At 58.4% G+C, this 109571-nt stretch carries 121 protein-coding genes, 4 tRNA genes, 1 pseudogene and 1 riboswitch (2 of these 127 running past the window's edge); of the genes and pseudogenes, 66 read left to right on the forward strand and 60 right to left on the reverse strand.

Going from position 1 to position 109571, the window contains the following annotated elements; all coding sequences use genetic code 11:
- Positions 1-157: the final stretch of a UDP-2,3-diacylglucosamine diphosphatase gene (locus B9Z39_RS10995; protein ID WP_108301762.1), read on the forward strand. Its footprint begins 674 nt before the window's first position; only the last 157 of its 831 coding nucleotides appear in the window; its start codon lies beyond the left edge, outside the window; the stop codon is at positions 155-157.
- Here B9Z39_RS10995 and B9Z39_RS17175 read toward each other — a convergent pair.
- Positions 147-2951, reverse strand: a complete 2805-nt coding sequence (locus tag B9Z39_RS17175) for a DUF349 domain-containing protein (RefSeq protein WP_108301763.1) — start codon at positions 2949-2951, stop codon at positions 147-149. The genes B9Z39_RS10995 and B9Z39_RS17175 overlap by 11 nt on opposite strands.
- Before the next feature lie 81 nt (positions 2952-3032).
- Here B9Z39_RS17175 and B9Z39_RS11005 point away from each other — a divergent pair, with 81 nt between their 5' ends.
- The 22 genes from B9Z39_RS11005 (at position 3033) to B9Z39_RS11110 (ending at position 22771) form a co-directional block, all read left to right on the forward strand.
- Positions 3033-3881, forward strand: coding sequence for a lytic transglycosylase domain-containing protein (locus tag B9Z39_RS11005; protein WP_108301764.1), 849 nt, complete (start codon positions 3033-3035; stop codon positions 3879-3881).
- A gap of 4 nt (positions 3882-3885) precedes the next feature.
- Positions 3886-4013, forward strand: a riboswitch (ZMP/ZTP riboswitch).
- 47 nt (positions 4014-4060) lie between these two features.
- Positions 4061-5305: a serine hydroxymethyltransferase gene (gene glyA / locus B9Z39_RS11010; protein ID WP_100143977.1), complete on the forward strand. Its 1245-nt coding sequence runs from the start codon at positions 4061-4063 to the stop codon at positions 5303-5305.
- 465 nt (positions 5306-5770) lie between these two features.
- Positions 5771-6220, forward strand: a complete 450-nt coding sequence (gene nrdR, locus B9Z39_RS11015) for a transcriptional regulator NrdR (protein ID WP_100143973.1) — start codon at positions 5771-5773, stop codon at positions 6218-6220.
- A gap of 35 nt (positions 6221-6255) precedes the next feature.
- Complete coding sequence (locus B9Z39_RS11020; RefSeq protein ID WP_108301765.1) at positions 6256-6795, forward strand: Tfp pilus assembly protein FimT/FimU; 540 nt, start codon at positions 6256-6258, stop codon at positions 6793-6795.
- Positions 6786-7289 (forward strand): type IV pilus modification protein PilV, encoded by a 504-nt coding sequence (pilV, locus tag B9Z39_RS11025; RefSeq protein ID WP_146183325.1) that lies wholly within the window; start codon positions 6786-6788, stop codon positions 7287-7289. The genes B9Z39_RS11020 and pilV overlap by 10 nt, the downstream gene beginning before the upstream one ends.
- The gene (locus B9Z39_RS11030; protein WP_158269496.1) at positions 7223-8017 is read left to right on the forward strand and encodes a PilW family protein; all 795 of its coding nucleotides are present in this window, start codon (positions 7223-7225) and stop codon (positions 8015-8017) included. The genes pilV and B9Z39_RS11030 overlap by 67 nt, the downstream gene beginning before the upstream one ends.
- An 8-nt stretch (positions 8018-8025) precedes the next feature.
- Positions 8026-8679, forward strand: coding sequence for a pilus assembly protein (locus tag B9Z39_RS11035; RefSeq protein WP_146183326.1), 654 nt, complete (start codon positions 8026-8028; stop codon positions 8677-8679).
- Positions 8680-8720: 41 nt separating this feature from the next.
- Positions 8721-9146: a type IV pilin protein gene (locus B9Z39_RS11040; protein WP_158269497.1), complete on the forward strand. Its 426-nt coding sequence runs from the start codon at positions 8721-8723 to the stop codon at positions 9144-9146.
- A 143-nt stretch (positions 9147-9289) separates the two neighbouring features.
- Positions 9290-9637, forward strand: coding sequence for a helix-turn-helix domain-containing protein (locus tag B9Z39_RS11045; protein ID WP_100143961.1), 348 nt, complete (start codon positions 9290-9292; stop codon positions 9635-9637).
- Positions 9634-10890, forward strand: a complete 1257-nt coding sequence (locus B9Z39_RS11050; RefSeq protein ID WP_100143959.1) for a HipA domain-containing protein — start codon at positions 9634-9636, stop codon at positions 10888-10890. Before B9Z39_RS11045 ends, B9Z39_RS11050 begins: the two co-directional genes overlap by 4 nt.
- Positions 10891-10920: 30 nt before the next feature.
- Entirely contained in the window at positions 10921-12021 is a 1101-nt protein-coding gene (gene ribD / locus B9Z39_RS11055) for a bifunctional diaminohydroxyphosphoribosylaminopyrimidine deaminase/5-amino-6-(5-phosphoribosylamino)uracil reductase RibD (protein ID WP_108301769.1), read from the forward strand.
- Positions 12022-12049: 28 nt separating this feature from the next.
- Positions 12050-12709: a riboflavin synthase gene (locus tag B9Z39_RS11060; protein ID WP_108301770.1), complete on the forward strand. Its 660-nt coding sequence runs from the start codon at positions 12050-12052 to the stop codon at positions 12707-12709.
- A 15-nt stretch (positions 12710-12724) separates the two neighbouring features.
- Entirely contained in the window at positions 12725-15808 is a 3084-nt protein-coding gene (locus B9Z39_RS11065; RefSeq protein ID WP_108301771.1) for a tetratricopeptide repeat protein, read from the forward strand.
- Positions 15809-15841: 33 nt separating this feature from the next.
- Positions 15842-16951: a bifunctional 3,4-dihydroxy-2-butanone-4-phosphate synthase/GTP cyclohydrolase II gene (gene ribBA, locus B9Z39_RS11070; protein ID WP_108301772.1), complete on the forward strand. Its 1110-nt coding sequence runs from the start codon at positions 15842-15844 to the stop codon at positions 16949-16951.
- A gap of 19 nt (positions 16952-16970) precedes the next feature.
- Positions 16971-17444: a 6,7-dimethyl-8-ribityllumazine synthase gene (gene ribH, locus B9Z39_RS11075; RefSeq protein ID WP_100143951.1), complete on the forward strand. Its 474-nt coding sequence runs from the start codon at positions 16971-16973 to the stop codon at positions 17442-17444.
- Positions 17444-17971 carry a transcription antitermination factor NusB gene (gene nusB / locus B9Z39_RS11080; RefSeq protein ID WP_369823275.1) on the forward strand — a complete coding sequence of 176 codons (528 nt, stop codon included), beginning with the start codon at positions 17444-17446 and terminating at the stop codon, positions 17969-17971. The genes ribH and nusB overlap by 1 nt, the downstream gene beginning before the upstream one ends.
- On the forward strand, positions 17968-19152 hold the full coding sequence (locus B9Z39_RS11085) for a pyridoxal phosphate-dependent aminotransferase (protein WP_100143946.1): 1185 nt from the start codon (positions 17968-17970) through the stop codon (positions 19150-19152). Before nusB ends, B9Z39_RS11085 begins: the two co-directional genes overlap by 4 nt.
- Before the next feature lie 6 nt (positions 19153-19158).
- Complete coding sequence (ybgC, locus tag B9Z39_RS11090) at positions 19159-19569, forward strand: tol-pal system-associated acyl-CoA thioesterase (protein WP_108301773.1); 411 nt, start codon at positions 19159-19161, stop codon at positions 19567-19569.
- Positions 19566-20255: a protein TolQ gene (gene tolQ, locus B9Z39_RS11095; RefSeq protein WP_100143942.1), complete on the forward strand. Its 690-nt coding sequence runs from the start codon at positions 19566-19568 to the stop codon at positions 20253-20255. Before ybgC ends, tolQ begins: the two co-directional genes overlap by 4 nt.
- Before the next feature lie 16 nt (positions 20256-20271).
- A complete protein-coding gene (locus B9Z39_RS11100) occupies positions 20272-20703 on the forward strand; it encodes an ExbD/TolR family protein (protein ID WP_108301774.1) in 432 nt (143 codons plus the stop codon).
- 18 nt (positions 20704-20721) lie between these two features.
- Positions 20722-21642, forward strand: a complete 921-nt coding sequence (gene tolA, locus B9Z39_RS11105; RefSeq protein ID WP_108301775.1) for a cell envelope integrity protein TolA — start codon at positions 20722-20724, stop codon at positions 21640-21642.
- Between the two features lie 4 nt (positions 21643-21646).
- Positions 21647-22771: an acyltransferase gene (locus tag B9Z39_RS11110; protein WP_108301776.1), complete on the forward strand. Its 1125-nt coding sequence runs from the start codon at positions 21647-21649 to the stop codon at positions 22769-22771.
- On the opposite strand, the gene B9Z39_RS11115 is transcribed toward B9Z39_RS11110, so the two are convergent.
- The 8 genes from B9Z39_RS11115 to B9Z39_RS11150 all read right to left on the reverse strand — a co-directional run bounded on the left by B9Z39_RS11115 (position 22761) and on the right by B9Z39_RS11150 (position 29951).
- Positions 22761-23570, reverse strand: coding sequence for a hypothetical protein (locus B9Z39_RS11115; protein ID WP_108301777.1), 810 nt, complete (start codon positions 23568-23570; stop codon positions 22761-22763). The genes B9Z39_RS11110 and B9Z39_RS11115 overlap by 11 nt on opposite strands.
- Complete coding sequence (locus B9Z39_RS11120) at positions 23567-24475, reverse strand: sugar phosphate isomerase/epimerase (protein WP_108301778.1); 909 nt, start codon at positions 24473-24475, stop codon at positions 23567-23569. Before B9Z39_RS11120 ends, B9Z39_RS11115 begins: the two co-directional genes overlap by 4 nt.
- 1 nt (position 24476) lies before the next feature.
- Positions 24477-25364 carry a VOC family protein gene (locus B9Z39_RS11125; protein WP_108301779.1) on the reverse strand — a complete coding sequence of 296 codons (888 nt, stop codon included), beginning with the start codon at positions 25362-25364 and terminating at the stop codon, positions 24477-24479.
- Between the two features lie 15 nt (positions 25365-25379).
- On the reverse strand, positions 25380-26126 hold the full coding sequence (locus B9Z39_RS11130; RefSeq protein WP_108301780.1) for an ABC transporter ATP-binding protein: 747 nt from the start codon (positions 26124-26126) through the stop codon (positions 25380-25382).
- 3 nt (positions 26127-26129) lie between these two features.
- Positions 26130-26876 carry an ABC transporter ATP-binding protein gene (locus B9Z39_RS11135; protein WP_199221203.1) on the reverse strand — a complete coding sequence of 249 codons (747 nt, stop codon included), beginning with the start codon at positions 26874-26876 and terminating at the stop codon, positions 26130-26132.
- Entirely contained in the window at positions 26873-27847 is a 975-nt protein-coding gene (locus B9Z39_RS11140) for a branched-chain amino acid ABC transporter permease (RefSeq protein ID WP_100143925.1), read from the reverse strand. Before B9Z39_RS11140 ends, B9Z39_RS11135 begins: the two co-directional genes overlap by 4 nt.
- A complete protein-coding gene (locus tag B9Z39_RS11145; RefSeq protein ID WP_100143923.1) occupies positions 27844-28719 on the reverse strand; it encodes a branched-chain amino acid ABC transporter permease in 876 nt (291 codons plus the stop codon). The genes B9Z39_RS11140 and B9Z39_RS11145 overlap by 4 nt, the downstream gene beginning before the upstream one ends.
- Positions 28720-28808: 89 nt before the next feature.
- Complete coding sequence (locus B9Z39_RS11150) at positions 28809-29951, reverse strand: ABC transporter substrate-binding protein (RefSeq protein ID WP_108301782.1); 1143 nt, start codon at positions 29949-29951, stop codon at positions 28809-28811.
- A gap of 217 nt (positions 29952-30168) precedes the next feature.
- Here B9Z39_RS11150 and B9Z39_RS11155 point away from each other — a divergent pair, with 217 nt between their 5' ends.
- Positions 30169-30960 (forward strand): IclR family transcriptional regulator C-terminal domain-containing protein, encoded by a 792-nt coding sequence (locus B9Z39_RS11155; protein ID WP_108301783.1) that lies wholly within the window; start codon positions 30169-30171, stop codon positions 30958-30960.
- On the opposite strand, the gene B9Z39_RS11160 is transcribed toward B9Z39_RS11155, so the two are convergent.
- From B9Z39_RS11160 to B9Z39_RS11170, 3 genes are read right to left on the reverse strand one after another with little or no spacing between them, the layout of a single operon-like run.
- Positions 30952-32145: an MFS transporter gene (locus B9Z39_RS11160; RefSeq protein WP_233248984.1), complete on the reverse strand. Its 1194-nt coding sequence runs from the start codon at positions 32143-32145 to the stop codon at positions 30952-30954. The genes B9Z39_RS11155 and B9Z39_RS11160 overlap by 9 nt on opposite strands.
- Before the next feature lie 2 nt (positions 32146-32147).
- A complete protein-coding gene (gene aroC / locus B9Z39_RS11165; RefSeq protein WP_108301785.1) occupies positions 32148-33245 on the reverse strand; it encodes a chorismate synthase in 1098 nt (365 codons plus the stop codon).
- Positions 33246-33281: 36 nt separating this feature from the next.
- Positions 33282-33752 (reverse strand): CBS domain-containing protein, encoded by a 471-nt coding sequence (locus B9Z39_RS11170; RefSeq protein WP_100143913.1) that lies wholly within the window; start codon positions 33750-33752, stop codon positions 33282-33284.
- Positions 33753-33842: 90 nt separating this feature from the next.
- Here B9Z39_RS11170 and B9Z39_RS11175 point away from each other — a divergent pair, with 90 nt between their 5' ends.
- Both B9Z39_RS11175 and B9Z39_RS11180 read left to right on the forward strand, forming a co-directional pair.
- A complete protein-coding gene (locus B9Z39_RS11175; protein ID WP_108301786.1) occupies positions 33843-35156 on the forward strand; it encodes an O-acetylhomoserine aminocarboxypropyltransferase in 1314 nt (437 codons plus the stop codon).
- On the forward strand, positions 35153-35992 hold the full coding sequence (locus B9Z39_RS11180) for an alpha/beta fold hydrolase (protein WP_108301787.1): 840 nt from the start codon (positions 35153-35155) through the stop codon (positions 35990-35992). Before B9Z39_RS11175 ends, B9Z39_RS11180 begins: the two co-directional genes overlap by 4 nt.
- Here B9Z39_RS11180 and B9Z39_RS11185 read toward each other — a convergent pair.
- Positions 35976-37268 carry a YihY family inner membrane protein gene (locus tag B9Z39_RS11185; RefSeq protein WP_233202443.1) on the reverse strand — a complete coding sequence of 431 codons (1293 nt, stop codon included), beginning with the start codon at positions 37266-37268 and terminating at the stop codon, positions 35976-35978. The genes B9Z39_RS11180 and B9Z39_RS11185 overlap by 17 nt on opposite strands.
- Here B9Z39_RS11185 and B9Z39_RS11190 point away from each other — a divergent pair.
- Together B9Z39_RS11190 and B9Z39_RS11195 are read left to right on the forward strand one after the other, a co-directional pair.
- A complete protein-coding gene (locus B9Z39_RS11190; RefSeq protein ID WP_233248985.1) occupies positions 37267-37668 on the forward strand; it encodes a DUF2069 domain-containing protein in 402 nt (133 codons plus the stop codon). The genes B9Z39_RS11185 and B9Z39_RS11190 overlap by 2 nt on opposite strands.
- Positions 37669-37683: 15 nt before the next feature.
- Positions 37684-39114 carry an FAD-binding oxidoreductase gene (locus tag B9Z39_RS11195; RefSeq protein WP_108301789.1) on the forward strand — a complete coding sequence of 477 codons (1431 nt, stop codon included), beginning with the start codon at positions 37684-37686 and terminating at the stop codon, positions 39112-39114.
- 19 nt (positions 39115-39133) lie between these two features.
- Here the strand turns inward: B9Z39_RS11195 and B9Z39_RS11200 are convergent, their stop codons facing one another.
- On the reverse strand, positions 39134-40072 hold the full coding sequence (locus B9Z39_RS11200) for a helix-turn-helix domain-containing protein (protein ID WP_108301790.1): 939 nt from the start codon (positions 40070-40072) through the stop codon (positions 39134-39136).
- Between the two features lie 186 nt (positions 40073-40258).
- Here B9Z39_RS11200 and B9Z39_RS11205 point away from each other — a divergent pair, with 186 nt between their 5' ends.
- Genes B9Z39_RS11205 through xth form a run of 4 tightly spaced genes read left to right on the forward strand, consistent with a single transcriptional unit; the run spans position 40259 to position 42956 of the window.
- Positions 40259-41086, forward strand: a complete 828-nt coding sequence (locus tag B9Z39_RS11205) for a thymidylate synthase (RefSeq protein ID WP_233248986.1) — start codon at positions 40259-40261, stop codon at positions 41084-41086.
- A 17-nt stretch (positions 41087-41103) separates the two neighbouring features.
- Positions 41104-41592 (forward strand): dihydrofolate reductase, encoded by a 489-nt coding sequence (locus B9Z39_RS11210; protein ID WP_108301792.1) that lies wholly within the window; start codon positions 41104-41106, stop codon positions 41590-41592.
- Positions 41593-41601: 9 nt separating this feature from the next.
- The gene (locus B9Z39_RS11215) at positions 41602-42177 is read left to right on the forward strand and encodes a DUF4337 domain-containing protein (RefSeq protein WP_108301793.1); all 576 of its coding nucleotides are present in this window, start codon (positions 41602-41604) and stop codon (positions 42175-42177) included.
- A 14-nt stretch (positions 42178-42191) separates the two neighbouring features.
- The gene (gene xth, locus B9Z39_RS11220; protein WP_108301856.1) at positions 42192-42956 is read left to right on the forward strand and encodes an exodeoxyribonuclease III; all 765 of its coding nucleotides are present in this window, start codon (positions 42192-42194) and stop codon (positions 42954-42956) included.
- 35 nt (positions 42957-42991) lie between these two features.
- Here xth and ntrC read toward each other — a convergent pair whose 3' ends face one another.
- The 9 genes from ntrC to B9Z39_RS11265 all read right to left on the reverse strand — a co-directional run bounded on the left by ntrC (position 42992) and on the right by B9Z39_RS11265 (position 52354).
- A complete protein-coding gene (gene ntrC / locus B9Z39_RS11225; RefSeq protein ID WP_108301794.1) occupies positions 42992-44530 on the reverse strand; it encodes a nitrogen regulation protein NR(I) in 1539 nt (512 codons plus the stop codon).
- A 55-nt stretch (positions 44531-44585) separates the two neighbouring features.
- Complete coding sequence (glnL, locus tag B9Z39_RS11230) at positions 44586-45659, reverse strand: nitrogen regulation protein NR(II) (RefSeq protein ID WP_108301857.1); 1074 nt, start codon at positions 45657-45659, stop codon at positions 44586-44588.
- 14 nt (positions 45660-45673) lie between these two features.
- Complete coding sequence (locus tag B9Z39_RS11235) at positions 45674-46186, reverse strand: hypothetical protein (protein WP_108301795.1); 513 nt, start codon at positions 46184-46186, stop codon at positions 45674-45676.
- A gap of 82 nt (positions 46187-46268) precedes the next feature.
- Positions 46269-47684 (reverse strand): type I glutamate--ammonia ligase, encoded by a 1416-nt coding sequence (gene glnA, locus B9Z39_RS11240; protein ID WP_100143891.1) that lies wholly within the window; start codon positions 47682-47684, stop codon positions 46269-46271.
- Positions 47685-47919: 235 nt separating this feature from the next.
- Positions 47920-48759, reverse strand: coding sequence for a molybdopterin-binding protein (locus B9Z39_RS11245; RefSeq protein ID WP_108301796.1), 840 nt, complete (start codon positions 48757-48759; stop codon positions 47920-47922).
- Complete coding sequence (locus B9Z39_RS11250; RefSeq protein ID WP_108301797.1) at positions 48728-49606, reverse strand: EI24 domain-containing protein; 879 nt, start codon at positions 49604-49606, stop codon at positions 48728-48730. Before B9Z39_RS11250 ends, B9Z39_RS11245 begins: the two co-directional genes overlap by 32 nt.
- A gap of 20 nt (positions 49607-49626) precedes the next feature.
- Positions 49627-50631: a sterol desaturase family protein gene (locus B9Z39_RS11255; protein WP_108301798.1), complete on the reverse strand. Its 1005-nt coding sequence runs from the start codon at positions 50629-50631 to the stop codon at positions 49627-49629.
- On the reverse strand, positions 50619-51356 hold the full coding sequence (locus tag B9Z39_RS11260) for a polysaccharide deacetylase family protein (RefSeq protein WP_233248988.1): 738 nt from the start codon (positions 51354-51356) through the stop codon (positions 50619-50621). The genes B9Z39_RS11255 and B9Z39_RS11260 overlap by 13 nt, the downstream gene beginning before the upstream one ends.
- 35 nt (positions 51357-51391) lie before the next feature.
- Positions 51392-52354, reverse strand: coding sequence for a YncE family protein (locus B9Z39_RS11265; RefSeq protein WP_108301858.1), 963 nt, complete (start codon positions 52352-52354; stop codon positions 51392-51394).
- A 101-nt stretch (positions 52355-52455) separates the two neighbouring features.
- On the opposite strand from B9Z39_RS11265, the gene B9Z39_RS11270 reads away from it, so the two are divergent.
- On the forward strand, positions 52456-53250 hold the full coding sequence (locus tag B9Z39_RS11270) for an alpha/beta fold hydrolase (RefSeq protein WP_108301800.1): 795 nt from the start codon (positions 52456-52458) through the stop codon (positions 53248-53250).
- Positions 53251-53283: 33 nt separating this feature from the next.
- Here B9Z39_RS11270 and B9Z39_RS11275 read toward each other — a convergent pair whose 3' ends face one another.
- A complete protein-coding gene (locus B9Z39_RS11275) occupies positions 53284-54024 on the reverse strand; it encodes a pseudouridine synthase (RefSeq protein ID WP_108301801.1) in 741 nt (246 codons plus the stop codon).
- 82 nt (positions 54025-54106) lie between these two features.
- Here B9Z39_RS11275 and B9Z39_RS11280 point away from each other — a divergent pair, with 82 nt between their 5' ends.
- Positions 54107-54973 (forward strand): alpha/beta fold hydrolase, encoded by an 867-nt coding sequence (locus tag B9Z39_RS11280; RefSeq protein WP_108301802.1) that lies wholly within the window; start codon positions 54107-54109, stop codon positions 54971-54973.
- Here B9Z39_RS11280 and B9Z39_RS11285 read toward each other — a convergent pair.
- Positions 54962-55441 (reverse strand): MarR family winged helix-turn-helix transcriptional regulator, encoded by a 480-nt coding sequence (locus B9Z39_RS11285; RefSeq protein ID WP_108301803.1) that lies wholly within the window; start codon positions 55439-55441, stop codon positions 54962-54964. The two genes, B9Z39_RS11280 and B9Z39_RS11285, sit on opposite strands and share 12 nt — an antisense overlap.
- 99 nt (positions 55442-55540) lie before the next feature.
- Here B9Z39_RS11285 and B9Z39_RS11290 point away from each other — a divergent pair, with 99 nt between their 5' ends.
- Genes B9Z39_RS11290 through B9Z39_RS11305 form a run of 4 tightly spaced genes read left to right on the forward strand, consistent with a single transcriptional unit; the run spans position 55541 to position 59619 of the window.
- Positions 55541-56758, forward strand: coding sequence for a flavin-dependent oxidoreductase (locus B9Z39_RS11290; RefSeq protein ID WP_108301804.1), 1218 nt, complete (start codon positions 55541-55543; stop codon positions 56756-56758).
- A gap of 26 nt (positions 56759-56784) precedes the next feature.
- On the forward strand, positions 56785-57570 hold the full coding sequence (locus B9Z39_RS11295; protein WP_108301805.1) for a fumarylacetoacetate hydrolase family protein: 786 nt from the start codon (positions 56785-56787) through the stop codon (positions 57568-57570).
- 3 nt (positions 57571-57573) lie between these two features.
- Positions 57574-58650, forward strand: coding sequence for an amidohydrolase family protein (locus tag B9Z39_RS11300; protein ID WP_108301806.1), 1077 nt, complete (start codon positions 57574-57576; stop codon positions 58648-58650).
- 15 nt (positions 58651-58665) lie between these two features.
- Positions 58666-59619, forward strand: coding sequence for a tripartite tricarboxylate transporter substrate binding protein (locus B9Z39_RS11305; protein WP_108301807.1), 954 nt, complete (start codon positions 58666-58668; stop codon positions 59617-59619).
- Positions 59620-59647: 28 nt separating this feature from the next.
- On the opposite strand, the gene B9Z39_RS11310 is transcribed toward B9Z39_RS11305, so the two are convergent.
- The 6 genes from B9Z39_RS11310 to rph all read right to left on the reverse strand — a co-directional run bounded on the left by B9Z39_RS11310 (position 59648) and on the right by rph (position 64018).
- Positions 59648-60301, reverse strand: coding sequence for a trimeric intracellular cation channel family protein (locus B9Z39_RS11310; protein ID WP_108301808.1), 654 nt, complete (start codon positions 60299-60301; stop codon positions 59648-59650).
- A 27-nt stretch (positions 60302-60328) separates the two neighbouring features.
- Complete coding sequence (locus tag B9Z39_RS11315; RefSeq protein ID WP_108301809.1) at positions 60329-61225, reverse strand: recombination-associated protein RdgC; 897 nt, start codon at positions 61223-61225, stop codon at positions 60329-60331.
- Between the two features lie 63 nt (positions 61226-61288).
- Positions 61289-61378: transfer RNA gene (locus B9Z39_RS11320), tRNA-Ser, on the reverse strand.
- Between the two features lie 57 nt (positions 61379-61435).
- Positions 61436-62659 (reverse strand): radical SAM family heme chaperone HemW, encoded by a 1224-nt coding sequence (gene hemW, locus B9Z39_RS11325; protein ID WP_108301810.1) that lies wholly within the window; start codon positions 62657-62659, stop codon positions 61436-61438.
- A complete protein-coding gene (rdgB, locus tag B9Z39_RS11330; protein WP_108301859.1) occupies positions 62656-63267 on the reverse strand; it encodes an RdgB/HAM1 family non-canonical purine NTP pyrophosphatase in 612 nt (203 codons plus the stop codon). The genes hemW and rdgB overlap by 4 nt, the downstream gene beginning before the upstream one ends.
- 16 nt (positions 63268-63283) lie before the next feature.
- A complete protein-coding gene (rph, locus tag B9Z39_RS11335; protein WP_108301860.1) occupies positions 63284-64018 on the reverse strand; it encodes a ribonuclease PH in 735 nt (244 codons plus the stop codon).
- Between the two features lie 107 nt (positions 64019-64125).
- On the opposite strand from rph, the gene B9Z39_RS11340 reads away from it, so the two are divergent.
- The 4 genes from B9Z39_RS11340 (at position 64126) to B9Z39_RS11355 (ending at position 68231) form a co-directional block, all read left to right on the forward strand.
- Positions 64126-65046, forward strand: coding sequence for a YicC/YloC family endoribonuclease (locus B9Z39_RS11340; RefSeq protein ID WP_108301811.1), 921 nt, complete (start codon positions 64126-64128; stop codon positions 65044-65046).
- On the forward strand, positions 65046-65669 hold the full coding sequence (gene gmk, locus B9Z39_RS11345; protein ID WP_100143861.1) for a guanylate kinase: 624 nt from the start codon (positions 65046-65048) through the stop codon (positions 65667-65669). Before B9Z39_RS11340 ends, gmk begins: the two co-directional genes overlap by 1 nt.
- A gap of 20 nt (positions 65670-65689) precedes the next feature.
- Positions 65690-65893, forward strand: a complete 204-nt coding sequence (rpoZ, locus tag B9Z39_RS11350) for a DNA-directed RNA polymerase subunit omega (RefSeq protein ID WP_100145025.1) — start codon at positions 65690-65692, stop codon at positions 65891-65893.
- Positions 65894-65963: 70 nt separating this feature from the next.
- A complete protein-coding gene (locus B9Z39_RS11355; RefSeq protein WP_100143859.1) occupies positions 65964-68231 on the forward strand; it encodes a bifunctional (p)ppGpp synthetase/guanosine-3',5'-bis(diphosphate) 3'-pyrophosphohydrolase in 2268 nt (755 codons plus the stop codon).
- A gap of 5 nt (positions 68232-68236) precedes the next feature.
- On the opposite strand, the gene greB is transcribed toward B9Z39_RS11355, so the two are convergent.
- The 8 genes from greB to B9Z39_RS11395 all read right to left on the reverse strand — a co-directional run bounded on the left by greB (position 68237) and on the right by B9Z39_RS11395 (position 73984).
- On the reverse strand, positions 68237-68800 hold the full coding sequence (gene greB / locus B9Z39_RS11360) for a transcription elongation factor GreB (RefSeq protein ID WP_100143857.1): 564 nt from the start codon (positions 68798-68800) through the stop codon (positions 68237-68239).
- A 12-nt stretch (positions 68801-68812) separates the two neighbouring features.
- Positions 68813-69091, reverse strand: coding sequence for a hypothetical protein (locus B9Z39_RS11365; protein ID WP_146183327.1), 279 nt, complete (start codon positions 69089-69091; stop codon positions 68813-68815).
- Between the two features lie 166 nt (positions 69092-69257).
- Entirely contained in the window at positions 69258-69956 is a 699-nt protein-coding gene (locus B9Z39_RS11370) for a substrate-binding domain-containing protein (RefSeq protein ID WP_233202438.1), read from the reverse strand.
- A 25-nt stretch (positions 69957-69981) separates the two neighbouring features.
- Positions 69982-72183, reverse strand: a complete 2202-nt coding sequence (locus tag B9Z39_RS11375) for a xanthine dehydrogenase family protein molybdopterin-binding subunit (protein ID WP_108301813.1) — start codon at positions 72181-72183, stop codon at positions 69982-69984.
- On the reverse strand, positions 72180-72650 hold the full coding sequence (locus B9Z39_RS11380) for a (2Fe-2S)-binding protein (RefSeq protein WP_108301814.1): 471 nt from the start codon (positions 72648-72650) through the stop codon (positions 72180-72182). Before B9Z39_RS11380 ends, B9Z39_RS11375 begins: the two co-directional genes overlap by 4 nt.
- Before the next feature lie 11 nt (positions 72651-72661).
- Positions 72662-73639: a tripartite tricarboxylate transporter substrate binding protein gene (locus tag B9Z39_RS11385; protein WP_108301815.1), complete on the reverse strand. Its 978-nt coding sequence runs from the start codon at positions 73637-73639 to the stop codon at positions 72662-72664.
- A gap of 160 nt (positions 73640-73799) precedes the next feature.
- Positions 73800-73876: transfer RNA gene (locus B9Z39_RS11390), tRNA-Arg, on the reverse strand.
- A gap of 31 nt (positions 73877-73907) precedes the next feature.
- Positions 73908-73984, reverse strand: a tRNA-Ile gene (locus B9Z39_RS11395).
- Between the two features lie 46 nt (positions 73985-74030).
- On the opposite strand from B9Z39_RS11395, the gene B9Z39_RS11400 reads away from it, so the two are divergent.
- The gene (locus B9Z39_RS11400; protein ID WP_108301816.1) at positions 74031-74966 is read left to right on the forward strand and encodes a DMT family transporter; all 936 of its coding nucleotides are present in this window, start codon (positions 74031-74033) and stop codon (positions 74964-74966) included.
- On the opposite strand, the gene B9Z39_RS11405 is transcribed toward B9Z39_RS11400, so the two are convergent.
- Both B9Z39_RS11405 and hrcA read right to left on the reverse strand, forming a co-directional pair.
- Positions 74963-75745 carry a metal-dependent hydrolase gene (locus B9Z39_RS11405; protein WP_369908129.1) on the reverse strand — a complete coding sequence of 261 codons (783 nt, stop codon included), beginning with the start codon at positions 75743-75745 and terminating at the stop codon, positions 74963-74965. The two genes, B9Z39_RS11400 and B9Z39_RS11405, sit on opposite strands and share 4 nt — an antisense overlap.
- 180 nt (positions 75746-75925) lie before the next feature.
- Positions 75926-76927: a heat-inducible transcriptional repressor HrcA gene (gene hrcA, locus B9Z39_RS11410; RefSeq protein ID WP_100145023.1), complete on the reverse strand. Its 1002-nt coding sequence runs from the start codon at positions 76925-76927 to the stop codon at positions 75926-75928.
- A gap of 39 nt (positions 76928-76966) precedes the next feature.
- On the opposite strand from hrcA, the gene B9Z39_RS11415 reads away from it, so the two are divergent.
- Genes B9Z39_RS11415 through rapZ form a run of 3 tightly spaced genes read left to right on the forward strand, consistent with a single transcriptional unit; the run spans position 76967 to position 80420 of the window.
- Positions 76967-77863: an NAD kinase gene (locus tag B9Z39_RS11415; protein WP_108301818.1), complete on the forward strand. Its 897-nt coding sequence runs from the start codon at positions 76967-76969 to the stop codon at positions 77861-77863.
- The gene (gene recN, locus B9Z39_RS11420; RefSeq protein WP_108301819.1) at positions 77860-79542 is read left to right on the forward strand and encodes a DNA repair protein RecN; all 1683 of its coding nucleotides are present in this window, start codon (positions 77860-77862) and stop codon (positions 79540-79542) included. The genes B9Z39_RS11415 and recN overlap by 4 nt, the downstream gene beginning before the upstream one ends.
- On the forward strand, positions 79539-80420 hold the full coding sequence (gene rapZ / locus B9Z39_RS11425) for an RNase adapter RapZ (protein ID WP_100143835.1): 882 nt from the start codon (positions 79539-79541) through the stop codon (positions 80418-80420). The genes recN and rapZ overlap by 4 nt, the downstream gene beginning before the upstream one ends.
- On the opposite strand, the gene mutY is transcribed toward rapZ, so the two are convergent.
- Positions 80407-81447, reverse strand: a complete 1041-nt coding sequence (mutY, locus tag B9Z39_RS11430; protein WP_108301820.1) for an A/G-specific adenine glycosylase — start codon at positions 81445-81447, stop codon at positions 80407-80409. The two genes, rapZ and mutY, sit on opposite strands and share 14 nt — an antisense overlap.
- A gap of 4 nt (positions 81448-81451) precedes the next feature.
- Positions 81452-82267: a bifunctional DNA-formamidopyrimidine glycosylase/DNA-(apurinic or apyrimidinic site) lyase gene (mutM, locus tag B9Z39_RS11435; RefSeq protein ID WP_108301821.1), complete on the reverse strand. Its 816-nt coding sequence runs from the start codon at positions 82265-82267 to the stop codon at positions 81452-81454.
- Positions 82268-82308: 41 nt separating this feature from the next.
- Here mutM and B9Z39_RS11440 point away from each other — a divergent pair, with 41 nt between their 5' ends.
- The 8 genes from B9Z39_RS11440 (at position 82309) to B9Z39_RS11475 (ending at position 88407) form a co-directional block, all read left to right on the forward strand.
- On the forward strand, positions 82309-83952 hold the full coding sequence (locus B9Z39_RS11440; protein ID WP_108301822.1) for a tetratricopeptide repeat protein: 1644 nt from the start codon (positions 82309-82311) through the stop codon (positions 83950-83952).
- A gap of 88 nt (positions 83953-84040) precedes the next feature.
- Positions 84041-84469 carry a lipoprotein insertase outer membrane protein LolB gene (locus tag B9Z39_RS11445; protein ID WP_108301823.1) on the forward strand — a complete coding sequence of 143 codons (429 nt, stop codon included), beginning with the start codon at positions 84041-84043 and terminating at the stop codon, positions 84467-84469.
- Between the two features lie 13 nt (positions 84470-84482).
- Complete coding sequence (ispE, locus tag B9Z39_RS11450) at positions 84483-85328, forward strand: 4-(cytidine 5'-diphospho)-2-C-methyl-D-erythritol kinase (RefSeq protein WP_108301824.1); 846 nt, start codon at positions 84483-84485, stop codon at positions 85326-85328.
- 32 nt (positions 85329-85360) lie between these two features.
- Positions 85361-85437 (forward strand) — tRNA-Gln (locus B9Z39_RS11455).
- Between the two features lie 59 nt (positions 85438-85496).
- Entirely contained in the window at positions 85497-86471 is a 975-nt protein-coding gene (locus B9Z39_RS11460; protein ID WP_100145021.1) for a ribose-phosphate pyrophosphokinase, read from the forward strand.
- A gap of 103 nt (positions 86472-86574) precedes the next feature.
- Positions 86575-87186: a 50S ribosomal protein L25/general stress protein Ctc gene (locus B9Z39_RS11465; RefSeq protein WP_108301825.1), complete on the forward strand. Its 612-nt coding sequence runs from the start codon at positions 86575-86577 to the stop codon at positions 87184-87186.
- Between the two features lie 77 nt (positions 87187-87263).
- Entirely contained in the window at positions 87264-87935 is a 672-nt protein-coding gene (gene pth / locus B9Z39_RS11470) for an aminoacyl-tRNA hydrolase (protein ID WP_100143821.1), read from the forward strand.
- Entirely contained in the window at positions 87892-88407 is a 516-nt protein-coding gene (locus B9Z39_RS11475; RefSeq protein ID WP_143474120.1) for a hypothetical protein, read from the forward strand. The genes pth and B9Z39_RS11475 overlap by 44 nt, the downstream gene beginning before the upstream one ends.
- 6 nt (positions 88408-88413) lie before the next feature.
- On the opposite strand, the gene B9Z39_RS11480 is transcribed toward B9Z39_RS11475, so the two are convergent.
- The 4 genes from B9Z39_RS11480 to rsmD all read right to left on the reverse strand — a co-directional run bounded on the left by B9Z39_RS11480 (position 88414) and on the right by rsmD (position 90631).
- Positions 88414-88716 carry a YfhL family 4Fe-4S dicluster ferredoxin gene (locus B9Z39_RS11480; protein WP_100143817.1) on the reverse strand — a complete coding sequence of 101 codons (303 nt, stop codon included), beginning with the start codon at positions 88714-88716 and terminating at the stop codon, positions 88414-88416.
- A 98-nt stretch (positions 88717-88814) separates the two neighbouring features.
- A complete protein-coding gene (locus tag B9Z39_RS11485) occupies positions 88815-89489 on the reverse strand; it encodes a histidine phosphatase family protein (RefSeq protein WP_100145019.1) in 675 nt (224 codons plus the stop codon).
- 16 nt (positions 89490-89505) lie between these two features.
- A complete protein-coding gene (gene coaD, locus B9Z39_RS11490) occupies positions 89506-90009 on the reverse strand; it encodes a pantetheine-phosphate adenylyltransferase (RefSeq protein ID WP_100143815.1) in 504 nt (167 codons plus the stop codon).
- 31 nt (positions 90010-90040) lie between these two features.
- A complete protein-coding gene (gene rsmD, locus B9Z39_RS11495) occupies positions 90041-90631 on the reverse strand; it encodes a 16S rRNA (guanine(966)-N(2))-methyltransferase RsmD (protein WP_100143812.1) in 591 nt (196 codons plus the stop codon).
- Between the two features lie 30 nt (positions 90632-90661).
- Here rsmD and ftsY point away from each other — a divergent pair, with 30 nt between their 5' ends.
- Both ftsY and B9Z39_RS11505 read left to right on the forward strand, forming a co-directional pair.
- Positions 90662-91696 carry a signal recognition particle-docking protein FtsY gene (gene ftsY / locus B9Z39_RS11500; protein ID WP_108301826.1) on the forward strand — a complete coding sequence of 345 codons (1035 nt, stop codon included), beginning with the start codon at positions 90662-90664 and terminating at the stop codon, positions 91694-91696.
- 23 nt (positions 91697-91719) lie between these two features.
- The gene (locus B9Z39_RS11505; RefSeq protein ID WP_108301827.1) at positions 91720-92382 is read left to right on the forward strand and encodes a DUF1345 domain-containing protein; all 663 of its coding nucleotides are present in this window, start codon (positions 91720-91722) and stop codon (positions 92380-92382) included.
- A 23-nt stretch (positions 92383-92405) separates the two neighbouring features.
- Here the strand turns inward: B9Z39_RS11505 and B9Z39_RS11510 are convergent, their stop codons facing one another.
- Positions 92406-93164 carry a DUF4118 domain-containing protein gene (locus B9Z39_RS11510; protein WP_158236098.1) on the reverse strand — a complete coding sequence of 253 codons (759 nt, stop codon included), beginning with the start codon at positions 93162-93164 and terminating at the stop codon, positions 92406-92408.
- A 25-nt stretch (positions 93165-93189) separates the two neighbouring features.
- Here B9Z39_RS11510 and B9Z39_RS11515 point away from each other — a divergent pair, with 25 nt between their 5' ends.
- A complete protein-coding gene (locus B9Z39_RS11515; RefSeq protein ID WP_108301828.1) occupies positions 93190-94068 on the forward strand; it encodes a carboxylesterase in 879 nt (292 codons plus the stop codon).
- A 30-nt stretch (positions 94069-94098) separates the two neighbouring features.
- Here B9Z39_RS11515 and B9Z39_RS11520 read toward each other — a convergent pair whose 3' ends face one another.
- Together B9Z39_RS11520 and B9Z39_RS11525 are read right to left on the reverse strand one after the other, a co-directional pair.
- Positions 94099-94839 (reverse strand): MipA/OmpV family protein, encoded by a 741-nt coding sequence (locus tag B9Z39_RS11520; RefSeq protein WP_233248989.1) that lies wholly within the window; start codon positions 94837-94839, stop codon positions 94099-94101.
- A gap of 17 nt (positions 94840-94856) precedes the next feature.
- Complete coding sequence (locus B9Z39_RS11525) at positions 94857-95672, reverse strand: ABC transporter substrate-binding protein (protein WP_108301830.1); 816 nt, start codon at positions 95670-95672, stop codon at positions 94857-94859.
- 35 nt (positions 95673-95707) lie between these two features.
- On the opposite strand from B9Z39_RS11525, the gene queE reads away from it, so the two are divergent.
- Positions 95708-96340: a 7-carboxy-7-deazaguanine synthase gene (gene queE / locus B9Z39_RS11530; RefSeq protein WP_108301831.1), complete on the forward strand. Its 633-nt coding sequence runs from the start codon at positions 95708-95710 to the stop codon at positions 96338-96340.
- Entirely contained in the window at positions 96337-96708 is a 372-nt protein-coding gene (locus tag B9Z39_RS11535; RefSeq protein ID WP_100143795.1) for a 6-carboxytetrahydropterin synthase, read from the forward strand. Before queE ends, B9Z39_RS11535 begins: the two co-directional genes overlap by 4 nt.
- On the opposite strand, the gene B9Z39_RS11540 is transcribed toward B9Z39_RS11535, so the two are convergent.
- Both B9Z39_RS11540 and B9Z39_RS11545 read right to left on the reverse strand, forming a co-directional pair.
- Positions 96689-97669 (reverse strand): tripartite tricarboxylate transporter substrate binding protein, encoded by a 981-nt coding sequence (locus B9Z39_RS11540; RefSeq protein WP_108301832.1) that lies wholly within the window; start codon positions 97667-97669, stop codon positions 96689-96691. The two genes, B9Z39_RS11535 and B9Z39_RS11540, sit on opposite strands and share 20 nt — an antisense overlap.
- A 23-nt stretch (positions 97670-97692) precedes the next feature.
- Entirely contained in the window at positions 97693-98907 is a 1215-nt protein-coding gene (locus B9Z39_RS11545) for an MFS transporter (RefSeq protein ID WP_100143791.1), read from the reverse strand.
- A 228-nt stretch (positions 98908-99135) separates the two neighbouring features.
- Between B9Z39_RS11545 and B9Z39_RS11550 the strand changes: the two genes are divergently transcribed.
- Together B9Z39_RS11550 and B9Z39_RS11555 are read left to right on the forward strand one after the other, a co-directional pair.
- A complete protein-coding gene (locus tag B9Z39_RS11550) occupies positions 99136-99480 on the forward strand; it encodes a hypothetical protein (protein ID WP_108301833.1) in 345 nt (114 codons plus the stop codon).
- Positions 99481-99523: 43 nt separating this feature from the next.
- Positions 99524-100273, forward strand: a complete 750-nt coding sequence (locus B9Z39_RS11555; protein ID WP_108301834.1) for a HEPN domain-containing protein — start codon at positions 99524-99526, stop codon at positions 100271-100273.
- 331 nt (positions 100274-100604) lie between these two features.
- Here the strand turns inward: B9Z39_RS11555 and B9Z39_RS11560 are convergent.
- A pseudogene (locus B9Z39_RS11560) lies at positions 100605-100895 on the reverse strand (IS110 family transposase); the annotation flags it as partial.
- Between the two features lie 220 nt (positions 100896-101115).
- Between B9Z39_RS11560 and B9Z39_RS11565 the strand changes: the two are divergent.
- Together B9Z39_RS11565 and B9Z39_RS11570 are read left to right on the forward strand one after the other, a co-directional pair.
- Entirely contained in the window at positions 101116-101340 is a 225-nt protein-coding gene (locus tag B9Z39_RS11565; protein ID WP_146183328.1) for a hypothetical protein, read from the forward strand.
- A 64-nt stretch (positions 101341-101404) separates the two neighbouring features.
- Positions 101405-101926, forward strand: coding sequence for a hypothetical protein (locus B9Z39_RS11570; protein ID WP_108301836.1), 522 nt, complete (start codon positions 101405-101407; stop codon positions 101924-101926).
- A gap of 642 nt (positions 101927-102568) precedes the next feature.
- Here B9Z39_RS11570 and B9Z39_RS11580 read toward each other — a convergent pair.
- From B9Z39_RS11580 to B9Z39_RS11590, 3 genes are read right to left on the reverse strand one after another with little or no spacing between them, the layout of a single operon-like run.
- On the reverse strand, positions 102569-102910 hold the full coding sequence (locus tag B9Z39_RS11580) for an AzlD domain-containing protein (RefSeq protein ID WP_108301838.1): 342 nt from the start codon (positions 102908-102910) through the stop codon (positions 102569-102571).
- A complete protein-coding gene (locus B9Z39_RS11585) occupies positions 102907-103641 on the reverse strand; it encodes an AzlC family ABC transporter permease (RefSeq protein ID WP_233248990.1) in 735 nt (244 codons plus the stop codon). The genes B9Z39_RS11580 and B9Z39_RS11585 overlap by 4 nt, the downstream gene beginning before the upstream one ends.
- 14 nt (positions 103642-103655) lie before the next feature.
- Positions 103656-104639 (reverse strand): tripartite tricarboxylate transporter substrate-binding protein, encoded by a 984-nt coding sequence (locus B9Z39_RS11590; RefSeq protein WP_108301840.1) that lies wholly within the window; start codon positions 104637-104639, stop codon positions 103656-103658.
- Positions 104640-104768: 129 nt separating this feature from the next.
- Here B9Z39_RS11590 and B9Z39_RS11595 point away from each other — a divergent pair, with 129 nt between their 5' ends.
- Entirely contained in the window at positions 104769-105005 is a 237-nt protein-coding gene (locus B9Z39_RS11595; RefSeq protein ID WP_108301841.1) for a hypothetical protein, read from the forward strand.
- Between the two features lie 6 nt (positions 105006-105011).
- Here the strand turns inward: B9Z39_RS11595 and B9Z39_RS11600 are convergent, their stop codons facing one another.
- The 4 genes from B9Z39_RS11600 to B9Z39_RS11615 are packed head-to-tail and all read right to left on the reverse strand — an operon-like array spanning position 105012 to position 108460.
- On the reverse strand, positions 105012-105338 hold the full coding sequence (locus tag B9Z39_RS11600) for a thiosulfate oxidation carrier complex protein SoxZ (protein WP_158269498.1): 327 nt from the start codon (positions 105336-105338) through the stop codon (positions 105012-105014).
- 25 nt (positions 105339-105363) lie between these two features.
- On the reverse strand, positions 105364-105843 hold the full coding sequence (locus B9Z39_RS11605; protein ID WP_108301842.1) for a thiosulfate oxidation carrier protein SoxY: 480 nt from the start codon (positions 105841-105843) through the stop codon (positions 105364-105366).
- A complete protein-coding gene (locus tag B9Z39_RS11610) occupies positions 105840-108002 on the reverse strand; it encodes a molybdopterin cofactor-binding domain-containing protein (RefSeq protein ID WP_108301843.1) in 2163 nt (720 codons plus the stop codon). The genes B9Z39_RS11605 and B9Z39_RS11610 overlap by 4 nt, the downstream gene beginning before the upstream one ends.
- Positions 107999-108460, reverse strand: coding sequence for a (2Fe-2S)-binding protein (locus tag B9Z39_RS11615; protein ID WP_100143775.1), 462 nt, complete (start codon positions 108458-108460; stop codon positions 107999-108001). The genes B9Z39_RS11610 and B9Z39_RS11615 overlap by 4 nt, the downstream gene beginning before the upstream one ends.
- 233 nt (positions 108461-108693) lie before the next feature.
- On the opposite strand from B9Z39_RS11615, the gene B9Z39_RS11620 reads away from it, so the two are divergent.
- Both B9Z39_RS11620 and B9Z39_RS11625 read left to right on the forward strand, forming a co-directional pair.
- A complete protein-coding gene (locus B9Z39_RS11620; protein WP_108301844.1) occupies positions 108694-109527 on the forward strand; it encodes a VOC family protein in 834 nt (277 codons plus the stop codon).
- A 9-nt stretch (positions 109528-109536) separates the two neighbouring features.
- A protein-coding gene (locus tag B9Z39_RS11625; protein ID WP_108301845.1) for an IclR family transcriptional regulator crosses the window boundary here: on the forward strand, positions 109537-109571 show its beginning. It continues 748 nt past the right edge of the window; 35 of the gene's 783 nt are visible here — the first part of the coding sequence; the start codon lies at positions 109537-109539; the stop codon falls past the right edge of the window.

Below are 109571 nucleotides of genomic sequence, written 5' to 3' on the forward strand. Positions count from 1 at the left end.
TATGGGTGACGGTTTACAGCGCTGGGTCTTGAGTGACTGGCATGCCAGCGGCACAGCCCCGCGCTTGGAAGTGGTGTCTTGGCTGCGCGAACAGGCTGGCAACCCCGGCCAAGGCTTGGTGCGGCAAGCCCTGCCCCCGCCTACGCTCAACGCTTGAGCAACACCTTCAAAGCAGCTTGCAAGCGGCGCGCCGCAGCTTCGTCGTAAGCGCCAGCCAACACCTGAGACGCATCAGCGGCCCAAGTCATTTGGGGCGATGGGTCGTTGCGGCGGGTCAGCAGTTGCAATTGCAAAGCGCGGCGAGCATCCATCTGGGCAGCAGGCGTAGGCAACTCGGCAGCAACTTCCAGGCGCAGCAAAGGCGTCACGGCCTCGCCTTGCGGTGCCGAGGACAAAGCCTGGGCCCACTGCGTGCGTTGAGCCGGTGTGAGCTTGTTGCCAATGGCTTGCGCTGCGGGCAACTGGCTGGCATCGCGCTTTTCCCAAGCGTGCATCAGTTGCGTGAGCACTTCGCCGTGGGCTTGTGCGGCCAGCTTACGCAGTGCGTCTTGGGCCATGTCCAAGGCATTGCGCTGGGCACGGAAAGCCGCGTCACCCAAACGCGGGCCACGCGGTGCAAAACCATCACGGCCACCGTCGCGTGCATCACGTCCAGCACGTGCGCCACCGTCACGGCCAAAGCCAGGCTTGTCGCCAAACTTGCCAGCCGGTTTGCCATCACGGCCACGGAAACCCGCTGGGGCCACCTCGGTACGTTTTTGACCTGGGCGATCGTCACCACGCACCGCCACCACCGGCTTGTGGGGTTTGGGCGCGGGGGCGGGGGCGACATCGGGCTCAGCAGGCGCTGCCTCTGAGTCGGTGGTTGTTTGCGAGGCATCTGATGGGGGGGCATCCGCCGCAGGCGCTTCGGCGCTGGCCGCGGGTGCGGCTTCTGTGCTGGCATCGGCAGCGACCGGCATCTCTGGTGCGGGCGCTGCTTGCGCAGGCGCGGCAACCGGGGCTGCTGGCTTGGCTGCTTCGGGCGGCAACTCACCACGAGAGACTTGCTCTAACACCTGCATGGCGGCGCGAATCTGTGCGCCATCGCCCTTGGCAATGGCCGCTTCCAACGCCTTCGAGGCGTCCAACACCGCACGGTCATGTGGGGTCAGGGCGGCTTGCGATTGCTCACGCACCGACGACTTGCGCGCAAACGCTTCGTCAATCGGCTGACGGAATGCATCCCACAACTTTTGCTCTTGCTTGCGGTCCAGCACCACGGTGTGAGCTTCTTCTTGCCAACGCTGTTGCAAGGCTTTGACAGCGTCAATGCGCAAGGTGGGCGCAGCACCCAACTCTTGGGCCTCGGCAATCAAGGCCTGGCGGCGTGCCAAGCTGGCTTTTTGCAAGGCTTCGAGTGGCTCGTGGGCGGCGTGAATGGCCGCCTTCCACACAGGCTGCAACTCGGCAAACATCTTCTCGCTCAAATGACCGCTGTCGCGCCAGCGTTGGGCGAATTGGTGCAGTTGACGCGCCACGCCCTTCCAGTCGGGGCCTTGGGCGTGCTCTGCCGCCCAAGCCTTGACCTCTTCGATCAAAGCCAAACGCTGTGCTTTGTGGGCTGCGGTTTGGGCACGGGCTTCTTTGAGCCAAGCGTCCACCACGTGGTGGGCACGGTTGCATGCAGTGTCAAAGCGCTTCCACAACGCAGGGTTGGGCGCTGCCTCTTTGTCAATTTTTTTCCACTGATCGCGCAAGTTGCGCAAGGCTTCTTGCATCTTGCGTCCGCCCATGGCGGGCACCCATTCGGGTTCAGCAGCGACAGGTGCCACCGCTTCAGCACTGACTTGGGGAGTGGCAGGCACATCGCTGGCAACAGCATCGATAGGCGTAGCGACCACCTCCTCAGCAGGCAATGCCTGCACTTCGGGCGTCGCTTGTGCCGACACGGGTGCGGCATCTGGTGCGGCCTCTGGTGCGCCTGCTTCGGTAGGCACAACAGCAACCACAGGCTGCTCGGCTTTGGCCAACGCGGGCTTGGCCGCTTTGGGCGTCGGTGCAGGTTTGAACAAGGCTTCGGCTTGTTGTGCCAGCTCCAAACGTTTTTGATCCACCACTGCCTTATCGGCCGTGGGTTTGACGTTGCGCGTGGGGTCCACACGCACGGTCTCGGGTTTGGCGGGCGCAGCAGCCGCTTGGGGCAACACTTCGCCACGGGCCACACGCAACTGATCAGCCCAGGCGGGCACCGCTGGCAGAGGGGCACTGGCATCGGCAGCAGCGGCTTCGGTCAAAGCCAGGGCCTCGCAAAACGCCACCCACACGGCTTGCACTTGTTGGGTGCTGGTTTGCAAGGCGGGGGCAAATTTCGCATCCACGCTGGGCCACTGCGCATCGGCCGCCAAAGCTTGGGCTTGCGCCACCCAGCGATCCAGGTCAGCCTGTAGGCCTGCGCGTTGGGCTTGCGCGTCTTGCCAAGGCTTGGTCGATAACACCTCAATGCGCTGTGCCAGCAACACCGCGGCTTCGCGCTGCACCTGGGTTTGATGCTGCAAGTCTTCAATGGCTTTGACGCGTTCGACCAAAGCGGTTTTCAAACCCGCCAATGGCTCGCGCGACAAGGGGGCACCGGCCTTGGCAGCGTCACGTTGCCAAGCCATGGCATCGGCCAAGTTGATGTGTGCCGCGTCGCGCAGCACCTCGCCTTTGGCCAACCACTCTTGGGCCAACGCGTCTTGACCTTTGGCACGACGCAACTCATCGAGCTTTTCACGCAAGACTTTGGATGCGCCTTTGTCACGGTGGCTCATTTCAGTGAAGACCGCTTGCAATTGCTCGGCATTGGGCTCTTTGGCCAGCCAGTCACGCAAGCGCGACGCGCGTTCGCCCGAGGTGGGTGCCGTGAAGGCTCCGCCGGTCAAAGCATCTAAAGAAGTCAGGTCATGGGGTTTGTTAGCAGAATCGTTCACAGGTCAGGCTCGTATCAAATATCTATAGATTGTCGCCTAGGCTTTAAAATTTTCCGCTACCTCACTTTTATAAATATCTTCATGCCCTTACTCACCCACATCAAATTAGGACTGCGAACTTTCGCAGCCGATGTGGCGCAGGGCTTTTTTGCCATCACCCACAACGGCATGGCAGTGGTGGGGTTGTCGATCTTCTTCGTCGTCGTCACATTGACGGTGCGCCCTGACCTTCGCGCGGTCACCGAAGCCAAGCTGATCAGTTGGCTGCAAGAACGTCAATACGACGCCACCGGTTTGAGCTCCGACGCCGACGCCGTAGACCGCGCCACCGCCACCGACCCACGCGACCTACCCAAACAGCAGGCCTACCTGGCCTACTGGCTGAGCCGCAAATACCGGGTCGCCCCCGAACCCTTGAGCGCCTTGGTGGCCGAAGCCTACGACTTGGGGCCCCGTAACCAAATTGAACCGACGCTGATTCTGGCCGTCATGGCGGTCGAGTCGGCCTTCAACCCCTTCGCGCAAAGCGCCGTGGGTGCGCAGGGTCTGATGCAGGTCATGACCAAAGTTCACGAAGACAAATACGTGAGTTTTGGCGGCTCGCTGGCCGCCTTTGACCCGGTGGCCAATGTGCGCGTGGGCGTGAACGTGCTCAAAGACTGCATCACCCGCGCGGGCAGCGTGGAAGGTGGTCTGCGTCTATACGTGGGCGCCGCCAACATCAAAGAAGACACCGGCTACGCCACCAAAGTGGTGGCCGAATATGGCCGCCTGCAACAAGTGGCCAAGGGTGTGAAAGTGCCACTCACCCCGCCGCCGTCGTCTGCGGCTGAAGCTGCCACCGCTCGTCTGGAGAGCCTGTGGGAAAAAGCTCAGCGCCTCACCCCCTTTGGCCGTGATGCCGCCAAAGACGACGAGGAATCACGCTAAACTCTGACCCGCGCGCAACTGGCGATAGGCGTGCTGGGCCCCTGCCCCGCACCGCTGACGTGGAGTTTTGACCACTGGGAAGCGCGCAGCCTCAACCCTTGAGGTGTTTTGCCGTTCGCCTGGGCAGCCCTGTGCCGATGTATCGGCACGCCGGGACCACCTCTACTAGGACTGCCAGCATGTACCACCGCAACATCTTGATCGAACAGACCGACCCCGAACTGTGGGCCGCCATCCAGGCTGAAAACGCGCGCCAAGAACACCACATCGAGCTGATCGCCAGCGAGAACTACGCCTCGCCCGCCGTCATGCAAGCCCAAGGCTCGCAGCTCACCAACAAATACGCCGAAGGCTACCCCGGCAAGCGCTACTACGGCGGTTGCGAACACGTGGACGTGGCCGAGCAACTGGCGATCGACCGCATCAAACAAATCTTTGGCGCCGACGCGGCCAACGTGCAGCCGCATTGCGGCGCATCGGCCAACGAAGCCGTGTTCCTGGCTTTCTTGAAGCCCGGCGACACCATCATGGGCATGAGCCTGGCCGAAGGCGGTCACCTGACCCACGGCATGGCGCTCAACATGAGTGGCAAGTGGTTCAACGTGGTGTCCTACGGTCTGAACGAGAAAGAAGAAATCGACTACGACGCGATGGAGAAAAAGGCCCACGAGAGCAAGCCCAAACTCATCATCGCCGGTGCCTCGGCCTACAGCCTGCACATTGACTTTGCACGGTTTGCCAAAGTGGCCAAAGACGTGGGAGCCATCTTCTTGGTCGACATGGCCCACTACGCCGGCTTGATCGCCGCAGGCGTCTACCCCAACCCCGTGCCTCACGCCGATGTGGTGACCTCCACCACCCACAAGAGCCTGCGCGGCCCCCGTGGCGGCATCATCTTGATGAAGGCTGAGCACGAAAAAGCCATCAACAGCGCCATCTTCCCTGGCCTGCAAGGCGGCCCGCTGATGCACGTCATCGCGGCCAAAGCCGTGGCGTTCAAAGAAGCCCTGGCGCCCGAGTTCAAGGCCTACCAACAACAAGTCATCACCAACGCCCGCATCGTGGCCGAAACGCTGACCCAACGCGGCCTGCGCATCGTCAGCGGCGGCACACAAAGCCACGTGATGTTGGTGGACCTGCGCTCCAAGAAGATCACCGGCAAAGAAGCCGAAGCCGCCTTGGGCGCTGCCCACATGACGATCAACAAGAACGCCATCCCCAACGATCCCGAAAAACCTTTTGTCACCAGCGGCGTGCGCATTGGCACCCCAGCGATGACGACGCGTGGTTTCAAGGACGAAGAAGCGCGCATGACCGCCAATTTGATTGCCGACGTGTTGGACAACCCGCACGACGAAGCCAACATCGCAGCCGTGCGCGCCAAGGTGCATGCTTTGACCAGCCGCTTTCCGGTCTACCGCTGAGTTGGGGTGTTTCTGGCGTGAAGATTTCGCGCCGGAAACGGCAGAGGCGATGGGTACGGCGGGCTCTTCATACTGTGTACAGAAAATCATCGCCCGCCGCACTCATCACCCCTGCGGTTGGGTTGAGAGCAAGTTCTTTCGGGAACCCATGCTGAATCACAAGCATGACGCCAGAATCCAGAAGCCACGAAAGTTACAAGTGATTTGCGTGCCAACAAAAAAGCCAGCTCAGATCGTGCATTGCAGCGCATGAACACGGCGAGCGCCAGCCAAGCCAGCCGCAGACTGGGGGTATGGGTGGGGGCCGCTGATGATTTTCTGTACACAGTATGAAGAAGCGGCCCCCACCCATACCCCCAGCGAGCACAGCAAAGGCAAAGGCAAAGGCAAAGGCAAAGGCAAAAGCAAGGGCAAAGACAAAACCACAAGCACAATCGCCAACAAACCAAAGCGAGACAACACCCCATGAAATGCCCCTTCTGCGGTCACCTTGAAACCCAAGTGGTGGAGACCCGCATGTCTGAAGACGGCGACTCCATCCGCCGTCGCCGCCAATGCGGTGCCTGCGACAAGCGCTACACCACCTACGAACGCATCGATGTGAGCTTTCCCAACATCGTCAAAAAAGACGGGCGACGCATCGACTACCAACGCCACAAACTGCTCGACTCCATGAGTCTGGCCCTGCGCAAACGCCCGGTCAGCACGGAACAAGTCGACAACGCGATTGAACGCATCGAAGAAAAACTGCTCAGCCTCGGCGCGCGCGAAGTGCCCTCCACCCGCATTGGTGAACTGGTCATGCGCGAGCTGAAAAAACTCGACAAAGTGGCTTACATCCGCTTTGCCAGCGTCTACCGCAGCTTTGAAGACATCGACGATTTCAAGAGCTTGGTCGACGAAGTTCGCAAATAATTTTCGAGTGGCGGCAACGCGCCGCACTCCCCCAGATGCCTAGCATTTGCCGCATGCAAACGCTGGGCATTTTTCATTCTCACAGGCACGCGCACCAGGGCTTCACCTTGGTGGAGTTGCTGCTGGTGTTGGCCGTGCTCGGCTGGGTCGGCCTGCTGGCGGTGCCCAGCATGCAACGCGTGCTGGAGCGAACGCGGGCCGAACTGGCCCGTGACCAACTGCACAACGACTTGCAAAGCGCACGTGTGCGGGCACTGCAACTGGGCCAAGCACTGCGCTTGGCACGATTGAGCGATTGCACTTGGGCCACCGCAGTGGGCTCCGACTGGAGTTGCGGCTGGCAGTTGCAACTCGCCGACGGCAGCCAAACCTTGCAAGTCACCCCGCTGCACACCCCCTTGTTGGTGAGCTACACCAAGACCAGTGCGCTGACCATCAGCCGCCAAGGCGAGTTGGGTGGCGTGGGCGACCGCTGGACGGTGGGCTCGCGCAACCCCAGCCTCAGCGTGGCCTATTCGCTGTGCCTCAACAACACCGGGCGCATTCGCACGGTCTTGGGGACCTCGTGCAGTTGAAGCACATGCACCACGGTGTGGCGCTGCTGGAAGCGCTCATGGCCTTGCTGCTGTTGGCCTCTGGCGTGCTGGCCGCGCTGTGGTTGCAACAAATCGGCTTGCAAACCCAACGCCAGCAGGTCAACCGCAGCATCGCCATGGGGCTGGCAGACGACCTGGCCGAGCGCATGCGCCTCAACGCCAGCCAAGCCGCGCTGTACACACGCACGTGGAGCACTGCCGCCCGTAGCGCCACGACCAACTGCACCACTCTGGCCTGCGCCCGCAGCGACTTGGCCCAATGGGACATGGCACAACTGCAACAGGCCCTGAACACACAGCTGCCGCAAGGCGATGCCGCCGTGTTTGCCCTCAGCGGCCAAAGCGGCTGGTGGGGCGTGGTGGTGGCCTGGCACGACAGCGGCGAGAGCTACCGCACCGACACCGCGTGGGGCAGCCCCGCTTGCCCGAGCGCCATGAGCTGTTGGCGTTTGTTCTTTCGGCCAGCATGGTGAGCACCATGCTGACTCGCGGCCACACCCTGCCCGAGCTGCTGGTGGGCTTGGCCGTGGGCTTGGCTGTGATGCTGGGTGCCGTGGCCAGCTACAACGTTAGCCGCCAATCGTGGGCCGCCTTTGAAGCGGTCGATGCGCTGCACCACAACGCCCGTGTCGCACTGCGCAACCTGCGCATCCAAGCTCAGATGGCGGGTGCCGCGCAAGTCAGCACCACAGCCGATGGTCAACAGGTGCAACGCACAGCGCCGCACGACAACAGCCAACCCGATCTGCAAGGCACTGAGGGCACCCGCACCGACAGCGTGAGCCTGGGTCACTGGCACAGCCTGAACCCTTACGACTGCCAAGGCAACCATGCAGGCAGCGACGCACTGGTGCTCAACAACTACCAGCTCAACACCAAAAAAGAACTCACCTGCAAAGACCTGCGCCTGAGCGGCAGCACCTACCAAGCCTTGGCCGAAGGCGTGGAAGACCTGCAAGTGCGCTACGCCCAAGCCGGTGCCAACCAAACCATTCAATGGAAAACGGCGGCCCAAGTCAGCGACATGCGCCAAGTGCTGGCCATCGAAGTGTGCATGCGCTGGGTCAGCAGCCAGCCCAACGCCACACGCAACACCGCCAGCCTGGGCTGCCAGGGCGAAACCGTGGCTGCAGACGGTTTGAGCCGACGCGTGCTGCGCCGCACCTTCACCCTGCGCAACCATGTGGGCGTGCTGCCGTGAGCTACCGCATGCGCTCCTACCCGAAACGCAGCTTGGGGCTGGCCTTGCCCACCGTGATGGCCGTGTTGGCCTTGGTGGGCCTGGCCGCATTGACAGGCTGGCGCAACCTGCGCGGCACCGAGTGGCTGCTCAACGCCGAGGCCGACCTGCTGCGCACCCAACACAGCGCCGAAGCCGCCCTGCCCTTGGCGCTGCAAGACATCTTGGGCGCAGCCACCGACGCGCAGGGCAATATCAACCCGCGCCATACACCGGGCAACGACGCGCAAACGCATGCGTTCTTCCCCACCAGCCTGAGCGAGCGCGACACCTTGCGCCAACGCCTGGGCGCACAAGCCTGTGTGAGCGGCATCTGCGCGCCCAACGGTGCGCCCACCCGTAGCGCCAGCGAATGGCAAGCCATGACCAACGCCGCCTGGCCTCTGAGCGGCGCCGACACCCCTTACGGTGCCAACACCACGTGGTACTGGGTGGAGGTGCTGGTCGATGCCACGCCCCTCAACCCCAGCGCGCCGTTTGTCTACCGCATCACCGTGCTGGCACGCGGGGTTCTGCCTGGCACAGCGGTGGTGCTGCAAGCCCTGTGGTCGGCCCCCGCCAACCCGGTGCCGGGCAGCACGAGCGGCGGCACTTGGCACAGCTGGCAGGTGCTGGCCGAATGAGCCTCCAACGACAAAACAAACCCCTGCACATGAAAGCGCCCATGCCTCACCCCCGCCCTCACACCGACGTGGCACAACACGGCTTTAGCTTGGTCGAGCTGTTGATCGCCTTGGCCTGCATCGCTGTCTTGGTGGGCTGGGCCTGGCCCAACTACCAACAGTTGCTGCAACGCAGCCAACGCGCCCAAGCCCGCACCGCCTTGCTGCAAGCCGCCCATTGGCTAGAGCGCGCCGCCAGCGCCAACGGCAGCTACCCCGCAGCAGCAGACGTGCCCACCAGCGTGCTGCAAGCCGAAGGCCTGCGCTACCAACTCAGCCTTGCCAGCAGCGCGCAAGGCTTCACCCTCACCGCCACACCCACCGGAGCGCAAGTGGGCGACGCCTGTGGCAGCTTCACGCTCACACACACGGGCGTGCGCGGGGTGGTCAACGCGTCGCTCAGCGTGGCGCAGTGTTGGGGGCGTTGAAGGCACGGCCAGACGCCAACCATTGCCCCTGAAAGAACAATTTTGCCGATGCCATCAATCAACATCATTAAATTGACCTTTTGAGGTCAAAAAATCATAATACTGCTTAAGAAAACAAATAATTTGTCCTATCAGGAGCAAATATGAAAATTGAAAACAGCACACTGCCCTCCTTGGCCGCTGCCTTGGCCGCTGAGCGCAAACGTCAACAGTTGTCGCGTGAGGCTGCCGCCGCCGCTTGCGGTGTGAGCGTGTCTTTCATCCGTGATGCAGAGTCCAGCCCTCAGAATTGCAGCTTGGGTAAGCTGGTCCAGCTCATCAATGGCCTCGGCCTGAGTCTGCAAGCCCAGGGTTTTCAGGTCACCGCACAAGCAAACACCCGGCGTTCCAAACAAGCCCCCCTCAGAGCGGACTACGGCGTGTCGGAGGCACAAATCGTCCTGAGCACTGAATCTGCCGCAGACTCACCCACCGAGGCGCATCAGCCATGATTCGGCTGCGCGTTTGGGCCAATGCGCAAGCCATGGGGTGGTTTGGGCATGAGGCCGGGCAATACATTTTTCAATACGACCCCCAGTGGCTGGCTTCCTCGTGCGCCTATGTGCTGGCCCCGCAATTTGCGTTGAGCGCAACGCCCTATCGAGGCGAAGCCGTCAAAACCTTTTTTGCCAACCTGTTGCCCGAGGGTGCGCCCTTGGAGGAAATTCTCAACGCCATCCAACTGCGCAACGCCAGTGCCTTTGAAGTCGTCGGCCAGCTCGGTGCCGAGTTGCCGGGTGTGTTGTCGGTGTTGCCCGAGGGCCAAGCACCTCAGACTTTGCAGCAATACAGCGTGTTGAGCCCAGACACCTTGCGCCAACGCCTTCAACAACGTCACCACAGCAAACCGCTGCTTTTGGCCAACCCGCAAAGCAGCATGTCGCTGCCTGGCGCGCAAGACAAAATGGGCTTGCGCTACGACGCACAACGGGCCCAGCTCTACGACAGCGTGGGCAGCTCGCCCACCACGCACATTGCCAAACCAGACTCCCGTCTGCCCCATTTCACACCCAGCGCCGTCAACGAATACCTGTGCATGAAGTTGGCCCGGGCAATCCAGTTGCCAGTGCCAGAGGTCCATCTGCTGCACTTGCCCGAGACGCTTTACATCGTGCAACGCTACGACCGCCAAGTGGTCGACGGTCACATCGTCTGCATGCATCAGATCGACGCTTGCCAGCTCTTGGGCGTGGGCTCTGACTGGAAGTACGAACGGCAAGGGGGCTTGGTCAGTCTGAAAAAAATAGCACACGCCTTGCGCGCGTTGCAGCTGCCAGCCAAAGACCTGTTGAGTTTTCAGCGCTGGGTCATGCTGAATTATTTGATTGGCAACAGCGACGCCCACGCCAAGAACATCTCGGTGTTGATCGACGAGACGGGTTACGCCCTGGCCCCTTTTTATGACCTGTTGTGCGTGCAGGCCTATGGCGACGACCGCTTGGCGCTCTACATCGGTGACGATGACACCTACCCCCGCATTGGCGCTCACTCATGGGAAGCGTTGTGTGACGACTGCGGGTTTGGCGTCAAGCCCAGCTTGCGCCTGTTCAAAAAAATGGCCACCGATGTACCCACCGCATGGGCAAAGGTCACACAACAAGCCATGGCCATCCACCCCTTCACAGCCACCGAGCATGAGCTGGTGCAGACCATCACCGGCGTGATCGAGCGCAACTGTGGGTTGGCACTCTCCATGATCGGCTGAGCCAGACACCCCTGCACAGATAATTGCCACATGATCTCCCCCACCGACACCGCCCACATGGCCCAGGCCTTGGCCTTGGCTGAGCAGGCGCTGTACCTCACCTCACCCAACCCACGGGTTGGTTGCGTCATCACCAGCGCCGAAGGCGTGGTGCTGGGCAGCGGCCACACCCAAGCAGCGGGCCAGGCCCACGCCGAGGTCATGGCTTTGCGCGATGCCCAGGCCAAGGGCCACAGCGTGCAAGGCGCCACGGCTTACGTGACGCTAGAACCCTGTAGCCACCAAGGCCGCACCGGCCCGTGTTGCGATGCGCTCATTCAAGCCGGCATCCAGCGCGTGGTGGCCAGCCTGCAAGACCCCAACCCCCAGGTGGCGGGCCAAGGCGTGGCGCGTTTGCGCGCCGCAGGCGTGCAGGTGGACGTGGGGTTGATGGCCGATGCGGCACGCGAACTCAACATCGGTTTTTTCAAACGCATGCAGCACGGCATGCCCTGGGTGCGCATGAAGATGGCCGCCTCACTGGACGGGCAAACCGCACTGACCAATGGCGTCAGCCAGTGGATCACCCACGAGGCCGCCCGCCAAGACGGCCACGCCTGGCGCGCGCGCGCCTGTGCCGTGTTGACTGGCATTGGCACCGTGCTGGAGGACGACCCGCAGTTGGACGTGCGCGCCGTCGCCACACCACGCCAACCCAGCTTGGTGGTGGTCGACAGCCGACTGGAAACGCCCTTGAATGCCAAGCTGTTTGGCCCGCAACGCCCGCTGTGGTTCTATGCCGCGCAAGACAACGCCGAGAAACGCCGCGCCTTGGAGGCCCAAGCCGCCAGCGTGACCTGCCTGAGCGACGCCACCGGCAAAGTCGACTTGGCCCAGATGCTGCACGACTTGGCGCAACGCGGCATCAACGAGCTGCATGTGGAGGCCGGCCACAAACTCAACGGCTCGCTGCTGCACGCCGGGCTGGTGGACGAGTTGCTGGTGTACCTGGCGCCCCTGTTGATCGGTCAAGGCCGAGGCATGAGCAACCTGGGACCCTTGTCAAACTTGCAAGAAGCCCTGGCTCTGGACTTCCATGAGGTCACACAAATTGGCCCCGATCTAAGGATATTGGCCAGAGTCCGGCGGTGAGGCCCGATAAACCTGCGAAAATAGCAGGATGTTCACCGGAATCATCACCGGCGTGGGGCGCATCACCGCAGTTCACGACCTGGGAAGCTCTTTAAACCACGGCAAGCGCCTCACCATCGAGGCACCTGCCGGGTACCTTGACGACGTGGGCTTGGGTGACAGCATCGCTTTGAACGGCGCGTGCATGACCGTCACCACGTTTGACCCCCTCCACCACCAGTTCACGATTGACATCTCTGCCGAATCGCTGGCCCGCACCAGCGGCTTGGCGCAGCTCGGGCGCGTCAACCTCGAAAAAGCCTTGCGGGCCCACGACCGCTTGGGCGGGCACATCGTGTCCGGCCATGTGGACGGCATCGGCCAAGTCAGCCACTTTGAGCGCGTGGGCGAAAGCTGGGAGCTGCGCATCATGGCGCCGCCCGAGCTGGCCAAGTACCTGGCCTACAAAGGCTCCATCACCGTCAACGGCGTGAGCCTGACGGTCAACCAGGTGCAAGACTTCTTCGATGCTGCTGGACCCCTGGGTTTGCGCGGTTCAGAGATCAGCATCAACCTCATTCCTCACACGGTGGAAAACACCGCTTTGGGCACCCTGCAAGCGGGCAGCACCGTGAACCTTGAAATTGACACCGTGGCGCGTTACGTTGAACGCATGCTGCGCGTGGACGCGACGCTGAAAACGGTTTAACGCCTGCTCCATCCCATGAAGCCCTTGCACTCTTTATTGGTACGCATCTGCACAGCCACAATTTTGGGCCTGTGCGTTTTGCTGTCAGCCCACAGCGCGCCCGAGCGCATGGCCGCGCAAGCGGATGTAGACAAGCTGCAAGACCAGGTACATGCGCTCGACAAAGACGTGGGCGTGTTCAGCGCCAAGTTGGATGCACAGGACAAGCGCATCCAAGACATTCAAAGCATCACGGCTTCGCAGGCCAACCACATAGGGATGGTGGCGAACCACACGACGACTTTAGGTAACTGGATTGCATGGGTAGGTGCCTTAATCACACTGACGGTTTTTATAGGTGGGCTCATCAGTTTTCGCTTCAAAGACAAAGCCATCGAAGAAGCAAAGAAAGCCGCTAAATTTGAAGCTGAGGAATGGTTTGAAAACCATTCCAAGGAATTACAAAATGAAATTGCTGAGTTGAGAAAAGAAACCTCTCAAGCAATTGCAAAGATCCATGAACACGAGGCTGGTGTTGGAAACAAGGCTCGTGATGCAGAAAAGCGTATTGAAGACATGACACCGAAAGTCTTCAACAAAAGCAAAGCGTCTGAACTACCCCAAGAAGACCGGGCAGTGCTGAACACGACAAACGAAGCGTTAAAACAAAAACCTGAAGCAGAGTTCACCGCAGAAGATTACTTTGCGCGCGGCTTAGCTGAATACGCCAACGAACGCTTTGAAAGCGCCCTCACCGCGTTTGAGCAGTCGCTTGAACACCTGTCACAAGCAGAACCAGCCATAAAACAAGTGATGTTTTTATTTGCCAAAGGCGTCACGCTCGGAGCGCTCAACCGTCCTGACGACGAAATTGCCGTCTACAACCTCATTGACCAGCGATACAGCGCTGACACCGCCACGACCATTCGCGAAAAAGTCGCAACAGCTTTGTTCAACAAAGGCGTCACGCTCGGTACGCTCAACCGCCCTGACGACGAAATTGCCGTCTACAACCTCATTGACCAGCGATACAGCGCTGACACCGCCACGACCGTTCGCGAACAAGTCGCCAAAGCTTTGGTCGGCAAAGGCGTCAGACTCGGTACGCTCAACCGCCCTGACGACGAAATTGCCGTCTACGACCTCATCGACCAGCGCTACAGCGCTGACACCGCCACGACCATTCGCGAACAAGTCGCAACAGCTTTGTTCAACAAAGGCGTCACGCTCGGTACGCTTAACCGCCCTCACGACGAAATTGCCGTTTACGACCTCATCGACCAGCGCTACAGCGCTGACACCGCCACGACCATTCGCGAACAAGTCGCCAAAGCTTTGTTCAACAAAGGCATCACGCTCGGTACGCTCAACCGCCCTGACGACGCAATTGCCTTCTTCGACCTCATCGACCAGCGCTACAGCGCTGACACCGCCACGACCATTCGCGAAAAAGTCGCAACAGCTTTGGTCAGCAAAGGCTTCAGACTCAGTACTCTAAACCGCCCTGACGACGAAATTGCCGTCTACGACCTCATTGATCAGCGATACAGCGCTGACACCGCCACGACCGTTCGCGAACAAGTCGCCAAAGCTTTGTTCAACAAAGGCGTCACCCTCGGTACGCTCAACCGTCCTGATGACGAAATTGCCGTCTACGATCTCATTGACCAGCGCTACAGCGCTGACACCGCCACGACCGTTCGCGAACAAGTCGCCAACGCTTTGTTCAACAAAGGCATCACGCTCGGTACGCTCAACCGCCCTAACGACGAAATTGCCGTCTACGACCTCATCGACCAGCGCTACAGCGCTCACACATCCACGACCATCCGCGAAAAAGTCGCAGCAGCTTTGTTCAACAAAGGCGTCACGCTCGGTACGCTCAACCGCCCTGACGACGAAATTGCCGTCTACAACCTCATTGACCAGCGATACAGCGCTGACACCGCCACGACCATTCGCGAAAAAGTCGCCAAAGCTTTGGTCGGCAAAGGCGTCAGGCTCGGTACGCTCAACCGCCCTGACGACGCAATTGCCGTCTACGACCTCATCGACCAGCGATACAGCGCTGACACCGCCACGACCATTCGCGAAAAAGTCGCCAAAACTTTGGTCAACAAGGGTGTCGCCCTACGAAAGCTAAACCGCAGTGACGACGCAATTGCCGTCTTCGACCTCATCGACCAGCGCTACAGCGCTGACACCGCCACGACCATTCGCAAACAAGTCGCCAACGCTTTATTCAACAAAGGCATCACGCTCGGTACGCTCAACCGTCCTGACGACGAAATTGCCGTCTACGACCTCATCGACCAGCGCTACAGCGCTCACACATCCACGACCATCCGCGAAAAAGTCGCAACAGCTTTGTTCAACAAAGGCGTCACGCTCGGTACGCTCAACCGCCCTGACGACGAAATTGCCGTCTACAACCTCATTGACCAACGATACAGCGCTGACACAGCCACGACCATTCGCGAAAAAGTCGCCAAAGCTTTGGGCGGCAAAGGCGTCAGGCTCGGTACGCTCAACCGCCCTGACGACGCAATTGCAGTCTTCGACCTCATCGACCAGCGATACGGGGCTGACACCACCCCACTCATCCGTGAACAAGTCGCTAAAGCTTTGCTCAACAAGGGTGTCACCCTACGAAAGCTAACCTGCAGTGACGACGCAATTGCCGTCTTCGACCTCATCGACCAGCGCTACAGTGCTGACACAGTCACGACCGTTCGGGAACAAGTCGCCAACGCTTTGAACGGAAAAGGTTTTTGCTTGTTGATGAAGGCCAAGCAACACTGGACGTCTGTTGAGTCACGCACACACCAGCTTGGTCAAGCATTGGTTTGTTTAGAACGTGCATTGACGCAGTGCAACGCCGAAGACAAAGCAATGATCTACGGAAACATTGGCTATGCGCAGTTTTTGCAAGGCAATACCCATGAGGCTGAGACACGCACCCGTGAATGCCTGCGCCTTGGTCGAGAGCGCATGCTCCAAGCGCAACGTGCTGATGCACAGCAACATCGTGTTGAGCCTGAAGACACCCAGTACGAAGCCCTACTTGAACGTCTATGGCATGAGCTTGATAACGCAACCCCCAGCGAAGCAGCAACTTGACGCCTACACATTTTTGAACGAATTGAATATTTCATGACCCCTACTCCCATCTCCCCTGTCGAAGACATCGTGGCCGAGCTGAAAGCTGGCCGCATGGTCATCTTGGTCGACGAAGAAGACCGCGAAAACGAAGGCGACTTGGTGCTTGCCGCCGACCATGTCACGCCAGAAGCCATCAACTTCATGGCCCGTTTTGGCCGTGGCTTGATTTGCCTCACGCTCACCCGTGAACGTTGCGAATTTTTAAAGCTGCCGCCCATGGCCGCACGCAACGGCACGGTCTACAGCACCGCGTTCACCGTGTCGATCGAAGCCGCCGAGGGCGTGACCACCGGCATTTCCGCTGCTGACCGCGCCCGCACCATCGAAGTAGCCGTGGCCAAAGGCACACAGCCCAGTGATCTGGTGCAACCCGGCCACGTGTTCCCGCTGCAAGCGGTGGACGGCGGCGTGTTGATGCGCGCAGGCCACACTGAAGCGGGTTGCGACTTGGCTGCCATGGCCGGTTGCTCGCCCACCTCGGTGATTTGCGAAATCATGAAAGACGACGGCACCATGGCCCGTCTGCCCGACTTGCAGTTGTTTGCCGCTGAGCATGGCCTGAAGATCGGCACCATTGCCGACCTGATTGCCCACCGCAGCCGCACCGAGTCGCTGGTGCAAAAAGTGGGCAGCCGCCCACTGAACACAGCGCACGGCGAGTTCACCGCCAATGCCTACAAAGACATGACCAACGGTGCCGTGCACATGGCCTTGGTCAAAGGCAGCTGGAAGGCTGAACAAGACGTGTTGGCCCGGGTGCACGAACCCCTCTCGGTACTCGATGCGCTGGAGCCCAACCGTGTCATGCACTCCTGGGGCTTGGATTCGAGCCTGCAACGCATTGCCCAAGAAGGCGCCGGCGTGGTGGTGTTGCTCAACTGTGGCGAAAGCGGCGAGCAGTTGCTGGCCCAGTTTGACGGCACCGCCCGCTCGGCCCATGGGCCATCGCGTGGCCGCATGGACTTGCGCAGCTATGGTGTGGGCGCGCAAATTTTGCGTGACTGCGGCGTGCACAAGATGCGCCTGTTGGGCAACCCGCGTCGCATGCCCAGCATGACCGGCTACGGCCTCGAAATCGTCGGCTATCTGGCCAAAGAATAAGTCTCAAGGAACCTCTGACATGTTTGTCTCCAACCTCGCCAGCACCACCACCTTGGACGGCAGCAGCCTGAAAATCGGCATTGTCCAAGCCCGCTTCAACGAAGACATCACCAACACCTTGCGTGAAGCCTGCGTGGCCGAACTCAAGGCCATGGGCGTGGCCGACGAGCGCATCACCGTGGTGCAAGTCCCCGGCGCACTGGAAGTGCCCCTCACGCTGGCAGCGCTGGCCCAAATTGAAGACCCCGAGCCCTTCAGCGCGCTGATCGCCTTGGGTTGCATCATCCGTGGCGAGACCTACCACTTCGAGCTGGTGGCCAACGAGTCGGGCGCCGGCGTGACCCGCGTGGGCATGGACTACCACGTGCCGATTGCGAATGCGATTTTGACCACCGAAAACTTAGAGCAAGCCGTGGCTCGCCAAACCGACAAAGGCCGCGACGCCGCCCGCGTGGCCGTGGAAATGGCCTTGCTGCTGGAGCAACTCGCATGATGACTGACACCGTCACACCCGAATCTGCCCCGACGCCAGAGCCCGCCACGCCTGAAGCCAAAGCACCGCGCAAGAGCTCAGCCAAATCGGGCCGCAGCCGCTCGCGTGAATTTGCGTTGCAAGGCCTGTACCAATTTTTGGTGGGCCGCAACGAGGCGGCAGACATCGATGTGTTCACCCGTGACCTGAGCGGTTTTCACAAATCCGACTCAGCCCACTACGACGCGCTGCTGTACGGCTGCGTCGAACAGCGCGAAGTGCTAGATGCCTTGATCGTGCCGCTGCTCGACCGCAAGCTGGAAGAAATCTCCCCCATTGAACATGCGGTGATGTGGATGGGTGTGTATGAGTTTCAGCACTGCATCGACGTGCCTTGGCGCGTGGTGTTGAACGAATACATCGAACTGGCTAAATCGTTTGGCGGCACCGATGGCCACAAGTACGTCAACGCCGTGCTCAATGGCTTGGCACCTCAACTGCGCCCCCTGGAAGTGCAGGCCGATCGGAACAACGGCAAGGCCAGATGAAGATCGCCCAGCGCGCACAGCGCATTGAGCCTTTTTATGTGATGGAAGTCGCCAAGGCGGCGGCTGCACGCGCCGCCACTCTGGGGCCCACCGACCCGGCCATGGTCTACCTGAGCATTGGCGAGCCCGACTTCACCGCACCGCCCTTGGTGCAAGAAGCTGCCGTGCGTGCCCTGCGCGACGGACAGACGCAGTACACCGCAGCCTTGGGGCTAGGCGCTTTGCGCGAACGCATCAGCGGCTGGTACAGCCAGCGGTTTGGTGTGCAGGTGCCGGCCAGCCGCATCGTCATCACCGCGGGTGCCTCGGCGGCTTTGCAGCTGGCATGTCTGGCCCTCATTGAGGCCGGGGACGAAGTGCTGATGCCCGACCCCAGCTACCCCTGCAACCGCCAGTTTGTGAGCGCAGCCGAAGGTCGGGCCGTGTTGGTGCCCACCACCGCCGCAGACCGCTTTCAGCTCAATGCGGCGCAGGTGCGCGAGCACTGGAACGCGCACACCCGTGGTGTGCTCTTGGCCTCACCGTCCAACCCTACGGGCACCTCGATCCACCCCCACGCTTTGCGTGACATCCATGCCGAGGTGTCGCAGCGCGGGGGCGTGACGCTGATTGACGAAATTTATTTGGGCCTGAGCTACGACGACGAGTTTGGCCACACCGCCTTGGCGCTGGACGATCAGATCATCAGCATCAACAGCTTCTCCAAGTACTTCAGCATGACCGGCTGGCGCTTGGGCTGGATGGTGGTGCCAGAGACCTTGGTGCCGGTGGTCGAGCGCTTGGCGCAAAACCTGTTCATCTGCCCCAGCACGGTGGCGCAACATGCCGCACTGGCCTGCTTTGAAGCCGACAGCCTGGCCGAGTACGAGCGACGTCGCGCCGAGTTCAAGGCACGGCGCGACTTCTTTGTGCCGGCCCTGAACCAACTGGGCCTGACGGTGCCCGTGATGCCCGACGGCGCGTTTTACGCTTGGGCCGATTGCAGCGCCGCTTGCGAAAAACTGGGCGTTCAAGGCAGTTGGGATTTTGCGTTTGAGGTGCTGCAACGCGCCAACATCGCCTGTGCGCCGGGGCGCGACTTTGGCCAAGCCGACACCGCGCGCTTTGTGCGCTTTTCAACCGCCCGCTCGCTGCCCGAGTTGCGCGAAGCCGTGGCCCGTTTGCACACCTTGCTGGGCTGAACACCGATGACGCACACCACACCCACAGCCTTTGAACACCCTGTGCGGGTGTACTGGGAAGACACCGATGCCGGTGGCATTGTGTTTTACGCCAACTACCTCAAGTTTTTTGAGCGCGCGCGCACCGAGTGGTTGCGTGCCTTGGGCGTGGAACAACACGCCTTGCGCCAAGCCACCGGTGGCATGTTTGTGGTGAGTGAAACCAGCATCAAATACCACCGCCCGGCGCAGCTTGATGACTTGCTGCGCGTGACCGCGCGCTTGGCCGAAGGTGGCCGCGCCAGCCTGGTGATTGCCCAACAAGCCTGGTGTGGTGACACGCTGCTGTGCGAGGGCACGATCCGCATTGGCTGGGTCGATGCCGCCACCCTCAAGCCTGCGAGAATTCCCTCTTCTGTATTGGAACGCCTGACATGACACAAGACTTTTCCATCGTCCATTTGTTGCTCAACGCCAGTTGGGTGGTGCAGGTGGTGGTGCTGATGCTGATGGGCGTGTCCATCACCAGCTGGACCGCGATCTTTCGCAAAATCATTTCACTCAAACGCGTCAAGACCCTGAACGAAGAGTTCGAACGTGAGTTCTGGTCGGGCACCAGCTTGAACGAACTGTTTGCCTCTGCCGCCAAAAACGCCAAGCAGTCAGGTCCGATGGAACGCATTTTTGCCAGCGGCATGCGTGAGTACCAAAAACTGCGTGAACGCCGCATCAACGACAGCAGCGCCTTGATGGACGGTGCACGCCGCGCCATGCGCGCGAGCTACCAACGTGAGATGGACGCCATCGAGTCCAACCTGTCTTTGCTGGCTTCGGTCGGTTCGGTGTCGCCCTATGTGGGTTTGTTTGGCACGGTGTGGGGCATCATGCACGCCTTCACCGGCTTGGCAGGCATGCAACAAGTGACGCTGGCCAAAGTGGCCCCCGGCATTGCCGAAGCCTTGGTGGCCACCGCCATTGGTTTGTTTGCGGCCATTCCCGCCGTGCTGGCCTACAACCGTTTTGCGCGCGACATCGACCGGGTGTCGATCAAGCTGGAGACTTTCATCGAAGAGTTCTCCAACATCTTGCAGCGCAACGTCAGCGCCACCACGCTGGCTCACTGAGTTCAAAGGCTCCCCCATGGCGTCTATCGCTCCCCGCTCCGGCCGTGGTCGTCGCACCATGAACGAGATCAACATGGTGCCCTTCATCGACGTGATGTTGGTGCTGCTGATCATCTTCATGGTCACTGCCCCGCTGATCTCGCCCAGCGTGATCGACCTACCCACCGTGGGCAAAGCAGCCACGGTGCCCGACCAGGTGATCCACGTCGAAATCAGCAAAGACGAGAAGATCACCCTCAAGAGCACTGGCACCACAGTTGCCACGCAAAGCAGCTCGCTGGACATGCTGGCGCGCGATGTGCGCCAGCTGCAGGGTGAGGTGGCACAAGGCCCGGTGGTCATCACGGCTGACCGCACCATCAAATACGAAACCGTGGTCAAAGCCATGGATGTGCTGCAACGCGCTGGCGTGCAGCGTGTGGGACTGGCTGTGCAGCTGGTGGACTGATTGACACCTCGCGTCCCCATGAGCGCCCACGCCCAGCACCTCGAATTCGCGCCCCCACCCCCACCGGGCACGGGGCGTTCGTTGACGCTCGCTTTGTTTGTGCACGCCTTGTTGCTGGTGGCACTGACCGCAGGCATTCAGTGGAACCAAGACAACCCCTTGTCAGCGGAAGCCGAATTGTGGTCTGCCGTACCTCAGGCCGCTGCACCCAAGCTGGTCGAGGTGGAGCCCCCTCCACCACCGCCTCCTGCGCCCAAAGAAGTGGTCAAGCCGCCACCGCCTGCGCCAGACCGTGAGGCCGACATTGCCTTGGCCAAGAAACGCAAACAACTCGACGACGAGAAAAAGCTGCAACAGGCCAAAGAGGCTGAGCGTCGCCAAGCCGAACTGAAAAAGGCCGAGCAAAAGAAAGCTGACGAGAAGAAAGCCAAGCTCAAGGCCGAAGAAGACAAGCGCCAGCTCGACGCCAAGCGTGAAGAAGAACGCAAGGACAAGGAGCGCAAAGACAAAGAAGCCAAAAAACTCCAGGCTCAAAAAGAAGCCAAGCAAGCGGCAGAGGATGCCAAGAAATTGGAAGCGATACGTAACGAAAACATGAAGCGCATCGCAGGCCTGGCCGGGGCCACAGGCGGCGATAATGCCACCGGATCGGCGCTGCGCTCAGCAGGGCCCTCTGACAGTTACGGCGGTCGCATCCGTGCCCGCATCAAACCCAACATCGTGTTCACCGAAGAGGTTGTGGGCAACACCCCGGCCGAGGTCGAGGTGCGCTGCGCACCCGACGGCACCATCGTAGGCAAGAAGCTCGTCAAGTCCAGTGGCAACCTTGCCTGGGACAACGCTGTGCTCAAAGCCATCGACAAGACCGAGGTGCTGCCGCGCGATGTAGACGGTCGGGTGCACTCTCCGCTGTTGATTAGTTTCCGTCCCAAAGACTGACCGAATGAACCGTTCTTTTGCCATTGATGTTCTCAAGCTGCTGGCTGCCCAGCTGATCGTGCTGCACCATTTGTCGGGCTATGGCCCGATGGCCGAAGCCATTCGCAGCGCGTGGCCATCGTTGATCGAACACCTCTACATGGATGCACGCCTGGCGGTGCAAGTGTTCTTGGTGATCGGTGGGTATTTGGCCGCCCAGTCGATCATGGGCCGTCGCGGTCAGCACCACCCCGTCACGCTCATTCAACGCCGTTACCTGCGCTTGATGCCTAGCTTCGTGCTGGCCCTGTGCTGGGTCACCAGTTTGGTGTGGTTGCTGCGTCCTTTCATTTCTGGCGACTGGCTGGTGGACGCGCCCAGCTTGCACAGCGTGCTGGCGCATCTGACCTTGCTGCAATCGGTGCTAGACGTTCCAGCCCTGTCGGTAGGCGTGTGGTACGTGGCGGCAGACTTTCAGCTCTATGCCCTGCTGGTGCTGTTGGCTTATTGGCTCAAGTCAGACCGGGCCTTGTCACTCGGTGTGGCGGCATTGTGCGTGGCCTCGATGTGGGGCTTCAACCGCTTTGAAAGCCTGGACAACTGGGCCATTTACTTCTTCGCTGCCTATGGGCTGGGTGTGCTGGCCGCTTGGGCACGCCGCTCAAGCTTTGACCAACTGGTGTTGGGTGCCGTGCTGCTGTTGGGTGAAGAGTCGCTGTGGTTTGAGCCACGCATTCGCTTGGCTTTGGCGCTGTTGACCTGCTTGGTATTGGCGTATGTGAGCGTGAACAACCTCAAGTTCAACCGGATCCAGCTGGGTCGTATCAGCACCTTGTTGGTGGACAGCGCCTACGCCATGTTCTTGACGCACTTTGGCATGATCGTGGTCTTCAGTGCCTCCTGGGAGCACTGGCAGCTGTCATCGCCCAGCGCGGCTTTGTGGATGAGTGGCTTGGCCTGGATGGCCAGCATCGCAGTCGGTGTGGCATTTCATGTGTGGGGCGAAAAACCCCTCACCGCCTGGGTCACCCAACCACGTGCTGCGCTGGATGTGCAGCAAATACGAAGCACCTTCAGCGCGACGTTGCGCCACGTGTTGAGCCGCATGGCCGCGTTGTGGCCAAGCCGTTCATCGGTCGCTAAGTTTTAAACCCTGTCGCCAGCTCACGCAGGCTGCGTGCTGCGGTCAAGGCCAAGGTGGACCACAAAGGCCACTGGGCGCGCCAAAAATCACGCGCATCCAGCGGGCGAATGGTGTGTGTCGACAACTCGGTCAACCACTGCGCCACCCACAACGGCGCACGCAGCACCTGTGCCTGAGCAGACATGCGCTGCACGCATAGGGTGAATACGCCCAATTCGCAGCCCAACGACATCCAGTCCTCCGAACCTTCGCTGAATGCGGGGGCCAAACCGAGCGCGCGTGCCGCGTGCTGCTGCACGTCTGCCATGGGCCAGGCCGCATGGTCTGGGGTGGATTTGAATTGCAAACGCAAAGCACGCTCAGCCACGTAGTGCACCCGCTCCCAAGCCAGACACACATCGGCCGCAGCGGGCAGCTCACGCAAGGCTTGAATGTCTGACGCCATCTGCGTCAATACATCGTGCGTCACCAACGCCAAGGCATTGCTGAGCAAGTCAGCACTTTGACCCACGCGGTAGACGGCCTTGGCCGCCACTGGGTTGAACAGGCGCACGCTTTCACGCAAGCTCTTGATCACAGGAGGCTCAGAAGCAGCGCTGGCGGCCAGCAAGCTCTCACGCAGGATATGCGGCACATCGAACAAGTCGACCTTGCAGGTGTTGATGATGGATTGCGCATCGCTGAGCGCCATCAGCTGTAGCTCGGCTTGTGCCTGGGCCAGCGCGGCCTCTTGGCGCAACATGGCGGCCACCAAGGCCCGCTCGTCCATCAAAGACGGCAAGTCCTGGCGCAAACCGTCGCTCATGTGTCCCAACGTGCGCGCCTCAAGCGAATTTGGTTGGGCATGGGCACCGAGCGGCGCAACACGTCTTCACCCAACCACTGGGCCGACTTCCAGGCACGCTGCGCCACCGTGGGCAGCGGCAGTTGCTGGTAGTCGTCGTTGAACACCTCAAAGCTGTAGTCACCCCGGTAGCCGAGCTTGTACAGACGGGTCACCAAGTCGGCGGTGGCTTCGCTGTGCACGCCCTCGCCAGGGAAGACGCGGAAGTGGCGCGCCGTGGTCATGCGCTCTTCGAAGGAATGGATTTCTTGCCACATGAAGTCGGCCAGCTGGACCAGAAAAATTTTCTCAGGGTCCAAGATCTCCAACTCATCGAGCGGTGTTTTGGCGGCCAGCATGTGGAACGAGTCCAAACCAATGCCCAGGTTGGGCACATCGGCGCGGAACACCACGTCCCAGGCCGTGGTGAATTCGTTGATGGTGCGGCCCCAAGACAAACCTTCAAACGCCACCTTGATGCCTAAGGGCACGGCCAGCATGGCGAGTTTGCGCAAGTCAGCGGCGATGTGGTCGAGGTCTTGCGTGGCATGGGTCGAGGTGGACGAGCACACCAGCAACACCTTGGAGCCCAAGGCCGCGCACATCTCCAACATGCTCTTGGCAATGTCGATTTTGTAGTCGTGCAAATGGCCGCTCAGGCCTTCGAAGTCGCGCAACACCTGAAAGCCAGTGACACGCAGGCCGCTTTGTTTGACAGCCCGCACAGCGGCATCCAAGCCATCGGGATGCCCCACCACATCGCGTGCCGACAGCATGACTTGACCAAAGCCCGCCTCGCGAATGGCCTTGAGTTTGGCTTCGAGTGGCCCCGCCAGCGAGATGGTGTCCATCCCGAAGTCGTCCATGGTTCCTTGGAATTGGCTCATGTCAGGCCTTCGCGGTGTGAACCAGCTCAAAGCTCAGCGAGCCCAACCAGGTGCGCGTGAGGGCGCCCTTGTCTTCCACATGCACGCCTTTGGATTCGACAAATTCCACGCCACGCGCGCGCAAAGCGCTGGCTGCTGCCAACACGTCGTCGGTGCCCAAGCCCACGCGGTGGAAATGCTCTTCTTCGTCCACGGCCAGCACACTGGGCTCGGGCTCGATCAGTTGCAAATAAAAGCTGTGGCAGGGGCTGCGCAAGATACGGCCTTTGGGCAAGATGCCAAAGTGCTCGCCCGTGGGCAAAGCCTCAAAGCCAAACAGCTCGTGGTAGAACTCGGTCCAGTCTTCAGCGCGGTCGGTGCCGATGTACTGCACCAAACCAAACACATGCAAACCAGCTGTGGCCGGTGGGTGTGGGTCCACACCGGGAATAGGCGTGAAGTCGACGTCGTAAATCGAGAACTCTTTGTAGCGATCCACAAAGTAAATGCGACTCGACCCCACCCCATGCACGGCAGGAATGTTGAGCTCCATCACTTCCACCTTGGTGGGCACAGCCCAGGCACCACGGTCAATGGCACGCTTGTAAGCCGCTGCGGCGTCACGCACGCGCAAAGCGATGGCGGCAATCACCGGTTTCTCACTCGGTGCCACACTGTGGGCCATGCCTGCCTCATGGGCGTTGACGATCACATTGACACCCCCTTGGCGATACAGCATGACCTCACGCGAGCGATGCCGTGCCACCGGGCGAAAGCCCATCATCTCCAGCACCTGTCCCAGCGCTTGCGGTTTGGAGGTGGCGTATTCGATGAACTCAATGCCTTCCATCCCCAGAGGGTTGGGGGCATCGGCAATGGATTCACGGTCTTTGGCAGCAGTCAGTGTCATGGGGTTCTCTCAAAATCAAACAGGAGTCGCAACCGCTGTGGTGGTGTGCGCACCACCCAAGAATAAACGCTCCATCTGCGGGTCGGCCAAAATTTCCGCCGCCGATTTGTACAACACCAAACGGCCCGATTCGAGCGCAATGGCGTTGTCCGAATACTTCAACGCGCTCTTGACGTTTTGCTCCACCATCAACACGGTGGTGCCTTGGTCGGCCAGTTTGCGCAACAGCTTGAACACGTCTTGCACCACCATGGGCGACAAGCCAATGGAGGGCTCATCAATCAACAGCACCTTGGGGCGCAGCAACAACGCGCGGCCAATTTCCAACTGCTTTTGTTCGCCGCCCGACAGCGACGAGGCCAAGGAGTTGATGCGCTCTTTGACGCGCGGAAAAAACTCCAGCACCTCAGGAATGCGTTCGTGGGTGGTTTTCATGCCCAAGGTGATGCCGCCCAACTCCAAGTTCTCGTACACCGAGAGTTGGCCAAACAGGTTGCGACCTTGCGGCACAAAGGCGATGCCGCGTGCCAACAGGTCTTTTTGCGTGGCACCGGTGATGTCGTCACCGTTCAAACGGATCTTGCCTTGGCGCGGTGTGAGCAAACCAAACAAGGTTTTCAGCACCGTGGATTTGCCCGCGCCGTTGGGGCCAATCAGCAAGGTGATGGACCCCTTGGGCACGGTGAACGACAGGTTGTTGAGGATCATGAAGTCCTTATAGCCCGCCACCACGTCGTCAAATTCAATGCATGCGTGTGTCATGGTTCAGCTCCCCAGATAGGCGTCGAGCACCTGTTTGTTGGCACGGATCTCGGCCGGTGTGCCAATCGCCATCACCTGGCCTTCGACCATCACCATGATGCGGTGGCATAGGTCCATCACAAAGTCCATGTTGTGTTCAATCACCACAAAGCTTCCTTTGCGGGTGTGGTTGAGTTCTTTCAGCAAGCTGCTGATGCCACCCACCAGCGACGGGTTGACGCCCGCACACGGCTCGTCGAGCAACACCAAGTCGGGTTCGCTCATGAAGGCCATGGCGATGTCCACCAACTTTTGCTGGCCATAGCTGAGTTCACCGGCTTTTTTGTCGGCCACGTGGCGAATGTGGAACTGGTCAATCAAGGCGTCGGCTTTGTCGCCCAGGTTGGAGTCACCCGGCGCGAACATGCGGCTGAACATCGTGCCTTGGTGCTCCTGGGCGGCAACGATCAGGTTGTCGCGCACGGTCATCTTGCCAAACACTTGCAGCGTCTGAAAGGTGCGTCCCACGCCCATGCGGTTGAGCTCCAAGGGCCCTAGGCGGGTCACGTCTTGGCCTTTGAGTTCGATCTTGCCTTGGTCGGGCGTGATCTGGCCCAGCATGCTGTTGAACAAGGTAGTTTTGCCCGAGCCGTTGGGGCCAATCACGCCAAAGATTTCTCCGGGCATGACCTCGAAGGACACGCCACCGACCGCCTGGATGGCACCGTAGGCTTTTTTCAGGTCAGTGACTTTGAGTACCGGCTCCATCATGCTTTTGCTCCTTGTGCAGCGCGGGCCGCCGAGGCCTCACGCGATTGGCGTTTGGCACGCAGCCGGTCTGGAATGCTGAGCAAGCCATCAGGCAGCCAAATCATCAGCATCACCACCGCTGCGCCAAAGACAAACAAATACCAGGCCTGGGCAAAGCGCAACCATTCGGGCAGGATCACACCCACCGCAGCACCCAACAAAGGGCCCAAGAAATAGCCAGGGCCACCCACCACCACCATGAGGTACATCATGATGGAGGCTTCCACGGTGAACGGTGCCGGGTCGATGAACTGCACCATCGAACCAAACAAACCACCGGCGATGCCCGCGTACGCGGCACCAATGGCAAAGCTCAGCAAGGTGTAACCGCGAATGTCCACCCCCAAGCTCTCGGCACGGATCGGGTTGTCGCGCAAGGCTGTGAAGGCCTTGCCCCAGGGCGAGCGCAACAAGCCCCACAGCAGCAGGCCCAGCACCACGGTGAACGCCAACACCAGGTAGTAGTAGGCCAGGTTGCCGTCAAAGCTCACGCCAAAGGCCTCGGGACGCGGGATGTTGTTGATGCCAAACGTGCCCCCGGTGAGCCACTCTTCGTTGCGCATCACCAGCCACACGGCGGTGTTGAAGCCCAGCGTGGCAAACGCCAGGTAAATGGTTTGCACACGCAGCGCTGGAAAGCCCAGTGCCAAGCCCACCACAAAGCAGCCCAAGGCTGCCAGTGGCATGCCCAACCAAAAGCTGTAGCCTGCCTGCATCAGGATGGCCACGGTGTAAGCCCCGATGCCAAAGAACGCCGCGTGGCCGAGCGACTTTTGCCCGGCGTAGCCGATGGTGAGGTTCAGGCCCATGGTGGCGATCACATAGATCAACCAATAGGTGAACAGATAAATGCCGTGGCTCTTGAGCAGCGTGGGCACAAAGATGCATGCCGCCAGGCCCAACAGCCCAGCCAGGAGTCCGAGCTTTTTCATACTTTGCGCTCCACTTTTTGACCGAGCAAGCCCTGTGGCTTGAACAAAATCACGACCATGAAAATGATCAAAGCCACCGCATCTTTGTAAGCGGGTGAGATGTAGGCCGCAGCCAAGTTTTCACACACGCCCACAATCACGCCGCCTAGCAAGGCACCCCGTGAGTTGTTGAAGCCGCCAATGATGGCGGCAAAGAAGGCCTTGTTACCCAGCGATGCGCCCATGTCGAACTTGGCCAGGTAGGTGGGGGTCACAAGAATAGCCGCAGCAGCTGCCAGCAAGGCGTTGATGGCGAAGGTGTAAAAAATCATGCGTGGCACATTGATGCCCAACACCGAGGCACTTTCGGTGTTTTGTGCCACCGCTTGCATGGCGCGACCGGTGACGGTTTTGGCCAAGAAGGCTTGTGTCACCAACACCAAGGCGATGGCAAACACAAAGGTGCCAATGTCGGTGGCGGAGATGGTCACGCCCGCGATGTTGTACACCTCATCGGGAAACAAATTAGGGAAAGGTTGTGGCTCAGCGCTGTAGCCCGCACGCACCGCATTGCGCATGGCGATGGACAGGCCAATGGTGGCGACCACGATGGGCATCATGCCGTATTTGAAGAGCGGATCCACCACGCCACGCTTGAACAACCAGCCCAGCACGATGACCGACAACACACAACTGCCCACAAAGCTCAGCACCAGCGGAAAGCCTGCGGCCAAAAAGCCCAACATCATGAAGGCGGGCAGCATGACAAATTCGCCCTGGGCAAAGTTGATGGTGCCCGAGGCCTGCCACAGCAAGGTGAAGCCCAACGCCGCCAGCGCATAAATGCTGCCGGTGGCCAAGCCACTGAAGAAGAGTTGGAAAAAGTCGGTCATGGTGAGATCGCTTCAAAATGAAAGAACGGCCTGCACCAGCAGGCCTGTTCTTGGAATGCGCGCGCACCCATGTGCGCGGCGTGAAAGGCTTACTTCTTGCCCAAAGCGGGCAAGGTGGCCACCACCACTTGACGGCCGTTTTTCACTTCGACCAAGAAGCTTTCGCGGTCCAGGTCACCGTTGGCGTCAAAGCTCACGTCCATGATCACACCGGGGTTCTTCTTGGCGCTGATGCTCAAGCCATGCAGGGCTTGGGCGACGGCCTTGGGGTCGAGCTTGCCAGCCTTCTCGATCGCGGCCTTGAGCACGTACACGCTGGTGTAGCCCTTGATGCCGTTATGGTCAGAAATGCTGCCATAGGCTTGGTAGTACTTGGCCTTGAACTTGAGCATTTCAGGGATGGGGGCGTCCACGGTCAAGCCCACGTGAGCCACCGCACCGTTGGCAGCATCACCTGCGAGTTCAATCACCTTTTGACCGGTCAGGGTGGTTTCACCAATGACGGGTTTGGTCCAGCCTTGTTTTTTGAGCTCGCGCAACAAACGGGCCGACTCTTCTTCGTTGGTGTAGGCAAAGATCGCGTCGGCGTTGCTTTGCTTGGCTTTGAGCACCGCAGCTGAGAAGTCCACCTGACCGGCGTCGGTCGAGATGTCGGCCACGATTTTGGTGGGGCCGTTGTCCAGCAACTTGGCCAGCGTGTCACGACCGCCTTTGCCAAAGTCGTTGTTCACATAAATCACGGCCAGGGTTTTGGCTTTGCTGTTGATGTACTTGGCGAGCTTGGGGAACGAGGAGCTCTGACCGAAAGCGGTGCGGAACACATAAGGGTTGCCCTGCTGGGTGATCGCTGCGGCTTCACCGCCAGTGAAGTTAGGAATGCCACCACGTTTGCTCTCGGCCATCGACACCATGATGGAGCCAGAGTAAACGGGGCCAAAGATGGCCAACACGCCATCGTCCACCGCTTTTTGCGTCAAGCCCTTGGCCACACCCGGGTTGGTTTGGGTATCGACCGTGGAGCTCTCGATCTTCTTGCCCATGATGCCGCCCGCATCGTTGATTTCTTTGACAGCCAACTCAACACCGTTTTTGAACAAGGTGCCTGCGGTCGTACCCGGACCCGACAACTCCACGATGTTGGCAATCTTGATGGTCTGCTGGGCTTGGGCCAAGCCAGCCAAAGCGGCGAACGCACAGGCCGCAGCCAGCTTGAGGGTGAAACGTTTTTGCATCTCGATGTCTCCTAGAGTTTGGACGGATCAGAACGGGTAATTTGTTCGCTAATCGCTCAATCAGCGAATTCCGATGCGAACTTTAAGGACTTTTCTAGCGTCTCAAAAGCAATTATTCTAATTTCGGGCGATAAACGCTCACTTATGATCGATGATCGAACGAATCAAGGGTAACTCCTAGACTGAAGCACACGCTGGCTCAGCCACCATTCACACCATGAGTTTTGAGCTACCAAGTTCGCCACCGCTGGGCCCCCTGGACAAAAAAGACTGGATTGCAGGCTTGGAGAAAGGCCTGTCCATCATTGAAACCTTCGATGATGCCAACCCACGCCTGAGTGCCAGCCAAGCCGGCCAACGATGCGGCTTGACGCGCACCGCGGCACGGCGCTATCTGCTCACCCTCACCCACTTGGGCTATGTGGCCACCGATGGCAAGCTGTTTTGGCTCACGCCTCGGGTGATGCGCTTGGGTCAGTCCTATCTAGAGTCGGCCCGCCTGCCACGCATCGTGCAACCGTTTTTGCAGCGCCTGACCGCAGGCACACAAGAGATCTCGTACGTGAGCGTGCTCGATGGCACCGACATCGTGTACGTGGCCCGCAACGGCACCAACCGCGCCATGAACACCGGCTTTGTGTTGGGCGCGCGGGTGCCCGGCCAGGTCACCGCAGCCGGGATGCTGCTGCTGGCCATGCAAGGCGAAGCCGCCGTGGACCAATGGCTGAGCAGCCAAGAACTGAAAACCTTCACCTCGTACACCATCACCAACAAAGACCGCATGCGCCTGGAGATGGCGCGCATTCGGGCGCAAGGATGGTCCATCTCTGAGCAACAACTCGACCTGAGTTACCGCGGCGTGGCTGTGCCCTTGCGCGACCACAAAGGGGCCTTGATTGCCGCGTTGAGTGTGAGCATGCCCATGACCCAGGAAAGCGCCGAAGAAGCCGCCAACCGCGTGCTGCCCTTGCTGCGCGAAACCGCCGCCGCGATGATGAATTTAATTTGAGCGCTTGAACTGCCAAGCGCACAGGCAGGCCACACAGGCGGTACCCACCGACAACACGTAGACAGACGACAAGCCCCAAGCATCGCTGAGCGCGCCACCACCCAAGGCACCCAAAACACCTGGCACGCCATAGCCAATCGAGGCATACAAAGCTTGCCCACGCCCACGCAAGCGCCCCGGGAAGTGGTGCGACAACACAGCCGTGGACACCGTGTGTTGGGTGGCAAAGGTGAGCGCGTGCATGACTTGCGCCAGCAACAAAGCCAACAAGGAGTCGGCCAACCAACTGGTCAAGGCCATGCGCAACACCATGGCCGCAGCGCAAATGAACAACCAATTGGCCAGACTGAACTTAGGCAACCAGCGCCCCTGGGTGAAGAACCACACAATTTCGGCCAGCACCGACACCGCCCACAGCACACCAATCATGGTTTTGCTGTAGCCCAGGGTGTCAAGGTAGAGCGAGAAAAACACATAGATGCCGATGTGCGACAACACATGAAAAAACACCGTGGCAAAAAACCACTGCACGCTGCGCTGGCGCAGCACCGACCACACGGGCGCGTGGGGGCTGTCGTGATGTACGGCTTCGCGCTGGTCAGGCAACCACCACACGCTCACATTCAAGGCGAGCAAAGAGCACACCGCCCAAACAGGGAAGCTCTGCATGCCTTGGTGCTCAAACCAGGCCCCTGCCACAAACACCGTGACCAAAAAGCCCAGCGAGCCCCACAAACGCACGCGGCCATAGCGCTTGGCGTCGAACGCACCCGTGTTGCTGACCACATGCGCCAGGGCCGCTTCGCTCATGGGCATCATGGCGCTGGTGTGGACGAACATTAGCAACAGCACCAAGGCCAACCACCCCACCCCGCCTGGGTAGAGCAGCCCCAAGGAGAAAAACAAGGAGGCACCGGCACAAAAGCGCAGCAACTTGACGCGCTCACCGGTGTGGTCGCTCAACCAACCCCAACCATAAGGTGCCAACACGCGGGTGGCCGCTTGCACAGCCGTCAACAAACCGATGAGCGTGATGGACAGTCCCAGATCTTTGAGCCAAAGCGGCAAGTAAGGGTTGAAAAAACCAATATGGGCAAAGTAGCTGGCCGACAAGGCCGCGAACGGAAACAGCTTGCGCCGAGCCAAAGCCTGTTGGCGCTGTGCCCTGATGCCCGGGCCCGACACGCTCAAGCCACGTGGCCGGGGATGGCGGGCATGGCGACCTGCACATCGCCGCATTGGGCGCGGTGGCGCAAGGCGTGGTCCATCACCACCAAGGCCAACAAAGCCTCGGCAATTGGAGTCGCACGGATGCCCACACACGGGTCGTGACGGCCTTTGGTCACCACTTCGGTGGGTTGGCTGTTTTGATCGATGGAGGCACGCGGGCTCAAGATCGAACTGGTGGGCTTGATGGCAATGCTCACCTCTAAGTCTTGTCCGGTGCTGATGCCGCCCAGCACGCCGCCCGCGTTGTTGCTCAAGAAACCTTCGGGGCTGAGCGAGTCCCCATGGGTGGTGCCGCGCTGCGCCACGCTGGCAAAGCCCGCACCAATCTCGACGCCTTTGACGGCGTTCAAGCCCATCATGGCGTAGGCAATGTCAGCATCGAGCTTGTCGTACAGGGGTTGCCCCAAGCCCACCGGCATACCCGTGGCCACCACGCGGATGCGTGCGCCGCAGGAGTCACCGGCTTTGCGCAGGCTGTCCATGTAGTCTTCAAAGGCTTGCACATCGGCACACGGTGCATAAAACGGGTTGTGGCCGACGTGGCTCCAGCTCTCGAACGGAATGGGCAGTTCGCCAATTTGCGTCATGCAGCCAAAGAAGCTTGTGCCAAATTTTTCTTTCAGCCATTTTTTGGCGACCGCACCAGCGGCCACGGTGGGCGCGGTCAAACGGGCTGACGAGCGGCCACCACCGCGTGGGTCACGGATACCAAATTTTTGAAAGTAGGTGTAGTCCGCGTGACCGGGGCGGAAGGTTTGCAAGATGTTGCTGTAGTCCTTGCTGCGCTGGTCGGTGTTTTGAATCAACAACGCAATCGGGGTACCGGTGGTTTTGCCCTCGTACACGCCCGACAAGATTTGCACTTGGTCGGGTTCGTTGCGCTGCGTCACATGGCGACTGGTGCCGGGACGGCGACGGTCTAAGTCGTGCTGAATGTCGGCCTCGCTGAGGGCCATGCCGGGTGGGCAGCCATCAATCACGCAGCCAATGGCTGGGCCGTGGGATTCACCAAAGTTGGTGACGGTGAAAAGTGTTCCGAAGGTGTTGCCGCTCATGGGCGAGGATTATCCCATCCCGCCTAAGACACGTGCTCAGAGTTTGACGGTATCCGACTCCGGCTCCGTACCATCGGGCCAGTCGCGAATGTAGGCTTTGAGCATCTTGTTCTCAAAGTTCTGGCTGTCCACCACGGCTTTGGCCACGTCGTAGAAACTGATCACGCCCTGGAGCTGACGGTTGCCAATGACGGGCATGTAGCGGGCGTGGCTCTCAAGCATCATGCGGCGCACTTCGTCGAGTTCGGTATCGGGCGAACAGGTGAGCGGGTGGTCGTCCATGGCGCTGCGCACGGTGAAGTCGCCAATGGCACCACCATTTCTGGAGATGGCTTGAATGACTTCACGGAAAGTCAACATACCCGCCAAGTCACCATGCTCCATCACCACCAAAGAGCCAATGTCGTGCTCAGACATGGTTTGCACCGCCTCGGCCAGAGGATCAAACGGATTGATGGTGTACAAGGTGCCGCCGCCTTTGACGCGCAAGATGTCGCTGACTTTCATGGTGATCTCCTCTGCCGATAGGGCTTGAAATATAGCCCACAATGGCATTCAAAATTCTGACAAACACCCCACAACAGCCCCGAGGAAACCATGCCTGGCTACAACGACCCGAGTTTTGACACCCTGGCTTTGCATGCCGGGGCGGCCCCCGACCCCAGCACCGGCGCACGTGCCGTGCCCATTCACCTGACCACCTCGTTCGTGTTCGAGTCGAGCGACCATGCCGCGTCGCTGTTCAACCTGGAACGTGCAGGCCATGTGTACAGCCGCATCAGCAACCCCACCAATGCGGTGCTCGAACAACGCGTGGCCGCACTTGAAGGCGGCATTGGCGCCATTGCCACCGCCAGCGGACAAGCAGCGCTGCACTTGTCGATTGCCACACTCATGGGCGCGGGCTCGCACATCGTGGCCAGCACCGCGCTGTATGGCGGCTCGCACAACCTGCTGCACTACACATTGAGTCGCTTTGGCATTGAGACCACCTTTGTCAAACCCGACGACATCGACGGCTGGCGCGCTGCCGTGCGGCCCAACACCAAATTGTTTTTTGGCGAAACGGTCGGCAACCCCGGACTGGATGTGCTCGACATTCCGACCATTGCGCAGATCGCCCACGAGGCGGGTGTGCCGCTGCTGGTGGACTCCACCCTGACCTCGCCCTACCTGGTCAAACCGTTTGAGCACGGCGCCGATTTGGTCTACCACTCGGCCACCAAGTTCCTGAGCGGCCATGGCACGGTGATTGGCGGCATCGTGGTGGACGGCGGCAGCTTTGACTGGGAGCGCAGCGGCAAGTTCCCAGAACTCACCGAGCCGTATGAAGGCTTTCACAACATGGTGTTCAGCGAAGAGAGCACCGTGGGCGCCTTCTTGCTGCGGGCACGACGCGAAGGTTTGCGCGACTTTGGCGCTTGCCTGAGCCCACACAGCGCATGGCTGATTTTGCAAGGCATCGAAACCCTGCCCTTGCGCATGGAGCGCCACATGAGCAACACCGAAAAAGTGGTGGCCTACCTGGCCAGCCATCCGCTGGTCAGCCGAGTCGGCCACCCGTTGATGGAAGACCACCCCAGCCACGCGCTGGCGCACAAGCTGTTGCGCTTTGGACCACGCGGTGCAGGCTCGGTGTTCAGCTTTGACCTCAAAGGCAGCCGCGCTCAGGGACGGGTGTTCATCGAAGCCTTGAAGTTGTTCAGCCACCTGGCCAATGTGGGCGATTGCCGCAGCTTGGTGATTCACCCGGCCAGCACCACCCACTTTCGCATGAGCGACGAGGCGCTGCGCGATGCGGGCATTGGCCCCGGGACGATTCGCTTGTCGATCGGACTGGAAGACCCCAGCGATTTGATCGAGGACTTGAAGCGCGCCTTGAAGGCCGCCGAGAAAGCAGGTGCAGCATGAAATTCACACTCCAAGGCCCCACCGGTCAGCCCTACGAGGCCTACGCCTACACCGGCGGCAAAGCCTTTGACGCCAGCCAACCCACGGTGGTGTTCATCCACGGGGTGCTGGGTGACCACAGCGTGTGGATTTTGCAAACCCGCTATCTGGCACACCACGGCTTCAATGTGTTGGCGGTGGATTTGCCTGGCCATGGACGCAGCGGCGGCGAAGCCCCCAGCAGCGTGGAAGAGGCCTCGCAGTTTGTGGAGGCCTTGCTCGATGCCGCAGGCGTGCAGCGCGCCGCGCTGGTGGGCCATAGCTGGGGCTCTTTGATTGCGCTGGAGACCGCAGGACGTTTGACAGACCGCATCAGCCACATCGCCCTGGTGGGCACGGCGTTTCCCATGAAGGTGTCGCCGGCTTTGCTGGAAAGCTCACTTCACGAGCCCATGAAAGCGATTGAGATGATCAACGTGTTCTCGCGTGCCACGCTGGCCGCCCCGCCTTCGGCACTGGGGCCGGGCACTTGGGTGTTGGGTGCCAACACAGCGCTGAATCGGCGCGTGCTGGCGAGCAACACCAAGGTCAATGTGTTCCACCGCGGATTTGTGGCGTGCGACAGCTATGCCAACGGCTTGCAGGCCATGGCCGACCTTACCTGCCCCGTGCTGTTTGTGTTGGGCAGCCAAGACCAAATGACCACACCCAAAGGCGCTCAAAGCTTGGTGAACCAAGCACGCGAAGCTGGAAAGACGCATGAGGTGGTGATGGTGCCCATGGGGCACCACCAAATGACCGAGTCACCCGAAGAAACGCTGCATGCCTTGCAGCGCTTTCTCACAGCACGTCTCTGAGGCGCAGGTCTTGCCAGCGCATCCACAAGCCCTCACCGGCTTCACTGCGCACCAGCAGCAAACGCTCCATCAGCGGAGTCAGCGGCGTTTGATGTGGATCGGCCAGCAGCACATAGCGTGACTCGCTGACGGCGTGGTGGGCCGAGTCGGCCGACTCGCTGAGCCGGCCAATCCAATCAAGATCCACCAGGGTGGTCAACACCTCTTCCAGTTGCAGGGGGTCCAGGTGCAGGTCTTCGCATAAGCGGGTCAGGCTCACACCATGGCTGGGATCGAGACGCGCCACATTCAAGCGCTGCAACACCTCCAGCGCGAGCTGAAAACGCCAACCCACGCTGCGACCATCGCGTGAAATGCCGCCCAGCAAACTGGGCAAATTGGCCACCAACACCGCGCCTACCAGCACGATGACCCAAGCCAAGTAAATCCAGATCAACAAGATGGGCAAGGTGGCCAGAGCGCCATAGACCACGGAGTAACTGGGCATCTTGCCAAAGTAATAGGCCAAGACATTGCGCGCCACCTCGGTGGCCGCAGCCACCCAAACACCGCCCACCAAGGCATGGCTCCAACGCACCTGGGTGTAGGGCACATAGCGGTACAGCGCGCCCACGCCCCAGGCCAGCAACATGAACTCCAGGCCGCTGAAGAACCAGCGCATGCTGCTGGTCACATCAGGGGCTAGGCCACGCGAGACGGCAATCAGTTGGGTCAGCATCACCAAGCTCGCGCCCATGAGCAAAGGCCCCAGGGTCAAAGCCGTCCAGTACAACAAGATGCGCTGGGCCAGTGGGCGGCGCTTGCGCACGCGCCAAATGGCGTTGAGCGTGCGGTCGATGGTGAACACCAAGGCAATGGCCGACAAGACCAAAGCGGTCACACCCACCACGCCCAAGCGGCTGGCTTTGCTGGCGAACTGGGTCAGGTAACCCAACACCTGACGTGAAATGTTGTCGGGCACCAAACTCTCCACCAGACGACGCTGCAGCACGACCTGAAAGTCGCTGAAGATCGGAAAAGCGGTGAACACCGCCAAGGCCACTGTCACCAAAGGCACCAAGGCGATGGTGGTGGTGAAGGTCAAGCTGCCCGCGGTCTGACCCAAGCGGTCTTCGCGAAAGCGCTGGCGCAGTGTGCGGGCAGTGTTGCGCCAGGGGAATCGGCGAAGTCGGTCAAAAAGGTGATGCAGTTGCGGGACAATCATGGCCCGAATCATGCCACTGCCCATGCACACCTCTTCTACACCTTCCCAAGCGCCCTCCTCTGAGGCCCTCATGCGCACCCCACGCCATGTGCAACTCACCCGTCTGATCGCGGTGGGCAGTTTGTTGGGCTTGATCGTGCTGGGCCTGGCCTGGGAGCTCTGGCTGGCGCCGGTGCGCCCAGGTGGCACCTTGCTGGCGCTGAAGGTGCTGCCCTTGTGCGTCCCACTCACGGGTCTGTTGAAAAACCGCATGTACACCTACCGCTGGCTCAGCCTGATGGTGTGGCTGTACTTCACCGAAGGCGTGGTGCGCGCCAGTGGCGACCGCGCCCCCAGCAACTACCTGGCCATGCTGGAAGTGCTGCTGTGTGTGGTGTTGTTTGTGGCCTGCGCCTTGCATGTGCGCCTGCGCTTGCAACACGCCAAAGCAACTGCCTTAACCGACCCAGCCGCTGCGCCTGTCAACCCATAAGTCTGTGACCTGACCATGACCGCTTTGTCTTTGCCCGAATTGCTGACCACCCTGCGCCACACCGTGGGCGACACCCATGTGCTGACCGAAGGCGACTTGTCTGCCTTTGAACAAGACTGGCGCAAACGCACACGCGGCAAAGCCTTGGCCGTGGTGCGCCCGGGCAACACGGCAGAAGTGGCCGCTGTGGTGAAGGCTTGTGCCCAAGCAGGCGTGAGCATCGTGCCGCAAGGCGGTAACACCGGCTTGGTGGTGGGATCGATCCCAGACGACTCCGGTACTCAGGTGCTGTTGAGCTTGCAGCGCATGAACGCGGTGCGCCACCTCGATGCTGCCAATTTAGCCATCACGGTAGAGGCGGGATGTGTGCTGCAAAACCTGCAACAAGCGGCGGAGCAAGCCGGCTTTTTGTTCCCCTTGAGCCTGGGATCTGAAGGCAGCTGCACCATTGGTGGCAACTTGGGCACCAACGCGGGCGGGACCCAGGTGGTGCGCTACGGCAACACGCGCGAGTTGTGCTTGGGGCTTGAAGTGGTCAGCGCGCAAGGCGAGATTTGGCACGGCTTAAGCGGGCTGCGCAAAGACAACACCGGCTACGACTTGCGCAACCTGATGATTGGCAGCGAGGGCACGCTGGGCATCATCACCGCCGCCACCATGAAGCTCTACCCCTTACCTGCGGCCAAACTCACCGCTTGGGCGGCCGTGCCTTCGGTGGCGCATGCGGTGGAACTGCTGGGCTTGGCTCACCTTCACTTGGGTGCAGGTTTGACCGGGTTCGAGATGATGGGCCAATTTGCCCTGAGCCTGGTAGACAAGCATTACCCCCAACTGCGGGTGCCGCTGTGGCAAGACACGCCCTATTGCGTGTTGCTGGAAAACTCGGACACCGAGTCTGAAGCCCACGCACGCGAACGCTTTGAGCATGTGCTGGAACTGGCCTTTGAACGCGGCTGCGTGAGCGATGCGGTGGTGGCCGAGAGCCTGTCACAAGCCCGCAATCTGTGGCACATCCGCGAGAGCATCACGCTAGCGCAGGCCGAAGAGGGCCTGAACATCAAACACGACATTTCGCTGCCCGTGTCCGCCATTCCTGAGTTTGTGGCCCAGACCGATGCCTTGCTAGAGAAAGAAATTGCAGGCGTGCGTTTGGTGAACTTTGGCCACCTGGGCGACGGCAACTTGCACTACAACGTGCAAGCGCCCGAAGGCAGTGACAACGCCGAGTTTTTGAGAACCCAGGAAGACCGTGTGAACACGCTGGTGTACGACACGGTCAAACGTTTTGGTGGCTCCATCTCGGCCGAACACGGTGTGGGTGGTTTGAAAGTGGACACCCTGCCCGACTACAAAGACGCCACCGCATTGGGGCTGATGCGCCAGATCAAACAAGCCCTCGACCCACAAGGCATCTTGAACCCTGGGCGTGTGGTGCGACTGGACTGAAACGGGCCTGGATGACGGGTCAACGTGTGAGGGGTTTTTCAACCAGGCTCAGCCGTTGTGGATTGCCTTCGGGCAAGTTCAAACGACGACCTTGAAAATAAATCTGAGCTTGATAGAGCTGCGCGCCGGTGACCTGCCACGGTGACTTGCCATAGACGCTGCGGCCTTCGCCAGGCTTGAGTTCCAGCCAAGTGGCCTGCTGGGCACCATCGACCACACACACCGTCATGGGCTTGTCGCTGACCAGGTACACATAGTTGCCCACTTTGTGGGCTTCTGTGGGAACAAGCTCTGGCAGAGACTCTGCCGTGTGCACACAGTTTGCGACACTGTCAGGCAACGCAGTGAGCGCACGGGGGGCGCCTGTCGACATCGGCGCGGATGTGCTGACCATCGGCACTGGCTCTGAAGCAGGCGCAGTGGGCAACGCTGCAAGCTCATCCACGGAAGGAGAAGCCGCTGGTTGCGGCGGGTTGGCCACCAGGTGCATGCGCTCGAACCATGCGTGCAGTGGCGCTGGGGCGACAGACACCACACCCCACCCTCCCAGTGCCAACAAAGCCGCCCACATAGCGAAACGCATGCCGCTTTGAGAGAGTGCCAAGCTGCTGGCGCTGCTGGAGATAGGCTGATGAACAGGTGGGCGCTGCTCCCCTACAGCCATCCGATGTTCTAGGCCATGCGTGGCGGCTTGCAAAGCCTCTTGCGGGTTCGCGGTAGGTGGGGCTGCCCCCAAAATCATCAACAAACGTTTATAGGATTGGCGCTTGATGCTGGGTGAATAAAAAAAACCTTCCCCCTCGCCTTCCAAATGTCGCACCTGGGCCACGGACAAACAGGCCGTGCGCGCCAAGGTGGTGACCTCTACGCCTGCAGCTTGGCGAAGCTGTCGCAAATACACAGGGTCGCAGTCCTGAAAGACACGCTGCATGTCTTCGGGCTCTTGGGGATGGGTCATGTTGGCATCTGTTCTCGGTATTGTTCGGCAGCAAAGCCTGTCCATGGTGTCAGGGCGCACGCATGGCGTCAATCCGTGGACTTGCTGAAACACTTAGGTATTCAATCCTGCGCGTGCCTCAACCTTCAGGCGTGGGCCTCAGCCTTTAAACTTGGGTGTCTGCCCTCAACCGGAATGTTTCCTGTCATGCGCCCTATCCGCCGTCAATACGAAGATTTCATGCAGCACGTCTACACCCATGGCGTGCCTAAAACCGACCGCACGGGTACTGGCACCAAAAGCGTCTTCGGGTACCAAATGCGCTTTGATTTGAATGAAGGTTTTCCACTCGTCACCACAAAAAAAGTGCATTTGCGCTCCATCATCCAAGAGCTGTTGTGGTTTTTAACCGGTTCAAGCAACAACAACTGGCTCAAGGAACGCGGTGTCTCGATTTGGGATGAGTGGGCGCGCGAGGATGGCGACCTCGGCCCGGTGTACGGCGTGCAATGGCGCAGCTGGCCCACACCAGACGGCGGTCACATCGACCAGATCTCCGAGGTGATCCAGACCCTCAAAAGCAACCCCGACTCACGCCGCATCATCGTGAGTGCCTGGAATGTGGCCGAGCTCAGCAACATGGCGTTGATGCCCTGCCATGCATTTTTTCAGTTCTACGTGGCACCACCCCAAGCGCCCGGGGAGCGAGGCCGTTTGAGCTGCCAGTTGTACCAACGCAGTGCGGACATTTTTTTGGGCGTGCCTTTCAATATCGCCAGCTACGCGCTGCTCACCCACATGGTGGCGCAGCAATGTGATTTGGAGGTCGGTGACTTCATCTGGACCGGCGGCGATTGCCACATTTACAGCAACCACCACGAGCAGGTGGAACTGCAACTCAGCCGAACGCCTTTTGCCTACCCCACGCTCAAGATATTGCGTCGCCCCCCAACGATCTTTGATTACCAGTTTGAAGACTTTGAGGTGCAGGACTACCAATGCCACGGTGCCATCAAAGCGCCGGTGGCGGTTTAAAGTTTGGGTATGCGCACATGGGATTGAACCTGATTTTTGCGCGCGCCAGAAACGGCGTGATTGGCCATAACAACACCTTGCCTTGGCACTTGCCCGAAGACTTGGCCCATTTCAAACAGACCACGCTAGGACAACCCGTCATCATGGGGCGTAAAACTTGGGAGTCTTTGCCGCAGAAGTTTCGTCCGCTGCCGGGGCGCACCAACATCGTGGTGACACGCCAGCAAGATTGGCACGCCGATGGCGCGCTGGTGGCCCACAGCATGCTGCAAGCACTTGAACTTTGCCCACCTGACACGCAAGCCTGGGTGATAGGTGGTGCCGAGGTGTATGCGCAAGCCATGCCTTTGGCCAACACCGCGGTGGTCACCGAGATTGATGCCGACTTTGAAGGCGATGCCTTCACCCCCACGTTTGACAGCAATTGGCACGAGACGGCCCGTGTGTCGGGCGTGGCCGCCAACGGCCTGTCTTATCACTTTGTGACCCTTGAACGTTTACCCTGAGAGCAACCCATGTCTGACCACGGATTTCATGTGCACGGCCCGCACGACCACGAACTCGAACACGCCGCCCAAGGCCATGGTGATGGTTTCACCAACAAGATCGCGATGTTCACCGCCATCATTGCCACCGTCGGTGCCATCTTTGGCTACATGGGCGGTGCGACACAGGCCAATGCGGGCTTGAACAAAAACAACGCGGCGATCAAAAAAACCGAAGCCTCGAACCAGTGGAATTACTACCAGGCCAAAAGCAGCAAACAAAACTTGAGCGAGCTGGCGCTGGAGCTGGCCCCGGCGGCCAAGCGTGACTACTACAACGAGCAAATCGAACGCTACAAAGCCGAAAAGGCTGATATCAAAAAGGCGGCCGAAAAGCTTGAAGCTGAGTCGCTGCAGTGGGATGAACAATCGGACACCCAGATGCACCAACACCACCGCTGGGCCCAAGCCACGACCTTGCTCCAAGTGGCGATTGCTTTGGCTGCTATTGCTCTGCTCACACGCAAACGATGGTTGCAATTTGCCATGTATGGCGCGGGTGCCCTGGGCTTAGGCGTGGGCGTGTTGGCGGCCCTTCACGTTTGACACGGACCATGACCATGCAACTCGCCACCTGGAACGTCAATTCGCTGACCGTTCGTCTTCCCCAAGTGCTCGACTGGCTACAAGCCAACCCCGTCGATGTGCTGGTCTTGCAAGAGACCAAAACCATTGATGAAAAGTTTCCCCGCGAAGCGATCGAAGCTGCGGGCTACCACGTGAGTTTTTTTGGCCAAAAAACTTACAACGGCGTGGCTTTGTTGTCGCGTTCACCCGCAGCAGGTGTGGTCAAAAACATTCCTGGTTTTGAAGACCCCATGGCGCGCGTGATCACGGGCACCGTCAACGACGTACGCGTGATTGGGGCCTACTTTCCCAACGGGGAAGCCCCTGGTTCCGAAAAGTTCGCCTACAAGATGCGATGGCTAGACGCGTTGCGAGATTGGTTGCGCAGCGAACTGGCACAACACCCTAAGCTGGTGCTGATGGGCGACTTCAACATCACTGTCGATGACCGCGATGTGTGGGACGCGGTGGCGCTGAAGGACACCATCCACTGCACGGTGGAAGAACGCACGCACTTTCAAGCGCTGATTGATTTAGGCACACACGATGCATTTCGCTTGTTGGAACAGGCTGGAAAGCTGTACAGCTGGTGGGACTATCGGGAGATGGCTTTCCGCCGCAATCGGGGTTTGCGCATTGACCATATTTTGGTCAGCGATGCGCTCAAAGCATCCGTGCAAGCCTGCGTGATTGACAAGGCTCCACGAAAAAATGAACGCCCCAGCGACCACGCCCCCGTGGTGGTGACGCTGAGCTAAACACCGCGCGCAACATGCGCGCGCGGTTTGTCGCGTCAGTCGTCCAACCCCAGCTCTTGGATTTTTCGGGTGATGGTGTTGCGTCCAATACCCAGTTTTTGAGCTGCCTCGATGCGGCGACCCCGTGTATTGACCAAGGCGGTTTGAATCAAGCGCGACTCAAAGCGTCGTGTCAGCACATCCCACACATCGGTGCGCCCCGCAACCAAGAGGCTCATGGCTTCGGCTTCTAAGCCTTGCTCCCAATCAGCACCTGGCAAGTTCAAAACCACAGGAGGGTTTGCAGCGGACTCGTGGGGCGTAGTGGGTGCCGAGATGGGGGCTGATCCGGCCTCATGCGCACGCTCACTCAACACATCCGATGACTCGGGGCTGCGAGCCGGTTCAGACCCGGGGGCATCGAGTTGGACCTCAGGGGGCAAATCCTTGGGCTCAATCACCTGCGCGGGGGCCATCACCGTCAACCAATGACAAATGTTCTCTAACTGACGCACGTTGCCAGGAAACGCAAACTGATTCAACACCGCTTGCGCCGATTCGGCGATGCGTTTGGGCTCGACGCCCAACTGTTGTGCGCTCTGCTGCAAAAAGTGGCGCGTGAGCACCGGAATGTCTTCACGCCGTTCACGCAAAGCGGGCAAGCGCAAACGGATCACGTTAAGACGGTGAAACAAGTCTTCGCGAAACACACCGTCTTTGACACGTTTTTCCAGGTCTTGGTGGGTGGCCGCAATGACACGCACATTGGCTTTGATGGCGCTGTGGCCCCCGACGCGGTAGTAGTTGCCATCGCTCAGGACCCGCAACAAACGGGTTTGCAAATCAAAGGGCATGTCACCAATTTCGTCCAAGAACAAGGTGCCACCTTCGGCCTGTTCGAAGCGTCCACGGCGGGTGGTTTGAGCCCCCGTGAATGCACCACGCTCGTGCCCAAACAACTCACTCTCTAACAAATCTTTCGGAATGGCGGCGGTGTTGATGGCGACAAACGGGCCTTTGCTGCCCGCATCACCACGCGGTGAATGTTTGTGCAGCGCACGCGCCACCAGCTCTTTGCCGCTGCCGCTCTCGCCAGTGATCATCACCGTCACATTGCTTTGGCTCAACCGGCCAATGGCACGAAACACATCTTGCATGGCAGGTGCTTGGCCCAACATTTCGGGCGTGGCATCTTGCAACTCGCTTTGGGCTTGCTCACGCTGGCTCTCGTCCACAGCGCGACGAATCAACTCGACGGCTTTGGGCAAATCAAACGGCTTGGGCAGGTACTCAAATGCACCGCCTTGAAAGGCTGACACCGCGCTGTCCAAATCGGAAAACGCCGTCATGATGATCACGGGCAGTGCGGGCAAACGTTCTTTGACTTTGCCCAGCAAATCCAAGCCCGAACCTCCTGGCATGCGGATGTCGCTGACCAGAATTTGGGGGCCGTCATCTTCACCTGCGGCATCGAGTGCTTGCAACACCTCGCGTGGGTTGGTGAAACTGCGGGTGGGCAGGTTTTCGCGTTGTAGCGCTTTTTCAAGCACGAAGCGAATTGACTGGTCGTCGTCAACAATCCAAATCGGTTTCATCTCGATACTTTCATGGCAGCACTTTCATTTCATCAATACGAGTAAGCAGAAAGTTTCAGGGCAAGGGGATCAGAATTTTGAAATCTGTGCGTCCCGGCACACTGTCACATTCAATCAAGCCATGGTGTTGTTGGACAAATGTTTGCGCCAAATTCAACCCCAGGCCCGAACCGCCATCCCGTCCCGACACCAAGGGGAAAAACAACCTGTCCTTGATCTCTTCTGGAATACCGGGTCCGTTGTCAATGACATGCAATTCCAGTGCCAACCGATAACGCTGTTTGCCAAAGGTGATTTGTCGGTTGATGCGTGTTCGCAAAACAATTTCTGCCTCACCTGCTTGTGTGCGTTCGACCAAGGCTTGCGCGGCGTTGTGAACGATGTTGAGCACGGCTTGAATCAGTTGCTCACGGTCGCCGCGAAATTCCGGGATGGAGGTGTCATAGTCACGCACCACGCGCAAGCCCCTGGGGAATTCGGCCAACACCAAACTGCGCACGCGCTCGCAGACTTCGTGAATGTTCACATCACCCACCATGTGTGGACGTCGATGTGGCGCCAGCAAGCGGTCCACCAACACTTGCAGACGATCAGCCTCATGGATGATGACTTGGGTGTACTCCACCAAGTCACGACTTTCGACCTCCATTTGTAGCAACTGCGCCGCACCACGAATACCACCCAGAGGGTTTTTGATTTCATGGGCCAGGTTACGGATCAGCTCCTTGTTGGCTTGGGCTTGGTCAATCAAACGCTCTTCACGGTCTTGGCGGGCTTGCTGCTCCAGCGGTAACAACTCCACCAACACTTCATCCGCGCGATCGGTGGGTGCCACGATCACGTGCACTGGCAACGAATCTTGCTGTGGTCGGTGCAAGTGCGCGTCATAGCGCAAGGCGGCAAAGGCATTGCTTTGCGCTCCTTGCAGGGCGTTGTCCAAGGCCTGCCCTTCGGTGAAGTACTGTGACAACGTGGTGCCTTGGATGTTGCGACGTGACACGCCCATCACATCTTCCAGGGAGGCATTGGCAAACACCACCGAGCCATCGATGCGGACCACGGCGACCAAGGTGGCCAGCAAATCGAAGGCATGGAATCGATCTTGTGGGGTTGGGAGATGAGAAGTCATCACATCACTTTCATTCATGGGGTAGCCCCGGTCGCAGGGGCAGACAAACGCGACAGCTCGCGTTGCAAGCCCGCCAGATCAGCCTCACTGCGCTGCAAGGCAGCGCGCAATTGCGCCACCCGTTCTTGGTATTTGGCGGGTTGACGCTGCTCATCGGCGCGTCGTTCAGGCTCGCCTTGGTTCCACTCTTGTAGCAAGGCCTGGTGACGTGTTTGGGCACGCTGCCATTCGGTTTGCAAGACCGCACGCGCTTGCGCGTCGCGTTGGCGCTGTTCGCCGATGTCCACCTTGGACTCGCTGGCCACAACACCGGGTAAGGTAGCTACCGTTGGTGACGGTTGAACTTTGGTGCCTTCAATCACAGTGATGGCGGCACTGCGCAAGGGCACGCAGTTGCCCTTGGGGTCGGGTTGGTTGGTGTACGCGTTGCCACAGCGATACACCTGCAAAGGATCTGCGGCCCACACGTTGACGCCTGTTCCTGCGCCTACAGCACACAACACATACAGCATGAAAAAACGGTTCATCGCGACACTCTAAAAAAGAGGGAACTGCACCAACAAAAAAGGACGGCTCTCGCCGTCCTCTTTCTTGAAACACCGCAAAGAATTACAGCGAGTAGTACATGTCGTACTCAACAGGGTGCACAGCCTGACGGAAGCGTGTGACTTCAGTCATTTTGAGCTCAATGTATGCGTCGATCATGCTGTCGGTGAACACGCCACCTTTGGTCAAGAAGGCACGGTCTTTGTCCAAGTATTCCAAGGCTTGGTCCAAGCTGTGGCACACGGTGGGCACCAATGCGTCCTCTTCGGGAGGCAAGTGGTACAGGTCTTTGGTGGCAGCTTCGCCTGGGTGGATCTTGTTTTCGATACCGTCCAAACCAGCCATCAACAAGGCCGAGAAGCACAGGTAAGGGTTGGCCATTGGATCTGGGAAACGTGCCTCAATGCGACGGCCTTTGTCAGACGCCACGTGTGGGATACGAATCGACGCAGAACGGTTGCGGCTGGAGTAAGCCAACTTCACAGGAGCTTCAAAACCAGGCACCAAGCGCTTGTAGCTGTTGGTCGAAGGGTTGGTGATAGCGTTCAACGCACGGGCGTGCTTGATGATGCCACCGATGTAGAACAAGGCGGTATCGCTCAAACCTGCGTAGCCATTACCTGCGAACAGGTTTTTGCCATCTTTCCAGATCGACTGGTGCACGTGCATGCCAGAACCGTTGTCGCCAACGATGGGCTTGGGCATGAAAGTGGCGGTCTTGCCATAGGCATTGGCCACGTTCCACACCACATACTTCAGCTTCTGAGTCCAGTCAGCGCGCTCGACCAAGGTGGAGAACTTGGTGCCGAGTTCGTTTTGACCAGCGCCAGCCACTTCGTGGTGGAACACTTCAACGGGGATGCCCATTTCTTCCAAGATCATGGACATTTCGGCGCGCATGTCTTGGGTGCTGTCAACGGGAGGCACAGGGAAGTAGCCGCCTTTGACGGTGGGACGGTGGCCTTTGTTGCCGCCTTCGATGACTTTGCCGGTGTTCCAAGGAGCTTCGTAGTCGTCGACCTTGAAGAAAGAACCCGACATTTCATTGCCCCAACGCACGTCGTCGAACAAGAAGAATTCGGGTTCTGGTCCGAAGTAGGCGGTGTCACCCAAGCCAGAAGCCTTCAAATAGGCTTCTGCGCGCTTGGCGATCGAACGTGGGTCACGGTCGTAAGACTTGCCGTCACCTGGCTCCAACACGTCACAAGACAACACCAGGGTGGATTCTTGGAAGAAAGGATCGATGAAAGCAGACATGGCATCGGGCATGAGCAACATGTCTGAGGCTTCAATGCCTTTCCAACCGGCGATCGAAGAGCCGTCAAATGCGTGGCCTTCGGTGAATTTGTCTTCATCGAAGTGAGAAATTGGCACGCTCACGTGCTGTTCTTTGCCACGGGTATCGGTGAAACGGAAGTCAACGAACTTGACTTCGTTGTCTTTCACCATCTTCATCACGTCTGCGACGGTCTTGGCCATCAGGTTCTCCTGCAAGGGTAGGTTGGTTTAGAAAAGTTTCGAGGTTTTAGGATGCAGGTTCTGTGCCAAGCCATTGGCACCAAAACCCGTCACCGGTTCGACCGTCTAGGGTGCGTATTTTGCCTTGACTTCATGCCTCATCCGCCTCAAAGCAGCATTTATGCATGAAAAAGCCCAAACAAACAAAAGAACCAATTTGGTGCAAATACACGAATTGCACCAAATTAGAGCAAGGTTAAGATCGCACCAATTCAGGGCCAAGTTTGGCGCCAAAGGGCTTCAAACCTTCCAGCAGTTGTGGGTAGGCTTGATCCACTTTCGTCGGATCGCCTTTGACACCCAGCTCAATATGGCGGCCGTATTGGGGATGGTCCACGCTGGGCAAGCTAAACACTTTGACGCCGGGGTGGTCTTGCTCGATGGTTTCCATCAAAGGTGTGAGCGACGCCTCCATCGCGCCAAAAACGATCACCGACTTCTCAACCCAGGCATTGGTCTGGAAGAAGTGGGGATAGTAGGTGTCAAGAACCCAAGCGATCATGGGCCAAGCCATGACGGGAAAGCCTGGCACAAAGTGCACAGCGCCGCCCTCAGACCCGAAACAGCTGAATCCCGGGATTTTGTTGTAGGGGTTCGGAATGATCTTTGCGCCTTGTGGAAACACGCCCATGTTCAAGCGGTGCTTGTTGTCATCACGGTCAGGCTCATACGGCACGCCTTGTTCTTTGGCGACATCTTGCATGCGTGCGCGAATCAACACCTCAGCCTCGGGGTGCAAAGCCAAATCAACGCCCAAAGCGCGCGCAGCGCATTGGCGGGTGTGGTCATCAGGGGTGGCGCCAATGCCCCCGCATGAAAACACAATGCTGTGGCTGTCAAAGGCCCGCTTGAGCTTTTGGGTGATACGTTCAGGCGAGTCGCCCACGTAGTCAGCCCAATCAAGGGGCAGGCCACGTTCGGCCAGCAGTTCTATGGTTTTGGGCATGTGCTTGTCAGCACGTTTGCCAGACAAGATCTCGTCACCGACGATGATCAGCCCAAACTCAGGGCGCGGGGGGTGGGATGTGTTGCTCATCCTCAGATGCTAGCGCGGGCATGGGAACCGAGACGCCGACCACCACAGAGTCCGACTCCGCACGCAGACTTTCCAAAGCAGCCAAGCTGTAGTGGGTGAACCACAACGCGGTGAACGCAAACACCACGGCGTAGATCCAAATAGCCACCGGGACCAGCACCACAAAGGCGGCAGCAAACAAAGCGCCTGACGCCCAGACCACGCTAGGCAAAGCCCCCAGATACCCTGTCAGCACACCAATCAACAGCAACCAACCGCGATGGCGGCGACCAATCTCTAATCGTTCTTCACGGCTTGCATGCACCGCCAAGGCATCAAACACCATGACGCGGTAACTCAGCCAACCCCAAATCAGAGGGGGAATAACAAACATCAGAGGCGGCAACAACCACAGGGGCAAGGTGATGACCATGGTCAACATGGCCGCCAGGGTGGAGCCCACCGTCCAGACCAAGCTGGTCATGGCAGAACCACCGTGTTTGAGCGCCAAGTGTTGAAAGCGGCGTTGCACCACCAGGTCCAGCAAGGCCGGTCCCATCATCAAGGACACCGCCAACAAGGTCATGACCACCAACAAAGGGGTGACCGAAAAAATCACGACCAAAGGCACCATCACGCCCTGCAAGTTGGCGGCGCCGTGCGCTTGCATCCAGTCCAGCATGCTTTGCAACAGCTGCCAACTGTCCAGCATGTCGCGCACCCAATCTTGGGTCGGTACCCAAAAAAAGTAGCCCCAACTCAAGGCCACCAACAGCAACATGACCAATGGCAGCAAAGATAACAACATGACGCGCGGCATCAGGCAATAAGCCCACGCACGCCAAAAAGAATCGAACAACAAACGCATCACAAAAGCATAACCCAGCCTCAACGAGCCGAGTTCGCCTTAGCGACCGGACGTAAAGCCGCCATGAAACGTTTCAAACCCAATTTTTGCTGGGCCCAAAAACCTTCACCGTAATCGCGCCCCTGCTCCACTTGGTCACGGATACCGGTCGCTTCAAAACGCCGGGAAAAATCTGCGGTACCAAAGCAGATGTCCCACCAAGGCAGGAGCACGCCAAAGTTGTGTCCCCCCAGCACCTCACGCGATGCGTCGGTGCGCTGCGCAGGGCTTTCATGGCCAATGCCTACCCCGTGATGCAAACGATGAAAACGCGGACTGACCCACAGCCGCTCCCCCCAACGACCAAAGCTGATCGCCAAATTGGCGTGCTGAAAGTTTTCGCTCAGTTGGGTGATGGCTACCACCGCCACAAACTGGCTGGGTGCAATCCCAATCAACTGCGCCACCACCACCCAAATCACGGCGCCCATCACATCGTCTAGCAGGTGGTTGCGGTTGTCCGTCCATTGCGTCATATGGCGCTGAGAGTGGTGTACCGCATGCAGCGCCCACCACCAATGCCATTGGTGTTGCGCACGATGCAGCCAGTAGCCCACAAAATCAAAAACCACCAAATAGATCAAGAAGCTGGCCCACGCCCCATCGGTCACACCCGGCCAAAGATCTTCAAGATGAAAAGTCCCCATGCCTGCGGTGCGCAGATGCCCCATCAAGTCGTCCATGAAGGGGTCAATGGTGAAAAACAGCGCAATGCGAAACAAGCCCAAACGGTGAATCAGGGTGTAAATCACATCGGTACGCACCGCATGCGGGTTGGCAAAAGGCTCCACCGGGCGCCAGCGCTGCAAGGGCTCAATCAGCAGCAACATGACCGCCAGCTGTATCAGCCCCACCAACAACCAGCCGGTGCCATTGAAAACATCTTCCAGTCGGCTGCCCAACCCCAAAGCAAAGGCCAAAGGCTGCAACCAGTTTTCATACAACGCGGCTTGCACGTTGGCAAACCCATCAATCAGTGTGTCCATGCGTTGTATTGTGGGTGGTCTCGCAGTGTGGCAAAACAAAACCCTTTGGCCTTGAGGCCTTCAACCAAAGGTTCCAGCACGGTGGGGGCCCAGGGATCTTGACGCGACCAGATGCCCAAATGCGCCATCAAGATATCACCCGAGCGGATGCTCTTCAAGGCCCGCTTGAGCAACAAAGCGTTGGGGTATTTGTCACTGGGCAACTCGTCCCCCAAGAAGCCCGCATCGGCCCACCCCACATGGGCAAACCCACATTGTTTGGCTGCTGCCAGCAACGAGGGCGAGGTCTTGCCACCGGGCGCACGAAACAAGGGCAAAGGCTTTTGCCCCGTGAGTTGCTGCAAGCGGGTGTTGGCGCGTTGCAGTTCTTGGCAGTACTGGGCAGCGTCCCAAGACTCAACCAAGCCTTTTTTCGGTCCCGCGCTGGCACGCATCAACCAGCGACCTTGCGGCTGGTCGGCACGCCAGTACACATGGTCATAGGTGTGCGAAGCAAAGGCATGGCCTTCGGCGCCACGGGCACGCCACCAAGCAGCCCAGTGCTCACCCAAGGTGCCATCGCCTTCTTGTGTGGGTTCATGAGCCGCAAAAAATGTGACCTTGACCTGCTGGCGGTTGAGCACCTCGGCCACCAAGGGCGCCACGCCCATGTGGCCGGTGTCAAAGGTCAGATACAACGGCTTGTTGCAGGGAACCGCCGCTTGCGCCATGAGGCTCCAAGCCATGCCATATAACGCCCACAGCGCTGACCTACGCATGCTCAAAACCGCTTCGCGTGGTCCAGCGTCCAAATGCCATGGGGAGACTTGCCCACCTTGACCTGGCGCACCAACTGGCCTGTGCTCAAGTCAATGACACTGACTTTTTTGATCCAGCGCGAGGACACTAGCAGCAACTTGCCGTCGGCCGACACCTCCATGCAATCAGGGCCCCCGGGTGCTTTGAACTGCGCCACCGACTCGAGGGTGGTGTAGTCGATCTTGTTGATGGTGTTGGCCACACGGTTGCCGACAAACACATGGCGACCATCGCCCAAAGCTCGGAAAGCGTGAGCGCCCGCGCCCGTAGGAATGGTTTTGAACAACTTGGCTTGCGGGCCTGTGACGTCGTAAACCTCGACCCGGTCTCCGCCTGTCAAACCAACCAACAAATATTTGTCATCGGGTGTGCCAAACACATCGGCTGGCAGCGAGCCGGTTTTGACGCGCCATTTCAAAGTTTGCGTGGCCAGGTCGACCGCCACCAATTCGTCACTGTCTTGCATCGAGGCATAGGCCGTGGTGCTTTTGGTATCGATCCAGATGTGGCTGGGTGTTTTGCCCGACGGAATGCGCTTGGCCAGGGTGAGGTCTTTGCCGTCCCAACGGTAAATGTCAATGTGGTTGAGGCGGTTAGCCACCGTCACAAACCATTTCATATCGGGGGAGAAGCGCAACTGGTAGGGGTCGAGCGTGCCACGGACCACACGTTGCACCTCCGCCGTGCGGGGGTCAAAAAATGTCAGGGAATCGCCGCCCGCATTGGCCACGATGACCGACTTTTCGTCAGGGGTGAGGTACAGGTGGTGCGGCTCTTTCCCCGTCGGGATGCGTCGGGTTTCTTTCCACGTCACCGGATCAATCACGCTGACATTGGCGTCTTGCGAATTGAGCACAAAGATGGGGTTGGCAGCCTGCACGGTATGGGCAGAAAAAAGCAGCAAGCCAGCCAGCGCCAGCGTCAATCGTTGAAACAAAAACACGGTGAATGCACCTTCAAAAAATCAGCCCCCAGTGTAACGAGCGGCTCTACGCCCAGCGTGTCGTCGGGCTTTAATATGCGGCCATGATCATGATCCAGCTCAAACAAACGCGCCTTGAAGTGGAACTGATCGGCCATGCCTCAACGGCCAATGCGCCAGCCAAAGCTCCCATCGTTTTTTTGCACGAAGGCCTGGGCTCGGTCGCCCTGTGGCGCAGCCGCGAAGGCTTTTGGCCCGAACAGGTGTGCCAAGCCACCGGACGCGCTGGCGTGGTGTATTCACGCCAAGGCTACGGGCAATCGCAGGGCGTGGCCGATGTGCGTGGCCTCAACCGTTTGCCCCCTGACTACATGCACCGCGAAGCCTGGGAGGTGTTGCCTGAGCTGTTGGCTGCGCTGCGTATCGAACAGCCTGTGCTGGTAGGGCATTCGGACGGCGGCACGATTGCCTTGTTGCATGCCGCACGCCAGCCCCTGAGTGCGTGCGTGGTGATGGCGCCGCATGTGATCGTGGAAGAGGTGTCCTTGCGTGCCATCGAAGCCGCACGCGATGCCTACTTGCAAGGCGATTTGCGGCAACGCTTGTCGAAGTTTCACAGCGATGTCGACACGGCGTTTTGGCAATGGAACGACGTTTGGCTGTCAGACGGCTTTCGCAGTTTTGACATCCGAGCCCTATGCCGCGAGATTGCCTGTCCTGTGCTGGCCATGCAAGGCGTAGACGATGTCTACGGCACGCTGCGCCAAATTAAAGACATTGCCCCCGAGCACGGACAGATCACACGCCACGCCTTGGCCGATTGCGGGCATTCGCCACACAAAGACCAGCCACAAGCCACCCTGGCCTTGGTGGCAGATTTCTTGGCCGACAAGCCCTGAACCAGCCGCCCGTGCTGGCGCACACTCAGAGCATCACTTGCCTGTTAAGAGCTTCATCTCGTCGTCTGTGATCCAGCGCCACTGCCCTGGCTTCAAATCCTCGGGCAAGGGCATGGCACCGATTTGCGAGCGGTGCAAGCCCACCACCTTGTTGCCCACCGCAGCCAGCATGCGTTTGACTTGGTGGTATTTGCCCTCGGTCAATGTCAAGCGCAGGTGGTGCTCAGCCACAGCTTCGCAGGCGGCGGCACGCACGGGCTTGGGTGAGTCATCCAGCACCACGCCATCGAGCAGTCGCTGAACTTGCTTGGCGTCCAGCGGGTCGTCGGTGCTCACCTCGTACACCTTGGGCACGTGGTGGCGCGGTGAACTCATGCGGTGAATCAAGGGGCCATCGTCGGTCAACACCAACATGCCGGTGGTGTCTTGGTCAAGACGCCCCACTGCTTGCACGCCTTGCACCGCGCTTTTTTGCGGCCTTTGCCGCAGCGCCGGTGGCAACAGGGTGTACAGGCTAGGCCATGCCGAGGGCTTGTGTGAGCACTCATAGCCCGCTGGCTTGTGCAGCAGCACATAGGCTTTGGCGTGGTAGGGCCACAGCACGCCTTGCACCGAATACATCAGACCTTCCTGCACATCCACCTCTTGCAGTGGGTCATCACAGTCCACCAGGCCATTGCCCAGATCGACTTGCACATAGCCTTGCTGAATCAAACCCGCACAAATACGGCGGGTGCCAAAGCCTTGGGAATACAAAATATCTTGCAGTTGCATGGGCGCGATCGTAAACGCTGGACCGATGGGCAAAATAGACAACTTGCACAGGCCCTCGTACCCACGACCTTGAAAGTCCCCCATGTCTCCCAGCTCTCATTACCTGTCATGCGGCCCGTTCAACCTGCACTACACCGCCTGGGGCCCAGATGACGCGCCCGTGGTGATCGCCTGGCATGGCTTGGCGCGCACCGGGCGCGACTTTGACAGTCTGGCCCAAGAGCTGGCACCGAACTACCGCATCATTTGCCCGGACACCATTGGCCGTGGTTTGAGCCAGTGGAGCCATGACCCCGACAACGACTACTGCCTGGCCCGCTACGCGCGTTTGGCCTTGAGTTTGATGGATGGCTTGCAGATTGAGCGTGCCCACTGGATTGGCACCTCCATGGGCGGTGCCATCGGTATGGTGTGCGCCGCAGGCTTGGACCTGCCTGAGTTCAAAGGGCGCATCCAAAGCCTGTTGCTCAACGACATGGCCCCTGAGTTGGCGCAGGCGGCCATCGAACGCATCAAAGCCTATGCGGGCACCCCACTGGCGTTTGACACCGTGCCAGAGCTGGAAGCCTTTTTCCGCCAAGCCTATGCACCGTTTGGTTTTCACACCGATGCCCAATGGCGGCATTTGACAGAAACATCCACCCGCCGTTTGCCCGATGGCCGCGTGACGCCCCATTACGACCCCGCCATCGTGCAACAGTTTTTCCGCCCCGTCCCTGAGTACGACATGTGGGCCCAGTACGACGCACTGAGCATGCCCGTCATGGTGCTGCGCGGGGCCAATTCCGACTTGGTTCTGCCCCCTACGCTAGAGGCTATGCGCAGTCGCGGACCGGGTGCCTTAGGACGCTTGCAAGTGCATGAGATTGCAGGCTGCGGTCACGCCCCGGCGCTGAATGTGCCTGCGCAGTGGGCTTTAGTGAGCGACTTTTTGCAGTCAGCGGCTTGACGCTGGACGTGCCAAGGGCACAAACGCGGCACGCGCCTCCTCACCCAAACCATCGGTGAGCTGCTGCAACAAGGCAATGAATTGTTCGCGCTGCTTGGCATTCAATGGGGCCATGAGCTTGTTGTAGGCCTCATGCACCGGCAGCTCTGCTTTTTTCAAAAGGCGAGCCCCTGCTGGGGTTAAACGCACGGCCATTTGGCGACGGCTGCTTTCAGACACCTCCCGCGCAATCAAGCCGCGTTCTTGCAAGCCGCGCAACACCCGCAGCACCGTGACTTTGTCAAACGCCAGCGCACGCGCCAGACTGGTTTGGTCGATGCCCGGCTCTAGGCTCAGCACAGTCAAAGCCCCGTACTGCGCTTGCGTCAGACCCAACTCGGCACAACTGCCTTCAAAAATAGCAGCCGAAATTTGGTGCGCGCGACGCAGCAAAAAACCAGGGCGTTCGTACATCTCGATCAAAGGCATGTATTGGGGTTTCTATCTAGAAGCGGTCAATTGAGAAGAAGACACAATAATCGTTTGCATGCTAACGAAAACTCATTCTCATAGGTATCGGGGTAAACGATGAAAGTAGCGATCTTAGGTGGAGGCATTGTCGGCTTGGGCTTTGCACTGGGCTTGCACGCACGCGGCATTGACTGCGAAGTGTTTGAAGCTGTGGCGGACATCAAAGAGATCGGCGTGGGCATCACCCTGCTGCCCCACACCAACAAAGAGCTCGCCGCCCTGGGCTTGTTGCCGCAGCTGGAAGCCGTCGGCATTGAAAACCTCGAGAGCGTGTTCTACAACCGCTTTGGCCAATACATTTACAAAGAGTTGCGTGGTCGCCACGCGGGTTATGCCACCCCCGAGCTGGGCATCCATCGGGGCAAGCTGCACCGCATCATGTTTGATGCGGCCATGGCGCGCCTGGGCGCAGACCGCATCCACACCGGCTACCGCTGCATCCGTGTGGACCAGACCGAACAACATGCCATTGCCACGTTCCAATTGACCAACGGCGACACACGCCAGGTGCAAGCCGACATTGCCGTGGCGTGCGACGGCGTCAACTCGGCCGTGCGCAAACAACTCTTCCCCGACGACAAGGTGTGTTTCGCAGGCATCAACACCTGGCGTGGCGTGACCGTGCACAAACCCATCTTGACGGGAAAAAGTTACATCCGCATCGGATCGATCGACACCGGCAAGATGGTGATCTACCCCATCGTTGACAACGTGGACGGCAAGGGCAACCAGCTCATCAACTGGACTTCTGAGATTCGCCTCGAAGGCGCACGCATGAACGACTGGAACAAGCCAGGCAACCCAGCCGATACGCTGGAATATTTCAAAGACTGGAAGTTCCCATGGTTGGATGTGCCCAACCTGATCATGTCGTCCGAACGCGTGTTCGAGTACCCCATGGTCGACAAAGACGCGCTGCCGCAATGGAGCTTTGGCCGTGTCACCCTGATGGGCGATGCCGCACACCCTATGTACCCACGCGGCTCCAACGGTTCAGCACAAGGGCTGATCGACGCCCGCACCTTGGCCGACCTGCTGGCACAAAGCACCGACCCCGTCGCCACCTTGAAGGCTTACCAAGACCTGCGCCTGCCAGCCACGGCCAAAGTGGTGGAAACCAACCGCACACAACCGCCGGACTTCATCATCATGAAAGCCGATGAACTCAGTGGGGACAAACCCTTCAACCACATTGATGACTTGATCAGCCAAGACGAGCTGCGCAAAATCTCGGACCACTACAAAGAGATTGCAGGCTTTGCCCTGAAGTCTTGAAGCTTTTCACCCACAAGGAGACACGCATGGACCGCCGTCATTTTTTCCAGAACTCTGCTTTGGTCACCACCGGTGCGCTGGTGGGGTGTGCCACACCGGGCATGGCGCAGCAGCAACCCAAAACACCGTTTGCCGTGCCTGCGGTGTACATCCCCATCGTCGGCTCCGACGAAATGTTTCCAGTGCGTCGCATCTATTGCATTGGTCGCAACTACGCCGCGCATGCCCGTGAAATGGGCTCAGACCCGACGCGTGAACCACCATTCTTCTTTCAAAAACCCACCGACGCTATTCAGTACGTGGCCGCTGGCACCGTGGGCCAACACCCCTACCCACCCCTGACCAAAAACTACCACTACGAAGCAGAGCTCGTGGCGGTGCTGGGCAAAGGCGGGCGCAACATTCCCGTCAACAAGGCCCTGGACTTGGTGTACGGCTACACCCTGGGACTGGACATGACGCGACGCGACTTGCAGCGCTTCATGGGTGACCAGAAAAAGCCCTGGGAAATTGGCAAAAGTTTTGACAAATCGGCCCCCATCGGCGCGGTGCACAAAGTGGCACAGACTGGCCACTTCACCCAAGGCGAGATTTGGCTCAAGGTCAACGGTCAAAGCAAACAAAAAGCCAATCTGAACCAAATGATCTGGTCAGTGGCAGAGCAAATCGCACAGTTGTCGGAAGCGTTTGAGCTTTTCCCGGGCGACATCATTTACTCAGGCACCCCCGAAAACGTCGGACCGGTGGTGCGTGGCGATGTGATTGAGATGCACATCGACGGCTTACCCAACCTCAGCGTCAACATTGTTTAAACCATGACACAAAAAAATCTGCAAAAACCTGGCAAAGCCCCTTACCTGCGCATCGCGACTGAAGAAGCGTTTTGCCCTTCTGAGATGCTCGACATCTACCGCAACATCCTGAAGCAACCGCATGTCGACCCCGGCTTTCAAAGCCTGATGGGCTTTTACATGAGCAGCCCCAGCGAACGGGCCCAACACATCATGCGTTGCTTGGTGGACTTGGACCAAGTGCGTATCGGCCACATGGACGATGCCGGCATTGACATGCAAGTGATTGCGCTCACCTCCCCCGGCGTACAAGCCATGGACCGTGACTTGGCCGTGTCGTTTGCCAAAGTCGCCAACGACGAATTGGCCGAGGGCGTGCGTCGCCACCCAGACCGCTTTGTCGGCATGATTGCTGTGGCGCCCCAAGACCCGGCCGAAGCCGCCAAGGAAATTCAACGTGGCGTGAACCAACTGGGCATGAATTCGGTGGTGATCAACTCACACACCCACGGTGAATATCTGTCAGACCAAAAGTTCTGGGAAATTTTTGAAGCGGCGCAAGCACACGACACGCCGATTTACCTGCACCCCAACACGCCCCCAGCCAACATGATTGGCCCCTTTCTAGAAGCGGGTCTCGACGGCGCGGTGTATGGCTTTGGGGTAGAGACCGGCCTGCATGCTTTGCGTTTGATCACCTCGGGGGTGTTCGACCGCTTCCCCAAACTGCAAATCATCTTGGGCCACATGGGTGAAGCCCTGCCGTTCTGGGCTTACCGACTCGACTACATGCACGCTGCCACGGTGCGCTCAAACCGTTACCCCATGGTTCAGCCACTCAAACGTAAACCCAGCGACTACCTGCGTGAGAACTTCCACATCACCAACAGCGGCATGGCTTGGCCTAAGGCGATTGAGTTCACACAGAGCGTGCTGAGTGAAGACCGTGTGCTGTACGCCATGGACTACCCTTACCAATACGCCATTGACGAGGTGAACGCGCTGGATGGCATGGACATGAACCCCACCACCAAGAAGAAGTTCTTCCAAACCAACGCGCAAGCCTTGTTCAAAATTCCAACGCCAAAAACTGGCGCTTGACACTGAGGAAACTGCATGAAACGTTTTCTGCTTGCGTGTTTGACGTGCCTGTTGGTGGCCCCCGTCTGGGCCCAGGGCAGCAACACCACGGTCAAAATCATCGTGCCCTTCACCCCGGGCACCGGCATGGACACCATTGCACGCACAGTGCAACCGCGTCTTGCTGAAAAGTTGGGAATGCCGGTGGTGGTGCAAAACATGCCAGGCGCCAGTGGCAACATTGGCGCTGAGTTTGTGGCCAAGTCAGCGGCAGATGGCAACACCATTCTCATGGGCGCCAACACCATGCTGATGGCGTCACAACTCTACAAGACAACCAGCTACAACCCGGTGAAAGACTTTGCGCCTGTGTCCATGGGGGCCTACGGTACTTTGATGCTGGTGGCACACCCAAGCACAGGCATCAAAACAGTCAAAGACCTGGTGGCCATCTCACGTGCCAAGCCGGGGTTCATCACCTTTGGTTCACCCGGCGTCGGCACACCCCACCACATGGCCATGGAGCTGTTCAAGCTGGAGACCAAGGCGTTCATGCTGCACGTACCTTACCGTGGCACAGCGGGCTATACCCAAGACTTGCTGGCAGGCGAGTTGATGGTGGGCTTCTTGCCCATCCACGTGGCCCAAGGTTTTGTGAAGTCCGGCAAGCTCAATGCGCTGGCGGTGGGTAGCCCCAAACGTCACCCGGTGGCGGCAGACGTGCCCACCTTCTTAGAGCTGGGCTACAAAGAAATTGACGTGGACCTGTGGTACGCCTTCTTTGTGCCGGTCAAAACCCCTGCGGCAACCGTCAACAAACTCAGCAGTGACTTTGCCAGCATCTTGCAACAGCAAGCGGTGAAAGACATCTTCAGCCGCGCTGGCTTGGATGCCAGCCACTCCACGCCTGAAGAGCTCGGCGCCATCGTGGCCAAAGACTACCCACGTTGGGGCCGCGTGATTCAACTCAAAGGCATCGTGGCCGAATAAGCTGCGCTCGTGACACGGGGCCTGGTGCTCAGGCCTCGTCGTCCACTTTCCACTCGGGCAACTGCCAGCCCCAATGCAAAGCGGCCAAACGCGTGAGGGTGGCCAAGCCCGCCCCGCAGGCCAAGCTCAAAGTAGAGTCCGCCGCGAGCGCCTGCAATCCCACGACCAACCAACAGCCAGCAAAAGCACACACCGCATACGGATGGTGATCGCTGAAGGCGGTAGGAACTTCATTGCACACGATGTCGCGCAGCACGCCACCAAAGGTGGCTGTGATCACGCCCATTAAGACCGCAATCAATGCAGGCATGTTCAGGCCCAAAGCAATCTGGGTGCCACTGGCAGCAAACAGGCCCAAGCCCAGCGCGTCGGGCCACTGGATCGATTGCAAGGTCGGGCGAAAGTGCTTGGCCCGCATCAACCACATGGCGGCAATGCACAAACCCAGCACCAACCAGACGTACCACGAGTGCTCAATCCAAAACAGGGGTCGACGGTCCAACAACACATCGCGCAAAGTGCCACCACCAAACGCGGCCACGCTGGCCACCACGGTCACCCCGACGGCATCGAGCTTTTTGCGTGCGGCCTCCATCACACCCGACAGCGCAAAGGCCAAGGTGGCGGCCACCTCGATGCCGGTTTGCACATTGGAAAAAGTTTGTGTGATCAATCGGTCCATCACCCCATCTCCTTCTCGCGGGTGGCGTTAAGCCACCACCATCTCGCCGCCCAGGGCTTCAAACAAATCTGGCAAGAGCTTACACAGCTCACCGGTGGCGATCGCTACATCGGCGTCAAAGCCTTCGTCTTTTTCAGCGGAGGTGGCTTCAAACACCACATCCAAAAAAGCCACTTTCTTCAACTGCAAGGCCTCGGTCAACACAAAAGACACGCGGCTGTCCCATGTCAAGGCCAAGCGTGTGGGCAACTTGCCGCCTTCCACGTATTGCTTGACCTCTTGCGTATCAAGCGGATGGCGCACATAACGCACCACCGACTTGGACTCGTCAGCAGCCTTGAGTTCGCATTCACGGTCCACACTAAACCCGGGCGGTGGCTCTTGCGAGATCAACCAGGCCGTCATGGCCGCTTGCGGGGACATCTGGGTGTTGAGCAAGGTCACACTCAATCCCGCCAAGGACGTGACCAACAACGTGACCACCTCGTCGGCTTTGGCCTGACTGCCGGCATCGATGACCAGCAAGCGGGCAGCAAGGTCGATCCACACCACCACGGACGACTCTTTGGTGAATGCCAGAGGCATGAGCGACATGCGCACGTCGTCCTTGATCTCGCGCAGTTCTTTCTTGCCCGGTTTACGCCCCGTGGTGGCTTCAATGTGCACACTGCGCTCTTTGGCTTTGCGCGTGACCACCGAACCCGGCACGGATTTGGTTTCAATTTTGAGTTTCAAAATCAGCTGGCCCGCCACCGACTCCACCAAAGGGCCATGCGCTTCGCCACGTGGCTCCACCCAACCCACTGATTTCTCTTGGCTGGCACCGCAGGGCACAAAACGCTCAGCGTCCAGGCTGTCTTCGATTTGCGCCAAGGTGGGGGCCCAGCCCTCACCCACCCGATACACGATCACATTTTTGAACACGCGTTGCCTTTGTCTACGCAAAAAGAAAATCCCCAGTGCCGTGGCGGCACTGGGGACTGTATGTGGCGGAAGCGGTGAGATTCGAACTCACGGAGGGCTCACACCCTCGCCGGTTTTCAAGACCGGTGCATTCAACCGCTCTGCCACGCTTCCGAGTTGAATTCCAGCGCATATTGTAAATGCCCTTTGAGGGCATTTTTGATGGCGCGTTCAAGAGTCGTTGTCTGCCGGTAAAAACAAAGACTGCAAATCACTCAAAAAGTCAAAGCCCCGCTCGGTGGGCACCACGCGCTGAAAGTCGCGGGTCACCAAGCCTTTGGCCTCGGCCTCGGCCAGAGCGGCTTGAATCGCGGTCACGGGCAAGCCTGTGCGCTCGGTGAAATCGGCCAAGGAAAACCCGTGACGTAAGCGCAATGCATTGAGCATGAACTCAAACGGCAATTCGCTGCGTGCCACCTCGGTGCTCTGCGCCACGGCACGTTCAGCGCGTGTGGCATCCAAAGCGTGGTCCATGTACAAGCGCGGGTCGCGGTTGCGCACTTGGCGCAACACACGGTGCGCAAAGCTGAGTTTGCTGTGAGCGCCTGCCCCCACGCCCAAGTAGTCGCCAAACTGCCAGTAATTCAGGTTGTGCCAGCAGCGGTGGTTGGGTTGCGCATAGGCCGACACTTCGTAGCGATGTAAGCCTGCAGCGGCGGTGCGCTCGGTGATGCGGTCGAGCATGGCGTAGGCCTCATCGTCCTCAGGCACTTGGGGTGGGAACTTGGCAAACACCGTGTTGGGCTCAATGGTGAGGTGGTAGACCGACAGATGCGGCGGCGCCAGCGACAGTGCCATGTCCAAATCTTCGTCCAGCTGCGCCAAGGTTTGACCTGGCAAGGCGTACATCAGATCGAGGTTGAAGGTGTCAAAGGCACTGGCGGCCTCTTCCAGCGCTGCAATCGCCTGGGCACGGTTGTGGACCCGGCCCAAGGCTTGCAAATGCGTGTCGTTGAAGCTTTGCACTCCCACCGACAAGCGGGTCACACCGGCGGCACGAAAGGCCCTGAAACGGTCTTTCTCAAAGGTGCCCGGGTTGGCCTCTAGGGTGATTTCGCAATCAGCTTCCAAACGCAAACGCGCCCGTAAGTCGCTGATCAAGCGCTCAATGGCCGCAGGCGAAAACAAACTGGGCGTGCCGCCACCAATGAAGATGCTGTGCACGCTGCGACCCCAAATCAGGGGCAAGGCACTCTCCAAGTCGGCACACAAGGCGTCCAAGTAACGCTGCTCGGGCAAGCTGTCTGCCCCCCCCTTTGACCATTCGTGCGAGTTGAAGTCGCAGTAGGGGCACTTCTTCAAACACCAAGGCAAGTGCACGTACACAGACAACGGCGGCAGGCTGCTCAATGACAGCGTGCCAGGACGCATGAGGTGCTGAATGTCTGTGCTCATGCAGGTGAAAACCAACGTTCACGCATCAAGGCCAGCATCTGCTGCGCCGCTTGGCCGCGATGGCTGTTGGCATTTTTCACATCCACGGGCAGTTCGGCAAAGGTTTTGCCGAAGCGGGGGATATACATGATGGGGTCAAACCCAAAGCCGTTGCTGCCCATGGGCGCACGTGTGATTTCGCCCACAGCGCGGCCCACAGCGATCAAAGGTTCCGGGTCATCGGGGTGACGCACCGCCACCAAGGTGCTGACCAAGGCAGCACGGCGGTTATCGACGTGCGCCATTTGCTCCAGCAAAGCGCGCACATTGTTTTCATCGCCCTTGTCGTAGCCAAACTGGGTGGCGTAAAAGGCAGTTTGCACACCTGGCAAGCCGCCAAAGGCATCAACACACAAGCCCGCATCGTCGGCCAGCGCGGGCAAGCCACTGACACGCGACGCATGGCGCGCTTTGGTCAGGGCGTTCTCCACAAAGGTGTGGAACGGCTCCTCCGCCTCCCCCACGCCCAGATCGGCTTGGCGCACCAGCTCAACACCCAAAGGAGCGAACATGGCTTGCAATTCGGCGAGCTTGCCTTGGTTGTTGGATGCCAAAACGATTTGCTTCATGATTGCCATGGTGCGATCAGGCGTGCAGAGCTTCTTGTTGCATAGCGATCAGCTCGCCAATGCCTTTTTCAGCCAAGGCCAGCAAGGCATTCATTTGCTCGCGGGTGAATGGCAGGCCTTCGGCCGTGCCCTGCACTTCCACGTAATGCCCGGCGCTGGTCATCACCACGTTCATGTCGGTGTCACAGCTGGAGTCTTCGGTGTATTCCAAATCAAGCAAGGGCAAATCACCCAACATGCCGACCGAAATAGCCGCCACGCCCTGGGTGATGGGGCTCTCAGTGAGCTTGCCCGAAGCCATGAGGGTGTTGACCGCGTCTTGCGCTGCCACAAACGCGCCGGTGATACTGGCCGTGCGCGTGCCGCCGTCGGCTTGCAACACGTCGCAATCGAGGTGGATGGTGCGCTCACCGAGTTTTTTGAGATCAAACACCGCGCGCATGGAACGACCAATCAGACGCTGAATTTCCTGGGTGCGGCCCGATTGCTTGCCCCGTGCAGCTTCGCGGTCACTGCGCGTGTGGGTGGCGCGAGGCAACATGCCGTATTCGGCTGTGACCCAGCCTTCACCACTGCCTTTTTTGTGGCCAGGCACCTTTTCTTCCACAGAGGCGGTGCACAACACCTTGGTGTGACCAAACTCAATCAGCACGGAACCTTCGGCATGCATGGTGTAGTGGCGGGTGATGCGCACGGGGCGAAGCTGGTCAGCAGCACGGGTGTGACGGGATGCAGGGAGCGTAGAAGTCATGGTCAAAAACAATCGTTGGGGGTCATCAATAACTGTCAATTGTCGGGCAATCCCGATATCCGGCTGAGGTGCTGAGATAATCGTTCTTTGCTCTTACTCCTCACACCATGGCCATTTACAGCATGACGGGTTATGCCAGCGCGCAAGCCGAGCTGCACCCCGACACCGCCGACACCTCTGCCAGCCCTGCCCTGCGTTTGGGGCTTGAGATCCGTTCGGTCAACAGCCGATTTCTAGATCTGAGCTTCAAAATGCCCGAGGAACTGCGACCCCACGAGGCCGCTTTGCGTGAGCTGGTGATGAAGCACCTCAAGCGCGGCAAGGTGGAGGTGCGCGCCAACATCGAGTCCAGCAGCGACAACACTTTGGGAGCCCCCACCCCACAGCTTTTGCAGCGCTTGTCCGCTTTACAAGACACGGTGCATTCTTGGTTGCCCAAAGCCAACCCCTTGTCGGTGGCCGACGTGCTGCGCTTGAGCACCTCACAAAACACCGCCCCTGCCGACATTGGCCCCACCCTGCTGAAGTTGGCCAAAACAACGCTCAAACAGCTCAGCGACGCACGCGAACGCGAGGGCGCGCGCCTGAGCGAAACCCTGCGTGAGCGTTTGAGCCAGCTGCGTGTGCTGGCGCAACAGGCCGCGCCCTTGGTCCCTCAGTTGGTTGAGCAACAACGTCTGCGGTTCTTGGAACGGTGGCGCGAAGCCATGGCCCTGACCGATGGGGCGACCCTGCCCGAGGCCGCCCAAGACCGCGCGTTGACCGAAGCCACCGCCTTTGCCATTCGCATTGACGTGGCCGAAGAGTTGACACGTCTGGTATCTCATTTTGAAGAAATGGATGCCCTGCTGGACCAAGGTGGCAAATCAGAAGGCATCGGCAAACGGCTCGATTTTTTAATTCAAGAGTTGCACCGCGAGGCCAATACACTGGGCTCCAAATCGGCCACCATGGAGATGACCCGCATCTCGGTGGACATGAAGGTGCTGATTGAACAACTCCGCGAACAAGTACAGAACCTCGAATGATGGACAACTTTCCTGGCAACCTTTTTGTGGTCGCAGCACCCAGTGGCGCTGGCAAATCGAGCTTGGTCAAAGCCTTGATGGAGCTTGACGCGCAAGTGCGCCCCTCGGTCTCACACACCACGCGGGCACCGCGCGGACAAGAAAAACACGGCCGAGAGTACTTCTTTGTCTCTGCCCCTGAATTTGACCAAATGGTCGCCTCCAACTCTTTTCTAGAGTGGGCCCACGTGCACGGACAGCGCTACGGCACGTCACGCAAAGCCATTGAAGACCGCATTGCTCAAGGCGCGGATGTGGTGCTTGAAATTGACTTTCAAGGAGCCATTCAGATCAAGAAAATCTTTACCAATGCGGTGTTGATCTTCATCTTGCCGCCCAGCTGGGAAGAACTCAAATCGCGCTTGCACAACCGTGGCGAGGACGCCCCTGAAGTGATTGCCTTGCGCCTGCGTAATGCGGCCGAGGAAATGGCCAAGGTGCAAGAATTTGACTACGTTATAATCAATGAATTGTTTGAGCGCGCCTTGTTCGACCTGAAAGCGATCGTGCATGCACAGCGACTCAAATACCCGGCCCAACGCCGGGCACGGGCTGACATCTTTGAAGCCTTGAATCTCATTTGACCGATTTCTGGAGCATCCACATGGCACGCATCACCGTTGAAGACTGTCTTGAGCAGATTCCTAACCGCTTTCAATTGGTGCTGTGCGCCACTTACCGCGCTCGCATGCTCAGCCAAGGCCACACGGCCAAAGTTGAGAGCAAAAACAAACCAGGCGTGACCGCTTTGCGCGAAATTGCAGCAGGCCAGATTGGCTTGGAAATGCTGAAAAAAGTTCCAGGTTGATCAGCGTTTCATCTGCCCCCAAAAGCACCGCTCAGTCGGTGCTTTTTTCATTGCGGGTACAGTGTTGCCTATGAGCTCGGCCAACCCTTTCTCCCCTGTGGTGACAAGCCCTGCGGGCAACCACAAAGCAGCCGCCAATGCAGCGGCTGCAAGCTTTGCTGCGCTGACTGAAAAACTGGGCTATCTCAACGCCGAAGGTCTGGATCAAGTCCGCCGTGCTTACCGCTATGCCGACGAAGCCCACCTCGGCCAATTGCGCAACAGCGGCGAGCCCTACATCACCCACCCCATCGCGGTAGCGGCGCAATGCGCCGAGTGGAAGCTGGATGCGCAAGCCTTGTCCGCTGCGTTGTTGCATGACGCGATGGAAGACTGCGGCATCACCAAGACCGATTTGATCGAGCGCTTCGGCATCCAGGTGGCCGACTTGGTGGACGGATTGACCAAGCTTGAAAAGCTCGAATTCAATACACGCGAAGAGAACCAAGCGGAGTCGTTTCGCAAGATGTTGTTGGCGATGGCCCGCGATGTCCGCGTGATATTGGTCAAACTGGCCGACCGCAGCCACAACATGCGCACCATGGGCGATATGCCGCGCAGCAAGTGGGGTCGTATTTCAAGTGAAACACTGGAGATCTACGCCCCCATTGCCCACCGCTTAGGCTTGAACCAAACCTACCGCGAACTGCAAGAGCTGGCATTCAAACATCTGCTGCCATGGCGCCACAAAGTGCTCAGCAAAGCGGTGCAAAAAGCCCGCCATCGCCGCCGCGACCTGATGCAGCGTGTGCAGCAAGAAGTCGAAGCCGCGTTTGCCAAAGCGGGTTTGAAAGTGCGCATTTCTGGACGCGAGAAAACGCTCTACTCCATCTACAAAAAGATGAGCGAGAAGAATCTGAGTTTTGCTCAAGTCACCGACATTTATGGCTTTCGACTCATCCTGCCCGATGTGACCGACTGCTACACCGCGTTGGGCGTGTTGCACCAGTTGTACAAACCGGTTCCAGGTAAATTCAAAGACCACATCGCGATTGCCAAGCTCAATGGCTACCAATCACTGCACACCACCTTGGTGGGGCCTTCTGGTTTGAATGTGGAATTTCAAATGCGCACCGAGGGCATGCATTTGGTGGCAGAGTCTGGCGTGGCCGCACATTGGCTCTACAAGGCCAATGGTTCCGCACAAGACAGTAGCAGCAACTTGGGCAACAAGTGGTTGCAGTCCTTGCTCGACATCCAAGATGAGACGCGCGATGCCACCGAATTTTGGGACCACGTCAAGGTTGATCTGTTCCCCGATGCGGTGTATGTGTTCACGCCCAAGAGCCGCATCATGGCCATGCCGCGTGGCGCCACCGTGGTGGACTTTGCCTATGCGGTGCACAGCGACGTGGGCGATCGCACCATGGCCGCCAAGGTCAACGGTGCGCAAGTCCCGCTTCGTACAGAACTGCGCAACGGCGACGTGGTGGAAGTCATCACCTCTACCGTGGCTGCGCCTAACCCAGCCTGGTTAGGCTTTGTTCGCACAGGCAGAGCACGCTCGAAAATTCGCCATCACCTCAAAACCATGGCACAGGTGGAGTCACAGCAACTGGGGCAAAAATTGCTCGCGCAAGCGCTGCGTGCTGAAGGCATTGAGCAAATGCCTGCGGTGGATGCCTCACACCAAGTGATGTGGGACAAGTTACTGCGCTTTACGGGCAGCAAAACTCAAGATGAGTTGTTGGTCGATATCGGCCTGGGCAAACGCGTGGCCAGCATTGTGGCCAAGCGTTTGGCCACGCTGCTGTCCGAAGCCGGACAAAAACCTGACGCCCTGCTCATGAGCCGTGAGCGTTTCACCGCACATGAAAATGTGTCGCAAGGTGGCGTGGTGGTGGATGGCAGTGAGAATGCTTCGGTGCAATATGCACCCTGCTGTCGCCCCATTCCAGGCGATGCGATTTTGGGTTATTTGGGTCGTGGTGAAGGCCTGGTGGTGCACACCCACGAATGTGGCGTGGGGCAGCGGCTCAAACACAAAGACAGTGAGCGATTCATTGCCGTGGAATGGGCTGAAGAGCCCACGCGCAATTTTGAAGTCGCCATTGTGGTGACCGTCGGCAATGGCAAGGGTGTGTTGGCACGGGTGGCAGCTGCCATTGCCAATGCGGAGGCCGACATCACGCTGGTGAACATGGCCGATGAGGTGAGTGGCCAAGAAGCCACCGATTTGCGCTTTGTGATTTCGGTGCGCGACACCGAACACTTAGACACCGTGCTGCGCAGCTTGCGACGCTTGCCGTCTGTCATGCAGGCGCAACGGGTGGTGTCGGGCGTGGACCGCGAAGCCTGAAGCCGTCAACCCAGCGTTGAAGGTGCCGGATAACGCACCTCCACCACCTCAACTTCTTGCACGCCCACGGGCGTGACGAGTTTGACCACATCCCCTTCCCGCGCTTTCAGCAAGGCGCGGGCAATGGGTGAAATCCAACTCACCTGACCTTTGAGACTGTCCGCCTCATCAATGCCCAAAATGGTGACCGTGCGCTCTACATCAGCCTCATCGATGTACGTGACCGTGGCACCAAAAAATACTTGGTCGCTGCCTTGGTGCACGCTCGGATCCGTGACTTCGGCAATTTCAAGGCGCTTGGTCAGAAAGCGGATACGCCGGTCTATTTCACGCAGGCGTTTCTTGCCATAGTGGTAGTCCCCATTTTCAGATCGGTCGCCGTTGCTCGCCGCCCAATGCACAATCTCCACCATGCGCGGGCGTTCGTTGTCCATCAAGTCAAACAGCTCGGCACGCAGTACCGCGTAACCTTGAGGGGTGATGTAATTTTTGCCACCAGCAGGCAGGGGAGGTAAACCGACCTCTTCGTCATCGTCCGAGTCGGTTTCTCGGGTGAATGCTTTGCTCATGCAAGCCTGGGCTCAATGCCAACCAATGACTTGGTAGCCTCGTTCAGCCAGGCATTGCTGGACAAAACGCCGATACAAACTGCTGCCCCCCACCGATTGACCAGCCGCCGTGGCAGCAGCCCCACCAGCGCCAATGGCAGCAGCACCCGCAGCGATGTTCCTGAGGTCTGGTGAGTGGCCTTGAAGCACCGAACCCACGACACCAGCGGTTGCCACCCCTGCGGCACCCGCAGCACCTGCGCGGGCCGCGTCTACTTTGTTGACAGACCCAACCTCAGAGCGTTGTGCCAAATCAGCACATGCTTGGCTGTCTGCCTCTGCTTGCGCAGGGCCTACACGCTGGTAGTGAGCGTTCGGATAGAAAGCAGGCTTGGCAATAGGTGTCGCACAGCCACCAAGCAATAACAACCCGAAGGTAAAACAACTAAAAGCAAGGTGGGTTTTCATGCCCGCAATTTTAGTCTTGCAGCTCAAACCCCAAAGCCATGCGCAACGCGCGGGTACTCTCACCCGTCAGCTGATCCGCCAGTTGCTGGGCGAGTTGCGGCTGCTGGGCATGGGAGGCGATGCCCAAGGTATAGACCGTGGCCAACTCGAATTCTTGAGGAAACAAGCCAATCAAATCGACACCTTGGGTGTAGTTGATTTCGGTCACCTGTGTACCGCCCAACACATGCCCGCTGGCCTTGGCCATCTCGCGCATAGCCGTGGCGCCATTGGGGTAGGTACGAAAACGGTCAGCCAACTCAACATCCAAGCCCAAGGTCGTGAGCACCTTCAAGAAATGAATGCCCGCAGTGGCCAACTTGGGATCAGGGAAATAAATACCTTCAGCGGCACGAAAGGCCGCTTGCAACTCAGCCCGTGTTTTGATCGCAGGATGTGGGGTGCCCGTTTTCACCGCCAATCCGGTTTTGACAACCCCTAGGCGACGTGTGCTGCCCGGTTGCACATGACCCGAAGCGACCAGGCCATCAACCAAGGCTTGGGTCAAGATGACCAGATCACACGGTGCGCCCGCCAATAACTTTTCTTTCATGGCGCCAACGGCGCTGAATGTTCCATGCAAGGTACAGCTGTGTGCGGCTTCGAAGTCCGCCTGCAAAGGCTCGACCAAACCAGCGGCTGCACCACCGCTCAAGATATGCAATTCCATCAATACTCCTTGGATGTGTGTGGGATCAAACGGTGTCCGCTTGATCCATGGCTTTGACAATTTGTTCAGGGGTGATAGGCATCTCGCGCACACGCACGCCCAAGGCGTGGAACACCGCATTGCCAATCGCTGCGGCACAAGGACCGATGGTGGCTTCGCCCGCACCCACGGACGGGTGCTGAGCGTCTGACAACAACTCGACCGAGACTTCTGGGACATCGTTGAAACGCAAAATTGGGTAGCTTTCCCAATCCACACTGAGTACTTGGCTTCGGTCAAACTTGGCCGCCTCCAGCAAGGTCCAGCTGGTGGCTTGGATGGCTCCGCCCTCCAACTGGTTGGAGGCGCCATCGGCATCCACTACATACCCTACGTCAGCGACGATGTAGAGACGCTTCACACGCACTTGTTCAGCCACCTCCACCTCGGCCACCAGTGCGCAATATGCCCCGGTGTTTTTGTAACGGGCGTAAGCCAAGCCTTGGCCCCAGGCGGTGTCTGCGCCTCTTGCTGCATGGGCTTGTTGACGCGCGTCACGGTGTGGCCATTGGGCTTGTTTCGCGACATGATCAAGCACGGCACGCCCGCGCGGGTCTTGCAAATACTGCAAACGAAACGCCAACGGATCTTGGCCTGTGGCATGCGCAAGCTCGTCCATGAACGACTCGGCTGCAAACACATTGGTGTGTGCCCCCAAACCACGCAAGGCTGAGACACGCATGGGCATCTGCATCACGCGGTGGTTGAGCACCTGCAACGCATCAAACTGGTAAGGAGGCACTGCGTTGCGCTCGGAGCCCCCACCGGCGGACATGGCCGCGTTTTCAGCCAGCAGGATAGGAAAGTCAGCATGCTGCAACCAACAGCCCAACAAGGCAGGCGTGGCGTTGCGCCCAGGACGCGTGCCATGGCCTTGACTCCAGACATCGTGCTGCCAAAAGACCACACGATCTTGTGCATCCAGGCCGGCCTGCACGCCCACGCTCATGGCGGGCCCCAAAGGGGACCAAGCCATTTCATCGTGACGGGACCACAGCACACGCACAGGCGCACCCCTTGCAAAGCGGGCCAGCCAAGCAGCGTCAAACGCCACATCATCGGCCCCGTTGTGACCGTAGCAACCCGCGCCTTGCATGTGCTGGATGGTGACTCGTTCAGGGGCGATTGCCAAAGCCAGCGCCAAATCACGGCGTAAATTAAAAATACCTTGTGAATGGCTCCACACGTCCAACGCATCTGCGCGCCACTGAGCGAGCGCACACGAGGGTGACATGGAGCCATGGTGCAAATAAGCACGGACATAGTCAGCCTGCAAGGTTCGAACTGCTGGAGGGCGCGCAACATCGACAGCTGGTGTCGAACTGGCCACCGTGGTGGTCTGCAAAGGGCTGTTGCGCAACCAGTTGCTCAAAGCAGTGGCATCTGGCAACTCAAACGGAATGGACCAAGCGCGCCCCTCTACCAAGGCTTGACGGAGAGCCTCAACCGCTTGGATGGCTTGCACTTCAGTTTGAGCCAGCAGTCCAATTTGACAGCCATCGCGATAAACACCTTGGACACCAGGCAACTGCTGAACTCGGCCACACACCTGCAACCAGATGTCATCGTTCAAACGTGCCTGTAAATTAGGTGGACGCAACATACGCCCGTGCAACATGCCGGGTAACTCAAGGTCTTGCAAGTAATCGGCAGCGGCAAAAAACTTGCGCACCAGATCAGGACGCACAGGCGAGGAACCAGGCGCCAATGTGACGCTGGGCAAACGCTCGGCGGGCAACACCTCAAGGTGCAAATCCACTGCATGGCACAAGTCACCATAGCCACACAGCACCCGCCCCTGGTGCATGAACTGACCGTTGAGCACCTGAATGTCTTGCACCTGCACGGCATATTGCGCAGCCGCTGCCTGGGTGAACAACATCCGGGCGTGACGCGACGCCAGACGAACGGCAATGCCTGAATCCTGAACGGACAAACTGCCCGAAGTGACGGCCTCGTTAGGGCTCAACGCGGTGCTGGCTGCGAGCGCATCAATGCATGACACATCCAGCGCCAGTTCTTGGGCTGCAATTTGCGCCAGCGCATGCAGGATGCCTTGACCAATTTCAACCTTGCCCGACAGCAAGCGCACACGGCCATCGGGTAAGAACTGCAACCATTGCGCAATCTGACGGTTGGTATTGAGACCACCCGGCAAGACCACAGGTTTATCAATGCTTGTGCTCATGTGCCCTCCATGGCCTGGGCAGCTTGACACACAGCACGCACGATGCGGTTGTGTGCGCCACAGCGACACAAATTACCCTGCAAAGCCTCACGCACTTGATCGGGTGTGGGATGCGGGTTGTGCTTGAGCAAAGCGGCCGCCGTCATCAACATGCCACTGCTGCAATAGCCACATTGCGCTGCTTGTTGCTGGCAAAACGCAGCCTGCAACGGATGGGGATTGTCCGCTTGCCCCAAACCTTCCAGCGTCACTACCTGCTTGCCCACCACCGACCACATGGGCGTGCTGCACGCAGGCAGCGCATGGTTGTCAACCATCACATGGCAGGCACCGCACTGCGACAAACCACAGCCAAACCGCGCCGATTTTTGACCACAGCTGTTGCGCAACACATCCAGCAGACTGTCGTTGTCTTGCGCGTCTACGCTTTGAGTGTGGCCATTGAGTTCAAACTGAATCATGGGCATGGCAAGCCCGTTCAGTCGGCTTTGGCACCAGATACTTTGACGATGGTGGCCCACTTGGCCACGTCCTCTGCCAAGTATTTGGTGAAAGCGGGCACAGTCATCGACATCGGCACTGCACCTTGTTTGGCCCACGCTGCTTTCACATCGGGTGAGTTGATGATCTTGTTGACCTCGGTGTTCAGGCGCGTGACGATGGCATCAGGCGTGCCCGCAGGTGCCATCAGCCCCAACCAAATGACCGCCTCATATTTGGCTACGCCCTGCTCACTCACCGTGGGCACTTCAGGCATCACCGAAGAGCGCACACGACCAGTAGTGGCCAGGCCACGGACCTTGCCAGCTTTGATGTTCTCGGCCATCGTGGTCACCGCATCAAACATCATGTCGACTTGACCCGACAACACATCGGTGCGCGCTGCGGCACTGCCTTTGTAGGGAATGTGGGTCATTTGAATATCGGCCATGTGCTTGAACAACTCGCCGGCCATGTGGTACGGCGTGCCGTTGCCTGAGGACGCATAGTTCAACTTGCCCGGGTTGGCTTTGGCCAGCTTGATCAGGTCTTGCAAGGAATTGGCATTCACGGCTGGATTGACCACCAACACCAAGTCGGAATAGTTGACGGGCGCAATCGGTGCAAAGTCTTTCAACAAGTTGAAGGGCTTGTTGGGAATCAAAGACTCGTTGACGGTCTGGGTGTTGGACATCATCAGCAAGGTGTACCCATCCGCAGGCGCTTTGGCTGCGGCATCGGTCCCAATGATGGAGCCTGCACCGGGACGGTTGTCCACCACAAAAGGTTGCCCCATGGCATCTTGCAAACGTTGCGCCATGAAACGCGCGTAGTTGTCCGCCGGCCCACTGGCGGCAAACGGCACGATGATCTTCACAGGACGGTTGGGATAACCCTGCTGTGCTTGTGCAGCAAACGGCACACCCATAGCGGTGGCAGCAAAACAAGCAAGGGTGAACAGACGTTTGAAATGCATGGTGTGATCTCCGTGATTGTTAGGGATGAAGCGCCAAAACTTCAGGCCACATTAGAGGAGATAAAACCAAAAATCGCGGTCACCTAAAGCAATTGGCAACACATCATGAGGGACAAAAGAAAAAGGGTTTGCGTCTTTCGATGCAAACCCTTGTTCAATTTGGTGCGGCTGGCAGGAATCGAACCCACGACCCCTTGGTTCGTAGCCAAGTACTCTATCCAGCTGAGCTACAGCCGCTCTGGAAAGACAGCATTGTATCACAAGAAATTGGTAGGGCGTCACAGACTTGAACTGTGGACCAAAGGATTATGAGTCCTCTGCTCTAACCAACTGAGCTAACGCCCCAAACCAAGTTGAGCATTGTAAATGTGCTGCCACGTATCATCTTTCAATGAAACTTTCACCCCGGTCTATTGGACTCATTGCTGCCATCACCACTGTTCTCATTTGGACATCATTCATCGTGATTGCACGTGCCTCGGCATCGCACAACTTGTTGCCGTTGGACATTGGATTTCTACGCATCTTGGGTGCCAGCACCGTGTTGCTGCCTTGGGGCTGGTGGCTGATGCGCGGGCCTCGACAAACAGGTACGGCCACTTGTTCGTTTCTAGGTCTATCGCCGTTGCCATGGCGCATCACGGCTGCCACGGGCTTGTTTGGCGGACTGCTCTACGCGGTGTTGGCGTACTCAGGGTTTTTCTATGCGCCCGCTTTGCATGCGTCTGTCTTGTTGCCAGGCAGTTTGCCTTTGTGGACATCGTTGCTGGCCATGGTGATTTTGAAAGACCCAATTTCAAAGAATCGTGCCATTGGTTTGGCCTGCATCGTGGTGGGCGATGTATTGGTAGGAGGTGCCAGTTTGCTCAAAGCGTTTGAAGGCGGCGAAGTTTGGAAAGGCGATGTGTTGTTCATGAGTGCCGCCATGTGCTGGGGCATGTACAGCGTGCTGGTGCGTCGCCAAGGCTTGAATGCCATTCACGCCACCATGGCCATCACTGCGTTTGCATGCGTCACGTTTGTGCCAATCTATGGCGTATCCGCATGGATGGGTTGGATACCCAGCCACTTGGCAACTGCCCCGCTGAGCGAGTTGTGGTTTCAGGCCATGTTTCAAGGTGTGGGGTCGGTGGCGATTTCGGGCATCACGTTCAACATGATGATTCGTCACTATGGGCCCGTGCGTTCCACCATGATCACCGCCCTCGTGCCAGGCTTGTCTGCCTTGGGCGCGTTGGCGGTGTTGGGGGAGCCCATGCAACTGAACGTGCTCGCAGGCCTGGCACTGGTGACCTGCGGCATTTTGTTCGGGGTGCGTAAGGCTTAAAACTCCAGCGTCTGCCCTTCGGTCATGGGCACCACTTTGATGGGGCTGCCTTTCATGGCGTCTTGGAACTCTGCCAACGTGCCTTTGGTCAAAGGGTTGGAGTTGTAGTGCATGGGCATGACCATCTTGGGTTGAATCCAGGTGCGGGCGGCAAAAGCAGCGTCCTCTGGGTCCATGGTGAAGTTGCCACCAATCGGCATGAGCACGAGGTCAGGTTTGTAGCGTTCGCTGATGAATTTCATGTCGCCAAACAAACCGGTATCGCCCATATGCCAAATCTTGAAGCCGTTTTCCAGCTCAATGATGTAGCCCACCGCTTCGCCCGCAGGATGCGATTCGTTTTTGCCGGTCGCAGGATTGTTCCAAACGATCAAGGATGAATGTTCAGCAGCCACCGCCGTGACCTTGATGCCAGGCAAAGGTTTGACGCTACCGGTTTTGTTGAACCGATGACCCAAGTTGGCAGGCAATACACCCAGCGTGATCAGCGGTGTGACCATATCAGCGGGGCCATACAACACGGTGTTGTTGAGTTTGGCCAATTCGGGTGCATCGCCTAAATGGTCCACGTGGGCGTGGGTGACCAACAACAGGTCTATCTTGCCCAACGCTGAAAAATCATTTTTGATATTGGCCGGTGTTTTAGGACCGCCCTTGAGCCAGGGGTCAATCACAATGATTTTTCCACCGGGCGACTTGATGCGAAAACCGGCCTGGCCCAACCATAGCATTTCGGTTTTGCCGTTTGACGCAGGGGCAGTTTGAGCCTGTGCGGACATGCCAAACAAAGCCACGGCGGTCAACGCCACGGCACAGTTCAATTTGAGCCAACGCGTGAGTGTCATAAGTACATCTTTCTTAAAGGGTTGCAGAAACCTTGGCATCTTTGGGTAAAAACCGCAATTCAGACAGAGGGTTTCCCGCAATCCATATGGCGAGCAGTTGCACCGGTGACAGCGCTACTTGTGGCTGAGGGCGTTGCTGACCAGCTTGGACGTGATGTCCACAATTTGAATCATGCGGTCGTAGGCCATGCGGGTTGGGCCAATCACGCCCAAGGTTCCCACCACTTGGCCATCCACCTCATAAGGGGCACTGACCACAGAAAGCTCTTCCATCGGAACAATCTGGCTCTCGCCGCCGATGTAGATGCGCACACCTTCGGCTTGGGCCGAGATATCGAGCAAGCGCACCAATTGCGCCTTTTGTTCAAACAAATCAAAGGCGCGGCGCAAATTGCCCATGTCGCTGGAAAAATCGCTGACCGACAAGAGGTTGCGTTCGCCACTGATCACCACATCGTCTTGCACTTGGGTCAAAGCTTCGGTGCTCACTTGCACCGCCGCTTGCATGAGGGTGGCGATCTCTCCACGCAGGGACTCGACTTCCAGCAGCAGCTTTTCACGCACCTGCTCAATGGCCATGCCCGAGAAGTGTTGGTTGAGGTAATTCGAGGCCTCAATCAACTGCGACTGCGTGTAATCAGCCTCTGTGAACAAGACCCGGTTTTGCACATCGCCTTCTGGCGAGACGATGATGACCAAAAAGCGTTTCTCCGACAAACGCAAAAACTCGATGTGACGAAACACCGAACTGCGTCGCGGGGCAATGACCACGCCGACGAAATGAGACAAGTCAGACAGCAAATGCGCGGCGTTGGCGATGACCTTCTGTGGTTGATCCGCCACCAGTTGCGGCGTGTGCAGCTGTTTTCGGTCGGTGGTGAGCATGGTGTCCACAAACAACCGGTAACCACGCGCGGTGGGAATGCGTCCGGCGGAGGTATGCGGGCTGACGATCAAGCCCAAAGACTCCAGGTCAGACATCACATTGCGAATCGTCGCGGGCGACAGTTCAATGCCAGTTGCGCGCGAGAGCGTGCGTGAACCGACGGGCTGCCCGTCGGCGATGTAGCGCTCTACCAGCGCTTTGAGCAGTAACTTGGCGCGATCGTCTAGCATGGTCATTTCTTGTTCGAATTTTAATGATGTAATTTGGCTATGAAATCGAAGTTTCGCCACATCGCACTGCTCGGAAAATACCAACTACCCACGGCGGGCGGTGCCAAGCCATCTACACGGCTGACCCTGGAGAGCATTGCACAGTTTCTGCACGCGCAGAACTGTGAAGTTGTTCTGGAGCACGACACCGCTGCCAACACCGGATTGTCGGGCTACCCAGTGATGGATGTACGAGGCATTGGCACACACTGCGATTTGGCCTTGGTGGTGGGAGGTGACGGCACCATGCTGGGTTATGGAAGACAACTGGCCCAGTACCAAGTGCCCTTGATTGGCATCAACCAAGGACGACTGGGATTCATCACCGACATTCCGCTGAACGCCTTTGCCGACACCTTGCAAGCCATGCTGCGCGGTGAATACGAAGAAGACAACCGCGCCATGATGCACGCCAAGGTCTGGCGCGATGGGCATTGTGTGTTTGACGCCCTGGCCCTCAACGACGTGGTGGTCAACCGTGGTGCCACCTCGGGCATGGTGGAGATGCGGGTGGAAGTGGATGGCCACTTTGTGGCCAATCAACGCGCCGATGGCTTGATCATTGCCACACCGACGGGCTCAACCGCTTACTCGCTGTCAGCAGGGGGCCCCTTGCTGCACCCCTCTTTGCCGGCCTGGGTGATGGTGCCAATTGCGCCACACACCCTCTCCAACCGCCCCATCGTGCTGGCAGACCCCGGAGAGATCGTGATCGACCTCGTGGCCGGGCGCGATGCCAGTGCCAACTTTGACATGCAATCGTTGGCCTCTTTGTTGATTGGGGACCGCATCACCGTGCGTCGCTCGCAACACAAGGCGCGCTTTTTGCACCCCAAGGGTTGGAGCTACTTTGACACCTTGCGTAAAAAACTGCACTGGAACGAGGGCGTGGCATGAGCTTGCAGCACATCGTTTTGCGCGACTTTGTGATCGTGCGGGAACTCGACCTGAACCTGTCGAGTGGCTTCACAGCGCTGACGGGTGAAACCGGTGCGGGCAAATCCATTTTGATTGACGCCTTGCAGTTGGTCCTGGGCGCGCGTGCTGACGCCAGCGTGGTGCGCGAAGGCGCTGCACGGGCTGAGATTTGTGCGGAGTTTGATGTCAACACGGATCTACACAGTTGGCTTCACGAAGAAGGCTTTGACGCTGACAGTGCACCCGCCGACAGCTTGTTGCTCAAGCGCACCATCGACGCACAAGGCAAAAGCCGCGCCTGGATAAACGGCAGCCCAGCCACTGCCACCCAGTTGCGGGCCTTGGGCGACAAAGTGCTCGACATCCACGGCCAGCACGCCTGGCAAAGCCTGACCCGCCCCGACGCAGTGCGGGGCTTGCTCGACGCCTACGCGGGTGTGAGCTTAGGGCCATTGGGTCAGTTATGGAGCACGTGGCGACGCAGCGTGCAAGCACTGCAAGATGCACGCAACGCACAACACACACTGCAAGAAGAACGTGAACGCCTGCTTTGGCAAATGACTGAAGTCGACAAACTCTCGCCTGGCAGCGACGAGTGGGACGAGCTCAACACGCAGCACACGCGCTTGTCCAACGCGCAAGCCCTGATGGACGCGACCAGCGCTGCAATAGCCGCACTGGAAGATGAAGACAACGGTGCCTTGCACCAACTGGCGCGCGCACAAGATGTGCTGCAAGACCAAGCCAGCGTGGAGGCTGAATTTGCCAACTGGGTCGATGTGCTGGCGTCTAGCCTGGCGCAAGCCGCCGATGTGGCGCACTCCTTGCACAGCTACTTGGGACATACCGAGCTGGACCCTCAGCGTTTGCACAGCCTGGATGAACGAATGTCATTGTGGATGTCACTGGCGCGCCGCTTCAAACGCACACCGCAGGAGCTCCCCGCCCTTTACCAAGAATGGCGCACACGGCTGTCGCAACTCGATGCCGCCACCGACTTGGGCGCTTTAGAAGCCACACAGGCACAGGCCGCTGTGGCTTACCAGGCACAGGCACGTGTGGTGTCACAAGCCCGCGCCAAAGCAGCACCCAAACTGGCCACCGCCATCACACAGGCCATGCAGGGGTTGGGCATGCAAGGCGGACGTTTTGAAGTACAGCTCGACAAGACCGACCAACCCACAGCCAGTGGCTTGGAAAACGTGCAGTTCTTGGTGGCGGGTCACCCCGGGACCACGCCACGCCCGGTGGGCAAAGTGGCCTCAGGTGGCGAGCTGTCTCGCATTGCGTTGGCGATTGCGGTCACCACCAGCCAGCTGGGCAGTGCACAAACCTTGATCTTTGATGAAGTCGATTCTGGCGTGGGCGGGGCCGTGGCAGAAACCGTGGGTCGTCTGATGCAGCAACTCGGTCGTGACCGCCAAGTCATGGCTGTCACCCATTTGCCCCAGGTCGCGGCTTGTGCAGATCACCATCTGGTGGTCTCGAAACACAGCGATGTACAAGGCACGGCCAGCCAAGTGACCCGACTGGAAGACGACAAACGCGTCGCCGAAATTGCCCGCATGCTGGGAGGGGAGAAAGTGTCAGAGACCACCCTCGCCCACGCCCGAGAAATGTTGCACAGACCCGCCCTGAAAAAAGTTCGCAGCGCATGAACCAAGAAATTGTTCTGATCACAGGCATGTCCGGCTCGGGCAAGTCGGTGGCTTTGCACGCGCTGGAAGACGCGGGCTATTACTGCGTCGACAACCTGCCGCCCGAGTTGTTGCTGCCGTTCGTCAAGCTTGAACAGCAGCAACGCGCCAACAAAGTGGCCATTGCCATGGACGTGCGCAGTGCCGGCTCGCTGCCCTTGGTGATGCCGCAACTCAGCCATCTGCGTGCCTTGGATGTGAATGTGCGCCCCCTCTTTTTGGACGCCAGCACAGAGGTGTTGGTGCACCGGTTTTCAGAAACTCGCCGTCGTCATCCGCTGTCGCAGCAAGAAGACTCCAACACCGTGCCTGACCAGCAACGTGACTTGATTGAAGCCATTGAGTTAGAGCGTCAATTGCTGGCTGACTTGCGTGAAGCCTCGCACATCATTGACACCAGCTTGTTGCGCAACACCAAGTTGCAGGCCTACATCAAATCACTGGTGTCAGCACCTGCCACGCAGCTGACCTTGATGTTCGAGTCATTTGCATTCAAACGCGGCATTCCCTTGCATGCTGACTATGTGTTCGATGTGCGCATGCTGCCCAACCCACACTACGAACCCGAGTTGCGTCCTCTGACAGGACGCGATGAGCCCGTGGCTCAGTGGCTCAAGCAACACCCACCGGTTGACAAAATGGCGGTGGATATTTCTGCGTTCTTGACCTCGTGGCTACCCCAGCTGAACCAAGACCACCGCAGCTATGTGACAGTGGCGATCGGATGCACAGGCGGGCAACACCGTTCGGTGTATCTGGTGGAGCGCCTGAGCCAGCAATTCACCCAAGACTGGGTCACGCTCAAGCGTCATCGCGAATTGGACATCATGGGTTTGTGAGGAGTTTTCGCACAGGGGCTGGCAAGCCCAAACTGGGCCATGCATCGCCCGCCAGCCACTGCCCATGCCCCAAGGCCTGAGCGCTTGGCAACACCAAACGCACCGGGTGAAGGTGCAGGTCTTTGTGGGTCAGCACATGCTTGAACATGCCCTCCTCTTGCAAGTGCGCGCGTTGACGCTTGGGCACTGCCGCTTGCAAGTCCGCCAAAGTGGCGAACATGGGCAAGGCATACAAACCGGCCCACACTCCTGTGTGTGGCCGTTGTTCCAGCAACACCTCACCCGCAGACGTTTGCGCCAGCAACAACCACCACGACTCTGCACTTCGTTTGAGTTTGCGCGTTTTGACCGGATAACGCTCGGGCGCGCCCTCTGCCGCTGCCACGCATTGCGCTTGAACGGGACATTGGGAGCACCTCGGCTGCTTGGGCGTGCACAAGGTCGCGCCCATGTCCATCACACCTTGGGTATAGCGCGGCATGGCGCGTGCTACATCTCGTGTTGGCAACATGGTTTGCGCAATCTCCCACAACGCACGCTCATGGCGAGAAGAGGCCAAGTCATCCTTGAAACCCAACACACGCGTCAGCACCCGCTTGACATTGCCATCCAAGATGGCAATGGGTTCGCCAAAGCACAACGAAGCCACCGCTGCCGCCGTCGAGCGGCCAATGCCCGGCAAGGTTTGCAAAGCTTCTGAACTGCGAGGAAACACGCCGCCGTGCAAAGCCACCACGGCTTGCGCTGCCTTGTGCATGTTGCGGGCGCGGCTGTAGTAGCCCAAACCGCTCCACAGGCCCAGCACATCGTCTAAGGGCGCTGCGGCCAAATCGGCAACCGTGGGAAAGCATTGCAAAAACCGTGCGAAATAGTCACGCACCGTGCTGACCTGAGTTTGTTGCAACATGATTTCAGACAACCAAACCGCATAAGGGTCTTGCGTGTTTTGCCACGGCAAGTCGTGTCGTCCATGCTTTTTTTGCCAAGCCACCACGGCCTCGGCAAAGCCCATGTGTCGTTGAGTCATCAGGTCAGGCTTTCTGGCAGGTGGGGCAGTAATAGGTCGAGCGTTGACCTTGGCGCAACTGGCGAATCGGGGTCGCGCACACACGGCAGGGCTCGCCTGCACGGCCATACACCATGGCCTCTAATTGGAAATAGCCCTGCTGACCGTCGGCGCTGGAGAAGTCTCGCAATGTGCTGCCACCTTTGAGAACCGCTCGGGCCAACACATCCACAATGGCTGCACGTAATTTCTCAGCACGTGGCCGGCTGACCCGATCCGCCCGCAACGTGGGACGAATACCGGCCAAAAATAAGGCCTCAGACGCATAGATATTGCCCACCCCAACCACCACATCACCGCCCAACAAGACCTGCTTGATGGCGGATCGGCGTTGCCGCAAGCCATGGTGAAAAGCATCCAGGTCGAATTGCCCGTCCAAGGGCTCTATACCCAAATGCCCCAACAACTTGATCGCTTGTGGACTGGTTTCACTTTCTGCATACACCACAGCCCCAAAGCGACGCGGATCGTTCAGACGCAACAAACCCTGGTCAGTGTCCAAATCAAAGTGGTCATGGGTCCCTGGTGGACTGCGATCTTGACTGAACCTCAAACTGCCAGACATGCCCAAGTGCCACAGCAGCAAGCCCTGGTCCAAATCGACCAATAAATACTTGCCACGACGACGCACACCCAGCACCTGCCTGTTCAGCAATGACTGCGGTACACACCCCAAGGGCCAACGCAAGGCTTTGCCCACACGCACACCCGTGATGCGGGCTTGCGCAATGCGATCGGCAAAACTCAATCGGGTAACTTCAACCTCGGGTAATTCGGGCATGGTGCAGACGTCAAAAATCAGTCAGCGATTATGATGCCCCTATGAAATTGCCCTTGTTTTCAGCCCCTATCCAGGCTTGGCGTTTGGTCTTGCTGCTCAGCATTGCAGGGGGGTGGCCTGCCTGGGGTCACGCGCAAACCGATGACGCACCAGAAAAGGTGGAGAACTCAGCGCTCACTGGCGAGCTGCTGTATGAAATTTTGCTGGGTGAACTCAACTTGCGCCAAGGTGAACCTGGGGCGGGATTTTCTTTGTTGCTTGATGCTGCACGTCGATCCAACGACACGCAGCTCTACAGCCGTGCTGTCGACATAGCACTACAAGCCCGCTCAGGCGATGGCGCTTTGATGGCTGCGCGCGCTTGGGCGCAGGCTTATCCGAAAGACAGAACAGCCAACAACCATGTGTTGCAAATCTTGCTGGCACTCAATCAAACCGCTGAGAGCTTGGAGCCGCTGAAAAAAGAAATTGCGTTGGCCCCACTGCCTGAGCGAGCAGTCGTGATCAGTCTGATCCCTCGACACTACAACCGGGTGACTGAGAAAAAACTGGCCACAGAAGTGGTACACAAGGCGCTCGAACCTTACCTGCAAGCCAATACAACAGGAGGCGCCGCCTGGACCAGCCTAGGAAGAATGCGCTTGGCGAGCCAGGATCTGACAGGTGCACTGGAAGCTGCCCAGAAGGGACTGGCCATCGACCCACAGTCCATCGGCCCTGCCCTGCTGGGCCTAGAACTGATGGGTCGTCAAGTCAAAGAAGCCCAGGCCTTGGTCATACAAGCCATGCGCCAGCAAGACACGCCCGAACTGGCGATGAACTATGCGCGCGTGTTGATTGAATTGCAGCGTTATGCAGACGCACAAGTTGTGTTGCAAGACGTCACGAGCCGATACCCACAGCAAGCTGAAGCATGGTTGGTATTGGGTTCGCTGCAATTTGAACAAGGCCAAGACAAACAAGCAGAAGCTTCCTTGGCACGCTACGTCAACATGGTCAAACAAGACTCGGGAGAAGACGCTGTACGCGGCATCACCCAAGCACAGACACGACGTGCAACACTTTTGGCACGTCAAGGCAAGCTCAATGAGGCACGCCAATTGCTGGCCCAACTACCCGCCAACAACACCCAAGAAAGAAACAACCGTTTGTTGGCAGAAGTGCAGTTATTGCGTGACCAGCGTCAATGGCAAGCGGCCTTTGACGTGCTGGCGAATGCTCAATCAAATGCACCCGAGTTGCTGTACGAACAAGCCATGCTGGCTGAAAAGCTCAACCGCCTCGACGAGATGGAGCAACTGCTGCGTGCCGTCATTGCCAAAGCACCGTCGTACTACAACGCCTACAACGCACTGGGGTTTTCGTTGGCCGATCGCAAAATTCGACTGCAAGAGGCCAAGCAACTCATCATCAAAGCACTGACTTTTGCACCTGACGATCCATTCATCACCGACAGTTTGGGCTGGGTCGAATTCCGTCTAGGCGACTTGCCCAGCGCGCTCAACTATCTGCAAAAAGCCTATAACGACCGTGCCGACGCAGAGATTGCCGCGCATTTGGGCGAGGTGCTGTGGCAAATGGGCCAACGCGATGAAGCACGCAAAATTTGGCGTGAAGGCATCAAGTCAGCGCCCGACAACGAGACTTTGCAAGAAACACTGCAACGCCTCAAACCTGAGCTTTGAGGGGTAACCGGTGTCTCGAAAGACATGGCTACTTTTGGCCGCTTTGGCCACTTGTCTATGGCTCGCTGCCTGCGCAAGCCCCCAGCGCATGATGCCGCGTGACCCGCTCACCCTCAGCCCGACGCAGCCCGAATGGCAAGGTCGCTTGAGCGTAGTCGTTCACAACAGCCCACCTCAATCGATGAGCGCAAGTTTTTTATTACGCGGCAACGCCTCGCATGGCGCGCTCGATTTGTACTCGCCATTGGGTACCACCGTAGCTGCCGTGCGCTGGGCTCCAGGCTCGGTGATATGGCTGCATGGCAATGAGCAGCAAGCCTTCGAGTCTATGGACGCTTTGACCGAACAAGCCACTGGCGCCGCACTGCCTGTGCCAACCTTGTTTGATTGGTTGCAAGGCACACCGTCAACAACACCTGGCTGGCAAGCTGACCTATCCGCCCTTGAGCAAGGCCTCCTCGTTGCACGGCGTACAACCCCCTCGCCCGAAGTGGTGCTGCGCCTGAAAATCGACTGATTGCTGTTGCACCATGCGCACCCTGACCGACGTTTTAGCACCTGCCAAACTGAACCTGTTTTTGCACATCACGGGACAACGTCCAGATGGCTACCACCTGCTGCAATCGGCCTTCATGCTGATCGACTGGTGCGACACACTCCACTTCGAGCGCTTGGACCGCTCAGTGATTCAACGCGAAGACCTGACCACCCCACTTCCCCCCGACGACTTGATCACGCGGGCAGCACGCAGCTTGCAAGCAGCCAGTCAGACATCATTTGGGGCACACATTGCCGTGGAGAAATCTATCCCTGCACAAGCGGGCATGGGGGGTGGGTCGTCAGATGCCGCCAGCACACTGCTAGCTCTAAATCGCTTGTGGGGCTTGAATTGGCCGCTGTCTAAACTTTTACCTCTAGGGCTTGCACTCGGTGCCGATGTGCCATTTTTCTTGCACGGCCACAACGCTTGGGTGGAAGGCATTGGCGAGCAAATTACACCGATTGAATTACCGCCGAGACAGTTTGTCGTGATCAAACCCGACGCGGGCTTGGAGACAGCGCGAATTTTTCGTGATCCGAACTTGGAGAGGCGTACAGAAGCTGCTACAATTTCGGTCTTCGCTGTTCATCCTTTCGACTTTGGTCGAAACGACTTGCAGCCAGTGGCTCAGGCGCTGTGCCCAGAAATTGACCAAGCCCTTCAATGGCTAGGTTCTTTTGGATTAAGCCCACGCATGACCGGATCTGGCAGTGCAGTTTTTGCGCAGTTGCCCGAAGGTGTGTTGCTTCCTGAGCCACCCTCTTCATGGCAAATGCGGGTGTGCAGCAACATGGCAATTCATCCATTGGCTGGTTGGGTTGTCAGCGACAATTAACGGTTGGTAGCTGCAAAGCTGCTGACCTGTGTAGGGGAGTCGCCAAGTTGGTTAAGGCACCGGATTTTGATTCCGGCATGCGAAGGTTCGAGTCCTTCTTCCCCTGCCAAAGATTGCAAGTGACGGCACTTTGGCGTCATACATCTTGAAGCGAAAGTCACCGTCATCATGTCGACCCCTACTCCCGACTTCATGGTCTTTACCGGCAACGCCAATCCAACGATGGCAGCCGAAATTGCCAAACACCTTGGTATCGACCTGGGAGCTGCCAATGTGGGCCGCTTCTCTGACGGCGAAGTCACCGTTGAAATCAATCAAAACGTACGTGCCCGCGATGTCTTCGTGGTGCAAAGCACGTGCGCACCCACCAATGAAAGTTTGATGGAATTGCTGATCATGGTGGACGCCTTGAAGCGCGCCTCCGCAGAACGCATCAGCGCTGTCATCCCTTATTTTGGTTATGCACGTCAAGACCGACGTCCACGCTCTAGCCGTGTGCCAATTTCTGCCAAGATGGTGGCTGACTTGCTGCAAACCGTAGGTGTAGCGCGTGTGCTGACCATGGATTTGCATGCCGACCAGATTCAAGGCTTCTTCGACATCCCGGTTGACAACATTTATGCATCCCCCGTGCTCCTGGGTGATTTGCGCCTGAAGAACTACGACGACTTGATCGTGGTCTCCCCCGATGTGGGTGGTGTGGTGCGTGCCCGTGCATTGGCCAAGCAGTTGGGATGCGACTTGGCCATCATCGACAAACGTCGCCCCAAGGCCAACGTTTCTGAGGTGATGAACGTCATTGGTGATATCGAGGGCCGCAACTGCGTGATCATGGACGACATGATCGACACCGCCGGCACCTTGGTCAAAGCTGCCGAGGTCTTGAAAGAGCGTGGCGCCAAAAAAGTTTACGCCTACTGCACGCACCCTATTTTTTCGGGTCCCGCCATCGAACGCATTGCCAAAGGCGATGCCCTCGATGAAGTGGTGGTCACCAACACCATCCCGCTCAGCGAAGCTGGGCGTGCTTGCAAGAAAATCCGCCAACTCTCGGTGGCACCGCTGATCGCAGAAACGATCCAGCGCATTGCCAAAGGCGAGTCGGTGATGAGTTTGTTCTCCGACCAAGACCAGCTGTTCTAAACAGACTGATTGCGCGTCGTCGAACATTGTCCTGGGCTGCTTGTCAGCCCTTTTTGAAACTGGAGCCACACTGGTCGCGGTGGGCTCTCACTGGAGTGAAACTATGAAATTCGTCGCTTTTGAGCGCAGCAAGCAGGGAACGGGTGCGAGCCGCCGTCTGCGTATCACCGGTCGTACACCTGGCATCGTCTATGGTGGCACCACTGAGCCTTTGTTGATTGAGCTCGACCACAACGCTTTGTGGCACGCCCTCAAGAAAGAAGCCTTCCACGCTTCTGTCTTGGAAATGGAACTCAACGGGAAGAACACCGAAGTGCTGTTGCGCGACGTGCAATACCACCCGTTCAAGCAACTCGTGTTGCACATCGACTTCCAACGCATCGATGCCAACACCAAAATGAACAAGAAAGTGCCTTTGCACTACAGTGGTGAAGAAAACTCCCCTGCAGCCAAAGTGGACCAGTGCTTGATCAACCACGTGGCCACCGAACTGGAAGTGTCTTGCTTGCCCAAAGACCTGCCCGAGTTCATCGCTGTGAACCTGAGCGGCTTGACCAAAGGTCACTCGCTGCACCTCAACGACATCAAACTGCCTGCTGGCGTGTCCGCTGTGACCAAAGGCAAAGCCAACCCCGTGTTGGTGGCCGTGGTGGCGACCAAGGCTGACGAGCCGACCCCCGCAGAAGCCGCGGCTGCCGCTGCTGGCAAGAAGTAATCTTCTTGGTCTGTCTGCTAACGGCCCACCTCGGTGGGCCGTTTTTCATTGGAAAGCACCCCGGATAATCAGCCTCCATGATCAAGCTCTTAGTTGGCCTAGGAAATCCAGGCCCCGAATACGAAGCAACACGCCACAACGCGGGCTTTTGGTGGATTGACACCATCGCGCGCGACCTGAAGGTGCACATGCAACCTGACCGCGCCTACCACGGCCTGGTCGCACGAACCGCGATTCACGGCCACAACATTTGGCTGCTTGAGCCCCAAACGTTCATGAACGTGTCGGGTAAATCGGTGGCAGCACTGGCTAGGTTTTTCAAAATTCAGCCCAACGAGATTTTGGTTGCGCACGACGAGTTGGACATTCAACCCGGCGAAGCCAAACTCAAACTCGGGGGCAGCCATGCTGGGCACAATGGCTTGCGAGATATCCATGCGCAACTCGGCACAGACCAGTACTGGCGACTGCGCATCGGCATCGGTCATCCGGGGGTGAAATCAGAAGTTGCCAATTGGGTACTGAAAAAACCAGCGCCCGATCAACGCAGTGCCATCGAAGACTGCGTGATGCGAACTTCCTTGGCACTGCCACATTTGCTATCGGGTGACATGGTCAAAGCCACACAAATGGTCCATACCGCCAAGCCGCCCCGGCCCAAACCTCCCAGGCCGGCCACGCTGGCCAAGCCAGAGGAGACACGGCATGTCACACCACCATCCACGACGTCTGATACCGACTCAAAGTAGAGGCATCACAAGCAGTTGCCTGATTGCAGCCACGTTGCTGTGGCTCATACCACCTGTAACACGCGCACAGACCGTCTACCGTTGTGGTGACCAGTACAGCGCCACGGCCTTGTGCCAAAACAGCACAGCCCCCGCAGTGCAAGACACGCGCAATGCGGAGCAAACCAAAGCGCAAGAACGTTTGACACTGCAAACACAGCGCGAGGCGCAAGCCTTGGAGAAAAACCGCCTCCAATCCGAGCGCCGAGCATCTGTCCATTCGCCAGCAGTCACTCCCGCTTGGCCACAAGACAGCGCACTCCCCCAATCATCAGGCACAGCACCAGATACGTTGGCACCACCTCATCACGCACACAGCCAGAAGGTCAACCCTTACTTCACCGCAAAAGATGGCAGCACCCACTCAAACAGTGGCAAGGCGAAGCAACCCGTCAAGAAAAAAACCAGCTCAGACACGGCACAAAAACCGTGATGTAGTTCAGGCCTTGGGCGAACCGTCTGGCGGAGACAGGATTGGCACAGCAGGCGGTGAAGCAGACGTCATCAACAAACGAAACTTGGCCATCAACGCATCTCGACCCTCCACCCGTTGCGGGTTGACGGGGATACAAGCCACCGGACACACCTGAACACACTGAGGTTCGTCGAAGTGGCCCACACACTCGGTGCATTTGTCGGGGTTGATTTCGTAAATCTCTGGCCCCAAAAAGATCGCCTCATTCGGGCACTCGGGTTCACACACATCGCAGTTGATGCATTCGTCGGTGATCATCAAGGCCATGGCAACATCCAGTTGGGGTCAAAAGCTAAAACCCGATTATCCCAGTCCCAGGCCACACCCCCCATACAACCGTACCCACAAAGCGGTTGTTAGTCGACTCAAACTTTCAGTTGCGCAGGGCGATACACCGGTTGGGGCGGCATGCCATGCAAATGCGCAGTGTCAGCCCAGGTGTGAATATGCAAACCGCTCGCCCAAGCCACCTGGTTCCAGCCAGCATTAGGTATGTCACACGCGCGCGGACCATGCAAGGACAGCGCCTGCGCGTTGCGCCACACCATGTCGAGCACACCACCGTGCGTCACCACCACCAAGTGCTCGCCAGAGTACTGTTGGGCCAAACGCTGCAAAGCAGACACCACCCGGTCATGGAACACCTGAGTGCTTTCGGCCCCCGTCACCGCGTAGTTGGCATCGAAGTCCAACCAGCGCTGCCATGCCTCAGGATGCTGCACTTTGATTTCTGGCACACGCAAACCCTCAAAGCTGCCAAAGCACTGCTCGCGCAAACCAATCTCCAAGAAGAGCTCACAGCCCAAGACTTGCGCCACAGGTTCGGCGGTTTGTTGCGCCCGCAGCAAATCGCTGCTGATCACACGTGTCGGCACGTGGCCCTGTTCAGCCCAAGCAACGAGTGACTGCTGCACACGCTCTTGCAAACGCTGGGCTTGGGCCTGGCCCATGGCATTGAGTGGCACATCCACTTGGCCCTGGAACCGAAGCTCTTTGTTCCAGTCTGTCTCACCATGTCGAATGAGTAAAAAGTCGGTCATACCCCAGCACGCCACATCATGCAGCCGCCGCTTTCTTCGCCATCAAACGCGTATAGACCGCGGGTGACACCAAATCGCTGGCATCGCCCTCTCCGCCCAGCTGAGAAATTTCACGCACAAAGGTGCTCGAAATGAATTGGTACTGTGCGCTTGGCGTGAGAAATACCGTCTCCACATCCGGCATGAGTTGGCGGTTCATGCCCGCGAGTTGGAACTCGTAGTCAAAGTCGGTCACGGCACGCACACCGCGCACCATGACATGCGCCTGATGGGTACGTACAAAATCACGCACCAAACCACTGAACGGCTCCACCGTGACTTGAGGATAGGCAACCATCACCTCACGCGCCATCGCCATGCGTTCGTCCAAATTGAACAAGGTTTTTTTGTGATGCCCCGCCGCCACCGCCAAGATCACTCGATCAAACAAATGCGTTGCTCGCACCAAGATGTCTTCATGCCCCAAAGTGATGGGATCAAACGTGCCGGGATAAACGGCAATCACGGGCTTTTTGGCCATGGACACTCCTGCAAATTCAACTTGAAAGGGATTATGCAATTCGCTGCAACAAGTGGGCATGTACCGTGCCTGCCTTGAGGTGACGGTAGGCCGTCAGGCCCAACACAGCCAAGGCCTCATCACTCCAACGCGCGGGCGCCTCTAGGTACACAAAGCCGTCGGCCTTCACGGCCTGGGCTGCAGCTTGCAACGCGGCATCAAACAAACCGCTGTCAAACGGAGGGTCGATGAACACCAGGTCCACGCTCGACGCGCCCAGTTGCTTCAAACACGCCACGCCATCGCCTCGCTGCACCTGAACCGCACTGGCCTTCAGGCGCGCCACCTGGGTGTTGAGCTGCATCACCAACCCAGCATCACTTTCGCACAGTTGCACATGGGCAGCACCTCGGGAGGCAGCCTCTAACCCCAAAGCCCCCGTGCCAGCAAACGCATCCACACAACGCCAGCCCAACAGGGATTGGCCGAGCCAGTTGAACAAGGTTTCACGCACGCGGTCTGGCGTGGGTCGTAAACCTGGCTTCAAAGCCACAGGCAGCTTGGTACGACGCCATTCACCGCCGATGATGCGAACCTCGCCAGCGCCTTTGGGTAATTTGGGAGAAGGGGTAGTGGGTTTCATAGAATGGCTTGATTCTAGAAACCCCCACCCATGTTTAGCTTTTTCAAGAAAAAAATCAGTGCTCCGTCTGTGGCGGACACGCCTTCAGCAACGCACGCAGAAAATACGTCCGCACCGACAGCAACCGCCTCACCGCGCCCACGTCAAAGCTGGATGGCACGTCTGGGCCAAGGCTTGCGCCGCACGGGTCAAAGCATCAGCACGGTATTCACCGGCACGCAAATCGACGATGCGCTCTACGAAGAACTGGAAGCTGCCTTGCTGATGGCCGACGCTGGCGTGCAGGCCACCCAGTACTTGCTGGCCGATTTGAAGCAGCGTGTCAAAGACAGCCGCACCACAGACCCCTCACAAGTCAAAGCCTTGCTGGCAGCATCGATTGCCCAACTGCTCAAACCACTGGAAAAGTCCTTGGTCATTGGTGCACACAAACCCACCGTGATCATGGTGGCTGGCGTCAACGGCGCGGGCAAAACCACCTCCATCGGCAAACTCACTCGCCACCTGAGCGACAGCGGTGCCTCCGTGCTGCTGGCAGCAGCCGACACCTTCCGCGCAGCCGCCAAAGAACAACTCGGTGTGTGGGCAGACCGCAACCAAGTGGAAATCGTCAGCCAGGCTGGCGGCGACCCCGCCGCGGTGAGCTTTGACGCTGTCACCGCAGGCAAAGCACGTGGCAGAGATGTGGTGCTGGTCGACACGGCAGGACGCTTGCCAACGCAACTGCACCTGATGCAAGAGCTCAGCAAAATCAAACGCGTGGTGCAAAAAGCAGATGCCACAGCCCCCCACGAAGTGTTGCTGGTGATTGACGGCAACACCGGGCAAAACGCCCTCGCGCAAGTCAAAGCCTTTGACGAAGCACTGGGATTGACAGGACTGATCGTCACCAAACTCGACGGCACCGCCAAAGGCGGCGTACTGGCCGCCATTGCCTTGTGGAGCCAAAGCCGCAGTGCTGCGGGTGGCACACCGGTGCCGGTGTATTTCATTGGTGTGGGCGAATCGGTGCAAGACCTTGAGACGTTCAATGCGCAGGAATTTGCCGATGCCTTGCTCGGTTAAGTCTCAGCGATAAATTTGATCGCATGCTGCAAAAAATCATCCTCATCGTGCGCAACCGTCCAAGGTTGAGTTTTTGCATCGCGTTAGGGGTGATGAGCTTGGTGCTGTTCCCGAGCGAGTGGGCCTTGCATTGGATCACCCGGCTGACCCTGGCCTGGAATGTCGGGGCCTTGCTTTACTTGGTGCTAGCTTTGCACATGATGTTCGGCTCCAGCCACGAACGCATGCGCACCCGAGCCCTGCAACAAGACGAAGGTCGTCTCATCTTGCTGGGCATGGTGGTCATGTCAGCGCTGACTTGCCTGGCTGCCATCGTGGCCGAATTGGCATTGGCCAAAACCGCACAAGGCACCCTGCGCTATGCCCACATCGGCTTGGCGGCATTGACCATGGTGTCCTCATGGGGCTTCACACAAATCATGTTCGCGCTGCATTACGCCCACGACTACTACGTGGGGGAAATCAAAAACCAAACAGGTGGGTTGGATTTTCCAGGCGGCCACGCCCCCGATTACGGAGATTTTTTGTACCTTGCCTGCGTCATTGGCACCTCAGGTCAAACTGCAGACGTGAGCTTCACCAGCCGTGCGCAACGCCGTGTGGGCTTGCTCCACTGCGTGTTGGCCTTCTTCTTCAACACCACCGTGGTGGCCTTGATGATCAACATGGCCTCAGCCTTGCTCTAGGGCTTGCCATCTCGGCAAAAAACTCAAGCCAACTTCAGCACAGACAGCGACTTGCCCATGAAAGTAAAGCGCTCCACCACGACTGGGTAGCGTTCAAACACATCGGAAGTCTTGCAAAATCCGACCGAGAAAAACACCGTGTTTTTGGCGTTGGCATCCAATCCTTCGAGATGACCGTTCAACACCGGGACATCTTCAAGCGCCACACCAGATTGCCAATTTTCAACTGGCTCATGCAGATCAAAGTTCTGAGCCAACTTGTAAAACAAAGGCTCCAACTTGTAGTCGGCGTCTCCGAATTTGATCAAGATGATCTTGTCAAAGTCCGTCAACAACTCTTCGAGAATGGCCCACGCCTCGCTGGTTTTTTTGGCGTAAAAAATCCGATCATTCTCGCGGTGCAGCGAAATTTTGTGCCGTGACTCCATCACCTTCAACAGCAACTCACGGGCGTACACCGATCGACGCAAAGACTCCATGAAGGCCACAGCCACGCCAGTCACCACGGCGAAGTTGAGAGAAGTAATCAAATCTTTGTGTGAGATTTGATCAAACGTCCCATAAGGCGGCACAAAAAAGTAATTGCCCAGCCCAATGCTGACCAAGATTGAAAAGACAGAAAATTTATAACCGTACAAATATTGAATTAACAAACATCCCACGATGAAAAAGTGAAATACTGCATAGGGTTCTATGTAGGGATGCAACACGTAGCGAATCACAAACGCCACCAGTGTGATGAAGCAAGCCCCCAAGAACGCCTGTTCCTGAGAAAACTTCACCCAATTTTTTGAATTTTTGATTTCCATGAGTCAATCCGCGATCGCATCAAACGGCATTTACCTTCCAGGCGGGCCGCACTGCGTCTTGATGTTACATGGGCTGGGTGCCAGCTCGGTCGAATTGGCGCGCATGGCCAAAGACTTGCACCAGCAAGGCTTCTCGGTGGTGGTACCCGACATCACTGGGTATTGTTTTGGCACCCCTGGACAAGCCTGGGAGGCTTGGGTGGAGCAAGCCCAAAACCATCTGTGGGAATTGCGCAAGCAATACACCACGGTCTCCGTGGTTGGCGTCTCCATGGGCGCCACGTTGGCCATGGTGTTGGCACAACGAGAAAACATCCATGCCCTGGTGCTGTTGTCGACCGCACTGTCCTATGACGGCTGGGCCATGCCCTGGTATCGGTTCTTGCTGGATTGGGCCGCGTGGCTGCCTTTTGCCAACCGCTACACCTATGAGGAAGAAGAACCCTATGGCGTGAAAAACGAGGAGATGCGCGCCATGGTCAAACGCGCCATGAAGTCTGCCCATATCTCTGAAAGTGGTTCTGATATTTTGACCATGCACTACATCACAGAAGGACGCAAGCTCATCAAAGAAGCGCTCAAACATGTACCTGATGTGGACGCACCTGTGTTGTTCTTTCATGCGGTCGACGATGAGACCGTTCATATCCGCAATGCTGAACGGGCTTATCGCCATGTGTCATCCAGCCAGAAAGACTTCATTTACTTGGGCGACAGCTACCACATGATCACGGTCGACAACGAACGCGAAACAGTGAGCTTAGAGACCGCGCGCTTTTTAAAGAAAACGGTCAACGAGTTTTTGAATGAACCCGCCTTTGAAGTGCCCACCGTGCAATCGCCCGAACTGCGCCGGGCACTCAGAAAGCGCGCGTGAACGTCATCGCGGCATCCATGCGCTGCGTCCTTATTTGAAAGATCTCGTCAGGGCGAAAAACCCACTGTCTTGCAGCTTGGTCGAGACCAATGGGCTCTGGGTAATGGCCGAATCCAACCAGCGACGTCGCAACTGCAAATTCAGGTGCCATGCCTCGCTAAGAGGCAGCTCAAACGCCATGGCCAACACAGGGGTGGTCGAGGCGCTTGCGCTGTAGGCCCCATACACACTGCTGAGCGACTCCGCCGCGGACACTCCGTAGAGATGCTGCACATACTTGCGACTGCGATGCTCTACGCCCAATTGCGGGTACACCGTCACTGCGCCCAGCTTGAATTCGGCGGCATACGTGGCCTCTTGCAAAAAGCCACCCGAGGTGGTGTCGTACAAGCCATACACAAAGAAGGCCCCCCAAGGGGTCTCTTGGTAAGTTCCCAACCCCACGGGGACCGGATTGGCACGCGCCTGCACGCCACTCAGACGCGGGGTATTTGTCTTGAAACCCTCAAAGCTGATGCGCGCAGCAAGCTCTAAGTAGCCCATGCCCAAGCGGGCAGTTTTCACCCCCAAGGTGTCCACTCGGGTATAAAAACGACCATAGTCAAAGTAGGCGTAAGGCAGCACAAAATTTTCCGCACCGTCACTCGGCACAATGTTCTGCGTGTTGTACACGGCAACGCCCACATCCCCCGTCAAACGGTCTTGCAACGGTGTTTGCGCTGAAACCTGTAGCCCCATGCATGCCATTGCTGCGCATAAAAATTTAAACATCTTTTCACCCCACCACATCAGGGTGCCACTGACGCACCGTCGATACGGTGCCGCACCAAGGCCTGTGCCACAAAACCGCTGACTTTCATCTCCTGCACAAACTGGGTCAGCCATTCGGTCGCCGCTTGTCCGCGCGCTTTGGGCAAGCCCATCGCTTGGTCAATCACCATGAAGCGGCCAGGTAACAAACGCACATGGGGCACACGTTGGGCATCGGCCTCCAACTGCTGCTTCACCCCGGCGGCCACCTCCATCTGCTGGGCCAGAAAGAAGTCCACCACCTGCGGTGATGTGGGAGCGCGCACGATCTGCGCATGCTTCAAATGACGACTCAAAAACAAGTCATACGCACTGCCCTTGCCCACCACCACACGGTGTGCGGCCACATCCACCTCGTCGTTGTGCTGCAGGGGCGAATCTTGTCGTACCAAATAACTCCCCTCAATTTGTACATACGCGCCGGTGAAGGCCACCCCCTGTGCACGCTGCGGATCCAATGCAAAAAAGCCGATATCGGCTTGGTCTTGCGTCACCGCCTCCACCGCTTTGCCTGCGGCGTCAAGCACCACCATCTGTAGGGACACACCCAAACGCTGGGCCAATTGCTGGGCCAAATCGACCGACACCCCGACCGGTAAACCGCTGACAGGGTCGCGTCGCGCCAAGATCGGATTGCCCAAGTTGATGGCAGCACGCAAGGTACCGCTCGGCGCCAGCAACGCCGCAGGCGAGCTGGGCGCCTGGGCATGGACCCAGCCCAACGTCGCGACGCACACGACGACACAACTGCGTAAAAAACGACGGACCAAAAGAAAGCTGGAAATGGGTCTCATGGGCAGAGGTTAGCACTCCGGTACAGTCCATCCCCATGACATACAGCGTGAAAGAAATGTTCTACACCTTGCAAGGCGAAGGGGCAAACGCGGGCCGTCCGTCCGTGTTCTGTCGCTTCGCAGGTTGCAACTTATGGAGCGGACGAGAAGAAGACCGAAGCAGCGCCATCTGCCAGTTTTGCGACACCGACTTTGTGGGCACCGATGGCGACGGTGGCGGCAAATTTGCCACGGCCCAAGACTTGGCCCTCGCCATTGCCGCGTTCTGGCCCAAGGGCCAAGCGCATCGCTTGGTGGTGCTCACGGGAGGCGAGCCCTTGTTGCAAGTCGACGCGGCACTGGTTCAAGCCCTGCACGACCAAAACTTCACCATCGCCGTGGAAACCAACGGCACGGTGCTGCCACCTGACGGCATCGACTGGCTGTGTGTGAGCCCCAAAGCAGGCAGCGCCTTGGTGGTGCGCAGCGGGCAAGAGCTCAAGCTGGTCTACCCACAAGCGGGCAACCATCCCGAAGAGTTTGAACAACTCCACTTTGAACACCACTACCTGCAACCGATGGACGGCCCCTTGGCCGCGGCCAACACCGCAGCCGCCATCGCCTATTGCCAGTCACACCCTCAGTGGCGACTGAGCGTGCAAACCCATAAATTGATCGGTATTCGATGACGTTTGAACTCAGCCAACGCTTCTACTTTGAAGCGGCCCACACCTTGCGCCGAACGATTGACGCCCAAGGCAGTCTGCGCATCCACGGCCACACCTACCACGCAGAAGTCACCATCGCGGGCACACCCGACCCAGCCACCGGCATGATGATGGACTTGGCTTACTTGCGCCAAGAAGTCGAGAAAGTACGCACCCAACTCGACCACCACTTCTTAGACGAAGTGGCCGGTTTAGGCCCGGCCACGCTGGAAAACCTGTGCCTGTTTTTACATACCCAACTCAAAGACGCCTTGCCCAATTTGGCTCGCGTGGTGGTGGAGCGTCCAGCCAGTGGCGACAAGTGCTGCCTCAAGGTGCCGCAAAGTTGATCTTGGTGGCCAAGCGTTTGTTGGCGTCGATCTCGTCGGCAATCACCTTGGCAAACTCAGCGGGCGTGGAGCCCACCGTCACATAGCCCTGCTCGGCAAATGCGCGTTTGACCTCCGGGTCTTCCAAGGCCTTGACCACTTCTTGGCGCATGCGCGTCACGTATTCCATGGGCGTGCCAGCTGGGTACCACAAGCCGTACCAAGGCGTGTAGACAAAGCCCTTCACACCCGCTTCATCGACCGTGGGTACATCCGGCATCAACGCCCAGCGGGTTTTGCCCGTGATGGCCAAGGCACGCAGCTTGCCCGACTTGACCAAGGGCAACAGCGCCGTGGCCGAGCCAATGCACACATCGATGCGTCCGGCCATCAAGTCGGTGATCGCCTCGCCCACGCCTTTGTAGGGCACGTGGTTGATCTTGGTGCCCGCACTGGTGTTGAAAAACTCGGCCGCAAACTGCATCACATTGCCCACACCGCCCGAGCCGTAGTTGAGCTTCTCGGGCCGCGCTTTCGCATCGGCGATGAACTCTTGCAAGGTGTTGGCCTTCACGCTCGGCCCCACGGCAACCACAAAGCCCACGCTGTTGGCCACCAAGGTGATGGGCGTGAAATCTTTCACAGGGTCATAGCTCAAGCTGGGTGACACCACAGGCAAGCTGGCATGGCTCGACGAGGTGTTGAGCAACGTGTAGCCATCGGGTGCCGACTTGGCGACCACCCCAGTGCCAATGGCACCCCCCGCGCCCGCGCGGTTGTCGATCACAAAGTTCTGCCCCAGGGCGGGGGCCATTTTTTGGTTCAAGGTGCGGCCAATGAAGTCCATCGGCCCTCCCGCCACATAAGGCACCACCATGCGAATTGGATGGTTGGGGTAGTCTTTGTGTGCGACTTGGGTTTGGGCTTGAGCGCCAGCGGCGCCAAGCATCAGGCTGCACAACAGCCATGGGGTGATCTTCATCGGGACATCCTTTGGGAAAAAATTCAAGTCATGCGGTCACGGTGCGCCAGTTGGGGGAACAAGCGCAACCACAGCACCGCCACCACCATGGTGCCAATGCCGCCAAACACCACCGAGCCCACCGGCCCCAGCCACGCGGCTGTGGCTCCCGACTCAAACTCACCAAGCTGGTTCGACGCACCAATGAAAATGCCATTCACCGCCGCCACGCGCCCGCGCATGTCGTCGGGGGTTTCCATCTGCATCAAGGTCAAGCGGGTCACCACACTGATGTTGTCTGCCGCACCCGTCACGGCCAGTGCCAGCATGGACAGCCAGAAAGATTCGGACAAGCCAAACACCACCGTGGCCAAACCAAACACGCCCACCGCCAGCAGCAAGCGATGGCCCACATGGCGCTGCATCGGCCAACGCGCCAAGATCAGCGACACCACCAAGGCCCCCACCGCAGGTGCGCCACGCAGCAGCCCCAAGCCTTCGGGTCCGACATGCAAGATGTCGCGCGCATAAATGGGCAACAAAGCGGTCGCGCCGCCCAGCAACACGGCAAACAAATCGAGCGCCATGGCCCCCAGCAAAATTTGGCGCTCACACACAAACATCACGCCAGCCATCACGGTGCGCCATGTGGCGGCTGTGTGCGCCACCTTGGTGTGCGGCATCACCACCCACCAGGTCAACACAAAAGCCAGCGACAGCAACACCGCGCAGGTGAGGTAGACCGTGGTGGGCCCCAACACATAGAGCAAACCACCCAGAGCCGGTCCGCCAATGATGGCCACTTGCACACCGCTCGAACTCAGGGCCACTGCCGGTTGCAACAAATGGCCGGGTACCAAGGTGGGCGTGATGGCTTGCTGCGCGGGCATTTGGAAAGCGCGTGCCACACCCAGCACCACCGATAAGGCAAAAATCAACTCACGGCTGGCAAAACCACCCTCAATGCCCCACACCAACACCAAAGCCACCGCAGCCTGGGCCAACATACACACGGCGAACAAGCGCCCGCGATGCACCCGGTCGGCCACATGCCCTGCTGGCAAGGTCATCAGCAACGCGGGAATGAACTGAAACAGGCCCACCAGCCCCAAGTCCCAAGCGCTGGACGTCATGTCGTACACATGCCAGGCCACAGCCAACATGAGCATCTGGTTGGCCATGATGCCCACTAAACGCGCAAACCAAAAACGAAGAAACTGGCGCTGTTTGAGCAGCGCGGAAAAAGAATTGGTGCTCATTGAATTTAAGGGTATGCGTCATCTGCTGTTGATTTGAAGTCTTCTGGAGGGTTGGTTATCCATGCCGACCACCAGTTCTTTGTACGGCATCCTAATTCGGATTTTTTCAACGACCACGCACTTTCGCACTTTCATGTGCAGTACGCTGAATTCAAGGCCACTGTTGATATTCACCTCGCTACGACACGCCTAGAATTGCGACATCTCCATAGCATTTAGAGAGAAAACATGAGCGACTTCGACTTCACGCTTTACGTCGACCGATTTTCAGGGAACAGGACGTATCACCTCAAGAGAACCGAATCAGGCTGGCACATCTCCCACATTGCGATCAATGGCGATTCAAAGCCCAATGGCGCCCCTTTTCTCTACTTAAATTTTGAACAAGACGGTGTTCACTATCCCAGCGGCATACAGGTCTTCCTTGAACATGTCTGGACCCGTTTGAAGGAGGGTAGCCTAAACGATGAAGCTGCCCAGCAGAGACTGCAGGAGCTTGCGGATTGGGTGTCTGCGTGCGAGAAGGCTCAGCCAAGATGGGAAGATTGGAACCGGAAGCTCGCTGGCGAGTGACGGCTAATCACTCGCTCAAGCGCAGCGCCAACAGCAGGTCACCATGGAACAACAGGTTATCCTCAACACGTTCGCATCCGATGTATTTCGGAAGCAAGCCGACTACGACTACATAGCTGCCCGAGCGAACTACCGTATGCACCTGCGGCAACAGTTTCTATGGTCGGCACATCAGGCTGTGGAGAAATACCTGAAGGCCGTACTCCTCTTCAATGGAAGAAGCGCGAGGTACTACACGTCTCCTGCTGACCCAACAAAGAAACGCGAGTTTAGCCACGATCTTGATGCCCTCATAGCCGAGGTGAAGAATATCGCTCTCTTCAAGATTGAAATCGAGCCGGAAGATGAGAAGTTCCTTTCATATCTGTCTAGCCAAGGCGGCGCTAACAGGTACCTCAGCAATTCTGCGTACAACACGCCTGACGCGATCCATCAGCTCGACAGGTTGGTTTGGCATATTCGGCGCTACTGCCAATACATTGCAGATCGAGGGCTTGGCTGTCGCGAAGCTGTTCCTGGCATGCAGGAGGCAGTCGTCCGCTCTATTGCCGATCCCTCAAAGAAAATAACTCCACATTCGTTTGCGTTATTTGGTGGTGAGCTAGAAGCTGTAATCAAGAGAGCTCCGAAAGACCCTGCCCGCAAGGCACTCGTTTGGGCAAACCTCTGGTACGGAAAGAAGAAACGCCTTCGCGTAACCTATAACAGCTTCGGTTCGTCGGAGATTCCTCCCAATAAGCGCGAATGGACTGGCATTGACTGGAAGCGTATCGAAGAATATGTCAAACCATGAGAAGGTGGCTAACTCAAACTACAAGTGCTTCCCCAACTTTGCAAGCAATAGCCATCCTGGGTCGATTGCGAAGCAATTGACCCAGGCATGTGAATTCGGTTTTTCAATCCAGATCTGCGATTCGCCTGCTGAATGTTGGTGTTGATGTTTGGATGCAAACGGTGCGGACGGGGTAACTACAAACGGTCACTATTGCTGCATCTTTGCAGCCAACCCTGATGAAAGACGCACGCTGGGGGCTCCATTCGTTACTGTGAAAGACACATCGAAGCAGACGCAGCAAAGCCTGACCTGAAGCTAGCCGGAGCGTTTGACAACGGTGATGGTTTGGGGCGTCGTTCTTGCCGCGTTTGCCCGAGAGGCGGTAGGGGGCCACGAACTTCGGCGCCATCAAGCGCACGGTGTGACCGAACTGAGCAACTCACGTGCCCAGTGGTGGGCGCCGGAGCAGGCCTACATGCCGATCAGGCAAGGCGGCAAAGATGCGATGAGTTCGAGCAATTTGGCGCGTGGCACATTGGGCCCAAGCAGCGCGGGTTTGCCAGCTTCATCCACAACATGCACGGCAAAAACGTTCTTTGCCAAATCGTGTCAAATGGATGCCAACGGTTACGATATTCATAAGACTTCCTTTTGCAAATACAAGCGAGTTGATGAAAAGTACGACCTCTCCATCGTGGCACTCAGTTGCCGTTGACCGCAACCCTGACGGGGCGCGCATCACTTGGGGCGGGGAAGTCCCTTTCATTCGTTAGGCCGCATACTCCAACCGCACCGTACACCTCGATTCAACGCTCAACCGCTTTGCTTCAAACGCGCTGCGACAGATCATGGAAAACACTATGCCGCTGGTCGAATCTTTCGTTGCTTATGATGAACAAGAAACTCCGTACGCGATTAATGTCTTCGAAACAGGTTTTCGGCCAGTGGCAGGGACAGCACGCCTAATCGTTGACTACAGCCTTGCAGAAACCGACGAAATGTTAGAGGAAATCAGGGGGCTAAAATGTGCCTTTCGCATCAAATCAACCGACGAGCTGATTTACGACTTGAGACATATCGAATAACCAAGTTCGAACATGAATTCGATAGACTTTGCTGTAGCCCAAATAACAAACTCTGACAGTTGCCATGCCTAAACACTTGATCCACGTTCTTTTGTGTGTCTGCTTTTTCTTGAGCGGAAGCGTCAACGCGCAAGCATTGTGGGGCAACACCAACGCATCCATGTCAATCGGCCAAGTTCAACAAGTACAGCCAAGCGCCTCGGATACCTTTGAGAAACCCGAAAAGTTGGACAACGGTGCCATTGAGAAGTTGCGCATCACGAGCGTTGAGATTGATGGAATTCCCTACACTGCCTCGTTCTACTTCCTCGCTGAGAAGTTGTATCAGGTATCGCTTAGCTCAGGAGACGTCGACGCAAAAACTGTTGTCCACAAGTTTCGAACACTTGTCGATGCACTGAAGTCAAAATATGGAGATGAAATTTCCAAGAAGTATGACAGTGGTCTCCTTGGAATCACTGCCAGGTCTACTTGGCAAAGCGGGCGAACTACGATTCGGGCAAATCTATTTTCGTTTTCGGGTTCACCGGGATTACTTTATATTGTCTACAACTCCGCTTTGTCTAACACAGCGGACAAACTCTAGTGCAATGCGGCCTAGCCCCTACAGGGACTTCCATCGTAGTCAAGCACCGCAGGCGCGAGTTATTCACTGTTGACGTCTTTCTTGCAATGGCATGACGGGAATGGTGCGATACAACGGGAACAGACTGCACATCTACAGACGGCCTTGTTGCGCCTTGGTGGGCGCGGACCCAGATACGAACCGCTCGGCAGGGCCCCATTCCGTTCCCGTGGTCATTACCAATCGAATGCCACAAGGGGTTAGTCGGGCTTGCCCGCCGCCGATCTGACCTGTTTACTGCATCATCGGAATCACATCTGGCAAGAAATCACTTTGTTTGTCGCATGGGTCGGGGATACAGCTTTAAAGCGTTACGGGCCAAGATTCTGTTCACTGAGGGTACTCACCAAAAGAAATGCAGTCGACCCAAGTTTGAACGAATAGATCTTTCTGATTTTGGGCATAGCGGTGGAAACGTGATGCACGATCAGTTGTTCAACCTGTCCCGATGGACGTCAACGCCAAAGTCTCGAAATCAACACAAGGGACTTGCGAAGACTTTGAACTACGGAGCCTCCATATCAGCACTGGTCAGGCTAATCGAGGAAGGCAAGCTTTGAGCCTTTATCAACAACAGATTACGGATACCCGAATTTAAAAAGGTCAAGCCATGATGCCGTAGCTCATGATCAGCAAAGTGCCCGTCAACAAGGCGGGCACCAAGCGACGTTGCGGGCGGGACATCATCACCGCCACACTCACCGCACACACGGCCACACGCACCACCACAGGCACTTGGGCCAGCACGCCAATGGGCATCAAGATCATGCGCACAGTCAGGGCCGCCACCATGGCGTAGGTCACGGCAGAAAGCCAGCGAAAAATCTCGCTCTCCTGGTTGATCTGATCCGACAACAGCACACCAATGGCGCGGCAAAAATACGTGCCCACGCTGGCCCCGACCAAGGCCAACCAAGGCGTCCAGTCTTGCATGGGGGCCGTCATGTGCGCACCTCTTGGGGTGCCGGGCGCAGCCAGCGGCGGTCCACCCAATACGCCAACGTTCCGCCCACCAAACCCGTGGTCAACAAACTCGTGTCACGGTCCCAGAGGTAAAAGAACGGGCCCAGCACGCAACCCAAAGCAATCGCCAAGCGGTTGGCCCAAGGCTTGACCTCGGTGAAGGTCAACAAAAAAAACAAGGGATTCAAAAACACCAAGGCCAAGGTCACAGGTGGCGACACCCAACCTGCCACTTGGTAGCCCAAATACGTGCCAGGCACCGACACCAACCAGCACGGCACGGCCAGTCCTAAGAAGTAGGCCAAGCGGTGTTTCGCAGGCATCGATTGAAACTCCCGCATCGACACCGCCCAGGCCGTCATGGCCAACACATGCACCGCGGCATACAAACTGCTGTTGCGGTCAAGGCGGTGGAACTGTGGGAACAAGGTGACGGTCATGGTGATGAAGCGCGACGACGACAGAGTCACCGCCAGCACCATGGCAAACAAGGACGAGCCGGTGATCAGCATTTCAAACAACACCACCTGCCCAGGCAAAGCAAACATCAGAAAACTGCTGGCCGTCATCAGCCACACATCGAAGCCGTTGCTGCGGCCCATGGCACCAAAGCCCACCATGCCTGCAAACAACACCACCATGGGCGCTCCTAAGGCGGCACGCACACCGGCCACAAACGCGTCTCGTCGGTTGGTAAACCGGGCTGCTGTCATCCCCATCTCCGGCGTCAGTCTGGCTGAACGCCGGCCTTGATCAACAAGGGATTGAGCGTTTCAATTTCGTGTTTCAAATGGGCGCGCAAATAGTCAGGCCGAGCCTTCTCTGCCGTCACCGGCAAGGCACCCAACGAGCCCAGGCGCGATTTCACATCCGGGTCTTTGATGGCGGCTTGCAACGCCACGGTGAGTTTGTCGATCACGGCCTTGGGTGTGCCCTTGGGCGCGTAAAGGCCAAACATGATGCTGATGTCAAAGCCCGAGGTCCCCAACTCGGGCAAGGCCGGCAAATCGGGCAGCGAGGCCAAACGGGTTTTGCCCGCCACCAAATAGGCCTTGACGCGACCACTGGTGGTGGCTGGCGTGGTGCTGGTGGTTTGGTCGCACATCACATCCAACTGCCCGCCCATCACATCGTTCAAAGCGGGGGCTGCCCCTTTGTAAGGAACCGAGATGAGCTGCACGTTCAGGGCATTCATGAACATCAGGCTGCACAGATGCGACGCCGACCCCACCCCGGCATGGCCCATGCTCAACTTGGCTGCGTTGTCGCGCACATAGGCCACGAACTCTTTGGCATCTTTGGCCGGAAAGTCACGCCGCGCCACCACCACCATCGGGCCTTCGGTAGCCAGGCCAATCGGCTCAAAGTCGTCCACCGGGCTGTAGGAGAGGTTTTTGAACATCGCCAAATTGGTGGCGTGGCTGACATGGATCATGAGCAGCGTGTAGCCATCGGGCTTGCTGCGCGCCACCTTGGCCGTGCCAATCGTGCCCGAGGCACCGGCGGTGTTGTCCACCACGATTTGTTGCCCCAAAGCCTTTTGCATCGCTGCGGCATAGATGCGGGTGATGACATCGCCAGGCCCGCCTGGCGCGTAGGGCATGACCATGGTGATGGGGCGTGTTGGGTAATCTTGCGCCCAAGCACTGCCTATGCCCAACGACCCCAGCCCAACCAGAATCAGCCCTAAGAAAATGCGCGATGTCGTCATAGAGGTGCAGCGTATCACGCCCCCCGCGAACCAGCGCACAGGGGCTGGAGTACCCGAGTCATTTGAGCGACCCCTCAAGTTGCCTGCCTTGGTGCCGATCTTTTGAGCAGACATAGAAAGGAGTTGGCCATGGGCTTGAGTGTCAGCAGCATCCACAGCAACCGCCCCTCGGCCAAGGTCTACCCACCCGTGGCCAAAGTGTCGCGCGTCACCAAGGGCGCCACGCCCATTGAGGAGGTCGATGGCCCATTCGGTGCCAACGCGTCAGAGAGCCCGTCCGTGGCGGGCGCCAGTGCGGCATCGGGTCATCCCAGTGCGACGACCTTGTTTGAAGGCAAAGGCAGCGAAGTCGACGTGTACGCTTGATACGTGTTACGCGCTGAGCACCGTCAGCACTTGGCGCAACTGCCCCATTTGCCCCGCGTCGTCGATCCAGCGCAGCCACAGCTCACCCGAGCGCGTGGCACGCAAATAAAACTCAAACAAGGGGTTGGCCGAAATGCCTGACGAAGGCTCGACCCGAAACACCTCTTGCGGTGGTGCGCCTTCGCCCACCCATTGGCAGCTCAAGGTTTGGATCACATTGCGCGGCACGGTGCGGCCCTCGTTGTCTTGCAAGTAGCCTGTCTCCATGGGGTGTTGCACCAAGATGCGAACCTTGAACACATCCCCCACCACCACACGGTCGGGCCAGGACATGCGCGCCAAATTCAAAGCCATGGCGTCACGACCCGTCCACGCAGGCCGACTCGGTGACGATCACATCCGCCAAGTCATAGCAACAACGACCGTCTGACATACGCGCCAGCGCCAACACCATTTGCGAGCCTGCCAGGCGCACCCGGGTACTCACCTCAGCCCGCCCAGACCACGGCCCCACATGGAACGTGGCCATGCGCTCGACCGGGTTGCGTTGTGACACCAGCACGATTTCCTGCACGTGATCTGCCTCGGTCATCGGACTGTCCACCCGCACACTCAGCGGCACCAAATGGCCGTTGTCGGCCAACAAGGGCAGTTGCAAATGCACCGCTTGACGCACCGGGGCTGCCCCCTGACGCCAAGGTGCCAACATTTCAGACAAGGAACGCAAACGCCCAGACACCATGCCCTGGGCCCAAGCGCTGGGCTGCCCCACCGACAGACCCAGCGCGCCACACCCCAGCGCTGCACTGGCGTGCAGCCACTGCCTGCGCTGCATCATCCGCGGGCCAAGCTCAAGCCGTGGTTCTTGAGTGGCAACGAGCGCAAGCGCTTGCCGGTGGCCGCAAAGATGGCGTTGGCCAAAGCGGGTGCCAGCGGTGCTTGGGCCGGTTCGCCCACGCCACCCCAGAAACCACCGGTGGGGGCAATCACAGCCTCCACCTTGGGCATTTCGTTGAAACGCATCATGCGGTAGTCATGGAAGTTCGATTGCTCGATGCGGCCATCTTTGACCGTCATCTCGCCCCAGAAAATCGCTGTCAAACCGTGCACCACGCTGCCTTGAATTTGCGCCTCAATGTTGTTGGGGTTGACGGCGTAGCCGCAGTCAATGCCCATCACCACGCGGTGGATCTTGACCTCTGACTTGGCGTTCACCGACACCTCACACACACAGGCGGTGTAGCTGCCATAGCCTTCGGTTTCGGCAATGCCACGGAACACGCCCTTGGGCAAAGGCTTGCCCCAGTCGGCGGCCTTGGCCACGGCTTCCAAAATCGCACGGTCTTTGACGAACTTTTCGCCCAACAAGGACTGGCGAAACGCCAGCGGGTCTTTGCCTGCGGCATGAGCCAACTCGTCGATGAACGACTCGCGCACAAACGGGTTTTGTGAGTGCCCCACGGTGCGCCAAAAGCCCACGGGCACGTTGGTGTTGCGCTGCGCGTAATCGACCAAGCTGTTGGGAATGTTGTAGGGGTGGTCGTTGAAACTCGCCACCGCTTGGCCGTCGATGCCGTTGGGCAATGGCAGTTTGAGCAAGGTCGCCAAGATGGAGGGCGCACTGACGCGGATGTGCAGGGCTTGCACCTTGCCTGCGTCGTCCATCGACGCCTTCATGCGCACCAAGCTGGCGGGGCGGTACAGGTCGTGCTGGGTGTCTTCTTCGCGTGTCCACACCATCTTCACAGGCTTACCCGCCATGGCCTTGGCAATCAACACGCCTTGGCGCGTGAAGTCTTGTGCGCCCTTGCGGCCCAAACCACCACCGAGTTGCATGGGGTGCACCAACACTTGGTCTTGCGGCACACCTGCGGCAGCCGCAGCCGTGGCCAACACGCCCTCTGGGTTTTGGGTGGAGGTCCACACCTCGACTTTGCCGTCGTGCACCCAAGCGGTACACACCAACGGCTCCATCGTGGCGTGGGCCAGATAAGGCGTGAAGTACTCAGCCTCGTGCACCTTGCTGGCCTTGGCCAACACCTCAGGCGCGTTGCCGTCGTTGCGGGCCACCGCCAGTTGGGGCTGGTCCAAACCCTCCTTGAAGCTGGCCATGATGGAGGCGCTGGAGAGCTTGGCGTTGTCTCCCGTGTCCCACTCAATCGCCACATCTTTGAGGGCCTCTTTGGCGCGCCACCAGTTGTCCCCCACCACCGCCACAAAGGTGCCTTGGTTGAGCACCTTCACGATGCCACGGCGGTTGTCGACCTTGGACGAATCCAGCGACTTGACCGTGCCATTGAACACCGGGCAGGCCGCCACAGCGGCGTACAACATGCCAGGCAGTTGCGCGTCGATGCCGTAGCGCACACGGCCCGTCACGATGTCGGGAATGTCCACCCGCTTGATCGGCTTGCCAATGATCTTCCAGTCTTTCGGGTCTTTGAGTTGGACCTCTTTCGGTGGCTCCAGCTTGGCGGCCTCGGCGGCCAACTTGCCGTAGCTGAGTTTGCGTTTGCTCGGGGTGTGGGTCACCACGCCCAAAGCGGCCACGCATTCGCTGGCGGGCACGCCCCACTGCTGGGCGGCTGCGGCAATCAGCATTTCACGCGCAGTGGCACCGGCTTTGCGCAAATACTCTTGCGAGTTGCGGATGGTGCGGCTGCCCACGGCGGCCATGTCGCCATAGACACGCTTTTGGCGCAGGTTCTCGTGCGCGGTGGCGTATTCCACGCGCACGCGCTTCCAGTCGGCTTCGAGCTCGTCGGCCACCAACTGAGGTGCCGAGGTGCGGCTGCCCTGGCCCATTTCGGTACGGGCATAACGAATGATGATGGTCTCGTCGGCTTGAATTTCAATCCAGGCATTGACGCGTTCTGCCGTGGCAGCCATGCCTTTTTCTGGCAAGAAAAATCCCAGCGACAAAGCCGCAACGGCGGTGCTGGAAACCTTCAAAAAGCCCCGGCGATCCACGCCAGCGGTAAGGTGTGAGGTGGTCATGCGCGTGCTCCTTTGTTGGCCACCGCGTGGATGGCTTGGCGCATGCGCGCATAGGTGCCACAGCGGCAGATGTTGCTCATGGCGGCATCGATGTCTTCGTCCGTAGGCTTGGGCTTTTTCTTGAGCAAGGCCACGGCCGTCAAGATTTGGCCGCCTTGGCAATACCCGCACTGGGGCACTTCATGGTCAATCCAGGCTTGCTGCACCGCATGCAGGGTGCCATTCTTGTTGGCCAGACCTTCGATGGTGACCACCTTCTGTGACGCAGCAGCCGACACGGGGTAAGAGCACGAACGCACGGGTTCGCCGTTCAAGAGCACCGTGCAAGCACCACACTGGGCCACACCACAACCGAATTTGGGGCCTTTGATGTCGAGTTCATCGCGCAGGGCCCACAAAAGAGGCATGTCGGGCTCGACGTCGGCCTCGTGCACACGTCCGTTGATGTTGAGTTTCATGTTGTCTGCCACCTAGGTTGAAAGAAGCGCGTAGGGTAGCCAAGTCCCTCCGTTCCCGCCAGCGTGAAAGCCCCCAAAACGACCTAAAACTGACGCCTGCGCGTCAGCAAGAAGCAAGCCTCGGGTGGGTCACCTTGCTGTCAAAATCTCAAATAATGAGATGCATCATTGACGCGTTGGGCCGCTCACACGATAGTCGGCGCGTTTTGAATGTTCTGCCCTGAAAGCCCGCTTTGAGTCTTGATGCCCACCTGGTGCGCTTGCACCTGCAATCCCCCGATCCCGCTGCCTTGGCGGCGTTCTACACGCGCTGCTACGACATGCAGCAGCGCACAGTGGGCAACACGCACGTGTGCGAAGCACCACAACGTGCCGTGCACATATCCCCCGGTCAAGCCAACCAGTTGCACTACGCGCTGTGGGCCTGCAACACCCAAGAGGCGTGGGCGCGACTGCGCGCCAAAACAGCGACGCTGCCCCAGCAAGACCTGAGCGGTTTTGCAGACCTGCCCGCAAACGCCGTGGGTGTGCGCGACCCACAAGGCCTGTGCCTGGTGTTTGTGCCGCCCCAAACGTCTTCAATACCTCAGTCCGTCAACAGCGCATTGCCTGGGGCCACCAACCAGCACTTCGCGGTGCGCACCCAGCAGATCGAGACCTTGGTGGCCTTCTACACCGAGCAGTTGGGCTTCATCGTGTCAGACCGGGTGCAAGACGACAGCGGCCAGCTCAAAGCCTGCTTCTTGCGCACCGAGCACCTGCACCACTGCTTGGCCTTGTTTGGCGCACCCGTGAACTGCTTTGACCACCAGTCGTTTGAAACCCCGAGCTGGAACGACCTCAAAGACTGGGCCGACCACATGGGTCGCCTGCGCACCGAAATTGTTTGGGGCGTCGGGCGCCACGGCCCCGGGGACGACGTGTTTTTCATGGTGCGCGACCCCGATGGCAATTTGGCAGAGATCTCCTCCGAAATTGAAGTCTGTGCACCCGACCGGCCCATGGGCGTGTGGCCCCACGAAGAGCGCACGCTCAATGTGTGGGGCAAAGCCATCATGCGCAGCTGAGGCCCTGGCATGCCCAACACCCACCGCATCTTGCGTGTGCTCAA

The organism is Limnohabitans sp. JirII-29 (assembly GCF_003063395.1).
In the GTDB taxonomy this organism is placed as follows: Bacteria; Pseudomonadota; Gammaproteobacteria; order Burkholderiales; family Burkholderiaceae_C; genus Limnohabitans.

What these genes read in the sequence shown, in the direction of transcription:
- tolQ (WP_100143942.1), top strand. Translation starts at nt 19,566, where the DNA reads ATGACACAAGACTTTTCCATCGTCCATTTGTTGCTCAACGCCAGTTGG.
- B9Z39_RS11155 (WP_108301783.1), top strand. Translation starts at nt 30,169, where the DNA reads ATGAGTTTTGAGCTACCAAGTTCGCCACCGCTGGGCCCCCTGGACAAA.
- B9Z39_RS11505 (WP_108301827.1), top strand. Translation starts at nt 91,720, where the DNA reads ATGCTGCAAAAAATCATCCTCATCGTGCGCAACCGTCCAAGGTTGAGT.
- B9Z39_RS11270 (WP_108301800.1), top strand. Translation starts at nt 52,456, where the DNA reads ATGATCATGATCCAGCTCAAACAAACGCGCCTTGAAGTGGAACTGATC.
- B9Z39_RS11060 (WP_108301770.1), top strand. Translation starts at nt 12,050, where the DNA reads ATGTTCACCGGAATCATCACCGGCGTGGGGCGCATCACCGCAGTTCAC.
- B9Z39_RS11170 (WP_100143913.1), bottom strand. Translation starts at nt 33,752, where the DNA reads ATGAAAGTCAGCGACATCTTGCGCGTCAAAGGCGGCGGCACCTTGTAC.
- queE (WP_108301831.1), top strand. Translation starts at nt 95,708, where the DNA reads ATGACATACAGCGTGAAAGAAATGTTCTACACCTTGCAAGGCGAAGGG.
- B9Z39_RS11100 (WP_108301774.1), top strand. Translation starts at nt 20,272, where the DNA reads ATGGCGTCTATCGCTCCCCGCTCCGGCCGTGGTCGTCGCACCATGAAC.
- B9Z39_RS11570 (WP_108301836.1), top strand. Translation starts at nt 101,405, where the DNA reads ATGCCTAAACACTTGATCCACGTTCTTTTGTGTGTCTGCTTTTTCTTG.
- B9Z39_RS11175 (WP_108301786.1), top strand. Translation starts at nt 33,843, where the DNA reads ATGCCTGGCTACAACGACCCGAGTTTTGACACCCTGGCTTTGCATGCC.
- B9Z39_RS11020 (WP_108301765.1), top strand. Translation starts at nt 6,256, where the DNA reads ATGCCTAGCATTTGCCGCATGCAAACGCTGGGCATTTTTCATTCTCAC.
- B9Z39_RS11485 (WP_100145019.1), bottom strand. Translation starts at nt 89,489, where the DNA reads ATGACCGACTTTTTACTCATTCGACATGGTGAGACAGACTGGAACAAA.
- B9Z39_RS11035 (WP_146183326.1), top strand. Translation starts at nt 8,026, where the DNA reads ATGCGCTCCTACCCGAAACGCAGCTTGGGGCTGGCCTTGCCCACCGTG.
- B9Z39_RS11405 (WP_369908129.1), bottom strand. Translation starts at nt 75,745, where the DNA reads ATGTCCGCACAGGCTCAAACTGCCCCTGCGTCAAACGGCAAAACCGAA.
- B9Z39_RS11255 (WP_108301798.1), bottom strand. Translation starts at nt 50,631, where the DNA reads ATGGACACACTGATTGATGGGTTTGCCAACGTGCAAGCCGCGTTGTAT.
- B9Z39_RS11285 (WP_108301803.1), bottom strand. Translation starts at nt 55,441, where the DNA reads ATGCCTTTGATCGAGATGTACGAACGCCCTGGTTTTTTGCTGCGTCGC.
- rph (WP_108301860.1), bottom strand. Translation starts at nt 64,018, where the DNA reads ATGACTTCTACGCTCCCTGCATCCCGTCACACCCGTGCTGCTGACCAG.
- B9Z39_RS11305 (WP_108301807.1), top strand. Translation starts at nt 58,666, where the DNA reads ATGAAACGTTTTCTGCTTGCGTGTTTGACGTGCCTGTTGGTGGCCCCC.
- B9Z39_RS11245 (WP_108301796.1), bottom strand. Translation starts at nt 48,759, where the DNA reads ATGAGCAACACATCCCACCCCCCGCGCCCTGAGTTTGGGCTGATCATC.
- rpoZ (WP_100145025.1), top strand. Translation starts at nt 65,690, where the DNA reads ATGGCACGCATCACCGTTGAAGACTGTCTTGAGCAGATTCCTAACCGC.
- B9Z39_RS11555 (WP_108301834.1), top strand. Translation starts at nt 99,524, where the DNA reads ATGGAACAACAGGTTATCCTCAACACGTTCGCATCCGATGTATTTCGG.
- B9Z39_RS11135 (WP_199221203.1), bottom strand. Translation starts at nt 26,876, where the DNA reads ATGATGGAGCCGGTACTCAAAGTCACTGACCTGAAAAAAGCCTACGGT.
- B9Z39_RS11130 (WP_108301780.1), bottom strand. Translation starts at nt 26,126, where the DNA reads ATGACACACGCATGCATTGAATTTGACGACGTGGTGGCGGGCTATAAG.
- B9Z39_RS11040 (WP_158269497.1), top strand. Translation starts at nt 8,721, where the DNA reads ATGCCTCACCCCCGCCCTCACACCGACGTGGCACAACACGGCTTTAGC.
- B9Z39_RS11145 (WP_100143923.1), bottom strand. Translation starts at nt 28,719, where the DNA reads ATGACCGACTTTTTCCAACTCTTCTTCAGTGGCTTGGCCACCGGCAGC.
- B9Z39_RS11125 (WP_108301779.1), bottom strand. Translation starts at nt 25,364, where the DNA reads ATGACACTGACTGCTGCCAAAGACCGTGAATCCATTGCCGATGCCCCC.
- B9Z39_RS11460 (WP_100145021.1), top strand. Translation starts at nt 85,497, where the DNA reads ATGTCGACCCCTACTCCCGACTTCATGGTCTTTACCGGCAACGCCAAT.
- ftsY (WP_108301826.1), top strand. Translation starts at nt 90,662, where the DNA reads ATGTTTAGCTTTTTCAAGAAAAAAATCAGTGCTCCGTCTGTGGCGGAC.
- B9Z39_RS11385 (WP_108301815.1), bottom strand. Translation starts at nt 73,639, where the DNA reads ATGCATTTCAAACGTCTGTTCACCCTTGCTTGTTTTGCTGCCACCGCT.
- B9Z39_RS11085 (WP_100143946.1), top strand. Translation starts at nt 17,968, where the DNA reads ATGAAGATCGCCCAGCGCGCACAGCGCATTGAGCCTTTTTATGTGATG.
- ribBA (WP_108301772.1), top strand. Translation starts at nt 15,842, where the DNA reads ATGACCCCTACTCCCATCTCCCCTGTCGAAGACATCGTGGCCGAGCTG.
- B9Z39_RS11520 (WP_233248989.1), bottom strand. Translation starts at nt 94,839, where the DNA reads ATGTTTAAATTTTTATGCGCAGCAATGGCATGCATGGGGCTACAGGTT.
- B9Z39_RS11120 (WP_108301778.1), bottom strand. Translation starts at nt 24,475, where the DNA reads ATGAGCCAATTCCAAGGAACCATGGACGACTTCGGGATGGACACCATC.
- B9Z39_RS11065 (WP_108301771.1), top strand. Translation starts at nt 12,725, where the DNA reads ATGAAGCCCTTGCACTCTTTATTGGTACGCATCTGCACAGCCACAATT.
- coaD (WP_100143815.1), bottom strand. Translation starts at nt 90,009, where the DNA reads ATGGCCAAAAAGCCCGTGATTGCCGTTTATCCCGGCACGTTTGATCCC.
- B9Z39_RS11370 (WP_233202438.1), bottom strand. Translation starts at nt 69,956, where the DNA reads ATGGAATTGCATATCTTGAGCGGTGGTGCAGCCGCTGGTTTGGTCGAG.
- B9Z39_RS11300 (WP_108301806.1), top strand. Translation starts at nt 57,574, where the DNA reads ATGACACAAAAAAATCTGCAAAAACCTGGCAAAGCCCCTTACCTGCGC.
- B9Z39_RS11005 (WP_108301764.1), top strand. Translation starts at nt 3,033, where the DNA reads ATGCCCTTACTCACCCACATCAAATTAGGACTGCGAACTTTCGCAGCC.
- B9Z39_RS11140 (WP_100143925.1), bottom strand. Translation starts at nt 27,847, where the DNA reads ATGAAAAAGCTCGGACTCCTGGCTGGGCTGTTGGGCCTGGCGGCATGC.
- tolA (WP_108301775.1), top strand. Translation starts at nt 20,722, where the DNA reads ATGAGCGCCCACGCCCAGCACCTCGAATTCGCGCCCCCACCCCCACCG.
- B9Z39_RS11045 (WP_100143961.1), top strand. Translation starts at nt 9,290, where the DNA reads ATGAAAATTGAAAACAGCACACTGCCCTCCTTGGCCGCTGCCTTGGCC.
- B9Z39_RS11150 (WP_108301782.1), bottom strand. Translation starts at nt 29,951, where the DNA reads ATGCAAAAACGTTTCACCCTCAAGCTGGCTGCGGCCTGTGCGTTCGCC.
- B9Z39_RS11290 (WP_108301804.1), top strand. Translation starts at nt 55,541, where the DNA reads ATGAAAGTAGCGATCTTAGGTGGAGGCATTGTCGGCTTGGGCTTTGCA.
- B9Z39_RS11295 (WP_108301805.1), top strand. Translation starts at nt 56,785, where the DNA reads ATGGACCGCCGTCATTTTTTCCAGAACTCTGCTTTGGTCACCACCGGT.
- rsmD (WP_100143812.1), bottom strand. Translation starts at nt 90,631, where the DNA reads ATGAAACCCACTACCCCTTCTCCCAAATTACCCAAAGGCGCTGGCGAG.
- glnL (WP_108301857.1), bottom strand. Translation starts at nt 45,659, where the DNA reads ATGACTTCTCATCTCCCAACCCCACAAGATCGATTCCATGCCTTCGAT.
- B9Z39_RS11280 (WP_108301802.1), top strand. Translation starts at nt 54,107, where the DNA reads ATGTCTCCCAGCTCTCATTACCTGTCATGCGGCCCGTTCAACCTGCAC.
- B9Z39_RS11400 (WP_108301816.1), top strand. Translation starts at nt 74,031, where the DNA reads ATGAAACTTTCACCCCGGTCTATTGGACTCATTGCTGCCATCACCACT.
- greB (WP_100143857.1), bottom strand. Translation starts at nt 68,800, where the DNA reads ATGAGCAAAGCATTCACCCGAGAAACCGACTCGGACGATGACGAAGAG.
- xth (WP_108301856.1), top strand. Translation starts at nt 42,192, where the DNA reads ATGCAACTCGCCACCTGGAACGTCAATTCGCTGACCGTTCGTCTTCCC.
- B9Z39_RS11585 (WP_233248990.1), bottom strand. Translation starts at nt 103,641, where the DNA reads ATGACAGCAGCCCGGTTTACCAACCGACGAGACGCGTTTGTGGCCGGT.
- B9Z39_RS11380 (WP_108301814.1), bottom strand. Translation starts at nt 72,650, where the DNA reads ATGCCCATGATTCAGTTTGAACTCAATGGCCACACTCAAAGCGTAGAC.
- B9Z39_RS11440 (WP_108301822.1), top strand. Translation starts at nt 82,309, where the DNA reads ATGAAATTGCCCTTGTTTTCAGCCCCTATCCAGGCTTGGCGTTTGGTC.
- hrcA (WP_100145023.1), bottom strand. Translation starts at nt 76,927, where the DNA reads ATGCTAGACGATCGCGCCAAGTTACTGCTCAAAGCGCTGGTAGAGCGC.
- gmk (WP_100143861.1), top strand. Translation starts at nt 65,046, where the DNA reads ATGGACAACTTTCCTGGCAACCTTTTTGTGGTCGCAGCACCCAGTGGC.
- ntrC (WP_108301794.1), bottom strand. Translation starts at nt 44,530, where the DNA reads ATGAAACCGATTTGGATTGTTGACGACGACCAGTCAATTCGCTTCGTG.
- ispE (WP_108301824.1), top strand. Translation starts at nt 84,483, where the DNA reads ATGCGCACCCTGACCGACGTTTTAGCACCTGCCAAACTGAACCTGTTT.
- B9Z39_RS11110 (WP_108301776.1), top strand. Translation starts at nt 21,647, where the DNA reads ATGAACCGTTCTTTTGCCATTGATGTTCTCAAGCTGCTGGCTGCCCAG.
- nrdR (WP_100143973.1), top strand. Translation starts at nt 5,771, where the DNA reads ATGAAATGCCCCTTCTGCGGTCACCTTGAAACCCAAGTGGTGGAGACC.
- B9Z39_RS11050 (WP_100143959.1), top strand. Translation starts at nt 9,634, where the DNA reads ATGATTCGGCTGCGCGTTTGGGCCAATGCGCAAGCCATGGGGTGGTTT.
- hemW (WP_108301810.1), bottom strand. Translation starts at nt 62,659, where the DNA reads ATGAGCACAGACATTCAGCACCTCATGCGTCCTGGCACGCTGTCATTG.
- rdgB (WP_108301859.1), bottom strand. Translation starts at nt 63,267, where the DNA reads ATGAAGCAAATCGTTTTGGCATCCAACAACCAAGGCAAGCTCGCCGAA.
- mutM (WP_108301821.1), bottom strand. Translation starts at nt 82,267, where the DNA reads ATGCCCGAATTACCCGAGGTTGAAGTTACCCGATTGAGTTTTGCCGAT.
- B9Z39_RS11540 (WP_108301832.1), bottom strand. Translation starts at nt 97,669, where the DNA reads ATGAAGATCACCCCATGGCTGTTGTGCAGCCTGATGCTTGGCGCCGCT.
- glyA (WP_100143977.1), top strand. Translation starts at nt 4,061, where the DNA reads ATGTACCACCGCAACATCTTGATCGAACAGACCGACCCCGAACTGTGG.
- B9Z39_RS11195 (WP_108301789.1), top strand. Translation starts at nt 37,684, where the DNA reads ATGACCGCTTTGTCTTTGCCCGAATTGCTGACCACCCTGCGCCACACC.
- B9Z39_RS11445 (WP_108301823.1), top strand. Translation starts at nt 84,041, where the DNA reads ATGATGCCGCGTGACCCGCTCACCCTCAGCCCGACGCAGCCCGAATGG.
- B9Z39_RS11590 (WP_108301840.1), bottom strand. Translation starts at nt 104,639, where the DNA reads ATGACGACATCGCGCATTTTCTTAGGGCTGATTCTGGTTGGGCTGGGG.
- B9Z39_RS11610 (WP_108301843.1), bottom strand. Translation starts at nt 108,002, where the DNA reads ATGACCACCTCACACCTTACCGCTGGCGTGGATCGCCGGGGCTTTTTG.
- B9Z39_RS11340 (WP_108301811.1), top strand. Translation starts at nt 64,126, where the DNA reads ATGGCCATTTACAGCATGACGGGTTATGCCAGCGCGCAAGCCGAGCTG.
- B9Z39_RS11210 (WP_108301792.1), top strand. Translation starts at nt 41,104, where the DNA reads ATGGGATTGAACCTGATTTTTGCGCGCGCCAGAAACGGCGTGATTGGC.
- B9Z39_RS11605 (WP_108301842.1), bottom strand. Translation starts at nt 105,843, where the DNA reads ATGATGCAGCGCAGGCAGTGGCTGCACGCCAGTGCAGCGCTGGGGTGT.
- B9Z39_RS11375 (WP_108301813.1), bottom strand. Translation starts at nt 72,183, where the DNA reads ATGAGCACAAGCATTGATAAACCTGTGGTCTTGCCGGGTGGTCTCAAT.
- ribD (WP_108301769.1), top strand. Translation starts at nt 10,921, where the DNA reads ATGATCTCCCCCACCGACACCGCCCACATGGCCCAGGCCTTGGCCTTG.
- B9Z39_RS11190 (WP_233248985.1), top strand. Translation starts at nt 37,267, where the DNA reads ATGCGCACCCCACGCCATGTGCAACTCACCCGTCTGATCGCGGTGGGC.
- B9Z39_RS11200 (WP_108301790.1), bottom strand. Translation starts at nt 40,072, where the DNA reads ATGACCCATCCCCAAGAGCCCGAAGACATGCAGCGTGTCTTTCAGGAC.
- B9Z39_RS11515 (WP_108301828.1), top strand. Translation starts at nt 93,190, where the DNA reads ATGAGTCAATCCGCGATCGCATCAAACGGCATTTACCTTCCAGGCGGG.
- B9Z39_RS11580 (WP_108301838.1), bottom strand. Translation starts at nt 102,910, where the DNA reads ATGACGGCCCCCATGCAAGACTGGACGCCTTGGTTGGCCTTGGTCGGG.
- B9Z39_RS11180 (WP_108301787.1), top strand. Translation starts at nt 35,153, where the DNA reads ATGAAATTCACACTCCAAGGCCCCACCGGTCAGCCCTACGAGGCCTAC.
- recN (WP_108301819.1), top strand. Translation starts at nt 77,860, where the DNA reads ATGAGCTTGCAGCACATCGTTTTGCGCGACTTTGTGATCGTGCGGGAA.
- B9Z39_RS11275 (WP_108301801.1), bottom strand. Translation starts at nt 54,024, where the DNA reads ATGCAACTGCAAGATATTTTGTATTCCCAAGGCTTTGGCACCCGCCGT.
- B9Z39_RS11205 (WP_233248986.1), top strand. Translation starts at nt 40,259, where the DNA reads ATGCGCCCTATCCGCCGTCAATACGAAGATTTCATGCAGCACGTCTAC.
- aroC (WP_108301785.1), bottom strand. Translation starts at nt 33,245, where the DNA reads ATGAGCGGCAACACCTTCGGAACACTTTTCACCGTCACCAACTTTGGT.
- B9Z39_RS11415 (WP_108301818.1), top strand. Translation starts at nt 76,967, where the DNA reads ATGAAATCGAAGTTTCGCCACATCGCACTGCTCGGAAAATACCAACTA.
- B9Z39_RS11235 (WP_108301795.1), bottom strand. Translation starts at nt 46,186, where the DNA reads ATGAACCGTTTTTTCATGCTGTATGTGTTGTGTGCTGTAGGCGCAGGA.
- B9Z39_RS11535 (WP_100143795.1), top strand. Translation starts at nt 96,337, where the DNA reads ATGACGTTTGAACTCAGCCAACGCTTCTACTTTGAAGCGGCCCACACC.
- glnA (WP_100143891.1), bottom strand. Translation starts at nt 47,684, where the DNA reads ATGGCCAAGACCGTCGCAGACGTGATGAAGATGGTGAAAGACAACGAA.
- B9Z39_RS11185 (WP_233202443.1), bottom strand. Translation starts at nt 37,268, where the DNA reads ATGAGGGCCTCAGAGGAGGGCGCTTGGGAAGGTGTAGAAGAGGTGTGC.
- rapZ (WP_100143835.1), top strand. Translation starts at nt 79,539, where the DNA reads ATGAACCAAGAAATTGTTCTGATCACAGGCATGTCCGGCTCGGGCAAG.
- B9Z39_RS11465 (WP_108301825.1), top strand. Translation starts at nt 86,575, where the DNA reads ATGAAATTCGTCGCTTTTGAGCGCAGCAAGCAGGGAACGGGTGCGAGC.
- B9Z39_RS11260 (WP_233248988.1), bottom strand. Translation starts at nt 51,356, where the DNA reads ATGGCTTGGAGCCTCATGGCGCAAGCGGCGGTTCCCTGCAACAAGCCG.
- B9Z39_RS11355 (WP_100143859.1), top strand. Translation starts at nt 65,964, where the DNA reads ATGAGCTCGGCCAACCCTTTCTCCCCTGTGGTGACAAGCCCTGCGGGC.
- pth (WP_100143821.1), top strand. Translation starts at nt 87,264, where the DNA reads ATGATCAAGCTCTTAGTTGGCCTAGGAAATCCAGGCCCCGAATACGAA.
- B9Z39_RS11250 (WP_108301797.1), bottom strand. Translation starts at nt 49,606, where the DNA reads ATGCGTTTGTTGTTCGATTCTTTTTGGCGTGCGTGGGCTTATTGCCTG.
- nusB (WP_369823275.1), top strand. Translation starts at nt 17,444, where the DNA reads ATGACTGACACCGTCACACCCGAATCTGCCCCGACGCCAGAGCCCGCC.
- ybgC (WP_108301773.1), top strand. Translation starts at nt 19,159, where the DNA reads ATGACGCACACCACACCCACAGCCTTTGAACACCCTGTGCGGGTGTAC.
- B9Z39_RS11545 (WP_100143791.1), bottom strand. Translation starts at nt 98,907, where the DNA reads ATGAGCACCAATTCTTTTTCCGCGCTGCTCAAACAGCGCCAGTTTCTT.
- B9Z39_RS11600 (WP_158269498.1), bottom strand. Translation starts at nt 105,338, where the DNA reads ATGTCCTGGCCCGACCGTGTGGTGGTGGGGGATGTGTTCAAGGTTCGC.
- ribH (WP_100143951.1), top strand. Translation starts at nt 16,971, where the DNA reads ATGTTTGTCTCCAACCTCGCCAGCACCACCACCTTGGACGGCAGCAGC.
- B9Z39_RS11310 (WP_108301808.1), bottom strand. Translation starts at nt 60,301, where the DNA reads ATGGACCGATTGATCACACAAACTTTTTCCAATGTGCAAACCGGCATC.
- B9Z39_RS11565 (WP_146183328.1), top strand. Translation starts at nt 101,116, where the DNA reads ATGCCGCTGGTCGAATCTTTCGTTGCTTATGATGAACAAGAAACTCCG.
- mutY (WP_108301820.1), bottom strand. Translation starts at nt 81,447, where the DNA reads ATGACTCAACGACACATGGGCTTTGCCGAGGCCGTGGTGGCTTGGCAA.
- B9Z39_RS11525 (WP_108301830.1), bottom strand. Translation starts at nt 95,672, where the DNA reads ATGAGACCCATTTCCAGCTTTCTTTTGGTCCGTCGTTTTTTACGCAGT.
- B9Z39_RS11475 (WP_143474120.1), top strand. Translation starts at nt 87,892, where the DNA reads ATGTCACACCACCATCCACGACGTCTGATACCGACTCAAAGTAGAGGC.
- B9Z39_RS11115 (WP_108301777.1), bottom strand. Translation starts at nt 23,570, where the DNA reads ATGAGCGACGGTTTGCGCCAGGACTTGCCGTCTTTGATGGACGAGCGG.
- B9Z39_RS11480 (WP_100143817.1), bottom strand. Translation starts at nt 88,716, where the DNA reads ATGGCCTTGATGATCACCGACGAATGCATCAACTGCGATGTGTGTGAA.
- B9Z39_RS11595 (WP_108301841.1), top strand. Translation starts at nt 104,769, where the DNA reads ATGGGCTTGAGTGTCAGCAGCATCCACAGCAACCGCCCCTCGGCCAAG.
- B9Z39_RS11215 (WP_108301793.1), top strand. Translation starts at nt 41,602, where the DNA reads ATGTCTGACCACGGATTTCATGTGCACGGCCCGCACGACCACGAACTC.
- B9Z39_RS11550 (WP_108301833.1), top strand. Translation starts at nt 99,136, where the DNA reads ATGAGCGACTTCGACTTCACGCTTTACGTCGACCGATTTTCAGGGAAC.
- B9Z39_RS11615 (WP_100143775.1), bottom strand. Translation starts at nt 108,460, where the DNA reads ATGAAACTCAACATCAACGGACGTGTGCACGAGGCCGACGTCGAGCCC.